At 67.7% G+C, this 115,093-nt stretch carries 94 protein-coding genes (1 of these 94 cut by a window edge); 49 read left to right on the top strand and 45 right to left on the bottom strand.

The window, feature by feature from the left end; translation table 11 throughout:
• The 4 genes from dsrO to WCE59_RS12345 form a co-directional block, all read left to right on the top strand.
• On the top strand, positions 1-558 hold the 3' portion of the coding sequence (dsrO, locus tag WCE59_RS12360) for a sulfate reduction electron transfer complex DsrMKJOP subunit DsrO (RefSeq protein ID WP_343259083.1). Its footprint begins 207 nt before the window's first position; only the last 558 of its 765 coding nucleotides appear in the window; its start codon lies off the left edge, out of view; its stop codon occupies positions 556-558.
• Positions 559-570: 12 nt separating this feature from the next.
• Positions 571-1,668 carry an NrfD/PsrC family molybdoenzyme membrane anchor subunit gene (gene nrfD, locus WCE59_RS12355; protein ID WP_343259082.1) on the top strand — a complete coding sequence of 366 codons (1,098 nt, stop codon included), beginning with the start codon at positions 571-573 and terminating at the stop codon, positions 1,666-1,668.
• Entirely contained in the window at positions 1,661-4,843 is a 3,183-nt protein-coding gene (locus WCE59_RS12350) for a tetrathionate reductase subunit A (protein WP_343259081.1), read from the top strand. Before nrfD ends, WCE59_RS12350 begins: the two co-directional genes overlap by 8 nt.
• 67 nt (positions 4,844-4,910) lie before the next feature.
• Positions 4,911-5,936: a porin gene (locus WCE59_RS12345; RefSeq protein WP_343259080.1), complete on the top strand. Its 1,026-nt coding sequence runs from the start codon at positions 4,911-4,913 to the stop codon at positions 5,934-5,936.
• Positions 5,937-5,969: 33 nt separating this feature from the next.
• Here WCE59_RS12345 and WCE59_RS12340 read toward each other — a convergent pair whose 3' ends face one another.
• Together WCE59_RS12340 and WCE59_RS12335 are read right to left on the bottom strand one after the other, a co-directional pair.
• On the bottom strand, positions 5,970-7,310 hold the full coding sequence (locus tag WCE59_RS12340; RefSeq protein ID WP_343259079.1) for an ATP-binding protein: 1,341 nt from the start codon (positions 7,308-7,310) through the stop codon (positions 5,970-5,972).
• Positions 7,307-7,972: a response regulator gene (locus tag WCE59_RS12335; RefSeq protein WP_343259078.1), complete on the bottom strand. Its 666-nt coding sequence runs from the start codon at positions 7,970-7,972 to the stop codon at positions 7,307-7,309. Before WCE59_RS12335 ends, WCE59_RS12340 begins: the two co-directional genes overlap by 4 nt.
• Positions 7,973-8,080: 108 nt before the next feature.
• Between WCE59_RS12335 and dsbD the strand changes: the two genes are divergently transcribed.
• The 4 genes from dsbD to WCE59_RS12315 all read left to right on the top strand — a co-directional run bounded on the left by dsbD (position 8,081) and on the right by WCE59_RS12315 (position 11,974).
• The gene (gene dsbD / locus WCE59_RS12330; RefSeq protein ID WP_343259077.1) at positions 8,081-9,910 is read left to right on the top strand and encodes a protein-disulfide reductase DsbD; all 1,830 of its coding nucleotides are present in this window, start codon (positions 8,081-8,083) and stop codon (positions 9,908-9,910) included.
• Positions 9,907-10,740 (top strand): prolipoprotein diacylglyceryl transferase family protein, encoded by an 834-nt coding sequence (locus tag WCE59_RS12325; RefSeq protein ID WP_343259076.1) that lies wholly within the window; start codon positions 9,907-9,909, stop codon positions 10,738-10,740. Before dsbD ends, WCE59_RS12325 begins: the two co-directional genes overlap by 4 nt.
• A 2-nt stretch (positions 10,741-10,742) precedes the next feature.
• Positions 10,743-11,516 carry a thiol:disulfide interchange protein DsbG gene (gene dsbG / locus WCE59_RS12320; RefSeq protein WP_343259075.1) on the top strand — a complete coding sequence of 258 codons (774 nt, stop codon included), beginning with the start codon at positions 10,743-10,745 and terminating at the stop codon, positions 11,514-11,516.
• Between the two features lie 110 nt (positions 11,517-11,626).
• Complete coding sequence (locus tag WCE59_RS12315) at positions 11,627-11,974, top strand: ArsR/SmtB family transcription factor (RefSeq protein WP_343259074.1); 348 nt, start codon at positions 11,627-11,629, stop codon at positions 11,972-11,974.
• A gap of 7 nt (positions 11,975-11,981) precedes the next feature.
• Here WCE59_RS12315 and WCE59_RS12310 read toward each other — a convergent pair whose 3' ends face one another.
• Together WCE59_RS12310 and WCE59_RS12305 are read right to left on the bottom strand one after the other, a co-directional pair.
• On the bottom strand, positions 11,982-12,176 hold the full coding sequence (locus WCE59_RS12310) for an oxidoreductase-like domain-containing protein (RefSeq protein WP_343259073.1): 195 nt from the start codon (positions 12,174-12,176) through the stop codon (positions 11,982-11,984).
• 44 nt (positions 12,177-12,220) lie between these two features.
• Positions 12,221-12,631, bottom strand: coding sequence for a disulfide bond formation protein B (locus WCE59_RS12305; RefSeq protein WP_343259072.1), 411 nt, complete (start codon positions 12,629-12,631; stop codon positions 12,221-12,223).
• Positions 12,632-12,812: 181 nt separating this feature from the next.
• On the opposite strand from WCE59_RS12305, the gene WCE59_RS12300 reads away from it, so the two are divergent.
• The 7 genes from WCE59_RS12300 (at position 12,813) to WCE59_RS12270 (ending at position 25,145) form a co-directional block, all read left to right on the top strand.
• Positions 12,813-16,175, top strand: coding sequence for a TonB-dependent receptor (locus tag WCE59_RS12300; RefSeq protein ID WP_343259071.1), 3,363 nt, complete (start codon positions 12,813-12,815; stop codon positions 16,173-16,175).
• A 5-nt stretch (positions 16,176-16,180) separates the two neighbouring features.
• Complete coding sequence (locus tag WCE59_RS12295; RefSeq protein ID WP_343259070.1) at positions 16,181-16,804, top strand: RNA polymerase sigma factor; 624 nt, start codon at positions 16,181-16,183, stop codon at positions 16,802-16,804.
• Positions 16,791-17,777 (top strand): FecR family protein, encoded by a 987-nt coding sequence (locus tag WCE59_RS12290; RefSeq protein WP_343259069.1) that lies wholly within the window; start codon positions 16,791-16,793, stop codon positions 17,775-17,777. The genes WCE59_RS12295 and WCE59_RS12290 overlap by 14 nt, the downstream gene beginning before the upstream one ends.
• An 11-nt stretch (positions 17,778-17,788) precedes the next feature.
• The gene (locus WCE59_RS12285; protein WP_343259068.1) at positions 17,789-19,612 is read left to right on the top strand and encodes an amidohydrolase family protein; all 1,824 of its coding nucleotides are present in this window, start codon (positions 17,789-17,791) and stop codon (positions 19,610-19,612) included.
• The gene (locus WCE59_RS12280; protein WP_343259067.1) at positions 19,609-21,090 is read left to right on the top strand and encodes an amidohydrolase; all 1,482 of its coding nucleotides are present in this window, start codon (positions 19,609-19,611) and stop codon (positions 21,088-21,090) included. Before WCE59_RS12285 ends, WCE59_RS12280 begins: the two co-directional genes overlap by 4 nt.
• A gap of 10 nt (positions 21,091-21,100) precedes the next feature.
• Entirely contained in the window at positions 21,101-22,105 is a 1,005-nt protein-coding gene (locus WCE59_RS12275) for a cation diffusion facilitator family transporter (protein ID WP_343259066.1), read from the top strand.
• Between the two features lie 169 nt (positions 22,106-22,274).
• Complete coding sequence (locus WCE59_RS12270; protein ID WP_343259065.1) at positions 22,275-25,145, top strand: diguanylate cyclase domain-containing protein; 2,871 nt, start codon at positions 22,275-22,277, stop codon at positions 25,143-25,145.
• 37 nt (positions 25,146-25,182) lie between these two features.
• Here the strand turns inward: WCE59_RS12270 and WCE59_RS12265 are convergent, their stop codons facing one another.
• Positions 25,183-27,543, bottom strand: a complete 2,361-nt coding sequence (locus WCE59_RS12265) for a Tex family protein (RefSeq protein WP_343259064.1) — start codon at positions 27,541-27,543, stop codon at positions 25,183-25,185.
• Between the two features lie 123 nt (positions 27,544-27,666).
• Between WCE59_RS12265 and WCE59_RS12260 the strand changes: the two genes are divergently transcribed.
• On the top strand, positions 27,667-28,983 hold the full coding sequence (locus WCE59_RS12260) for a hypothetical protein (protein WP_343259063.1): 1,317 nt from the start codon (positions 27,667-27,669) through the stop codon (positions 28,981-28,983).
• A gap of 12 nt (positions 28,984-28,995) precedes the next feature.
• On the opposite strand, the gene WCE59_RS12255 is transcribed toward WCE59_RS12260, so the two are convergent.
• On the bottom strand, positions 28,996-29,313 hold the full coding sequence (locus WCE59_RS12255; RefSeq protein WP_343259062.1) for a DUF2782 domain-containing protein: 318 nt from the start codon (positions 29,311-29,313) through the stop codon (positions 28,996-28,998).
• A 145-nt stretch (positions 29,314-29,458) separates the two neighbouring features.
• Between WCE59_RS12255 and WCE59_RS12250 the strand changes: the two genes are divergently transcribed.
• Together WCE59_RS12250 and polA are read left to right on the top strand one after the other, a co-directional pair.
• Positions 29,459-30,397, top strand: a complete 939-nt coding sequence (locus WCE59_RS12250; protein ID WP_343259061.1) for a CPBP family intramembrane glutamic endopeptidase — start codon at positions 29,459-29,461, stop codon at positions 30,395-30,397.
• Positions 30,398-30,454: 57 nt separating this feature from the next.
• Positions 30,455-33,229 carry a DNA polymerase I gene (gene polA / locus WCE59_RS12245; protein ID WP_343259060.1) on the top strand — a complete coding sequence of 925 codons (2,775 nt, stop codon included), beginning with the start codon at positions 30,455-30,457 and terminating at the stop codon, positions 33,227-33,229.
• 311 nt (positions 33,230-33,540) lie between these two features.
• Here polA and WCE59_RS12240 read toward each other — a convergent pair whose 3' ends face one another.
• Positions 33,541-35,073, bottom strand: a complete 1,533-nt coding sequence (locus WCE59_RS12240; RefSeq protein ID WP_343259059.1) for a serine hydrolase — start codon at positions 35,071-35,073, stop codon at positions 33,541-33,543.
• 152 nt (positions 35,074-35,225) lie between these two features.
• On the opposite strand from WCE59_RS12240, the gene WCE59_RS12235 reads away from it, so the two are divergent.
• Genes WCE59_RS12235 through WCE59_RS12225 form a run of 3 tightly spaced genes read left to right on the top strand, consistent with a single transcriptional unit; the run spans position 35,226 to position 38,613 of the window.
• Positions 35,226-36,395 (top strand): heparan-alpha-glucosaminide N-acetyltransferase domain-containing protein, encoded by a 1,170-nt coding sequence (locus tag WCE59_RS12235; RefSeq protein ID WP_343259058.1) that lies wholly within the window; start codon positions 35,226-35,228, stop codon positions 36,393-36,395.
• A gap of 29 nt (positions 36,396-36,424) precedes the next feature.
• Entirely contained in the window at positions 36,425-37,474 is a 1,050-nt protein-coding gene (locus WCE59_RS12230; protein ID WP_343259057.1) for a serine hydrolase, read from the top strand.
• Positions 37,471-38,613: a serine hydrolase gene (locus tag WCE59_RS12225; protein WP_343259056.1), complete on the top strand. Its 1,143-nt coding sequence runs from the start codon at positions 37,471-37,473 to the stop codon at positions 38,611-38,613. The genes WCE59_RS12230 and WCE59_RS12225 overlap by 4 nt, the downstream gene beginning before the upstream one ends.
• Before the next feature lie 19 nt (positions 38,614-38,632).
• On the opposite strand, the gene WCE59_RS12220 is transcribed toward WCE59_RS12225, so the two are convergent.
• From WCE59_RS12220 to WCE59_RS12210, 3 genes are read right to left on the bottom strand one after another with little or no spacing between them, the layout of a single operon-like run.
• The gene (locus WCE59_RS12220; RefSeq protein WP_343259055.1) at positions 38,633-42,580 is read right to left on the bottom strand and encodes a translocation/assembly module TamB domain-containing protein; all 3,948 of its coding nucleotides are present in this window, start codon (positions 42,578-42,580) and stop codon (positions 38,633-38,635) included.
• Positions 42,581-42,582: 2 nt separating this feature from the next.
• A complete protein-coding gene (locus WCE59_RS12215) occupies positions 42,583-44,355 on the bottom strand; it encodes an autotransporter assembly complex protein TamA (RefSeq protein ID WP_343259054.1) in 1,773 nt (590 codons plus the stop codon).
• A gap of 34 nt (positions 44,356-44,389) precedes the next feature.
• Positions 44,390-46,312, bottom strand: a complete 1,923-nt coding sequence (locus WCE59_RS12210) for a diguanylate cyclase (RefSeq protein ID WP_343259053.1) — start codon at positions 46,310-46,312, stop codon at positions 44,390-44,392.
• A 204-nt stretch (positions 46,313-46,516) separates the two neighbouring features.
• Between WCE59_RS12210 and WCE59_RS12205 the strand changes: the two genes are divergently transcribed.
• Complete coding sequence (locus WCE59_RS12205) at positions 46,517-47,821, top strand: sensor histidine kinase (RefSeq protein ID WP_343259052.1); 1,305 nt, start codon at positions 46,517-46,519, stop codon at positions 47,819-47,821.
• Between the two features lie 18 nt (positions 47,822-47,839).
• Here WCE59_RS12205 and glyS read toward each other — a convergent pair whose 3' ends face one another.
• Complete coding sequence (glyS, locus tag WCE59_RS12200; RefSeq protein ID WP_343259051.1) at positions 47,840-50,041, bottom strand: glycine--tRNA ligase subunit beta; 2,202 nt, start codon at positions 50,039-50,041, stop codon at positions 47,840-47,842.
• A complete protein-coding gene (glyQ, locus tag WCE59_RS12195; protein WP_343259050.1) occupies positions 50,038-50,946 on the bottom strand; it encodes a glycine--tRNA ligase subunit alpha in 909 nt (302 codons plus the stop codon). Before glyQ ends, glyS begins: the two co-directional genes overlap by 4 nt.
• 154 nt (positions 50,947-51,100) lie before the next feature.
• On the opposite strand from glyQ, the gene WCE59_RS12190 reads away from it, so the two are divergent.
• The 3 genes from WCE59_RS12190 to WCE59_RS12180 all read left to right on the top strand — a co-directional run bounded on the left by WCE59_RS12190 (position 51,101) and on the right by WCE59_RS12180 (position 54,623).
• Positions 51,101-52,849, top strand: a complete 1,749-nt coding sequence (locus WCE59_RS12190; protein WP_343259049.1) for a GspE/PulE family protein — start codon at positions 51,101-51,103, stop codon at positions 52,847-52,849.
• A 151-nt stretch (positions 52,850-53,000) separates the two neighbouring features.
• Positions 53,001-53,747, top strand: coding sequence for a glutamine amidotransferase (locus WCE59_RS12185; protein WP_343259048.1), 747 nt, complete (start codon positions 53,001-53,003; stop codon positions 53,745-53,747).
• Between the two features lie 12 nt (positions 53,748-53,759).
• Positions 53,760-54,623: a BPSS1780 family membrane protein gene (locus tag WCE59_RS12180; protein WP_343259047.1), complete on the top strand. Its 864-nt coding sequence runs from the start codon at positions 53,760-53,762 to the stop codon at positions 54,621-54,623.
• Between the two features lie 48 nt (positions 54,624-54,671).
• On the opposite strand, the gene tatC is transcribed toward WCE59_RS12180, so the two are convergent.
• From tatC to WCE59_RS12160, 4 genes are all read right to left on the bottom strand, one after another.
• Positions 54,672-55,430 (bottom strand): twin-arginine translocase subunit TatC, encoded by a 759-nt coding sequence (gene tatC, locus WCE59_RS12175; protein WP_343259046.1) that lies wholly within the window; start codon positions 55,428-55,430, stop codon positions 54,672-54,674.
• On the bottom strand, positions 55,414-55,839 hold the full coding sequence (gene tatB, locus WCE59_RS12170; RefSeq protein ID WP_343259045.1) for a Sec-independent protein translocase protein TatB: 426 nt from the start codon (positions 55,837-55,839) through the stop codon (positions 55,414-55,416). The genes tatC and tatB overlap by 17 nt, the downstream gene beginning before the upstream one ends.
• Before the next feature lie 24 nt (positions 55,840-55,863).
• Entirely contained in the window at positions 55,864-56,094 is a 231-nt protein-coding gene (tatA, locus tag WCE59_RS12165) for a Sec-independent protein translocase subunit TatA (protein WP_343259044.1), read from the bottom strand.
• A gap of 100 nt (positions 56,095-56,194) precedes the next feature.
• On the bottom strand, positions 56,195-57,118 hold the full coding sequence (locus WCE59_RS12160; protein WP_449284163.1) for a lipid-binding SYLF domain-containing protein: 924 nt from the start codon (positions 57,116-57,118) through the stop codon (positions 56,195-56,197).
• 172 nt (positions 57,119-57,290) lie between these two features.
• Here WCE59_RS12160 and hemH point away from each other — a divergent pair, with 172 nt between their 5' ends.
• Complete coding sequence (hemH, locus tag WCE59_RS12155) at positions 57,291-58,304, top strand: ferrochelatase (RefSeq protein ID WP_343259043.1); 1,014 nt, start codon at positions 57,291-57,293, stop codon at positions 58,302-58,304.
• Positions 58,305-58,311: 7 nt separating this feature from the next.
• Positions 58,312-59,154 (top strand): alpha/beta fold hydrolase, encoded by an 843-nt coding sequence (locus tag WCE59_RS12150; RefSeq protein ID WP_343259042.1) that lies wholly within the window; start codon positions 58,312-58,314, stop codon positions 59,152-59,154.
• Positions 59,155-59,162: 8 nt separating this feature from the next.
• On the opposite strand, the gene WCE59_RS12145 is transcribed toward WCE59_RS12150, so the two are convergent.
• From WCE59_RS12145 to ttcA, 3 genes are all read right to left on the bottom strand, one after another.
• The gene (locus WCE59_RS12145; RefSeq protein ID WP_343259041.1) at positions 59,163-59,936 is read right to left on the bottom strand and encodes a M48 family metallopeptidase; all 774 of its coding nucleotides are present in this window, start codon (positions 59,934-59,936) and stop codon (positions 59,163-59,165) included.
• Positions 59,937-59,940: 4 nt separating this feature from the next.
• Positions 59,941-60,846, bottom strand: a complete 906-nt coding sequence (locus WCE59_RS12140; protein ID WP_343259040.1) for a recombination-associated protein RdgC — start codon at positions 60,844-60,846, stop codon at positions 59,941-59,943.
• An 86-nt stretch (positions 60,847-60,932) separates the two neighbouring features.
• On the bottom strand, positions 60,933-61,787 hold the full coding sequence (gene ttcA, locus WCE59_RS12135; protein ID WP_343259039.1) for a tRNA 2-thiocytidine(32) synthetase TtcA: 855 nt from the start codon (positions 61,785-61,787) through the stop codon (positions 60,933-60,935).
• Positions 61,788-61,885: 98 nt separating this feature from the next.
• On the opposite strand from ttcA, the gene WCE59_RS12130 reads away from it, so the two are divergent.
• Positions 61,886-62,935 carry a class 1 fructose-bisphosphatase gene (locus WCE59_RS12130; RefSeq protein ID WP_343259038.1) on the top strand — a complete coding sequence of 350 codons (1,050 nt, stop codon included), beginning with the start codon at positions 61,886-61,888 and terminating at the stop codon, positions 62,933-62,935.
• 73 nt (positions 62,936-63,008) lie between these two features.
• Here the strand turns inward: WCE59_RS12130 and plsB are convergent, their stop codons facing one another.
• The 3 genes from plsB to WCE59_RS12115 form a co-directional block, all read right to left on the bottom strand.
• Positions 63,009-65,630: a glycerol-3-phosphate 1-O-acyltransferase PlsB gene (gene plsB / locus WCE59_RS12125; RefSeq protein ID WP_343259037.1), complete on the bottom strand. Its 2,622-nt coding sequence runs from the start codon at positions 65,628-65,630 to the stop codon at positions 63,009-63,011.
• Between the two features lie 84 nt (positions 65,631-65,714).
• The gene (locus WCE59_RS12120; protein ID WP_343259036.1) at positions 65,715-66,395 is read right to left on the bottom strand and encodes a hypothetical protein; all 681 of its coding nucleotides are present in this window, start codon (positions 66,393-66,395) and stop codon (positions 65,715-65,717) included.
• 138 nt (positions 66,396-66,533) lie between these two features.
• Positions 66,534-66,854 (bottom strand): hypothetical protein, encoded by a 321-nt coding sequence (locus tag WCE59_RS12115; RefSeq protein WP_343259035.1) that lies wholly within the window; start codon positions 66,852-66,854, stop codon positions 66,534-66,536.
• A 230-nt stretch (positions 66,855-67,084) separates the two neighbouring features.
• Here WCE59_RS12115 and sctU point away from each other — a divergent pair, with 230 nt between their 5' ends.
• Entirely contained in the window at positions 67,085-68,194 is a 1,110-nt protein-coding gene (gene sctU, locus WCE59_RS12110; protein ID WP_343259034.1) for a type III secretion system export apparatus subunit SctU, read from the top strand.
• A gap of 42 nt (positions 68,195-68,236) precedes the next feature.
• Here the strand turns inward: sctU and sctT are convergent, their stop codons facing one another.
• Genes sctT through WCE59_RS12080 form a run of 6 tightly spaced genes read right to left on the bottom strand, consistent with a single transcriptional unit; the run spans position 68,237 to position 73,082 of the window.
• On the bottom strand, positions 68,237-69,025 hold the full coding sequence (sctT, locus tag WCE59_RS12105; RefSeq protein ID WP_343259033.1) for a type III secretion system export apparatus subunit SctT: 789 nt from the start codon (positions 69,023-69,025) through the stop codon (positions 68,237-68,239).
• A complete protein-coding gene (gene sctS, locus WCE59_RS12100; RefSeq protein WP_343259032.1) occupies positions 69,022-69,297 on the bottom strand; it encodes a type III secretion system export apparatus subunit SctS in 276 nt (91 codons plus the stop codon). The genes sctT and sctS overlap by 4 nt, the downstream gene beginning before the upstream one ends.
• A gap of 33 nt (positions 69,298-69,330) precedes the next feature.
• Complete coding sequence (locus tag WCE59_RS12095) at positions 69,331-70,326, bottom strand: EscR/YscR/HrcR family type III secretion system export apparatus protein (RefSeq protein WP_343259031.1); 996 nt, start codon at positions 70,324-70,326, stop codon at positions 69,331-69,333.
• A 9-nt stretch (positions 70,327-70,335) separates the two neighbouring features.
• The gene (gene sctQ, locus WCE59_RS12090; RefSeq protein ID WP_343259030.1) at positions 70,336-71,445 is read right to left on the bottom strand and encodes a type III secretion system cytoplasmic ring protein SctQ; all 1,110 of its coding nucleotides are present in this window, start codon (positions 71,443-71,445) and stop codon (positions 70,336-70,338) included.
• A complete protein-coding gene (locus tag WCE59_RS12085; RefSeq protein WP_343259029.1) occupies positions 71,438-72,037 on the bottom strand; it encodes a response regulator transcription factor in 600 nt (199 codons plus the stop codon). The genes sctQ and WCE59_RS12085 overlap by 8 nt, the downstream gene beginning before the upstream one ends.
• A gap of 1 nt (position 72,038) precedes the next feature.
• Positions 72,039-73,082, bottom strand: a complete 1,044-nt coding sequence (locus tag WCE59_RS12080) for a sensor histidine kinase (protein WP_343259028.1) — start codon at positions 73,080-73,082, stop codon at positions 72,039-72,041.
• A gap of 189 nt (positions 73,083-73,271) precedes the next feature.
• On the opposite strand from WCE59_RS12080, the gene WCE59_RS12075 reads away from it, so the two are divergent.
• The 11 genes from WCE59_RS12075 (at position 73,272) to WCE59_RS12025 (ending at position 82,898) form a co-directional block, all read left to right on the top strand.
• Positions 73,272-73,694, top strand: coding sequence for a flagellar biosynthetic protein FliO (locus tag WCE59_RS12075; RefSeq protein WP_343259027.1), 423 nt, complete (start codon positions 73,272-73,274; stop codon positions 73,692-73,694).
• Positions 73,695-73,977: 283 nt separating this feature from the next.
• Entirely contained in the window at positions 73,978-76,026 is a 2,049-nt protein-coding gene (locus tag WCE59_RS12070) for a flagellar biosynthesis protein FlhA (protein WP_343259026.1), read from the top strand.
• Between the two features lie 74 nt (positions 76,027-76,100).
• Entirely contained in the window at positions 76,101-77,324 is a 1,224-nt protein-coding gene (locus WCE59_RS12065) for an FHA domain-containing protein (RefSeq protein WP_343259025.1), read from the top strand.
• A 97-nt stretch (positions 77,325-77,421) separates the two neighbouring features.
• Positions 77,422-77,751 (top strand): hypothetical protein, encoded by a 330-nt coding sequence (locus WCE59_RS12060; RefSeq protein WP_343259024.1) that lies wholly within the window; start codon positions 77,422-77,424, stop codon positions 77,749-77,751.
• Positions 77,752-77,801: 50 nt separating this feature from the next.
• Positions 77,802-78,242: a hypothetical protein gene (locus WCE59_RS12055; protein ID WP_343259023.1), complete on the top strand. Its 441-nt coding sequence runs from the start codon at positions 77,802-77,804 to the stop codon at positions 78,240-78,242.
• Between the two features lie 61 nt (positions 78,243-78,303).
• Positions 78,304-79,062, top strand: a complete 759-nt coding sequence (locus WCE59_RS12050; RefSeq protein WP_343259022.1) for a hypothetical protein — start codon at positions 78,304-78,306, stop codon at positions 79,060-79,062.
• 9 nt (positions 79,063-79,071) lie between these two features.
• A complete protein-coding gene (locus tag WCE59_RS12045) occupies positions 79,072-79,707 on the top strand; it encodes a hypothetical protein (protein ID WP_343259021.1) in 636 nt (211 codons plus the stop codon).
• A complete protein-coding gene (locus tag WCE59_RS12040; protein ID WP_343259020.1) occupies positions 79,704-80,396 on the top strand; it encodes a FliH/SctL family protein in 693 nt (230 codons plus the stop codon). The genes WCE59_RS12045 and WCE59_RS12040 overlap by 4 nt, the downstream gene beginning before the upstream one ends.
• A complete protein-coding gene (locus tag WCE59_RS12035) occupies positions 80,393-81,718 on the top strand; it encodes a FliI/YscN family ATPase (RefSeq protein WP_343259019.1) in 1,326 nt (441 codons plus the stop codon). Before WCE59_RS12040 ends, WCE59_RS12035 begins: the two co-directional genes overlap by 4 nt.
• Positions 81,715-82,221 (top strand): hypothetical protein, encoded by a 507-nt coding sequence (locus tag WCE59_RS12030; RefSeq protein ID WP_343259018.1) that lies wholly within the window; start codon positions 81,715-81,717, stop codon positions 82,219-82,221. The genes WCE59_RS12035 and WCE59_RS12030 overlap by 4 nt, the downstream gene beginning before the upstream one ends.
• Complete coding sequence (locus WCE59_RS12025; RefSeq protein ID WP_343259017.1) at positions 82,218-82,898, top strand: hypothetical protein; 681 nt, start codon at positions 82,218-82,220, stop codon at positions 82,896-82,898. Before WCE59_RS12030 ends, WCE59_RS12025 begins: the two co-directional genes overlap by 4 nt.
• 37 nt (positions 82,899-82,935) lie before the next feature.
• On the opposite strand, the gene WCE59_RS12020 is transcribed toward WCE59_RS12025, so the two are convergent.
• The gene (locus WCE59_RS12020; protein WP_343259016.1) at positions 82,936-83,508 is read right to left on the bottom strand and encodes a hypothetical protein; all 573 of its coding nucleotides are present in this window, start codon (positions 83,506-83,508) and stop codon (positions 82,936-82,938) included.
• A 160-nt stretch (positions 83,509-83,668) separates the two neighbouring features.
• Between WCE59_RS12020 and WCE59_RS12015 the strand changes: the two genes are divergently transcribed.
• Positions 83,669-83,980, top strand: coding sequence for a hypothetical protein (locus WCE59_RS12015; protein WP_343259015.1), 312 nt, complete (start codon positions 83,669-83,671; stop codon positions 83,978-83,980).
• A gap of 233 nt (positions 83,981-84,213) precedes the next feature.
• Here the strand turns inward: WCE59_RS12015 and WCE59_RS12010 are convergent, their stop codons facing one another.
• The 3 genes from WCE59_RS12010 to WCE59_RS12000 form a co-directional block, all read right to left on the bottom strand.
• Positions 84,214-85,233 (bottom strand): hypothetical protein, encoded by a 1,020-nt coding sequence (locus WCE59_RS12010; protein WP_343259014.1) that lies wholly within the window; start codon positions 85,231-85,233, stop codon positions 84,214-84,216.
• Between the two features lie 712 nt (positions 85,234-85,945).
• A complete protein-coding gene (locus tag WCE59_RS12005; protein ID WP_343259013.1) occupies positions 85,946-86,842 on the bottom strand; it encodes a 5'-nucleotidase, lipoprotein e(P4) family in 897 nt (298 codons plus the stop codon).
• Positions 86,843-86,911: 69 nt separating this feature from the next.
• Positions 86,912-88,897: a UvrD-helicase domain-containing protein gene (locus WCE59_RS12000; protein WP_343259012.1), complete on the bottom strand. Its 1,986-nt coding sequence runs from the start codon at positions 88,895-88,897 to the stop codon at positions 86,912-86,914.
• Positions 88,898-89,018: 121 nt separating this feature from the next.
• On the opposite strand from WCE59_RS12000, the gene WCE59_RS11995 reads away from it, so the two are divergent.
• Both WCE59_RS11995 and WCE59_RS11990 read left to right on the top strand, forming a co-directional pair.
• Positions 89,019-89,735 (top strand): hypothetical protein, encoded by a 717-nt coding sequence (locus WCE59_RS11995; protein WP_343259011.1) that lies wholly within the window; start codon positions 89,019-89,021, stop codon positions 89,733-89,735.
• A gap of 74 nt (positions 89,736-89,809) precedes the next feature.
• Positions 89,810-90,433 (top strand): thymidine kinase, encoded by a 624-nt coding sequence (locus WCE59_RS11990; protein ID WP_343259010.1) that lies wholly within the window; start codon positions 89,810-89,812, stop codon positions 90,431-90,433.
• Positions 90,434-90,453: 20 nt separating this feature from the next.
• On the opposite strand, the gene WCE59_RS11985 is transcribed toward WCE59_RS11990, so the two are convergent.
• From WCE59_RS11985 to mutM, 3 genes are all read right to left on the bottom strand, one after another.
• Positions 90,454-93,294 (bottom strand): serine/threonine-protein kinase, encoded by a 2,841-nt coding sequence (locus tag WCE59_RS11985; RefSeq protein ID WP_343259009.1) that lies wholly within the window; start codon positions 93,292-93,294, stop codon positions 90,454-90,456.
• A 43-nt stretch (positions 93,295-93,337) separates the two neighbouring features.
• Positions 93,338-93,910, bottom strand: coding sequence for an ECF-type sigma factor (locus tag WCE59_RS11980; RefSeq protein ID WP_343259008.1), 573 nt, complete (start codon positions 93,908-93,910; stop codon positions 93,338-93,340).
• A gap of 72 nt (positions 93,911-93,982) precedes the next feature.
• Positions 93,983-94,795, bottom strand: a complete 813-nt coding sequence (gene mutM, locus WCE59_RS11975; protein ID WP_343259007.1) for a bifunctional DNA-formamidopyrimidine glycosylase/DNA-(apurinic or apyrimidinic site) lyase — start codon at positions 94,793-94,795, stop codon at positions 93,983-93,985.
• 156 nt (positions 94,796-94,951) lie between these two features.
• Here mutM and WCE59_RS11970 point away from each other — a divergent pair, with 156 nt between their 5' ends.
• The 4 genes from WCE59_RS11970 to actP all read left to right on the top strand — a co-directional run bounded on the left by WCE59_RS11970 (position 94,952) and on the right by actP (position 98,688).
• Positions 94,952-96,160: a DesA family fatty acid desaturase gene (locus WCE59_RS11970; RefSeq protein WP_343259006.1), complete on the top strand. Its 1,209-nt coding sequence runs from the start codon at positions 94,952-94,954 to the stop codon at positions 96,158-96,160.
• A gap of 35 nt (positions 96,161-96,195) precedes the next feature.
• Positions 96,196-96,543 carry a hypothetical protein gene (locus tag WCE59_RS11965; RefSeq protein WP_343259005.1) on the top strand — a complete coding sequence of 116 codons (348 nt, stop codon included), beginning with the start codon at positions 96,196-96,198 and terminating at the stop codon, positions 96,541-96,543.
• A 175-nt stretch (positions 96,544-96,718) separates the two neighbouring features.
• The gene (locus WCE59_RS11960) at positions 96,719-97,030 is read left to right on the top strand and encodes a DUF485 domain-containing protein (RefSeq protein WP_343259004.1); all 312 of its coding nucleotides are present in this window, start codon (positions 96,719-96,721) and stop codon (positions 97,028-97,030) included.
• Positions 97,027-98,688 carry a cation/acetate symporter ActP gene (gene actP, locus WCE59_RS11955; protein ID WP_343259003.1) on the top strand — a complete coding sequence of 554 codons (1,662 nt, stop codon included), beginning with the start codon at positions 97,027-97,029 and terminating at the stop codon, positions 98,686-98,688. The genes WCE59_RS11960 and actP overlap by 4 nt, the downstream gene beginning before the upstream one ends.
• A gap of 61 nt (positions 98,689-98,749) precedes the next feature.
• Here actP and WCE59_RS11950 read toward each other — a convergent pair whose 3' ends face one another.
• The 5 genes from WCE59_RS11950 to WCE59_RS11930 all read right to left on the bottom strand — a co-directional run bounded on the left by WCE59_RS11950 (position 98,750) and on the right by WCE59_RS11930 (position 103,397).
• Positions 98,750-99,193, bottom strand: a complete 444-nt coding sequence (locus tag WCE59_RS11950) for a universal stress protein (protein WP_343259002.1) — start codon at positions 99,191-99,193, stop codon at positions 98,750-98,752.
• 63 nt (positions 99,194-99,256) lie between these two features.
• Entirely contained in the window at positions 99,257-99,787 is a 531-nt protein-coding gene (locus tag WCE59_RS11945) for a hypothetical protein (protein WP_343259001.1), read from the bottom strand.
• Between the two features lie 141 nt (positions 99,788-99,928).
• Positions 99,929-101,704 (bottom strand): sodium:solute symporter family protein, encoded by a 1,776-nt coding sequence (locus tag WCE59_RS11940; RefSeq protein ID WP_343259000.1) that lies wholly within the window; start codon positions 101,702-101,704, stop codon positions 99,929-99,931.
• Positions 101,705-101,714: 10 nt separating this feature from the next.
• On the bottom strand, positions 101,715-101,975 hold the full coding sequence (locus WCE59_RS11935) for a DUF4212 domain-containing protein (protein ID WP_343258999.1): 261 nt from the start codon (positions 101,973-101,975) through the stop codon (positions 101,715-101,717).
• A gap of 48 nt (positions 101,976-102,023) precedes the next feature.
• A complete protein-coding gene (locus WCE59_RS11930) occupies positions 102,024-103,397 on the bottom strand; it encodes a DcaP family trimeric outer membrane transporter (RefSeq protein WP_343258998.1) in 1,374 nt (457 codons plus the stop codon).
• A gap of 176 nt (positions 103,398-103,573) precedes the next feature.
• Here WCE59_RS11930 and acs point away from each other — a divergent pair, with 176 nt between their 5' ends.
• Entirely contained in the window at positions 103,574-105,529 is a 1,956-nt protein-coding gene (acs, locus tag WCE59_RS11925; RefSeq protein WP_343258997.1) for an acetate--CoA ligase, read from the top strand.
• Between the two features lie 108 nt (positions 105,530-105,637).
• Entirely contained in the window at positions 105,638-106,309 is a 672-nt protein-coding gene (locus WCE59_RS11920; protein ID WP_343258996.1) for a response regulator transcription factor, read from the top strand.
• A gap of 123 nt (positions 106,310-106,432) precedes the next feature.
• On the opposite strand, the gene WCE59_RS11915 is transcribed toward WCE59_RS11920, so the two are convergent.
• The 5 genes from WCE59_RS11915 to cls form a co-directional block, all read right to left on the bottom strand.
• The gene (locus tag WCE59_RS11915) at positions 106,433-107,053 is read right to left on the bottom strand and encodes an exonuclease domain-containing protein (protein WP_343258995.1); all 621 of its coding nucleotides are present in this window, start codon (positions 107,051-107,053) and stop codon (positions 106,433-106,435) included.
• Positions 107,050-108,870 carry a putative nucleotidyltransferase substrate binding domain-containing protein gene (locus WCE59_RS11910; protein ID WP_343258994.1) on the bottom strand — a complete coding sequence of 607 codons (1,821 nt, stop codon included), beginning with the start codon at positions 108,868-108,870 and terminating at the stop codon, positions 107,050-107,052. Before WCE59_RS11910 ends, WCE59_RS11915 begins: the two co-directional genes overlap by 4 nt.
• 49 nt (positions 108,871-108,919) lie before the next feature.
• Positions 108,920-109,564 (bottom strand): exopolysaccharide biosynthesis protein, encoded by a 645-nt coding sequence (locus WCE59_RS11905; protein WP_343258993.1) that lies wholly within the window; start codon positions 109,562-109,564, stop codon positions 108,920-108,922.
• Positions 109,565-109,672: 108 nt separating this feature from the next.
• Entirely contained in the window at positions 109,673-113,101 is a 3,429-nt protein-coding gene (locus WCE59_RS11900) for a hybrid sensor histidine kinase/response regulator (RefSeq protein WP_343258992.1), read from the bottom strand.
• Between the two features lie 75 nt (positions 113,102-113,176).
• Positions 113,177-114,598: a cardiolipin synthase gene (gene cls, locus WCE59_RS11895; RefSeq protein ID WP_343258991.1), complete on the bottom strand. Its 1,422-nt coding sequence runs from the start codon at positions 114,596-114,598 to the stop codon at positions 113,177-113,179.
• Between the last annotated feature and the right edge of the window lie 495 nt (positions 114,599-115,093).

Here is a 115,093-nt window from a genome sequence, read left to right as displayed (position 1 = left end):
GTGAGCTGCACGGTGGAAAACCTCCCGCCGGTCGGCCAGTTCCGCACCACGGTGCTGCAGTACGAAGTCGACAGGGACGATGGCAGCGCGCCTGCCATGGTCAGCCTGCCGCGGCTGTGCAACCACTGCGACAACCCGCCCTGTGTGCCGGTGTGTCCGGTGCAAGCCACCTTCCAGCGCACCGACGGGATCGTGCTGGTCGACAGCGAGCGCTGTGTCGGCTGTGGATATTGCGTGCAGGCCTGTCCCTACGACGCGCGGTTCATCAACAAGGAGACGCAGACGGCTGACAAATGCACGTTCTGCGAGCACCGGCTTGAGGTGGGGTTGCTTCCGGCCTGCGTGGAAAGCTGCGTGGGCGGGGCCCGTGTCATTGGCGACCTCAACGACCCGGACAGTGAGATCAGCAGCCGCATTGCCGCCAACAAGGACGACATCAAGGTGCTCAAGCCGGGCATGCAGACCGCACCCCATGTCTTCTACATCGGCTTGCCGGATGAATTCGTCGACGGCGTTGATGGCCAGGCCACCGTGCGCCTGGTCGCCGATCACCTGTAACCGGAGCGGGCCATGCATATCACTGAACTGTTGACCCCCGCCTACGAAGTCGCCTGGCTGCCCTGGGCGGTGCAGTACTTTTTCCTGGCCGGGGTGGCCACCGGCGCGGCGCTGCTGGCCGCGTGGTGCGTGTGGGGGCCTGAAGGCAGCCGCCGGCGCAGGCTGCTGCCCGCGGTGCTGTTCACCCTGGCTGTCACTGCCTTGGCCGCGCCGTTCTCGCTGCTGGCCGACCTGCACCAGCCGGCACGCTTCTGGCACTTCTACGCGTACTTCACTCCGTGGTCCTGGATGTCGCTGGGCTCGCTGCTGATGCCGGCCTTCGTGGGCCTGTCCCTGGCCACGTGTGCGAGCTGGTGGCTGCGCAGGCTCAACTGGGCCCGCTGGCTGGCACCGCTGCTGGTGCTCTCGGCGCTTGGCGTGGTGGTGTACAGCGGCGGGGAAATGATGGTGGTCCGTGCCCGGCCGCTGTGGAACACGGTCTGGGTGCCGGTCAACCTGACCCTGACGGGCTGGCTGGCGGCCGTGGGTGCAATCTTCATCCTCGAACGCTTCCTGCCCGCCGAACTGCGTCCGGGCGCCGACGGCCTGCAACTCCTGCGCCTGTCAGGCCTGGGGCTGGCCGCAGCGCTGGTGGTTGCAGCGCTGACCTGGGCCGTAATCGGGCTCACCGTGGGCAGCGCGTCCTTCAGCCAAGCCGTGTACCTGTTCAACAGCTTCCCCGTGTGGCGCACCACGATGGTGGGTTCGGCCATCGGTGGGGTGGCGGTGGTGGTGGCACTGCTGGCAGGGCGCAGGCTGCTGCAGCACAAGGGCTACACGCTGGCACTGGGCCTGGCACTGGCCGCAGCCGCGTGGATCTTCCGCTGGGCGCTGTTCATGGGGGTGCAGAGCGTGCCCAAGTACGGCGCCGGCCTTTACATCTACAGCATGCCGCTGGGCGGCGACGGACTGATGGGCATGCTCGGCATCGCCGGCCTGTGCATCGCGCTGGTGGCGATACTGGGCTGGGCGCTGGAGCTGTTCCCGCCCGGCGACGGGGCTGCGCCAGACCACTCGGCCGCTGCCCCGGCAACTTCATCCCACGGCCTACAGGAGCCATCCCATGGCTGACAGGAACAATCCTCCTCCCTCCGATGACGACGACAAGCAGGCGCCCGGGCACGATCGCCGCCGCTTCCTGCTGCGCGGCGGCGCGATCGCCGGCGGGCTGACCGCCTTTGCGGCCGGCTACGGCGGAACCGTTGCCCGCGGTGTGCAGGGGCTGGCTACCGGCAGCTCCGGCGAGGTGGCCAAGGACGCCCTGCGTGGCAAGTCGCTCACCCCCGAATTCCGCATCGATCCCGTCACTGGCGCGCTGAGCACCCAGCCCGGCCAGGTGGTCAGTCCTTCCAGTTGCCTGGGCTGCTGGACCCAGTGCGGCGTGCGTATCCGCGTGGACGTGGAAAACAACCAGATCATCCGCATTGCCGGCAACCCGTACCACCCGCTGTCCACGACCCGGCCCGCGCCCATGGAAACGCCGGTGCGCGAGGTCTACGCCATGCTCGGCGGCGACAGCGGCCTGGAAGGCCGCGCCACCGCCTGCGCGCGCGGCTCGGCCATGATGGAACATCAGAAGGCACCGCACCGCGTACTGGCGCCGCTCAAGCGCGTCGGGCCACGCGGCTCTGGACAGTGGGAGACCATTTCCCTGGAGCAGCTTGTCAAGGAGATCTGCGAAGGCGGCGACCTGTTCGGCGAAGGACATGTGGATGGCCTGGCTGCCATCCGCGATGTGGAAACGCTGATCGACCCGGACAATCCGGAGTACGGTCCGCGCTCCAACCAGCTGCTGATGACCGACTCGGCCAACGAGGGTCGCACGCCGCTGATCAACCGCTTTGCACGCCAGTCCTTCGGCACCGTGAACGTGTCCAACCACGGCTCCTATTGCGGACAGAGTTACCGCGTGGGCACGGGTGCAGCGCTGGGTGATCTGGTCGGAATGCCGCATGGCAAGCCGGACTGGAAAAACTCCCGCTTCGGGCTGTTCATCGGTACCTCGCCGGCGCAGTCGGGCAACCCGTTCCAGCGCACCGGGCGGGAGCTGGCCGAAGCGCGTTCGCGGCCGGAGAACGCCTACCGCTATGTGGTCGTCTCGCCGATGCTGCCCACCTCTTCCAACCACGCGTCGGGCGACAACAGCCGCTGGCTGCCGGTCAAGCCCGCGTCCGACCTCGCCCTGGCGATGGGCCTGATCCGCTGGATCATCGACAACGAACGCTACGACACCGGCTTCCTCGCCCAGCCAGGCCCGGCCGCCATGCAGGCCGCCGGCGAGGCGGCGTGGAGCAACGCCACCCACCTGCTGGTCAACGATCCGGATCACCCGCGCTACGGCCAGTTCCTGCGCGGCGCCGACATCGGCCTGCCCGTGCCGGCTCCGGCCGATGACGGCACCCCGACCGATGATGTCTACGTGGTGCAGGCGGCCGATGGTTCGCTGGTTGCCCACACCCAGGCCGCGCCCGCCGAGCTGCTGGTCGAGCGCGAACTCGACCTGCCAGGCGCCGACGGCGAAGCTCCGGCTGCGGTGGCCGTGTGCAGCGCATTCGCCAAGCTGCGCGCCGAGTCCCATCGCAGGAGCCTGGCCGAATACTCCGAGCTGTGCGGCGTGCCGGTGAAGGAGATCGAGGCGCTGGCGCACGAATTTACCAGCCATGGAAAAAAGGCCGTGGCCAACTCGCACGGCGGCACCATGAATGGCTCGGGCTTTTACACCGCCTATGCCATCGCGATGCTCAACAACCTGGTCGGCAACCTCAACGTCAAGGGCGGCTGGGTGATGGACGCCGGCCCGTTCGGCCCGTTCGGCCCTGGCCCCCGCTACAACTTCGCCCGCTTCGAGGGCGCGGTGCAGGCCAGCGGCGTGGCCCTGTCGCGCAACCGTTTCCCGTACGAGCGCACCAGCGAGTTCAAGCGCAAGCAGGAGGCCGGGCAGAACCCGTACCCCGCACAGGCACCGTGGTATCCCGCCGTCGGCGGCATCTCCAGCGAGATGCTTGCTTCCGGGCTGGCCGGCTATCCGTATCCGGTCAAGGCGTGGATCAACCACATGAGCAACCCGATCTATTCCATGTGCGGGTTCGAGAACGCGCTGGCGGACAAGCTCAAGGATCCAAAGCGGCTGCCGCTGTTCGTCTCGGTGGATCCTTTCATCAACGAAACCTCCGCCCTGGCCGACTACATCGTGCCCGACACCGTCACCTATGAAAGCTGGGGCATCGGCGCGCCGTGGGCGGACGTGGTGGCGCGCAGCAGCACCGTGCGCTGGCCGGCGGTGGATGCCGCTACCGTGCGCACGGCCGACGACAAGCCAGTGAGCTTTGAGAGCTTCATCTTCGCTATGGCGCGCGAGTTGGGCCTGCCCGGCTTCGGCAAGAACGCCATGAGTACCCGTGACGGCGAGCCGTTGGACCTGGAGTCGGCCGAGGATTTTTACCTGCGCGCGGTGTGCAACATCGCCTACCAGGCAGGCGCACCCGTGCCCGAGGCCAGCGACGACGACATCGAGATCACTGGCCTGACCCGCTGGATGCCGGAAGTGGAAAAGCGGGTGAAGCCCGAAGAGGTCCGTCGCGTGGCCATGGTGATGAGCCGGGGCGGGCGCTTCGACCGGGTCGAGGATGCCTGGGACGGAGAGCACCTGAAGATCAAGCCCTCCGCCCCGGTCACGATCTGGAACGAGGGCCTGGCGGCGATGCGCCACTCGATGAACGGCGAGCGCTACAGCGGCTGTCCCACCTGGTATCCCACCCGCCTGGCCGACGGCACGCCCATGCGCGAGCAGTTCGACGAGCAGCAGTGGCCGCTGCACATGACCTCGTACAAGTCCAACCTGATGAGTTCAATGTCGATTGCCGCCTCGCGCCTGCGCCAGGTGCATCCGCACAATCCGATCAGCATCAACCGCGATGACGCCGCTGAGCTGGGTATCGTCAACGGCGACCAGGTGGAAGTGAGCACGCCCGGTGGCAGCCTGCAGGGCGTGGCGCTGGTGCGTGGCGGCATCGCCCGCGGCGCCGTGGCGATAGAGCACGGCTACGGCCACAAACAGCTGGGCACCGTATCGCACCTGGTGGATGGCAAGCCCACGCATGCCAACCCGCAGCACGGCCAGGGCGTGAACCTCAACAACCTGGGCTTCGCCGATCCCACCCGTCCCGGAAAGGACAACGTGTGGATCGACTGGGTTTCCGGCGCGGTCGTGCGCCAGGGCCTGCCGGTACGGGTCAGCAAGGTGTGACATCGCAACAGGGCAGGCGCGCCTGGCGCCTACCTCCCCATTTCAAGCAAAACCAAAGGACATCCCCATGAAACACAAGCGCACCAAGGCGCTGGCCGCCGCATGCTCCGCCATCCTGCTCGGGCTACTTGCGCCGGTCGGCGCGGCGCTGGCCAACGACGCCGAAGCCGGCAAGACCAGCATCTCCGGCCTGATCTTCGTCAACGCCAGCCACCAGGACCGCGAGCTGGGCGGAGACAATCTCAACGTTGACCTCAAGCGGTTCTGGATCAACGTCGACCATCAGTTCAACCAGAACTGGTCGATGCACGTGACCACCGATTTCCAGTGGCAGCGCTACCAGGATCCGACCGACCTGCTGTTCCGCCATGCCTACGTGCAGCGCAAGTTCGGCGACAACCTGCGCCTGCGCCTGGGCAATGCCCCGGACACCTGGATCCTGCCGCTGGCCCAGATCAACGGCTACCGCTATCTGGATCCCGGCATGATCCCGATGAACGGCCAGGGCACGCCTGCCGACTGGGGCGTGCACCTGCTGGGTAACGCCGGGCCGGTCTCGTGGACGGTGGCTGCCGTTACCGGCGCGGGCTTCCAGAAGCCGCGCACCGGCGACAGCCCCGATTACCAGGCGCGGGTGAGCTGGGAGGTGGTCGATGGCCTGCAGCTTCACCTGGGCGGCTATCGCGGCACCCGGGCCATGGACAAGGGCGACCGCCCGCACAGGCACACCGCCGAGCGCTGGAACGGTGCGGTCACTTACGTATCGGGTCCGTGGCGGCTGGGCGCCGAGTACTTCTACGGCAGCAACTGGAACCGGGTGAACCAGGTTGCCCCCGACGCGGCCAACGGTACCTCGCTGTGGGGCTCGTATCGGTTCAACCCGAACTATTCAGTGTACGTGCGCCATGACACGTCCAAGGGCAGCCGCCGGATCGCCGAACAGAACGAGCGCGATTACTACAGCGCCGCGCTGGAATGGCGCCACAGCAACAAGCTGCGCCTGTCAGCGGCCTACAAGCACATCGACATCGAGACCGCGGCCAGCCGCCAGATCAACCGCGAATTCGGCATCTGGTCGCACGTGGCGTTCTGATTGCGGTCGCCAGCATGGGGATCCGGGGGTGGGTCAGCCGGCTTGCTCCTGCCCCGTGATTGGCAGGTCCAGCACTACCCGGAGCCCGCCAGGATCCCCCGCCTGCAAGGTGACGGCGCCGCCATGGCGACGCATGATCGCGTCGACGATGGACAGCCCCAGTCCGGCGCCGTCGCCGCTCGACCTGCCGCGCCCCCCGCGCCAAAACCGCTGTCCGGCCTGGGCCAGTTCTTCTTCGCTCATTCCGGGCCCGCGGTCGGCCACTTCAATCGAGGCCCGCTGCCGCATCCGATCGAACTGCACCGACAGTTCCACGGGTGCGTCGGGTCCTGCGTAACGCAGGGCGTTATCGAGCACGTTGCGCACCGCCGTAGACAGCATCGAGTAGGGCATCGTGGTGCCGGTATCCGTGCCGGATACCTGCAGCTTCACCCTGTCCCGCGCATCCGTCGGCAGCCTGCCAATGACGTCGCCAAGCACACCGAGGATCGATTCGCAGGCATTGTCCGATCCGCCCGGTCCCTCGGCGCGGGTCAGGCTCATCAGCTGGTCCAGGGTGTGGCGCAGGCGGCGCACGCCCTCGCTCGCGCTGCGCAGCGATCCCGGATCCGCAACCGGCGTCATCCGCGCGAGCTGCAGGTGCGTGTCCACGACGGTCAAGGGCGTGCGCAGCTCATGGGCGGCGGCGTCGGTGAATGCGCGTTGTTGACCCAGCGCCGCAGCCAGGCGTGCGAGCAGGCCGTTGAGCGCGGCCATGACCGGTCGCAGCTCCGTCGGCGTGCCCACATCATCCACCGGGTCGGTTGAGTCGGCGGCGCGAGCCTCCAGCGTGCGGCGCAGTGAGTCCAGCGGTTTGAGACCGCGTGAAATACCGATCCACAGCGCCATCAGGCCGCCCAGCAGGGCCACCAGGAATGGCACCCCCGCGGTCAGCAGGATCTCGCGCACCAGCGTGTTACGTTCATCAAGCCGGTCGGCGGTGGTGATGTAGTGATCGCCGAAGCGGAGCGTATAGGTGCGCCAGGTTTCGTCGTTGACCAGGCGGTCGGAAAACCCCGAGGTCGCAGTATTCAGCGCTTCCACGGGTGCGCCTCTGGTGGTGGCTACGATTTCGCCGCGCTGCGTCCGGATCTGACATGCGATGCCCTGTCCGCCACCCACGGTGATCGTTTCCAGCAGGCTTTGGGGCTCGGTGGGCATCAGGGTGGCCCGTTGCATCAGCCCCGATACCATCCGTGCCGACATCGCAAGGCGCTGGTCCAGGGTCTCGTCGAGCTGGTTGCCCACGTCGCGCAACATCCAGGCGGCGGCCACGCCCCACAGAAGCGTCAACGCCAGCCCGGCGATCAGCACCGCGCGCAGACGCAGGCTCATTCAGGCCTCCACCCAAGGCGGTAGCCGAGGCCGCGCCCGGTCTCGACGGCTTCAGGCCCGAGTTTCCGGCGAACGTTGTGGATATGCACGTTGAGTGCGTTGCTGCCGATCTCCACGTCCAGTCCGTAAAGCTTTTCATGCAGGACCTCGGGCGCCAGCCAGCGCCCGCGTGCGTCGGCAAGGTGGGCCAGCAGATCGAGCTCCCGGCGCGACAGGGTCACCGGCGCGCCCGCCAGCCAGGCCTGGCCGCTTTCCGGTTCCAGCCGCAGGGGGCCGGCCTGGATGGCCTGGGTCGCGCGGCCGCGGGCCCGCCGTATCACCGCGTGCAGGCGCGCGGCCAGCTCGCGCAGGTCGAACGGCTTGACCAGGTAGTCGTCAGCGCCCGCATGCAGGCCGTCCAGGCGGTGTTCGATACCGTCGCGGGCGGTAAGGATCACCACCGGCAGGGCATGGTCGTGTTTGCGCATGTCGGCCAGCAGCGTCATGCCGTCGCGGTCGGGCAGGCCCAGGTCGAGTACCAGTGCGTCGTAGCGCTCGCCGGCGCAGGCCATTTCGGCTGAGGCGGCGTCAGGCACCCGCTCGGCCTGAAAGCCGTGCGCATGCAGGCCGGCCACCACGCCGCTGGCAATCAGGTCATCGTCTTCCACCACCAGCACGCGCATTAGAGCCTCCTCGGGTTCCATTCCGACCATGCCACCACGACCAGCTTAAGTCTGACTTAAGCCGCCGCGGGCAAGGTGCGCAGGGTCCACGCAGGCCGGAGGCCGGATTTGCCATCGTACCGCCAAGCATTCGTCGCGCTGTTGTTGTTCGTGCTGTTCACCCTGTCCGGCACTGCATCCGCCACTTCCCTGTTCCCGAGCTGGGGCGGAACCCAGTCCGATCCGGAATTCCTCTACGCCGAGGAGGTCTTCATTCCGGCGCCTGCGGTACGCGAGGGCGATGCGTGGCGGATCGAGGCGGCGATTGCGGACGACTATTACGTCTATCGGCATGCCCTGCAGGCCGAGGACGCGGGTGGGCAGCCGGTCGAGCTTGACCTGCCCGACGGCACGCCGCGCCATGACGAATTCTTCGGCGATACCGAGGTGTACCTGCCGCCGGGCATGACCCTGGGTGTGCCGGTGCAAACCCCCGGCCCGCTGACCCTGCATTGGCAGGGCTGTGCCGAGGCCGGCATCTGCTATCCGCCGCAGACGCTGACCGTTGAGCTGCCCGATGCGCCCGAAGCCGGTGCTGCGGCCGGTGCGGTCGGCGCGACGCCTGGTTCGGCCGGCGACGGCGCATCAACGGCGCTTGCGGAGGACCAAGCCGCGGCTGCCCGCCTGGCCTCGCTGGGCCCGGTTGCCGGCGCGCTGGTGTTCCTGGGCTTCGGACTGTTGCTGTCATTCACGCCGTGCGTGCTGCCGATGGTGCCGATCGTGTCCGGGCTGATCGTCGGCAGCGGCGCCGCCCCGCGGCGGGCGGTGATGCTGTCAGCGGCCTACGTACTGACGATGGCGGCCACCTATGCGGCGGTCGGGGTGGTGGCCGGATTGGCCGGCGCCAACCTGCAGGCAGCCCTGCAATCGCCGTGGCTGCTGGGGTCGTTCGCCGCCCTGTTCCTGGTGCTGGCGGCCTCGCTGTTCGGCGCGTTCGAGCTGCGGCTTCCCGCCGCGCTGGCCAATCGCATCGACAGCGCCACCCGCGGCCGTCAGGGCGGCAGCATGGCCGGGGCGGCTGCGTTGGGTTTGCTGTCGGCGCTGCTGGTCGGGCCATGCATGACGGCGCCGCTGGCCGGCGCGCTGCTGTACATCGGCCAGACCGGCAGCGCATTCACCGGCGGCGTGGCGCTGTTCGCGCTCGGACTGGGCATGGGCCTGCCGCTGGTGTTGATCGCCGTGTTTGGTGCGCGCGTGCTGCCCAGGCCGGGCGCGTGGATGGAGCGCGTGCGCATGGTGTTCGGCTACGTCATGGTGGCCATGGCCATCTACATGCTGGACCGGTTCGTGCCGGGACCGGTCGGACTGATGCTGTGGGGCGCCTGGGTGCTGGCCATCGCGGTGGGCCTGTTCGGCTGGGCCAATGTCCAGCCGGAAGGGGGCCGCAGCGGCTGGCCGCTGCGCTTTGCGGCGGTGTTCGCCGGCCTGTGGTCGACTCTGATGCTGGTGGGCGCCGCTGCCGGTGGTGATTCAACGCTGCGCCCGCTGGAGCGGTTCGGTACTGCGGTCGCGGCGGGGAAGGCGTCGCTCAAGCCCGACTACGTCGCGGCCAAATCAATCGAGGACGTGGATGCGCGCATCGCCGAGGCCGGGGCGCGCGGGGAGTGGACGCTGATCGACTTCTACGCCGACTGGTGCGTGAGCTGCCATGTGATCGAACGCAACGTGTTCGGCGATCCGGCGGTGTCGGAGCGACTGGCCCGAATGCAGGTGCTGCGCCCGGATGTTACCGCCAACGACGCCATCGACCGGGAGCTGCAGCGCCATTGGCAGGTGCCCGGGCCGCCCTCTCTGATCCTGGTTGGACCCGACGGCGAAGAACGGCGCGCGCAGCGCACCGTCGGCGAGATCAACACCCGGGATTTCCTCGCCCGGCTTGATGCGGTGGGTGCGCCATGATGGCAGTGGGCCCGTTCCCGATCCGGGCGGTGGTGGTGGCGCTGGCCGCGCTGGTGGCCTGGGGCGTTGCACGCTGGCTGGTCCGGCGCAGATCGGACGCACCGTTCAAACTCGCCGGTGCACTGGTCACCGATGCGTTCTTCATCGGCCTGCTGGTGGCACGCCTGGCCTACGTCCTTGTCTGGTGGCGCGAGTACGCTGCCGCGCCGCTGGCGATCATCCAGATCGGCGACGGCGGCTTCGTCTGGTGGGCGGGCCTGGCCGCCGGCATCGGCTTCGTGGCCTTGCGCACCCGGACCATCGCGATCCTGCGCCGGCCGGTGCTGATCGGCATCGCCGCCGGCGTCCTGACGTGGACCGCGGCCGGCGGCGCGCTGTGGTGGATGCAGCAAAGCGCGGCTCCGCTGCCCGATATCGCCCTGACCGCGCTGGATGGCAGCCCCGTGAGTCTGGGCGATTACGCCGGGCGTCCGGTGGTAGTGAACATGTGGGCCACCTGGTGCCCGCCGTGCCGGCGCGAGATGCCGGTGCTCGAGCGCGCACAGTCCGCCTACCCGGACGTGAGTTTCGTGCTGGTCAACCAGGGTGAAGACGCGGCGACGATCGAGCAATTCCTGATTGATGAAGGCCTGCAACTGAGCGACATCCTGCGCGATCCGCATTCGCGGACCATGGCCGAAACCGGGGCCCGGGCCCTGCCCACCACCCTGTATTTCGCAGCCGACGGCAGCCTGGCGGAAACCCACCTGGGTGAGCTCACCGGCGCCAGCCTGGCCCATACCCTGCGCCGCCGGTTTGGTGCGCATCCCCTTTCCGATTCCCTGGAGTGACCATGTCCCCAAACGCTTTCCTGACCGCGCTGTGCCTGGGTGCAGCCGCACTGACCGCCACCGCCTGCAGTCACGCGGACAACGGCGACCGCCCGCCGGTGTTCGACGCGCTGGAAGCCAACGGCGTGAGCATCGTCGAGGAGTTTCCGGCTGGCGATGGACTGCGCGGCTTTGCAGCGGTCGCCGGGCAGCAGCCCATCGCGGTCTACGTGACCGCCGGCGGCGACGCCATCGTCGGTACCCGGATAGACCGCAACGGCAACGAGCGTGACGCGATGAGGCTGCAGGAGCTGGTGGCCGGCCCGATGGGCGATCAGATGCTGTCGAAGCTTGAATCCTCCGAATGGGTGCTCGACGGTAGCGCCAGCGCGCCGCGGGTGATCTACACCTTCAGCGATCCGAACTGCCCGTTCTGCAACCGCCTTTGGCAAGCCGCCCGTCCGTGGGTGGAGGCAGGCAAAGTGCAGCTGCGCCACGTGATGGTCGGGGTCATCCGCGAAGACAGCGCGGGCAAGGTGGCCACGATTCTGGGCGCGGATGATCCAAGCGCCATGCTGACGCAGAATGAGCGTCGCTTCGCCCAGGGCGGCGTGTCCGCCGCGCGAAGCGTGCCGGCCGGTGTCCGCCGCGCGCTGGAATCGAATCAGATGCTGATGATGGAGCTCGGCTTCCGCGGCACGCCCGCGCTGGTATTCCGCGATGCCGACGGCACCGTGCAGCGCCGCGGCGGCATGCCCCAGGGCGATGATCTGAACGTAGTCATGGGGCCGCGCTGACTGGCCTGACGGCAGCCCCGGGGGCAGGCTTCCAGGGCCGGTTGATATCATTCATCCCGCGTCATCCCGACGCGGGGCGATATCGCCCGGCAAACCAAGGTGCAAGGATCATGGGCAACCCCCCGGCCCGTTCCGACTTCGACCTGACGGCGATGCAGGCGCACGCCGGCGAGGCGGCCAAGCTGCTCAAGGCGCTGGCCAACGAGCGCCGGCTGCAGGTGCTGTGCCTGCTGGCCGGCGGCGAGCGTTCAGTCGGCGAGCTCAACGAAATGCTGGATCTGAGCCAGTCAGCGCTGTCGCAGCACCTGGCGGTGCTGCGCGAGGAAGGGCTGGTGCAGACGCGCCGGGAGGCGCAGATGATCTATTACTCGCTGGCACCGGGCCCGGCGGGCGAGGTGATGGCAACCCTGTACGGGATCTATTGCGGGCCCGGGTCGAGTGGGGCGTCGGGGGCGTAGCCCCGACCTACTCGGGGTTTCGCTCGAGCCACTTCGCCAGCTGCTGGCGGTAGTACTGCAGTTCTTCTGTATAGCTGTCGTGCACGCACGGATCGCAGCCGCTGTCGCAGCAGTCGCTGGGCAGGGGCGCCTCGGGCGGGGTCGGGCGCGGATCGTGGTCGCGGACGATCTCGAGCTTCAGGTCGGCGGACTGTTTCTCCATCTTCAGGAAGATGGGGCTGGCGCAGCGGGTTTCAAACCCGGCGTTCAGATTTGACGGTCCGCTCCATGCCGCGGGCGCCATGACCACAGCAGCAGCAACAGCCCGGTGATGATGAAGATCGCCGCGCCCGACAGCAGGAACGGATCCACCCACCAGGCTTCGGCGAATTTGAACTCACCGGCATTGATCCGCCGCCAGTGGGAGAAATGCTGGGTCACTGCCACCACCATTCCGAAGCCGGCCAGCGTGGCTGCGAGCCAGCGCACCAGCCAGTGGCGCGGATCCGGCACCAGCATCAGCAGGCCCAGCAGCCCGATCACCGTGCGCTGCGCGCGGCAGAACGGACAGTTGTAGACCAGCCCGGCCAGGTCCACGGCCCAGGTGAACACGCTCAGTGCGATCGCAAGCGCGGCAATCAGGCGGAAGTGACGGTGCAGGGTATCGAGCGAGGGCATGGCGGGTGGTCTGCGGGCAGGGGATGGCGAAGCTGCGAACGCTACCAGTTTCCCAGGCTTTCGGTATAAGCGCGGTGTTCCACGGGCCGAGTGGAGGATATTTCGCCCTCGTGCATCGTGCAGGGGAGACGGGTCGGTTTACCGACCACTATGGTATTGCGAACCTTTGGGAGGAAAGGCGATGCGAAACAGACACGGTGCACTGGCCAGGGCGGTACGCCTGGGAATGGTTGCCATGGCATTGAGTGCCGCGCCGGTGCTGGCGGGCGATGTCACGTTCGATGTGCAGGGGGGAAGCCTTGAAGACGCGCTGCCCGAATTTGCCCGCCAGGCGGGTCTGCAGATCATCGCGCCGGCGGGAGAACCGGGAAGGCCGGCCGTCGAAGTGCCGCCCCTGGCCGGGGAGATGGACACGCGCGAGGCGCTGGAGCGGCTGATTGCCGACAGCGGCCTGCAGGTCGCTTCCGATGACGGCACCACGATTACCCTGTACCGCCCGGAGATGCTTGCTTCGCTGGGAACCGGAAGCATCGGATTCACTGGCCAGGCAGCTGCTCCGCAGCAGCCCGCGCCCGCCACACCGCGCTGGGAAGAGCAACGCCCGGCGGCGGCTGATGCCGACGTGGCCACGCTGGAGCAGGTGACCGTAGTCGGATCGCAGATCCGCGGCTCCAGCGCGGCTGCGATCCTGCCGGTGGTGACCATGCAGCCGGAACAGATCGAGGCGACGGGAGCGATCTCGGGCGACGACCTGTTCCGTTCGATCCCGCAGATGGGTGATGTCTCCTTTGTCGGGACCAATGGCGGCAACAGCTCCAACTACGCCCGCGGTGATATCGCCTCGGTCAACCTGCGCGGGCTGGGTGTAGGCAACACACTATTGCTGGTCAATGGCCGCCGCACAGTGGTTCACCCGACCAGCCAGGCCGACGGCAATCTGGTGCCGGTGTTGAGCTACAACGCCAATACCATTCCTGTGAATGGCCTGCAGCGGGTCGAGGTGCTGCTCGATGGTGCCGCCGCCATCTACGGCACAGACGCCGTGGCCGGCGTGGTCAACAACGTGCTGCGCGACGACATGCATGGCGGTGAAATCACCGTCCAGTCGGGATCCGGTGAAGGCACCGGCCTGCGCGACTGGAGCGTGAGCGGCATCGTCGGTCGCAATACCGACGACCTGCGGGGCAACGTGACCCTGTCGTTCAATCATTACCGCACCACCGGCATCGACTCGCTGGATCATGATTGGACCGCCACCGCGGACCGGCGTTTCGATTTCATCGGCACGCCGTTTGAAGGCGATCCGAGCCTAGACAACCGCAGCGCCACCAGCGCGTGGGGCAACTTCACCACCGGCCGTCCGGTGACCCGTGCCGGTGAGCTGGTGACTTCCGGCGCCGGTGCGTTCCATGTGCAGCCGGTCACCAATCCCGATTGCGCAGCCGAAACCGGCGATGGGGTGTGCGTGGCCAGCGGCAGTAAGGCGAGTTCCGGCGCCGACCGCAACCTGCGCTCCGACGCACAGGCCCAGTGGCCGCTGTCGCTGACGCCCGAGGTACGCCGTACCAACCTGTTCCTGACCTCGAAGTGGGACTTCGACAACGGCATCGGATTCTTCAGCGAGCTCGGCTATTACCATGCCGATGCGGACAGTCTTCAGATGCCGGTCAACTCGATTGCCGCGCTCCCCGTGGTGGTACCCGGCAGCAACCACTGGAACCCGTTTGGCGCCGCGCTGCTGCCCGATGGCAGCGTGAATCCCAACCGGATCAACGGTCTGGATATCGGCCCGGACGGCCTGCCGGTCACGATCTCCTCCTACCGCTTTGAACGCCCGACCAAGATCCAGGTCGAGAACGAACAGGTACGAGCGTTGGCCGGCCTGCGGGGCTTCCACTACAGCTTCGACTGGGAATCGGCCCTGATGTATTCGCAGGCCAAGGTGGTGGATACCCAGCAGGCGGTCAGCATGACGCTGTTCCAGCAAGCGCTGGCTGATCCGGGTGCCAACGCCTACAACCTGTTCTGTGGCGGCTGCAATTCCGATGCGGTGATGGACCAGTTCTACGTCGATGCGGTCCGAGAGAGCAGCACCGAGCTGTGGCTGTGGGACTTCAAGGCATCCCGTCCCGATCTGTTCAACCTGCCGGCGGGTGACGTGGGGCTGGCTGTCGGGGTCGAGGCGCGACATGAGCGCCAGCGCGACAACCGCGACCCGCGCGTGGATGGCAGCCTGTTCTTCGTCGATGCCGTGACCGGTAACGAGTATCCCAGCGATATCTATGGCGTCAGCCCGACCCCCGATACAGAGGGTTCGCGCACGGTGTACGCGCTGTTTGCGGAAATGTCGGTGCCGCTGGTTGCGCCGCAGATGGACGTACCGCTGGTGCGTTCGCTGGACCTGCAGCTGGCCGGCCGCGCCGAGCGTTACAGTGAATTCGGCAGCGTGGCCAAACCCAAACTCGCCCTCGGATGGGAGCTGGTGGACGGGCTGCGCCTGCGCGCGTCATGGGCTGAAGGTTTCCGTGCGCCGAACCTGGAGCAGGTCAATGCGACCCTGGTGAGCAGGTCCAATACCCGCACCGATTACATCCAGTGCGAAGCCGATGCGCGCAGCGGGGCATCCAACAGCTTCACCAACTGCCCACACAGCGCTTCGACCACCGCCAGGCGCTCCGGTAATCCGGACCTGGAGCCGGAAACCTCTACCAACACCAGCGCCGGTCTGGTGTGGCAGCCGCGCTTCCTGTCCGACGCCGCCGGCAGCTGGATGTTCTCGCTGGATTACTTCAAGTACGAGCAGGATGGAATCATCGGCTTGTTTGGCGAGGGCAACGCGTTGACCCTGGACTACCTGTTGCGCATGCAGGGATTGAGCAATCCAAACGTGGTGCGCGCCGACCCCAGCGTGGACGACATTGCCCGGTACGACGGCACCGGCCTGGATCCCGCCGGTCGCGTCCTGTACGTGACCGACCAGTACGTCAACCTCCAGCCGCAAACGGTGCGCGGGGTGGACTACGGCATGTCGTGGCGTTCGGCGGAGACCGAGTGGGGCCAGTTCGGTGTCAGCATCAACGGCACCCGGGTGATCGAGTTCTACCGCGACCTGTCGCCAGACATCCAGGTGCTGGCCGATGCGCGGGATGCGGGCCTGATCGACGGCTCGGTGTGGATCGCCGGCGGCGGCGACCTCAGGGCGCAGGGCGGCACCCCGGAATGGAAGTGGAGCAGCACGGTTACCTGGCGCAAGGGCGGGCTCAGCATGGGTGGCAGCGTGCGCTACACCGGTGCCGTGTGGGATACCGGCCTGTCGGACAGCGATGGCAACCAGTGGCGTGTGGATTCGCACACCATTGGCAACCTGTTCGCACGCTATGAGTTCAGCAACGGAGGGAGGCTGGACGGCTGGTCGGCGAAGCTGGGCGTAAACAATGTGACCGACGAGCGCCCGCCGGTGAGTTCCGGCGCCTATGGCTACCTGTCCAACCTGTACCAGCCGTATCCGCGTTACTGGCACATGAGTGTGACCAAGTCGTTCTGATGGGAGTGGACGGGTCAGGTGCCGCCGGCAGTGGAGGGCCAGCGCTGGCGGCAGGCAGGGCAGTGTGGCTGGCGGAAGAGATCCTGCCCCATGAGCCGGCGCTCAGGCGCTGGCTGCGCGAGAGACTTACGCTCCCGGGAACGGATGCGGACGATATCGTGCAGGAGAGCTACGCCAGGCTGGCGGGGCTGGATTGCATTGCGCACGTACGCGAGCCACGCGCCTATCTGTTCACGGTTGCCCGGTCTGTGGTGTACCACCATCTACGCAGGTCGCAGGTGGTGGCCTTCGAGACGGTCGCCGAGCTCGACGGTTTGGGGGCGGAGGCGCCGGGCTCGGACTCTCCCGAGCGCTTCGCCTCTTCGCGCCAGCAGCTGGCCCTGGCCCATGAACTGTTGGCCGCGTTGCCCAATCGCTGTCGTGAGGTGTTCAGCCTGCGCCGCATCGAGGGCCTGTCGCAGCGTGAGGTGGCTGAGAAGCTGCGGATCAGCCAGAGCACGGTAGAAAAACACATGATCAAGGCGCTGCGGCTGCTGATGGCGGGCGTTGGTGCCGGGTCAGCGGCGTCCACGACGGCGCCGTCCTTGAGTCGCCCCGGGAGGGTGGAGCGCTCGCATGGAAAGCGGTGACCGCATGGACATTGATGCCGCCGCCGCGGCATGGGTGGTGCGTGAGGATCGCGGAGCGCTGAGCGCTGCCGAAGTCTCCGAGCGCGACCGTTGGCTGGCCGCGTCCAGCCGCCATTTTGGCGCCTATGCGCGGGCGCGTGCCGTGCTGGCCTGGACGGATCGCGTGCCGGCGGTGCCGGCCGCACGATCCTGGGGGCGACGCAGCGCCTGGCTGCTGGCGACCGCTGCCACGCTGGTTGTGGCCTTTGCCGGCGTCCTGCTGCTGGCATGGCCGCAGGGCACGCTGCACCACACCGCCCGCGGGGAGATCCTGCGGGTGGCGCTGAAGGACGGGTCCGTGCTCACCCTCGACGCGGATACCCGGGTGCGCACGCGCATGCATGCCGACCGACGCGAACTGCAGTTGCTGTCCGGAACCGCTCTGTTTGACGTGGCTAGTGACCCCGAGCGCCCGTTCACCGTGGAGGCAGACGGCACCCGCGTGACTGCGGTGGGCACCCGTTTCAGCATCAGCCTGGACGGCCGCGGCAGCGCCGGTGCCGGGCCGGTGGAAGTGCTGGTCAGTGAGGGCGTGGTGGACGTGACGGACAGCGGGCCGGCACCGGTGCCGGCGCGTTTGCATGCGGGCATGCGCGCTGTTGCGCGCCCTTCTACCGGGATTGCCGTGGACCGGATCGAGGACACCGAGCTGGATCGGCGCCTGCTGTGGCGGGAAGGCATGCTGTCCTTCAACGGCGACACCCTGTCGGTGGCGGCGGCGCGCTTCCGGCGCTACAGCGACGTGCCGATCCTCATCGAGGATCCCCGCGTTGGCAGCCGGCGCGTGGTGGGCCTGTACCCCGCCAACGATCCGGCGGGGTTTGCCCGCAACGTGGCCGTCAGCCTGGGGCTGGAGGTCGAGGATGTGAGTGGCGGAGTGCGCCTGAGTGCGCCCGCGATGGGCGTCACTGCTGACAGCCTGCAACTGCAATGAGGAAATCATTCATGCACAAGTCCCTTCCCGGTGTGATGGCGCCGGCCCTGATTGCGGCCGTCGCAACCCTGTGGGCGGTGGGCAGCGCCCACGCCGGCCTGCTGATCCGAGATGCGCAGGTGCTGGACGCGGAGACCGACCAGCCGCACGCGGTCGACGTGCTGGTTGAGGACGGGCGGATTGTCCGGATTGGCTCCGGGCTTCCCACCGAGGAAGCCACCCGGGTGGTGGATGGCAGCGGAATGTCGCTGGTGCCCGGCATGCTCGATCTGCATACGCACTGGACCCCGAATACACGACCGGCCGCGCTGCCGGAGATTGCCAATGCCTATCTCGATGCCGGTGTGACCACGGTGGCGGACTACCACCAGCAGCCGGAGGCTCATGCGCCGCGGCGGGATTGGCTTTCCGACCTGGCTGCTCCCAGCGTGCAGTTCGGCGCGCGCATGAGCACCCCGCTGGGCCACGGCGCCGACTGGGCCGACCAGGCCACCACCCGCTGGGTCAATTCCCCGGCCGCGGCCCGCGCTGCGGTGCAGGAGATCGCGGCCTATGGGCCTGACTTCATCAAGGCCTTCACCGATGGCTGGCGCTACAACAATGCGCCCGACAACACGAGCATGGACGAAGCCACGCTGACCGCGCTGGTGGACGAGGCCCATCGCCATGGCATCAAGGTTTTCAGCCATACGGTAACCGTGGAGCGGGCCAAGCAGGCCGCGAGGGCAGGCGTGGACCTGATTGCCCACAGCATCCTCGACCGGTCCGTGGATGATGAGCTGATCGCGCTGATGCGTGAGCACGGCACCGCCTACGGTCCCAGCTTGGCGGTGTATGAGCCCGTACGCGTGGGTGATGCGCCACCCGCGGATCCGGAAAGTCCGGTGCTGCAGCAGCGGCGGCGCAATTTTGACGTGGCCCTGGCCAATGTGAAGCGCCTGCATGACGCCGGGATACAGGTGGTGGTAGCAACCGATGCGGGCATGCCCGGCACCCCCCACGGCCGTGCTGCTACCCGCGAGTTGGAACTGCTGGTGCGCGCCGGACTGAGTGCGCGCCAAGCGCTGCACGCGGCAACCGCGGGAGCGGCCATGGTGCTGGGCACAGCCGACCGCGGAGTGCTGGCCGAAGGCCGGCGGGCAGATCTGGTGTTGGTGCAGGGGGCGCCGTGGGATGACGTGACTGCAATGCAGCGGGTGCAGCGCGTCTTCCTTGCGGGTGAGGAGGTGACCGGGCCGGATGCCAGCCGCCCGTCAGGCAACGAGCGCGCCAGCCTGCCCCCTCGCGTCTTGTCCGCGCTGATTGATGACTTCGAGCGGGCCGACGGCCGCACGTCGCTGGACACCTTGCGCATCAGTGACGCCGACGGTGGTAACGACAGAACCTGGCAGTCGAGCCTGCGCATCGCCCGTCCGGATGGCGAAGGACATGTACTGTCCACCCACGCACGGCTTTCACATTCCGACCGCGCCTATGCCGCAGTGCTGCTGCCGCTGTCGCGCGGCTCCGTGGCCCCCGCCAACCTGGAGAATTGGGGAGGCTTGTCTTTCCAGGCGAGGGGTGAAGCCGGAACCGTACGGGTGGAAATCCGCGGGCAGGAGGGGCGGCGCTGGGCGCATGAGTTCCAGCTGGGGCCCGGATGGCAGGACTACCAGGTGCCGTGGACCGGGTTCGCCGGCTTGCCGCCCTGGCGCGGCGATGGTGACCCGCCCACATGGCGTGGAGACGATGCCATGCAGATCGCATTTTCGGTGAGTGGGGCGCCCGGTGCTGCGGCATGGTTCGAGCTGGATGAGGTACGCCTGATCGGCGTCCAGGCAGGAGCGTCGCCTTGATCGGCTGTGCTGTGCTGGCGGCACTGCTGGCGGTCGCCACGGCGAGCGGAACGGATGCCAGGGCCGATGTCGGTAGAGAGGCACGCATCAGCGCGGGCCAATCCCAGGTGCGCGCCGAGGTGGAAGCCTGGGCGGGGTCGCAGGCACGGCTGGCTCAGGCGATCTGGGAGCAGCCGGAGCTTGGCTATCAGGAGGAACTGGCCTCTTCCATGCTCCAGGAGCAGTTGCTCCAGGCCGGGTTTGAAATCGAGGCCGGAGTGGCTGGTATGCCGACGGCCTTTGTTGCCCGCGCTGGCCGCCGTGGCAGCGGCCCGGTGATCGCGCTGCTGGCGGAGATGGACGCACTGCCGGACATGTCCCAGCAGGCCGGTCCGCAGCGTTTGCCGCTGCCCGGGCACGATGCCGGGCACGCCTGTGGCCACAACCTGTTTGGCGCCGGCGCGGTGGGTGCTGCCCGGGCGATCGCGCACTGGCTGGACAGCAGTGGGCAGGAAGGCGAGATCCGGGTCTACGGAACGCCCGCCGAGGAGGGTGGGTCGGGCAAGGTCTTCATGGTCCGCGCCGGCCTGTTCGACGACGTGGATATTGCCCTGCACTGGCACCCCTCGGACAGCAACTCCGCGGCGCAGTCCACCAGTCTGGCCAACATCAGCGGCAAGTTCCGCTTCCACGGCGTGGCCTCCCATGCGGCGATCGCGCCCGAGCGCGGACGCTCCGCGCTGGACGGTGTGGAAGCCCTCAATCACATGGCCAATATGCTGCGGGAACACGTGCCCGATGGCACCCGCATCCATTACGCGATCACCGATGGCGGCCGCGCTCCCAACGTGGTGCCCGCCCAGGCCGAGGTTTACTACTACGTGCGCCACACGCGGGGAGAGGTGGTGCAGGAGGTGTTCGAGCGGCTGAACGATGCCGCCCGTGGGGCGGCGCTGGGCACAGGTACGCAGGTGGAATTCGAACCGCTGGGCGGGGTGCACGGGCTGCTGCCCAATGATGCGCTGGGCCAGGTGATGGATCGCGCGCTGCGGGCCGTTGGCGGCATTGAATACAGCCCTGCGGAGCAGCGGTTTGCTGAGCAGATGCAGCAGAGCCTGGAGCGCCAGCGGCCGCTGGAATCGGCCATGCAGGTAGGAGAATACCGGGCCGACATGCAGGGACTGGCGTCCACCGACGTGGGCGACGTCAGCCAGGTGGTGCCGACCGCGGGGCTGTCCACCGCCAGCTGGGTGCCGGGGACGCCGGCACACAGCTGGCAGGCGGTGGCGGCGTCCGGCATGTCGATCGGCCAGCGCGGCGCACTCAATGCGGCGGCGGTGCTGGCCATGGCGACGGTCGAGCTGTTCTCGAATCCCGAGCTGGTGGCCGCAGCCCGCAGCGAGTTCGAACAGCGGCGCGGCGATGATCCCTACGTCCCCCTGCTGCGGCGCGGTACCCCGCCACTCGACTACCGGGCTGCCCCCCGCAACGATTCCTGAGTCGCTTACGATGTTCCTGCCCGCCCTGATGGCCGGGCGGAAGGCGAAGGAGCAGGCAATGGCGGCTGGGCAGTCCAGGTGGCGCTGGGAGATGGAGACCGAGCAGGACGTGCTGCGTATCTCGATCGCGGTGATCGTGGTGTTCGCCGTGCTGGGGATCGTGCTTGGGCTGCTGTCGGGCTCGTTCGCGATCGTGTTCGACGGGGTGTATTCGCTGATTGATGCCAGCATGACCACGGTGGCGCTGCTGGTGGCCAACCTGATATCGACCTCCACCGCCGGGGACATGCGCAACAAGCGCCTGGTGGAGCGCTTCACCATGGGGTTCTGGCACCTGGAGCCGATCGTGCTGGGGGTGACGGGACTGCTGCTGACCGGGGCGGCGATGTACGCGCTGATCAGCGCGATCGATTCGTTCATGACCGGTGGGCGCGAGCTGCATTTCGGGCGCGCGCTGGGCTATGCCGCCATCACACTGGTGACCTGCATCGTGATGTGGGTGTTCGAGACGCGGGCCAACCGGCGCATCGGCTCCAGCTTCGTGGCCCTGGACGCCAAGGGCTGGTTGATGGCCGCGCTGCTCGCCGGGGCGCTGCTGGTCGCGTTTGCGGCCGGGCTGCTGGTGGAAGGAACGCAGTGGGCCTGGATGGCGCCCTACATTGATCCGGCGGTGCTGATGCTGGTCTGCCTGGTGATCATCCCGATGCCGCTGGGCACCATCCGCCAGGCGCTCAAGGACATCCTGCTGGTGACCCCGCAGGACCTGAAGGACCACGTTGATGCCGTGGCCGGGCAGGTGGTGCAACGTTATGAATTCATCGACCACCGGGCCTATGTGGCACGGGTCGGGCGCGGCCGGCAGATCGAGCTGGTGTTCATCGTCCCGGCCAACGGGCCGGCACGCCAGGTGGAAGAGTGGGATCTGCTGCGCGAGCGCATCAGCGAGGCGCTCGGCGGTGAGGATGCCAACCGCTGGCTGACGATCGAGTTCACTGCCGATCCCGACTGGGCCTGACAGCCGGCGCGGCGAACGAACGCCACAGGGCAATTGCTACACTGGCGAAAACGTGAACAGGGGCACGTTGGACAGCATGTCAGGCATGGGTACATCCATGCGCTGCACTTCGGCGCGTGCTTTGCGAGCCCTGGCGGCCGTGGGGCTGGCATGCGCGTGCCTGGCCGCCATGCTCGCCCCGAGCCCGGCCCGGGCCCTGGACCCGACGCAGCCGACCGGGCGCTACACGGTCACCCTCTGGAATGCGGACGACGGCCTGCCGCACGGCCAGGTCCACGCGATCGGCCAGGACGGTAACGGTTTCCTGTGGGTCGCGACCTGGGAAGGCACGGTGCGTTTCGACGGGCGCAAGTTCCGCGAAGTCGAGGACCTGAACCACCCTGATGGCCGGCGCCTGGCGTCGCGCCAGATCATGCGCCACGGGGACGGCATGCTGGTGTCGGTTGATCACCTTGGACTGATGTACGTGCCCGATGGCGGGCGTGCGCGCCCGGCCTGCGTGGATGCTCCCGCGCTGGAGGCTGCACGGTTGGCACCTGGCATCGATGGCGACTACTGGATCGTCGCCCGCGACGGCCTGTACCGGGCCGACGGGGCCGGTGCATGCGTGCGCGCCGAGGGTGGCGAGGCGCTGGCCGAACTCGGGGTGCTGGCCCTGCTGGCGCGTGCGGATGGAAGCCTCCTGGCCGGCAACCGGCACGGCCTGTATCGCTGGAACGAAGGCAGTCTGGAGGCGCTGGGCGCAGGTCTGGGACTGCCTGCGGGTGAGATCCGGGACCTGGAGCAGGCGCAGGACGGCGCCTTGTGGATCGCCGCCGAACATGGCCTCTGGCGGCTTCGCGGGGATCGGCTGGAGCAGCTGCGCAAAGGTGCGGCCGAAGGGCTCATCCAGGATCGGCAGGGCGCGCTCTGGGTCGCGGCCACCGACAGCACGCTGCTGCGCTACTGGCAGGGTGAGTGGCAACAGCTGGACCAGCGCCACGGCATCGAAGGCTTCGCTTCGGGTGCGCTGTTCGAAGGGCGCGAGGGGCTGGTCTGGATGGGGACCACGCACGGCCTGTTCCGCGTGGGCGACGGGCCGGCCTGGGGCCTGGGCAAGGAGCAGGGGCTGCGCAACGATTTCGTCCGCAGCCTGGTGGAAACGCCGGATGGCCAGGTCTGGGTGGGGCATTCCGGTGGTTTGAGCCGCCTCCGCGATGGGCAGGTCGAGGTTCTGATGCCCCGGCCGGGATGGCCGGCGTCGTCGGTGCTGTCGCTGGCGCCGGCTTCCGATGGCGGCGTCTGGGCGGGCACCTACAACCGCGGCGTGATGCACCTCGATCCCGGTGCCGAGGCACATGCGCGCCCGCTGGTTCCGGAAGGCAGTCCGCTGGCCACCGAGCATGTGCGCGCGCTGCTGGAGGATCCCGAAGGGATGCTGTGGATCGGCACCGAGCGCGGACTCAAGGCCTGGCGGGACGGCCTGGTGGACGAGCAGCCCTTGCCCACGCTGCCGACGCTTCCGGTCCGCGCCCTGCACCACGTCGACGACGGCACGCTCTGGATCGGCCTGCTCGGCGGGCTGGCACGACGCGGAGCCGATGGCCGCCTTGTGGTACTGGAGCCGGAGATCGATTTCCCGGCGCTGTCCGCCTTCGACTTCCTGTCCGATCCCGACGGCACGCTCTGGATTGCCAGCGATCGCGGCGTGCTGCGCCATCGCGATGGCGCCTTCAGGCTTTACGGGCGGCGGCAGGGGCTGACCGGAAGCGCGCTGTTCCGGATTCTTTCCGATGACTTCGGCAACCTCTGGGTCAGCAGCAACGAGGGCGTGAGCCGGATGCCGCGCGCCTCCTTCGACGAAATCGACCGTGGCGATGCCGTGCAGCTGGACATCCAGTCCTTCACCCGCGACGACGGCATGCCCAGCCGCCAGGCCAACGGCGGCAGCTCGCCGGCCGGCTGGCGCATGGCCAGCGGCGAACTGTGGATGCCGACCGCGGCGGGGATCGCGGTGTTCGATCCGGCCCGGACCGTGGATGCGTCCGCCAGCAAGGTCTCGTTGGTGATCGATCGGGTCCTGGTGGACGGTATGCCGGCGACCGACGTCCCGCCTGGCGGGCGCGTGCTGATCCAGTACACCGGCATCAGCCAGCGCAGTCCGAACAGCCTGCGCTACCGCTACCGGATGCAGGGCGTTGACGCCGACTGGATCGAAGCCGGCACGGCCGGCGAAGTGAGCTATGCCCAGCTGCCGGCGGGCACCCTGCAATTCGAGGTCCAGGTGGCGCGGGCGCCGGCGGACTGGTCGCGCCCGGCCAACCACGCGCAGGTGGAGCTCCGGGTCGCGACCCCCTGGTGGGCGCGCACGAGCGTGCGGCTGCTCGGCCTGTCGCTGTTTGCGCTGGTGCTCGCTGGCCTGCACGCCTGGTCGGGTCGCCGCCAGCGCGCACGTCAGCGTCGGCTCGAGTTCAAGGTCGCGCAGCGCACCGAGGAGCTGCGCGAGAAGAATGCCGAGCTGGTGCAGGCCTCACGCGAGCGCGAGCAGCTGATGGAAAAGCTTGCTCATCAGGCACACCACGATTCCCTGACCGGCCTGCCTAATCGCCGCGCCTGCGACCTGCGGCTGGAGTCCGCGGTGGCCCGCGCCGAAGCCACCGGCAGCCCGCTGTGCGTGGCCCTGCTCGATGTCGACCGCTTCAAGGCCATCAACGATCGCCACGGGCACCAGACCGGTGATCAGGTCCTGGCGCACGTGGGCGCGCGCCTGCTCGACTCCCTGCGCGATCCGTCGGTGTTCGTGGGGCGGACCGGTGGCGAGGAGTTCCTGGTGGTGCTCCACGACATGACCCTGGACGATGCGCTGCCCCGGCTGGAGCAGGTGCGCAGGGATATCGCCGCGATGCGGGTCGCATCACTTGGCGACGACCTGGCGTGCACCATCAGCGCGGGCCTGGTGGAACGCGCTGATGGCGAGCTGCCGGACGACCTGCTGCGACGTGCCGACGAACGCCTGTACGAGGCCAAGCGCAGCGGCCGGGACCGCGTCGTCACTGGCTGAGTCAGGCCGCATCCCCGCCGGGGGACAGGTGCGTCGCTCAGCTGCGCTTGGCGCGGGCGAAGGCGTCGGCCAGCGCGTTGTTGGCCGGCGGCGCCGATGGCTTCGGTGCGTTGCCTGCGGGGCGTCCGCCACGTGGGCCGCCACCTGGCCGGCCGCGTCCGTCGCGCTCACTGCGCCGTGCATCCTGGCGCTCCTCGCGCGGCTGGGGCGTGTCGTCCAGGCGTCGGGTCAGGGCGATGCGCTTGCGCGCCACGTCCACCTCCAGCACCTTCACCTTGACGATGTCGCCGGCCTTCACCACCTCGCGCGGGTCCTTCACGTAGCGGTCTGACAGCGCGGAGATATGCACCAGGCCGTCCTGGTGCACGCCGATGTCGACGAATGCGCCGAACGCGGCCACGTTGCTGACCACGCCTTCCAGGATCATGCCCTCGCGCAGATCCTTGATGTCCTCCACGCCCTCGGCGAACACCGCCGCCTTGAACTCCGGGCGCGGATCGCGGCCGGGCTTCTCCAACTCGGCGAGGATGTCGCGCACGGTCGGCTCGCCAAAGCGATCGTCCATGTAGTCGCGGGCCTTGAGCGTGCGCACGAAAGAGGCGTCGCCCACCAGCGCGCGGATCGGCTTGCCGGTCGCGGCCACGATGCGCTCGACCACCGGATAGGTTTCCGGGTGCACCGCGGAGGCGTCCAGCGGCTCGTCGCCGTCGGCGATGCGCAGGAATCCGGCGCACTGCTCGAACGTCTTCTCGCCCAGGCGCGGCACCTTCAGCAGGTCCTTGCGGCGCTTGAACGGCCCGTTGGCGTCGCGGTGGGCCACGATATTGGTTGCCACGGTGGAGGACAGCCCGGACACCCGCGCCAAAAGTGGCGCCGAGGCGGTGTTCACGTACACGCCAACCGCGTTCACGCAGTCCTCGACCCGCGCATCCAGCGCACGCGCCAGCTTGAACTGGTCCACGTCGTGCTGGTACTGGCCAACGCCAATGGCCTTGGGCTCGATCTTGACCAGTTCGGCCAGCGGGTCCTGCAGGCGGCGGGCGATCGACACTGCGCCGCGGATCGACACATCAAGGTCGGGGAATTCCTTCGCCGCCAGCTCCGAGGCCGAGTACACCGAAGCGCCGGCCTCGCTGACCACGATCTTCTGCATCTTCAGCTCGGGGGTGAGCTTGAGCAGGTCGCCGGCCAGCCGGTCGGTCTCACGCGACGCGGTGCCGTTGCCGATGGCGATCAGCTGCACGCCGTGCGCGGTGCACAGCTTCTTCAGCGCGGCCAGCGACTGGTCCCACTGGCGGCGTGGTTCATGCGGAAAGATGGTGTCGGTGGCGACCAGCTTGCCGGTGGCATCGACCACCGCCACCTTGGTCCCGGTGCGCAGGCCCGGATCCAGTCCAAGCACGGCTTTCGGGCCGGCGGGCGCGGCCAGCATCAGGTCCTTGAGGTTGTCGCCGAACACCGCGATGGCTTCGGCCTCCGCCTTCTCCCGCGCCTGGCCGAACAGATCCAGCATCAGGTGCAGGTGCAGCTTGGCTTTCCAGGCCAGCCGGCAGGCGGTACGCAGCCAGGCGTCGGCCGGGCGGCCCTGATCCTGGATGCCGGCGTTGTGTGCCACCCGGCCTTCGGCATAGGCGTGGCCGGCGTCGGCGTCGCTGCCGGGTTCCAGGTCCAGGGTGAGGAATTCCTCGCGGCGGCCGCGGAACAGCGCCAGCAGGCGGTGCGAAGGGATCTTCGCCAATACTTCGGCGTGATCGAAGTAGTCGCGGAATTTCTCGCCCGTGGCCTCCTTGCCTTCGATCACCTTCGCGCGGATCACGCCCTCGCGGGTCAGCCACTCGCGCAGCTCGCCCACCAGCGCGGCGTCTTCGCCCCAGCGCTCGATCAGGATCGCGCGGGCGCCATCCAGCGCCGCCTTGGCATCGGCCACGCCCTTGTCGGCATCGACGAACCCGGCCGCGAACTCCTCCGGCACCCGGGCCGGATCGGCCAGCAGGCCATCGGCCAGCGGCTCCAGACCGGCCTCGCGAGCGATCTGGGCACGGGTGCGGCGCTTGGGCTTGTAGGGCAGGTACAGGTCTTCCAGTCGCGCCTTGCTGTCGGCGGCCTCGATGTCGGCGCGCAGCTCGTCGCCCAGCTTGCCCTGCTCGTCGATGCTGGCAAGGATCGCGGCGCGGCGGTCTTCCAGCTCGCGCAGGTAGCCAAGGCGGGTTTCCAGGTCACGCAGCTGGGTGTCGTCCAGACCCCCGGTCACTTCCTTGCGGTAGCGGGCGATGAAGGGCACCGTCGCGCCTTCGTCGAGCAGGCCCACGGCGGATTCCACCTGGCTGCGCTGGGCGCCGATTTCCTCGGCAATGGTCTGGGCGATCTTGCGCATGAGCGCGGGGGCTGAATCGGACATCGGCATTCTGGATCGGGCGGCACGGGCCGCGGAGCCAGCCATTGTGGCCGCATGGCGCTGGCTCCGGTACCCGTTGACAGCGGCCGGATGTGGGGCAACGGGGAAACCGGGTAGGCTGGGCCCATGGCCCGATTCATCGTGTTGATGCTGTTGTCGTCCCTGCTGCTGGCCGCCTGTGGCGGTGAGGATGCGGGCGAAACCCACGCCGGCGAAGTCGGGCCCGGTCGGCTGCAAGTGCTGGACTGGCCGCTGCCCGGCGCGGAGCCGGGCACCAGCGCGCCGGACCTGGCGGTGACTGCGGACGGACGGGTGCTGCTGTCATGGCTCGATTCCCAGCCCGGGCGCAGGCACCTGTTCCGCTTCAGTGCCTGGAATCCCGCGCTGGAGCGCTGGCAGCACGCGCCGGCCAATATCGCGATCGGCAGCCGGATGTTCGTCAACTGGGCCGATACGCCGCACATCATGGCGAGCCTGGACGGGGCGATCTGGGCCCACTGGCTGCAGAAGAGCGGCGGCGCAAACGCCTACGGCATTGCCCTGGTGCGTTCGCGCGACGGCGCCAACTGGTCGGCGCCGCTGGTGCCCCATGCGGGCGGTACGGGCACCGAACACGGGTTCGCTTCCATGTGGCCACACGGCACCGATCTGCTGGGGATTGCCTGGCTGGACGGGCGCAGCACAGGCGGCGATCACGATGCGCATGACGGGCATGGGGCTGGCGCGGATGAGGCCGGCACGGACCCGGCGCGGACGCACGGCTCTTCGACGCTGCGCGCCGCGCTGGTGGATCCCGCCCTGCGGCTGGTGCAGGAAGCGGTGATCGATACCCGCGTCTGCGAGTGCTGCCAGACCACTGTGGCCCTGACCTCGCGCGGCCCGCTGCTGTTCTACCGCGGCCGCAGTCCCGATGAAGTCCGCGATGTGCTGGTGTCCCGCCTGGAAGGCAACGTGTGGACCGCGCCGCGCCGGATCCACGCCGACGGCTGGGTCATGTCCGCCTGCCCGGTCAACGGCCCCTCAGCACAGGGCCACGGCCACAACGTGGTGGCGGCCTGGTATACGGAGGCCGGCGGCGAGCCGCAGGTACGCCTGGTCCACAGCGCCGACGCCGGTGACAGCTTTGGCGAGCCGCTGGTGCTCGACAGCGGTGCGGAAGTGCATGGCCGCGTGGCCGTGGCCCTGGATAGCCACCAGGCCGGTGCGCTGTGGCTGCGGGAAGACGGTGACGGGCAGTCGCTGTGGTACGCGTGCTTCGCGCCGGACCTGTCGCATGAGATCGAACGCATCCGGCTGGCCGGGCTGGCAGGCCGCGGCCGCGGCACCGGGTTCCCGCGGCTGGTCTTCCACCAGGGCGTCGCCCACGCGGTGTGGACCGATGTCATTGATGGCCGTCCGCAGCTGCGCGGCGTGCGCCTGGTGGCCGGGCCCGCCGAAGGCTGAGCCCGGCGGGTTTCACCACTCGAACAGTTTGAAATAGGTCTGCGGCGGGTTGTCGCCCTCGCGGGTGGAAATGATCTGGCCGTCGCGGCTGTACAGGTAGTAGGCCGGCCCGCGCGGCGGCTGCACCTTCACCACCCGCACCTGGTCGGCCACGCGGTATTCGGTGATCACATCGCCATTGGGAGACGTGCGCACCGCTTCGGTCGCATCGGCAGGGATTTCAGGGATCGCCGCGAGCCCGGCTCCCGTGCCGGTGGTGGCGCATGCGGCGAGGGTGAGAGCCAGCGCAAAGGCCAATGGCGCGATTGATGATCGGAACAGGCTGGGCATGGCAAGCCTCCAGATGGGAATGCCTGATTATGCGGGTTGATTGATGCGGTGCGGGTGATCAGCGAAGATCCCAGGCTGAGCGGAACACCCAGCGCCTGATTTTCTCCAGGGCGGAAAGATCAGGGTGCTTCATACGTTCCGGGGAATGGACATGGCAGCTGGCTCATGGAATGAGGTTTTTTCGGTCGCCCGTGCATTGGCCATGGCCGGGATGCTCGTTGCTCTTTCCATGATCGTATTGATTGCGCCCGCGTACCTGTCCGGGCGATATCAGATGGAAATGTCTTTCCAGGTGGTGGCCGAGCCGGATGGGATCGACTTTCCCATCACCGCGCACTTCGAACGGGACCAGGCGCTACGCTCGATAGCGTGCATCAAATCGGAACAACTCGATTCCGAAGCCCTTTATTTGCTCGACTGCAGTTTCGTTGCAGAAGAAATATCCGACGCCAGGAACTATCTGGAGGCGAAAGGATTCACCTTCGGCAACCTGTTTCGCATATCACGCATCAGTCCAATGATCGGTCCGGGGTGGAACCAGGCGATCGTGCTCGCTTTTGGATTGGTCCTGTGGGCCGCATGGTTGAAGCTGTTTCGCCACTCCCTGCGGGACGATGTGCGGCGTGCCTTCCTGTTTATCAGGAGCAGGCCGTGGGCCGCCATCCTGCCTTTCGTGCTGGCACTGGCCACGGGCGTTGTTGTCACTGCGCTGTTTCGGCCGCTGACACAGGAAGTCCAGACTCCTGTGGCCCTGACCCAGCTGAGCGGGATTCTGGTGATGGCAGTGCTGGTAGCACCCGTATTCGAAGAGGTAGTGTTTCGTGGCCTGGTGATGGACATATTGGGGAAACACATGCGCTGGTGGCTCGCGGCTATCCCGACCACGCTCGGTTTTGCGGCTGTACACCTGGTGCCGTCGGAACTCGCCCTCGCGGCCTATGCCACCTATCTGGTGTTCGGGTTTTCACTGTGCTGGATCCGGCATGTGTCATCCAGTCTCACCCTGTGCGTTCTGATACACGCGCTTTACAACGCGATCGCTATCGGCGTTTTCTTCATGTCTTCCGTCACCTCTCCGGGATGAGTCCCATGGCTTCGGACCGCTCGGAGAGCATTCCGGCGACGGCGTAGAATCAACGGCATGAAACGACTCGTGCTGATCGACGGTTCCAGCTATCTGTACCGCGCCTTCCATGCCCTGCCGCCGCTGACCAATGCGCAGGGCGAGCCGACCGGGGCCCTGTTCGGCGTGGTCAACATGCTGCGGGCCACGCTGAAGGAAAAGCCCGATTACGTCGCCTTCGTGGTGGATGCGCCGGGCAAGACCTTCCGCGACGAGATGTACCCCGACTACAAGGCCAACCGCCCGCCGATGCCGGACGACCTGCGCCCGCAGGTGCAGCCGATGTGCGACGTGGTGGAAGCGCTGGGCATCGACATCCTGCGGGTCGAGGGCGTGGAGGCGGACGACGTGATCGGCACCCTGGCCGTGGCCGGCGCCGCAGAAGGCCTGGACGTGAAGGTGTCTACCAGCGACAAGGATTTCGCCCAGCTGGTGCGTCCGGGGATCTCGCTGATCAACACCATGAGCGGCAGCCATATGGACAGCGACGAGGCCATCATCGAGAAGTACGGCGTACGTCCGGACCAGATCGTGGACCTGCTGGCGCTGATGGGCGATACCGTCGACAACGTGCCCGGCGTGCCCAAGTGCGGGCCCAAGACCGCCGCCAAGTGGCTGGCCCAGTACGACAGCCTGGACGGGGTGATCGCCAACGCGGACAACATCAAGGGCAAGGTGGGCGAGAGCCTGCGCGAAGCGCTGGACCGGCTGCCGCTGAACCGCGATCTGGTGACCATCCGCACCGACGTGCCGCTGGACCGTGGCCCGACCGGCCTGCCGCTGCGCGAGCGCGACGTGGATACGCTGCGCACCCTGTATGCGCGCTATGGCTTCACCCAGGCGCTTCGTGATCTGGGCGAAGCCCCTGGCGAGGCGCCGGTACCGGTGGCCGACATCCCCGGCAGCGTGCGCGGCACCGAGGCCGGCTATGCGCGTCCGGCGGCGAAACCGGCTGCCGGTGGCCTGGATCCGGCGCTGGCCGCGCCCGGCGTGCACGAAACGATCATGGACCGGGCGCGCCTGGACGAATGGATCGGGATGCTTGGCAAGGCGGACGAGTTCGCCTTCGACACCGAAACCGACTCGCTCGACCCGCTGCGCGCCAACCTGGTCGGCATCAGCTTCGCGGTGGAGCCCGGCAAGGCTGCTTACCTGCCGCTGGGCCACGACTACGGTGGCGCGCCCGCCCAGCTTGATCGCGCAGAAGCACTGGAAGCGCTGCGCCCGCTGCTGGAGGATCCCGGCAAGCGCAAGATCGGCCACCACGGCAAGTACGACATGCACGTGATGCGCCGCCATGGCGTGGATGTGCAGGGCTACGCCGACGACACCATGCTGGAAAGCTTCGTTTACAACGCCACCGCCAGCCGCCACGACATGGACTCGCTGGCCCTGCGTTATCTCGGCTACACCTGCATCAAGTACGCCGACGTGGCCGGCAAGGGCGCCAAGGCGATCCCGTTCTCGCAGGTGTCGATTGAAGATGCGACGCCCTACGCCGGGGAAGACGCCGACATCACCCTGCGCCTGCACCGCGAGCTGTCGCCCAAGCTGGCCGAAGTGCCGGCACTGCAGAAGGTGTACCGCGAGATCGAGATGCCGCTGGTGCCGGTGCTGGCCCGGATCGAGGCCCACGGCGTGCGCATCGATGGCGACGAACTGCGCCGCCAGAGCGCCGACCTGTCGCGGCGCATGCTCACCGCGCAGCAGAAGGCGACCGAGCTGGCCGGGCGCACCTTCAACCTGGATTCGCCCAAGCAGCTGCAGGCGCTGCTGTTCGACGAGCTGGGCCTGCCGGCGCTGGTGAAGACGCCCAAGGGCCAGCCCAGCACCAATGAGGAAGCGCTGGAGGCAATTGCCGACCAGCACGAGCTGCCGCGGATCATCCTGGAATACCGCGGCCTGGCCAAATTGCGCAGCACCTACACCGACAAGCTGCCGGAGATGATCAATCCGGACACCGGCCGCCTGCACACCAGTTTCCACCAGGCCGGCGCAGCCACCGGGCGGCTGGCGTCGTCGGATCCCAACCTGCAGAACATCCCCATTCGCACCGAAGACGGCCGCCGCATCCGCCGTGCTTTCATTGCCGACGAGGGCAACGTGCTGGTGGCCTGCGACTATTCGCAGATCGAGCTGCGGATCATGGCCCACCTGTCGGGTGACGCGGGCCTCCTGGCCGCCTTCGCCGCCGGTGCGGACATCCACGCCGCCACCGCCGCGGAGGTGTTCGGCCGCAAGCTGGAAGAAGTGACCGCCGACGAGCGCCGCGCCGCCAAGGCGATCAACTTCGGTTTGATGTACGGCATGGGCGCCTGGGGCCTGGCCCGTAACCTCGGCATCGGTCGTGGCGAGGCGCAGGACTACATCGCCCTGTACTTCTCACGCTATCCGGGCGTGCGAGAGTACATGGACCGCACCCGCGAGCAGGCGCACGCGCAGGGCTATGTGGAAACCGTGTTCGGTCGCCGCCTGTATCTGGAGAACATCAGCGCCCGCAACCAGGGCCTGCGTGCCGGCGCCGAACGCGCTGCGATCAATGCGCCGATGCAGGGCACGGCGGCCGACATCATCAAGCGCGCCATGATCGATATCGACGCCTGGTTGGCCGGCCAGAACGGCCGCACGCGCATGATCCTGCAGGTGCATGACGAACTGGTATTTGAAACCCCGGCGGACTTTGCCGACGCGTTGCTGGCCGAGGTGGTGCCGCGCATGACCGGCGCGGCGGAACTGCAGGTGCCGCTGATGGTCGAAAGTGGCGTGGGTGACAACTGGGAAGTTGCCCACTGAGGGCGGCGAACCCACTGAAAAATGGAAATATTTCCGCGGATTTGTACAAATTCCGTTCAGGGCCCGTGAAATGTAAATCCCCGCTGAACTTTTCCCCTGCAGGGGCGGCGATCTTCACGAACTATCAATGCTTGGGGTGGTCATATGTATCGCGACAGATGCAACGTCTGTCGTTGATCTCTCCCTTCCCCTGGAGTGATCTGGAACGGGACTTCTCCCCGAGCTCCCGTTTCACCGAGCCCCGTCGGCCCCCCCTGCCGACGGGGCTTTTTTATGGTTGATCGCCGGCGCGTCGGGGGCGTAGCCCCGACCTACGGGCGTTTGAAGGACGCCACGCGGCGGTAGGGCGAAGGATAGGCCCCCACCTGCAGCACCGCCGGACGCAGGTTCCAGTCGATGTGCAGCTGGTCCACCGTGCCCTCCCGGCCGCGGGTGAACCACACGAACTCCTCGCGCATGGCCGGGTTGCGCCACACCGCGCGGAAGGTGTCGTGGTGCCAGTGCTCCAGGTCGGCGACCTGTTCCGGGTCGTCCCACAGCTGCAGCACCAGGCTGCCGTCCTGCAGCCGCACCGCGGCGTCGGCGTAGAGCGCGTCGTCGTATCCGCCGGTGAAGTCCTGCAGCGGGCCGGAGGTGGATGTGCCGCGGATGCGCGCGGCGTGGATCGCCTCGCGTTCTTCCTGCGCCCGCGCTTTCTGGCCCAGGTAGCGCTGGAAGGTCTCCGCATGGCGGTCGCGGCCTTGCACGCCGATGTAGGCATCTACTATCTGCCGGGCCAGTGCGGTGGTGAAGTTGTTGAAGGTGTTGGTGGTGATGAAGATGCCCAGGCCCTCCTCGGGCACCAGCATCAGCAGCGAGTTCATGCCATCCACTGCGCCCGAGTGCGACGAGGTCTGACGTCCCTCGTGGCTGCCCAGCCGCCAGCCCAAACCATAGGCGGCCAGCGGTTCGAAGGCGGGGGTCTGGATCGGATTCTGCGACCGGTGCATTTCTTCCACCGTGCCGGGTGCGAGCACGACGTCGCCGTCCAGCTCGCCAGGCGTGCCCAAGTGCAGACGCATCCAGTGGCTGATCTCACGCGCGCTGGAATGGACCGAGGCCGCCGGGCCCACCGCGTCGAAGTTGCGGCGCGGGATCTCCACCACCGTGCCGTCGATCTCCTGGTGCGGCCAGGCCACGTTGCCCGATTCGTCCAGACGGCTGCCGCCGGCCAGGCTGCGGGTCATGCCCAGCGGCGTGAACAGGCGCTGTTCGACGAACTGCTCCCACTCGGTTCCGGTGACCGCGGGCACCACCTCGCCGGCCACCATGTACAGCACGTTGGAATACACGTAGCCCTCGCGGAAGCCCAGCTCGGGCGGCAGGTGGCGCAGGCGGGCGATCTGCTCGGCAGGCTCGCGCTCGGAGATCCAGCGCAGCCGGTTGCCCGTCAGTCGGCCCAGCCCCACCCGGTGGGCGAGCATGTCGCGCACCGTGACCGCCCGGGTCACGTACGGGTCGTACAGCTGCAGCCGCGGAATGTGCTTCACGACCGGGTCGTCCCAGTCGACCCGGCCCTCATCCACCAGCAGGCCCAGCGCCGCGGCGTTGAATGCCTTGGACACCGAGGCGATGTTGAACAGCGTGTCGGCGTCGACCGGTTCCGGCTGGCCGAGGCGGCGCACGCCAAAGCCCCGCGCCCAGACCAGCTGATCGTCCTTGACCACGCTCACCGCCAGTCCGGGGATGTCCCAGTCCTGCATGCCGCGCTCGACGAACTCCTCGATGCCCTCGAGCGTGGCCGGCGCTTCTGTCTGGGCCGCGGCGCCCAGTGGCACCAGCAGCAATCCGAGCAGGAGGCTCAAAGCGTGTGGAAGCCGGGAGCGCCAGACCAGGTCTGGCCGGGATGAACTGCGGGTCGCTTGCATGGATTGATCGCACGGATGAATGGGCGGGCAAAGACCCTAGCAGAGATGCATTCACGCTGTTTTCGATCCGTCGCCGCAACACTGATGCCATGGACGACGCCCGCAGTCCCGCCCCTGCCGCAGCATCGGTGATCAATGTGCCAGGCCAGCGCGGCGGCGCACCGGGCAGTGGGCGGATCGAGTCGATCGATTTCGCCCGCGGGCTGGCGGTGGTGCTGATGATCCTCAGCCACGGCGTCAATGCGTTGCTCCCATTCTCGGAATTCCCGGACTGGGGCCAGGTGCCGGTGCACGCGCTGACCAAGTTCTCATCGTCGCTGTTCGTGATCGTGTTCGGCGTGGCGTTGGCGGTCGCATTCGTGCCCAAGGTCCACCAGGACGACTGGCCGCGCCGCCGCAACCGCCTGCTGTGGCGCGGGCTGGTGGTGCTGGTCTGCTACAAGCTGCTGACCGTGGTGGAGATGTACCAGCTGCACGAGCGCGAGGCGATCGTGGACACGCTGCTGTACCGGGATTTCCCATCGTTCGTGGAAATCCTGGGCTTCTATGCCATCGCGCTGCTGTGGGTGCCATTCGTACTGCCTCTGTGGGCGCGCACGCCAATGCTGCTGCGCTGGGCCAGTCCGGTGCTGATGGCGCTGGCCTGCTGGTGGCTGCTGGAGAACTTCGATTTCTGGGGCGCGCCGCAGTTGCAGGCGCTGCTGGTCGAACATCCGGATTACTACACCTGGGGCCAACTGGCGCGTGGACCGCTGGTGCTGGTGGGCCTGTTGATCGGCGGACTGCTGCTGCAGGTTCACGACCACCCCGGTCGGCGGATGGCACTGGCGGGCGCACAGGTGGCGGCCGGGCTGCTGGCTTTCGCAGCGCTGGCCGTACTGGCCGGTGACAACCTGGCCGATGAAGTGCGGGAGATCGCCGGCAATGCCGGCAAGCATCCGCCCGGGCTGCTGTTCATGCTCTACAGCGTCGGCGGGGCGCTGGCGCTGTTGGGGCTGGCGATTGCCGGTGGTGGGTTACTCGCGCGCTGGCTGAAGCCGGTCAGCATCATCGGCAGCGACGCGCTGATGGCGTTCGTATTCCACATCGTGGTGATCTTCGTGCTGTTTCGCGATTTGCTGGGTTATCACCAGGACGTGACCTATGAGTTCGCGCTGCTGCTGGCGGTGCTGCTGATTCCGGCGACGGCGCTGTTCGTATGGCTGCTGCAGGTGGCCAGGCGCAGCTGGCGGCGCCGGTCAACCGGGGAGGTGGAATGAGGGTTTCATTACGACTTGTGCTTGTGCTCGTGTTGCTGGTTGCAGCTGGACCGACGGCGGTGGCCGGGCCGGTCACCGCGACCTCAGATGAGCCCGCCTGGGCCGAGCCGATGCGGGAGCGACTGGTCGCGGCCGAGCGGCGCCTGGGAGGCCAGATCGGCGTGTTCGTGCACCATCTGGGCCGCGATGAAACATTCTCTTGGCGGGGCGATGAGCCGTGGTATCTCGCCTCCGGGATCAAGGTGCCGGTAGCGATTGCGGTGCTGCGCCAGATCGAGGACGGGCATCTCGCCCTGGATGCCCACGTCAAGCTGCTGGCCGATGATTACGTGGATGGTGCCGGGCCGACCAACCATCAACCGGTGGGCGCGATGCTGTCGATCGAGTGGCTGGTGGAGCAGATGCTGATCCACAGCGACAACACCGCAACCGATGTACTGATCCGCACCGTCGGCCTGGATGAGGTGAATGCGGTGGCGCATGCGCTGCTGGCCGACCGTGGCCTGGTGATCACCTCGCTGGCCGACGTGCGCAGGCTGGTGTACGGGGGGTTGCACCTGCGCGCGGCCAACCTGGGGTCGCAGGAACTGCTGGCGCTGCGGCGCGCGCCGAGCGGCATGCGGCGGGTGCGCAGGCTGGCCGAGATTCTGCAGGCCACGCCGGACGAATTCCTGCTGCCCGATCTGGACAGCGCATACGACGCCTATTACGCCCAGCACATCAACGCCTCCAGCCTGCGCAACTACGGCCGCATGCTGGCCGCGCTGAACGACGGGCTGGCGCTCGGCCCGGAAGCCACTGCGTGGCTGATCGGGGTAATGACCCAAGTGCGCACGGGGGAGCGGCGGATCAAGGCCGCGCTGCCACCGGGTACCCGCTTCGCGCACAAGACCGGTACCCAGCACAGGCGCTGGTGCGATCTTGGAATCGCCAGTGCCCTCGTTGACGGAACGCGCCAGCAGGTGGTCATTGCCGCATGTGCGCGTGGCAACGCGTCGCTGGCCGCGGGCGAGCGTGCGCTGCGCGACGTTGGCGCTGCTGTCACCGCGTCCGGGGTATTGAATCTGTCGAACCCATGACCTTCCTGTCCATGCCCAGCGCAAATAGATTCCAGTGGCCGGCCGTGCTGGCCGTCCTGTTCCTGGCAGCGGCCTGCCGCCCTGCCGATCCGGAACCACAACTGTCCATTGCCACCGAGGCCGACGCGGGGACCGAATACACGCCCGGCGATGCCGAGGCTCCGCCCTGGCTCAACCCGCTGTCGGCGTCGATCAATGAAATCGATGCCGATATGCCCGGACGCTTCGGCGTGTACGTGCGTCGGCTGGGCCCGGACGCCGGCAGCTTGGACCTTGGGGATGGCCGCGCCTGGTATCTGTCTTCCACCATCAAGGTGCCGGTAGCGATCGCGGTTCTGGAGCAGGTGGATGCCGGCAGCCTGTCGCTGGATCAGGAGCTGGAACTGGCTGAAACAGACTTCGTGGATGGTGCCGGCGACATGCTGACTCACCAGCCAGGGGAGCGCTTCAGCATCGCCACCCTGCTGGAGAAGTCACTGCGCGACAGCGACAGCACGGCCACCGATATGTTGATCCGACACATGGGCGAGGTCGATCTCAACCGCCGGATCCGCGACTGGCTGGGGCGCGGTTTTGGCCAGATCACCACCATCCAGCAGGTGCGCCACGACGCCTATGGCGACCTGCATCCGGGCGTGAGGAAGCTGTCGAGCGGCGACATGTTGCAGGTGCAGCAGGCGGGGGACGGAGAGGCGCGGCTGAATGCGCTGGCCGACATGCTCGGGGTTGAGCGCGATGCGCTGGATGCTCCCGACATCGATGAGGTGTTCAACCGCTACTACGACACCGGCACCAATTCCGCGCCGCTGGAAATGTTTGCCAACATGCTGGAAATGCTGGTGTCCGGTGAGCTGCTGTCGCCGGAAAGCACCGCGCTGATGCTGGAGCACATGCGCGCCATCACCACCGGCGGTCGGCGGATCCAGGCCGGACTTCCGCCTGGCACCGACTTCGCCCAGAAAACCGGCACCCAGGTGGCACGCGCCTGCAACGTTGGTGTGATCAACCCGGAGCGGGTCGATGATGGAGACGCCACCATCGTGGTGGCCTGCGCGGAAGAGTTCGATGACATCGCCGACGCCGAGCGCGCCTTCCAGGCCCTGGGACGTAAGCTGGCGGAAGCGGGCCTGGCGCTTTAGCCAACACGCGGCCGTGGCATCAGTCCACTTCGCGACGCCAGTTGATCGAGCCGCGGTTTTCCAGCGTGCTCGATTCAATCTCCAGGTCGAAGCCGCGATCGAGCAGATAGCGCAGGGTCAGCACCTGGCCGGTGCCCAGCAGCGATACGCCAAAGCCCACGTAGAGTCGCGGCGAGAGCTGCTTGCCCACGCCCAGCACGCTGCCACCCAGCGCCCGCGAATGGCTCACGCCGGCGTCGTCCAGGCCCAGGCCTGCGCCCAGCTGCGAGGCGAGGATGCCGCCGCCGGCTTGCAGGGCAGCAGCGGCCGCGTCGAGCTCGCGGCCTTCATCGCCGGTCACGCTGGACAGTGAGCGGCCCAGCGCCAGGTAGGCCAGCGCCTCGGATTCGTCGCGACTGGGATCGGTCCACACGTTGGCCTGGGGCGATGAAGCGCGGCCGGTAACATCGATGCCGGCGGTCAGGTCTTCGGCTTCGATCCGGCGCTCGGCGCGGATGTCCAGCACCGGGTCGGAGATCATGTCGTTGCTCCACGACAGGTTGCCGCGGGTGATGCGCAGCTCCTGGCCGTAGGCCGCATAGCGCCCGCCCACCTGCAGCGAACCCGTGCCACGCATGTCGCGGCCGGGGTGCTGGCGCACCCGCAGCCTGCCGCCCAGGGTGCCTTCCAGGCCGAAGCCGTTCAGCACCACGTTCTCGCCCATCTCCAGGGTCAGGTCGAGCTGCATCGCCAACGGCGGGCCATCTTCGGGATCCACCGGATCCAGCACCACCACGTCAGCTGAGGGAGCGACGCCGTCGCTCAGCCGTTCCAGGTCCATGCGCGCCTCGGGCACCAGTACGCTGCCGGTCACTTCCAGCGGGCGTCCGGCGGCATACAGCACGCGGATGTCCGGGCTGGCCACGGCACGCAGGTCGCGGGTGTTGGAGACCAGCACGTTCTCCCCGCCCACCTCGAGCACCAGCGGCGCGGCGGTGTCTCCGCTCCATCCCAGGCTTCCATTGATGTCCAGTGCGCCCTCGCCCGAGCGCACGCTGCCAGCGATGGTGGCGGTGCCGTCCGCGTGCGCGTCCAGGCGCACGTCGCCCTCTTCCAGCACGATCCCCAGCGCCGGCAATTCCGTGCTGAAGCCGCTCAATCGTGCCTGCCCACCCAGGGCCGGCTCCGAGCGCGTGCCGGCCAGGGTGATGCGCCCGGCCAGCTGCCCCTGCGGCTCGACAATGTCGGGTGAAAACAGCTCCAGCCACACCAGTTCGTTGATGTCGATGTCGATGGCGCCGGCCAATGGCGACCACGCGTCCCAGCCGGTTTCCACCTGCGCCTGGATGCGGCCGTCGTCGTCCACCAGGGTGTTGAAGCTGGCCTGGATGGTCTGGGGGCTGAACTCCGCCTCCAGCTGCAGGCCGGAATAGCTGATGGTGTCGCGGCGGGCGCGCTGGCTGAAGCGCAGGCCGCCGTCATCGGAGCGCACATTGAGGTGGCCGGCAAACGCGTTGCCAACCGGGCGCAGGCGGCCGTCGATGTCGAGGTTGCCGCGCAGTGCCCAGGACTGGCCGTCGGCGCGCTCGGGCAGATAGGGCTCGGCCAGGGCCAGCGGCAGGTTATTGCCGCTGATGCCAAGGCCCGTGCCTGGCCAGTCGGCGTCCAGGCACAGTGCGCCGCCGGCGCTGCTGGCAAAGCATGACTGCGAGAGCTGCCAGCCACGGGCGGTCTGGGCGAAGCTGGCCGGTGACTGCAGGTTCCAGGCGGCGCCCCGGGCCGGGGCAAGCCGCAGCGATGACAGTCCGCCCTGCCACAGCTGCTGGCGGCGCTCGGCGTTGCCAGCCAGTTCAAGCGAGCCGATTTCACCGCGCGCTGTCGCGTTGGCGCGCAGCGATTCAATCGCCCCGCTGGCCTGGATCGAAACCGCATCCAGGACCACGCCGGCGCTGATGTCGGCCGCATCCAGTTGCAGCTCGCCGTTGCCGCTGCGCCAGGGCAGGCGTCCGCGCAGGCTGGCGCTGCTGGCACTGTAGTCGCCCCAGGCCAGGTCGCCGCCTTCAAGGTCGACGTCGATATCGGGCGCGGTGCGCGCGCCGGTAAGGTTCACTTCGCCGCTGAGCCGGCCGCCGGCGCCGGGCAGGATGTCGGCCAGCAGCAGCGGCGCCAGGCGGGCATCGATATCCAGCGACTGGCCGATGGATGCGGTGGCATCCACGCGGCTCTCGCCAAGGGTCAGGGCCAGCTCGCCCTCGTAGGCCGCGGGTGCGTCCACGTCCGAGGCGGGCGGAGTCTGCATGCTGAAGCGGCCGCTGCCGCCGAGGGCGCGGCCGCGCAGCTGGCCGCCCAGGTCTGCCAGCTCCACCCCGGCCTCCAGGCCGCCGTCGTCGCGGGTGGCGCCGCTGCTGGTGATCGTTCCATCCACCGCCCCGCTCCAGTCGGGCAGGAAATAGCCGGGATCAAACGACGCCAGCGCCAGGTCCATATCCCATGTCAGCGCCGGCGCCCAGGCCAGCCGGCCGCTGCCATCCAGGCTGCCGCTGTTGCCGGGCATCGTGGCCAGCAGGCGGCGCAGCACCATCTGCGCCTCGTTGCCGCGCGCATCCAGCTCCACACGGGCGGCAAGATTGCCGCGGGCCAGGTCGGCGTTGCCGATGGCGGCCCAGGCCTGCAGGCGACCGGCCAGGCCGAGCCGGGCATCGGCAACGACTGCGGTGCCTGCTTCACCGTTTTCGTCCAGCCCACCGCCCCAGCGCACGCCCTGGGCGTTGATGGCGAACCGGCCGCTGGGCCCGTCGTCGTCGCTGAAGTCGGCCCGGCCGGCCACGGTGATCCGGCCGTCGAGCAGCTCGACCACCAGCGGATCAACCTCCAGCACCTCATCGTGCAGGCTGATGGTGGAGGGCAATACGGTGGCGCTGAAATCACCCTGGTTGAAGCTGCCTTCCAGCACCATCGCCGCGTCCTGGCCATCGGCGACAAGATCGAAGGCCAGCGGGGTGCCGGGCTCGCCGCCGGCCAACAGGGCCGGGTCCAGTGCATCCGAGCGGGCTTGCAGGCGCCAGTCGGGGCGGTTGCCGCCGCGCAGGGCCAATGTGGCCTGCACCGGCGAAGGTGCGTGGCCGGTCAGCACCAGGTCCAGATGGCCGGCATCGCCGCGAGCCACCAGGCCGAAGTTGGGGCGCGTGCGCCCGGCCGGGGCCGGCATCACCGCGCCGGCGGTCAGGTCCACCTGGTAGTTGTCGCGCGGCGCATAGCTGCCGTGGGCATTGAACCGGCCGCGATCGCTGTCCACCAGCACGTTGTCCAGCTCCAGCAGGCCCTCGCCGGCGTTGAGCCCGCCGCGCACCTGGTGGATGTGGATCAGCGGGCCGTCGGCGCCCACCACCTGCAGATCGTCGACGCGGATCGCATCGGCCTGCAGTGACAGCGGCAGCGGACCGATATCGGGCAGCGAATCCGGCCACGAGGGCAGCTGGAACGGCTCGTCATCTTCCACCGACGGCGGCAGCGACAGCACCGCGCCTTCCACTTCCAGCACGTCCAGCCGCAGCAGCCGCCCCAACAGGGGCAGCAGCGCGGGATCAATCGTTGCCCGCTCAGCGGTGAATGACAGCGTGCGGTGTTCTTCGCAGTTGCCATAGGCTACCGGCTCGCCGTCCTGATCCGGGCAGCTCATCTGCACGAAGCGCAGCCCGTGCAGGGTCAGCGGGCCGGATGCCGGGCCTTCCGCATGGCGCCACTCAAGCGAGGTGCCGGCCGGCAGCCGTGCGGTGATCTGTGACAGCAGGAAATCGCGCCCGCCCAGCGTCAGCAGCAGCCAGTACGCCACCGCCATCACCAGCACCGCCAGCACCAGGCTGGCAATGCCGGAGCGGATGGCCAGCCAGCGCAGGCGCGCCTTGCGCCGCTCGCGCAGCTCGGCAATGCGGGCCTCGCGCTCTTCGGGGCCCAGATCCGGGTCGATGCGGCTGAAGACGGGAGCCATGGTCAGAACGCCGTGCCGATGTCGAGGTGCAGGGTGAAGGGTGAATCCGGATCGTCCAGCCCGCGGGCGATGTCCAGCCGCAGCGGGCCGACCGGCGACGCCCAGCGCACGCCCATGCCCACGCCTGTGCGCCAGTCGGGGCTGTCGTTGAAGGCGCTGCCGCTGTCGGCGAACACGGCGAAACCGAATCCGCTCTGGAAGTAGTGCTCGTACTCCACGCTGCCGGTGAACACGTGCTTGGCGCCGAGCGCGTAATCGCCCAGTCGCGGTCCGACCTCGCGCCAGTCATAGCCGCGGATGCTGCGGTCGCCGCCGGCGTAGAAGCGCAGGCTGGGCGGCATGCTGACCAGCGCATCGGTATAGGTGTGGCCGGCTTCGCCGCGCACGATCAGCCGGTGGCGCTCGCCAATGCCGCGGTACCAGCTGGCGCGTGCGTGGATCTGGGCAAAGCTTGCGTCCGAGCCCACATCCTCCACTCCGCCGCGCAGGATGACGCTGCCGCCGATGCCCCGGCGTGGAAAGATCTGGTCGTCCACATCCACATATTCGGCGCGCAGCGACGGATAGCTGAAGGTGGCGTAGCGGTACTCGGCTGGCGTGTCGGGATTGTCCTGGTCCACGTAGGCCCAGCGTTCGCGCAATACGTGGGCCGAGGCCACCAGGTTGAGATTGCGGTTGTACTGTCCGCTGCGGCTGCCCACCAGCTCGATCTTCCGCGTGTCCACGTAGCGGGTCTGCTCGTCCGCACCCTGCAGGCTGACCGTGTACCAGCCATCCAGCCAGGCAAACGCGGGAATCCGGTACTGCAGGGTCAGGGTCTTGCGTTTCTGTGCGTAGTCCAGCTGGGCCAGCGCCTTGTGCCCGCGGCGGTTGACGTAGCGGCGCTCCTCGCCCAGGCGGATACCGGCGCCGCTGTCGGTGCCGTAGCTCAGGCCGGCGGTCTGGATCTTGCGCGGGGCGGGGGTCAGGCGCACGTCCACAGGCACCCGGCGATCGGCGTCGGCATCGTCGGGCCGGGGCTCGATATCGATCGCGCTGAAGTAGTCCAGCCGCTGCAGCGAGGTGCGCAGCCGGTCCAGGCGGCCCTGGTGGTAGTAGCCGCCTTCCTCCCAGTAGATGAGTCGCTCGAGCAGGTCGTTGTTGATGATCGTACGCGGCGACTGCTCGAACGTGGTCGGGCCCATGTTGTAGCGCTCGCCGCTGGTCCACACCAGCTCGATGTCGGCGGCCTCCTCGGCGCGGGTGACTTCCACCCGACGCGCGCTGAAGTCGGCATCGAAATAGCCGCGCTCGGCCAGCCTGCGGCTGATCCGGGCCTTGCTGGCCTCATAGGGGCGGTGATCGAACACCTCGTCCGTGCCCGGCGCAAAGTCCTCCAGGTCGCGGGCCAGGTAGCGGTCGCGCTGCCCGGCGCCGATGATCGCCACGTCCGCGTTGCGCACCCGCACCGGCTCGCCGGCATCGACGGTGAGGGTGACATCGACCTGGCCGTTGGCGCGCGACTGCTCGACCTGGATCTGCGGCGAGTAGTAGCCGAACGGCTCCAGTGCCTCGCGGGCCTCGGCCTCGGCCGCGCCGATCATGTAGCGCAGGCGGCGGAACGAAATGTCTTCGCCGCGCACGTCCGCCAGTGACAGCGACACGCGCACGTTCTCCTCCATCTCGTCATCCAGCCCACGGATCACGACCTCGCCCACCTCAACGGCCAGGGCGGTGCCGGGGACGGTCAAAAGCAGCGCTGCAGCCAGCCCAAAGGAGAAACGACGTCCATGCATCGACGCAGGATACCGAAGCCGATGTCGAGATCGCTTAACGGTTCTGCACATCGGGCCTGGTCCGGTCCTGCCCGGAAACCGCACGCGGCGGCTGGCCCCGGGCCGGTGCCGCAACGGGGCCGGTGCTGTCAGTGCGCGGAGCCGTCCAGGAAATTGGCCGGCTGCCGGATACCGAGATCCAGCCGTTGGCCAGCGCAGCCTGCGGATCCTGGCGCACGCTGTACACATCAATGTTGATTCCCGCCGGTTCGCCCCAGGTTCCGGCCCAGGCGTTGCGGCCCGAATGCTTGGCTGCGTAAAGCGCGCGGTCGGCCATGCGGATTGATTCCTGCCAGTCGCCCTGTCCAGGAAAATACGGGCACAGTGCCAGTCCGATCGAGACGGTGACCGACATCGATTGCCCGTCGCGCAGCGGGATCACCAGCTGCTCCAGCGTGGCGCGCAGATGTTCGGCAAGCGCGCGCGCTGCGGCCTGCGACGTACGCGGGCGCACGATCAGGAATTCCTCGCCGCCCCAGCGGGCAACAACGTCGTTGGCATCGCAGGCCTGCTTCAGGGTGCGGGCGATGGCTTCGAGCGCGCGGTCGCCCTCGCCATGGCCGTATTGGTCGTTGACCGCCTTGAAGTGATCAATGTCCACCAGCAGCAGGGCGGCCCGCGCGTCACCGCGGCCGGTGGAGCCGGCGAGGGCTTCCAGCTGCCGGGTCGCCGCACGCCGGTTGGCCAGGCCGGTCAGGGTGTCGGTGGTGCTGGACCATTCCAGCCGCCGGTTGCTACGCCGTGCGCGCAGCAGCATCCAGCCGGCGCCGAGCAGGGTGGCAGCCAGGGCCAGCAGTGCCATGGCGCCGATGACCCGGGCCCGGGTCAGGTTGCCGAGTCGCTCGATCGTCTCGTCGGAGCGCGGTGCGCGCTGTTCAAGCATCGCGGCGATGGCCGGGTCACGGTCGCGGTTGATCCTGGCCAGGTGCTGGCGCGCGCGCTCGCTCATGGCGCGTGATTCGGTGGCGTCGCCCAGGGCCGAATGGATGCGTGCCATCAGCGTCAGCGAATCGTGGACCTGGTCGGCCAGCTGGCCGGATTCGACCAGCCCGGCGGCTTCGCTGCCGTATTCGAGTGCCCGTGCAGGCTCGCCCTCGAGCAGCGCCAGTTCGGCCAGCTGGCGAAGGCTGGCGGCCAGCCCGGACACGTCGTTCAATTCGCGTAGCAGCGTGACCGCCGACTCAAGCTGCCGGTGGGCCGTGGCCAGGTCTCCGCGGCCCAGGGCAATGCGGCCCAGCGCGGCCTCGATGCGCCCGCGCAGCCGGTCCAGATGCCGGTCGCGGCCGGCGAGTGCCGCCGCGGTCTCCAGCAGGTCGGCGGCCTCGTCCGCGCGGCCCTGTTCCAGCACCGCCAGGCCGTAGTTGAAATAGGGGATCGCATCCCTCGGCAACTGGCCGCCGGGTCGCTTGAGGGTGGTGGCGATAGCCCGCTGGAAGTACGGTTCCGCGCCCGCCGGATCGCCCATGCCCCGCGCATGATGCAGGGCAACGCCCACCAGCGCCTGCAGGTGCAGGTTGGTATACGGCTCCGACTCGGCCAGTGCGGCTTCGAGCACCTCGCCCGCAAGCCGCAGCTGCCCAAACTCCTGCAGCGCGGTGGCGGTGAACAGCCGCATCTCCACGCGCAGCTGCTGCGGCGCTTCAGTGGACTCCAGCAGCGGCAGCAGTTCCGGCACCGCGGCCTGCGCCTGTGCGCCCTCGCCCTTCATCAGCTGGCTGCGGACCAGGCAGGCCAGCGCCATCATCCGCGCGACATCACTTGCATCCTCGCGGGCGAGCATGTTACGGGCCAAACGGATGGCGCCCTGGGCATCGCGCTCCATCTGCGACAGGCATTGTTCGCCCTGGACGATGTCACGTTGCTGCGGGGCGGAGGCGATCTGCGCCAGTGCTGGAGTGCCCAGGGACAGCGCGGACATGGCGAGCAGCGCCGATGGCAGCAGGTAGCGAAGACGCACACGGACCTCGCAGCGGTCGGTTTGCCGGACAGGCCTTCGATTGTCGCACGCTGTTGGCCATCCGCCCCGGCTGTACCCTAGGCTGCCCGATGGCGCCTGTCTGCAGCAGGGGTTTTCGTGGCAGGAATTTTCGCGACAGGGATTGATGATGGCGGTTCAGTTCGCATGAGCAGGTCCGGGGATCTGCACCGGGACAGGATGCTGGCCGTGCTGCTGGTGTTCATGGGCCTGTACCTGCCGCTGTCGCTGATCCTGGGCATCTGGCTGAAGCCGTGGCAGCCGCTGTCCACGTCGGCCGTGACCCTGACGGCCCTGGCCACCGGTGTCATCTGGGGCTGCTGGCTGCTGCTGCGTCGCGGCCGATTCAACCTGGCCGCGACGCTGTTCCTGGGGGCGGCGCTTGCGTCCATTGGCTGGAACTACCTGCACTGGGGCCTGGGTATGCAGATCGGCACCCAGCTGATCACCCTGTTGCCACCGCTGCTTGGTGCGCTGGTGCTGGGCAGGGGCGTGCTGTGGGCGTGTGCAGCAGTGCTGCTTGCGCTGGTCTGCGGCGCCGCCTGGGTCGACATAGCGCGCTATTTCTATGATCCGGTGGCGCTGCGATCTTCGGCCGTGCTGGCCGTGCAGTTCTGCGCTGGCGTGCTGGCGGGCGCACTGCTGCTGGATCGGGCCGCGGTGCTGATCGGTGGCTATCTGGGCGAGCTGGCCCGCCGCAATGCGCAGCTGGCCCATACCCGCGACCGCCTGCAGCTGGAGATGGAGGAACGCGAGCGCTCGCGCCGGCAGCTGCTGCACGCGCAGAAAATGGAGGGCGTGGGCCGGCTGGCCGGCGGGGTGGCGCATGATTTCAACCACCTGCTCGGGCTGATCCTCGGCTATGCCCAGCGTGGCCGGGAAGCATCGGATGCGGACCAGATGCAGGCCATGTTCGAGGGCGTTGAATCGGCCACGCGCCGCGCTGCGGCAGTGAGCCGGCGGCTGCTCGATTTCAGTCGGCTGGAAGCGAGCCGGCCGGAAGTCTTCGATGCCGCGGTGCTGGTGAAAGAGTTCCTGGCAATGCAGCGGCACCTGCTCACAGAAGGGGTACAGCTGCGCCTGCAGCTGGCGGAGGGTCCGCAGCCGGTGTTCTTCGACCGCGCCCAGCTGGAGCTGGTGCTGATCAACCTGGCCTCCAACGCCGCCGAAGCCATGGCGGGCGAAGGCACGTTCACCGTGGCCGTGGCAGGCGATGCGGACTGGGTGGAGATCAGCGTGAGCGATACCGGACGCGGGATGACGGCCGAGGAACTGGCCCGATGCCGCGAGCCGTTCTACACCACCAAACCGCCGGGCAAGGGCACCGGCCTGGGTCTCTCGGTGGCCTCCGACCTGGCCGAGCGCGCCGGCGGGAGCCTGAAGGTGGAGAGCGTGGCCGGCAGCGGCACCACGGTGCGCCTCCGCCTGCCGCGACGCACGCTGCCGCGCTGAAGCCTGGCCGTCAGTTGCTCAGCTGCTCAGGTGCTCAATCGCAGCAACGCTGCCGAGCCGCGAAGACAACCGCCGGAGCAGCGCCAGGCGATTGCCACGCACGGCTGGATCCTCGGCGTTGACCATCACCGCGTCGAAGAACGCATCCACCTGTGGGCGCAGCTGCGCCAGTCGTGCCAGTACCTGGCCATAGTCGCCACTGGCCAGGGGCTGGTCGGTGGCGGTGAAGGTCTGGTCCACGGCCTGGGCCAGGGCCCGCTCGGCCGGTTCCTGCAGCAGTGCGGTATCCACCGATACCGGCACATCGTCACCGGCCTTGCGCAGGATGTTGCGGATGCGCTTGTCGGCCGCTGCCAGCGCTTCGGCTTCGGGCAGGGCGGCGAAGGTGCCGATCGCGGCGATGCGTCGGTTGAAGTCGTGCAGCGAGGCGGGGCGCAGCGCGGCCACGGCATTGAAGTGCTGCACCGGCACGCCGCGGTCTGCGTAGTAGCCCTTCAGGCGATCGAGGATGAAGTCGTACAGCGCGTCGACGTCGTCCTGCGGATCGGTTCCACGTGCGGCCAGCGTTTCGTCCAGGTGCTTGCTGGCCCGGGCGATGTCCTTGTCGCCGGTGGCAGCGGCCAGCGCGGCTTCCGCCGTGGCCGCCATCGCGTCCAATGCCAGCGCGCGGGCGCTGGCCAGCAGTGCGCGCAGGTCCAGTGCAAGCCCGCTTTCGATGATCGTGCGGGCCAGGCCCAGCGCGTTGCGGCGCAGGGCGAAGGGGTCCTTGTTGCCGGTTGGCTTCAGGCCCGCGGCAAAGCCGCCGGCCAGGGTATCCAGCCGTTCGGCAATCGCCAGCGTGCGGCCCAGCGGCGAGGGTGCGATGGCTTCGCCGGAATGGCGCGGCGCGTAGGCTGCGTCGATGGCGTCGGCAAGGGCGGTGCGGTCGGGGTCGGTGAGGTCCGCAAGCGCGGGATCCTGCAGCGCGTAGTAGCGCCCGGCGATGCCCTGGAGTTCCGGAAATTCGCCGACCAGGCGCGACTGCAGGTCGGCCTTGGACAGGCCGGCGGCGCGCGCGGCAAGGTCGGGATCGGCTCCGGCCTGCGGGGCGATGGCGCGGGCCAGTTCGGCCACGCGCGACACCTTGGCGGCCAGCGAGCCCAGCTTGGCCTGGTAGGTCACCGACTCCAGGCCGTCATTGATCGCGCCCAGGGCCTGCTTCAGGTCTTCTTCGAAGAAGAACTGCGCGTCGGCAAAGCGCGGCCGGATCACCCGTTCGTAGCCCTGGCGCACCTGGGTTACGTCGGTTGATTCGATGTTGGCGATGCCGATGAAGCGTTCCGTCAGCTGGCCGTCGGCATCCAGCACCGGGAAGAACTTCTGGTTGGCTTCCATGGTTACCACCAGCGCCTCGGCCGGCACCTTGAGGAAACCCGACTCGAACGAGCAGGCCACCGCGCTCGGCCATTCGACCAGACAGTTCACCTGCTCCAGGTTGTCCGGATCGATGCGCGCGCTGCCGCCCTGCGCCGCGGCGTTGACCTGTTCGACGATGCGCGCACGGCGCTCGTCCGCGTCCACCAGCACCTTGGCGGCGCGCAGGGTGTCGATGTAGGCATCCGGTTGGATGACCAGCACCGGGCCCTCGTGCATGAACCGGTGGCCGCGGCTTTCGCGGCCGGCGGGCACGCCGAAGGCCTCGCAATCAACGACCTCGCTGCCGTGCAGGACAACCAGCCACAACACCGGGCGGGCGAAGGCATATTCGTGCGCGCCCCAGCGCATCGGCTTGGGGACGGGGATGGCGTCGATGGCTTCGGTCAGGATCTCCGGCAGCAGTTGCGCCGTGCTGGCACCGGGCTTGACCGAGCGGTGCACGAAGCGCTCGCCCTTGGCGTCGCTGGTGCGCTCCAGCGCGCTCCACTCCACGCCGGCCTTGGCGGCGAAACCCTGCAGGGCGCGGGTCGGCTGGCCGTCCGCGTCCAGGGCAATGTTGAGGTAGGGCCCCAGCACTTCCGAGGCCTGCTCAGGCTGCTCGGCAGCCACGCCCGGCAGCAGCACCGTCAGCCGGCGCGGGGTGTACAGCGGTTTGGCGTCGCCGCGCTCGACGGCAATGCCGCGCTTCTCCAGCGCAGTCAGCACACCATCAAAAAACGCCTGGGCCAGGCCGGGCAGGGCCTTGACCGGCAGCTCCTCGGCACCCAGTTCGATCAGCAGCGGCTGCATGGTCGTGGTCGTCATGCGACTTCTCCTGCCTTGCGCAGGGCGGGGAAGCCGAGCTTCTCGCGCTGTGCGTAATAACCCTTGGCGACCGCCTGGGACAGCCGGCGCACGCGCAGGATGTAGCGCTGGCGCTCGGTGACGCTGATCGCGCGGCGCGCGTCGAGCATGTTGAAGCTGTGGCTGGCCTTCATGACCTGCTCATAGGCCGGCAGCGGCAGGCCCAGTTCGGCCAGCTTGAGCGCTTCGGCCTCGCAGGCGTCGAAGCGGTGGAAAAGTTCGGCCACGTCGGCGTGCTCGAAGTTGTAGGTGCTCTGCTCCACCTCGTTCTGGTGGTACACGTCGCGGTAGGTGACCGGGGTGCCGTCCGGGCCGTGGGTCCAGATGAGGTCGAATACGTCGTCAACGCCCTGCAGGTACATGCACAGGCGCTCCAGGCCGTAGGTGATCTCACCCAGCACCGGCTTGCACTCCAGACCGCCGGCCTGCTGGAACCAGGTGAACTGGGTCACTTCCATGCCGTTGAGCCAGACTTCCCAGCCCAGCCCCCAGGCGCCGAGCGTGGGCGATTCCCAGTTGTCCTCGACCAGGCGCAGGTCGTGTACCTGCGGGTCCACGCCCAGTTCCTTCAGCGAATCGAAGTACAGCTCCACGATGTTGTCGGGGCTGGGCTTCAACGCCACCTGGTACTGGTAGTAGCGCTGCAGGCGGTTGGGATTCTCACCGTAGCGGCCGTCGGTTGGGCGGCGCGAGGGCTGCACGTAGGCGGCGTTCCACGGCTCCGGGCCGATTGCACGCAGGAACGTGGCCGGGTGGAAGGTGCCGGCGCCCACCTCCAGGTCCAGCGGCTGGATCAGCACGCAGCCGTGTCCGGCCCAGTAGGCATTGAGGCGCTGGATCAGGTCCTGGAAAGTCGGGCCGCTCATGCGCAAGGCTCGCAATATGGGGCGCGCTAGTATAGCGGCGAGCCCGCACCGGCCCAGCCACGATCCGTCAGCGCACGGTCCGCCAGAGCACCCCTTGAACGAAGTCCATCCGAGCCGCGTTTCTCCCCGTCCTTCGCGACTGCCTCCGGGCCGGATGGAGCTGGCTGCTGTGGTGGATGCGCTGCTGGCCGACGGCGTGATCTCGCCGCAGGACGCCGAACGGGCCAAAGTGTCCGCCCGCCAGGGGCGGGCCAACGACGCGGTGCACCCGCTGGTGCTGCTGGCCAACCTGAAGCTGGCTTTCGTGCCCAGGCCCGGCGCGGAACTGGGTCTGGAGCAGCTGACCGAATGGTTGGCGAAGGAAACCGGCCGTCCCTACCGGCGCATCGACCCCACCCGGCTGGACGTGGCCGGGATCACCGATGTCGTGTCCCACGCCTACGCCCGCCGCCACCGGATCCTGCCGCTGGAGGTGGCGCCGGACCGCGTGCTGATCGCCACCAGCGAGCCGCTGGCGCTGGACTGGCTGCCCGACGTGGCCAGGCTGTTGCGGCGCGAGATCGACCTGGTGGTGGCCAGTCCGCTGGACCTGCACCGCTACACCATGGAGTTCTACGGCGTCACCCGCTCGATCCGCGGCGCGCGTGATCACCGCGAAGCCGATGGCGAAGGCAGTGCGCCCAGCTTCGAGCAGCTGGTGGAACTGGGACGCACGGGCGACGTCAACGCCGACGACCACCACATCGTCAACATCGTCGACTGGCTGCTGCAGTACGCCTATGAGCAGCGTGCGTCCGACATCCATCTGGAGCCGCGGCGCGACATGGGCGGGGTGCGTTTCCGCATTGATGGCGTGCTGCACAAGGTGTTCGAGATGCCGCCGCCGGTGATGACCGCGGTGGTCGCGCGCATCAAGGTGCTCGGGCGCATGGACCTGGCCGAGCGTCGGCGCCCGCAGGATGGCCGCATCAAGACCCGCTCGCCGGGTGGGCGCGAGGTGGAGATGCGCCTGTCGACCATGCCCACCGCGTTCGGCGAGAAGTGTGTGATGCGCATCTTCGATCCGGACACCGCGTTCAAGCCGATCGATCAGCTGGGCTTTGACGCCGCCGAGGCGGCCACGTGGAACGCGCTGGTGGAGCAGCCGCACGGGATCATCCTGGTCACCGGGCCGACCGGATCGGGCAAGACCACCACCCTGTATTCGACCCTGCGCACCCTGGCCACGCCGCAGGTGAACGTGTGCACGGTGGAAGACCCGATTGAAATGGTCGCCCCGGAGCTCAACCAGAGCCAGGTCCACCACGGCATCGATTTCGGCTTTGCCCAGGGCGTGCGCACCCTGCTGCGCCAGGACCCGGACATCATCATGATCGGCGAGATCCGCGACCTGGACACCGCGCAGATGGCGGTGCAGGCCTCGCTTACCGGGCATCTGGTGCTCTCGACGCTGCATACCAACGACGCGCCCTCGGCGGTGACCCGCCTGTTGGATCTGGGCCTGCCGCACTACCTGATCGCCTCCACCCTCACCGGGGTACTGGCCCAACGCCTGGTGCGCACCCTGTGCCCGCTCTGCAAGCGTCCGGAGGCGGTGGGCGCGGATGGCTGGGAGGCGCTGCTCGGTCCCGGCGAGGCCGTGCCGGCGGGTGAAACCATGGGCCCGGTCGGCTGTCTGGAATGCCGCAAGACCGGCTACATGGGCCGGGTGGGGCTGTACGAATTGATGCCGCTCACCCCGGCGCTGCGCGCGCTGATCCGGCCGGACATGGAGCTGGCCGGATTCTCCGGTGCAGCCCGCGCGGGTGGCCTGCGTACCCTGCGCCAGGCCGGCGCGGCCAAGGTTGCCCAGGGGCTGACCACCATCAAGGAAGTGCTCACCGTTCTTCCGCCCCGCGAGTAGATCGGGGCTACGCCCCCGACGCCCCGCGAATCACGCAATCCGGCGTTCACCGCAAACCCTGATTCACGTGCCTTCGCGCGCATGGCGCGCTCCTACAGAATGGGTGCGGTATCGTCGCCAGCTCTCTCCCCTCTGCCCTGGAATGCCCGCGATGTCTGTTGATCCCCGTCCGTTGCTCATCATTGCTGCCGGTCGCCCCGTGCCATCGCTGCGCCGCCAGGGCGATTTCGGCCACTGGATCCGCGTGGCTGCGGGACTGCACCGCAGCGAGGTGGAAGTGGTGGACGTGGAGTCCGGCGAACCGCTGCCACCGCATGACGGGTTTTCCGGCGTCATCATCAGCGGCTCGGCCGCCATGGTCACCGAGCGCCTGGAGTGGAGCGAGCACTGCGCGGGCTGGCTGCGCGAAGCCGCCGAAGCAGGCGTGCCGGTGCTTGGCATCTGCTACGGCCACCAGCTGCTCGCCCATGCGCTGGGCGGCGAAGTGGCGGACAACCCCGAGGGGCGGCGGATGGGGACATTCGAGGTCGAGCTGCTGGAAGCGGCGGCGGATGATCCGCTGTTCGCCGGTCTGCCTGCCCGCTTCCCGGCGCATATGACCCACGTGCAGGTGGCGAGCCGGCTGCCGGAGGGCGCGGTGCTGCTGGCCCGCACCGGACACGATCCGCTGCACGCGTTCCGCTGGGGCGCGGCCACGTGGGGCGTGCAGTTCCACCCCGAGTTCAGCGTGACCCACATGCGCGGCTACATCCGTGCCCGCGCGCATGTGCTGCGTACGGGAGGCGCCGATCCGGAGGCGTTGCTCAAGGACGCGCGCGCCGCGCCGGTGGCGCGCGAAGTGCTGCGCAGGTTTGCGCAACTTGCGCGTACTACACTTGCGCCCTCTCAAACGGATTGACGGACCGGATCTATGGGCAATGCCAACAGGGTTAGGGCGGGCGCAGGCGCGGAGTGGCTGCTGGGCGGCTTCGGGCTGCTGAAAAAGGCACCGCTGGCGCTGGGCCTGGTGGGCCTGGTTTTCGCAATCATTTCGGTGCTGCCGCTGCTGTTCATGGGCGCGGGTCCGCTGCTGTCGATGCTGGCTCAGCTGGCACTGGTGCTGCTCACCCCGATCCTGCTGGGCGGGCTGATCTACGCGGTGCGCGAGGTGGACCAGGGTCGTGAAGCGCACCCCTCGCACCTGCTGCAGGCCTTCCGCGAGGGCCGGGCCGTGTCGCTGGTGGCTCAGCTGGTTCCGCAGATGCTGGCTGGCCTGCTGGCCATCGTGCTGCTGGCGGTGATGGTTGGCCCCACCGCGCTGCAGAACATCGTGGTGGCGATGGAGCAGACCCAGGGCCAGAATCCCGATCCGACCCTGTTCGATGGCTTCCCGATGGGCCGGTTTGCGCTGTGGTTCCTGGGGGCGATTGTGATCGGCATCGTGACCTACATGTTCACCTTCCTGTTCCAGGCCCAGGTGATGTTTGAAGGCGCGCGGCCGTTTGCGGCGATGAAGCGCAGCTTCCAGGCCTGCATGGCCAATATCGGCGCCTTCCTGGTGTTCATGGTGCTGCTGCTGATCGTGGCCGTGGCGATCCTGATCGGCGCCCAGATCGTGGGTCTGATCCTGGGCATCTTCGGCGGTCAGGTGGTCGCTGCGGTTGGCGCACAGCTGCTGATGATGACGGTGCTGATGCCGGTGCTGATGGGCGCCGTCTATCTCGCCTGGCGTCAGCTGCTGGGCGGCCAGGCGGTCGCCGGGACGACGCCGCAGGCGACCGGGATCGAACTCTGATATCAGGTCCCGCGGCCTCACTGCCGCGGGTGCCGGGGACGTCGGGCGTCAGGCTTCGTTGCTGGCGCCCGCTTGTCGCTTGGGCCCGAGGATGCGCGAGGCGATGATGCCCGCTTCGTACAGCAGCACCATCGGGATCGCCAGCATCAGCTGGGAGATCACATCCGGCGGGGTGACCACCGCGGCGAGGATGAACACACCCACGATCGCGTAGCCGCGCCATTCGCGCAGCTGATCCGGGGTGACCCAGCCCAGCAGGGTCAGGATCACCAGCGCCACCGGCATCTGGAAGCTCAGCCCGAACGCCAGGAAGATCACCATCACGAAGTTCAGATAGGCGTGGATGTCGGTCATCATCGACACGCCTTCCGGGGTCACCGCGGTGAGGAACGTGAATACCGTCGGCAGCACCAGGTAGAACGAGAACGCGCAGCCGGCGTAGAACAGCGTCACCGCCGACACCAGCAGCGGCATCGCCAGCTTCTTCTCGCGCTTGTACAGGCCGGGCGCCACGAACGCCCACAGCTGGTACAGCAGCCACGGCATGGTGGCAACCAGGGCGATGAAGAAAGCCAGCTTGAGCGGAGCGAAAAACGGCGAGGCCACTTCGACCGCGATCAGGTGCGCGCCTTCCGGCAGCTTGTCCAGCAGCGGTTGGGCCAGCCAGGCATACAGGCGGTTGGCGAACGGCAGCAGCCCGAGGAAGACCACCATCAACCCGGTCACCGCCCGCAGCAGGCGGGTGCGAAGTTCGATCAGGTGATCGACCAGGGTGGATTCGGGCGTGCCCTCAGCGTTGCCGGTCATCGCCTTCCTCCGGTCCGGTCCTGTCAGAAAGGAGCTTGGCCTCGCCAGTGCCCGCGCCCTCGCCGCCCGCCGCCGGGGTTGCCGGTGCCTTGAGCGCTTCGCCCGCATCACGGGCGGTATCGCGAACCGAGTCCTCGATCGTGCCCAGCTCGCGGCGCAGGTCCTGGCCCGCGGTGCGCATGGAGTCTTCGGTGCTTTGCGCGGCCTGCCTGGCGTCCTCCAGGCTGCGCTTGAGCTCGTCGGCGGCCAGCTCGCGCTCCAGCTCGCTGCGCACCGAATACCACTGGGCGCGCCCACGACGGATCCACAGGCCGGCAAACCGCGCGGCCTTGGGCAGGCGCTCGGGGCCGAGCACGATCAAGGCGACCAGCGCGATGACGACGAGCTCGGAGAATCCAAGATCAAACATGTCGCAGCTGCCGCGTCCGCGGCGTCAGCGCCGCGCGTTGTCGTTCTGCTGCGCGTCCCGCTGGGAGTCGGTCTCCCGCTGCTGGTCCTCGAGCTTGGCCGGCGGCGTATCGTCGTCCGCGTCGTTAATGCCCTTCTTGAAGCCTTTGATCGCCTCGCCCAGGTCACGGCCGGCGCCGCGCAGGCGCTTGGTGCCGAAAACGAGCAGCACGACCACCAGCACGATGATCCAATGCCAGATGCTGAAAGTGCCCATAAGCTGTGGTCGAAATTCCAGGTTGATCGGAGGGGTCAGGATACCGCAGCCACCCGGCCTTTTGCGGGCGGGCAGTGCGGGGCCTGTTAATGAAGCCGGTTCAGAAGCCGTCGTCGAGCGGTTCGCTGCGGATCTCGCCCTCGGGCACCGGTTCGAACGGCTGCGGCTGGGCTTCGGCGGCAGTCGGCGGCAAAGGCAGGGGCAGGCTTTCTGCGCCCGCGTCCCCAGCGACCGGAGTTTGGCCTGCAGTGGCGGCGTCGGTCGGGGCTGTGGTGGCCACGGTGCTCGACTGGGCGGCTTCGGTGCCGCGCTCGGCGCGCGCCACGGCGGTGGCTTCTTCCAGACGGTCGCGGAAATCCACTACGGCATTCGAGGGCGGGTTCTGCACCCGGCCTTCAAAGATCATCCGTGGCGTGGTGTCGCTGCCGTACACGGCCTGGTTGGCCCGGTCATTGATGCTCAGCACCGCGCCGTCCAGCGCCACGCCGGCGAACAGGCCGCGGGCGCGTGACCAGGACCAGATTTCGGCCTTGAGCTGGCCATCGGTGGCGGTGGATGCGTTGCGGCCCAGCGGCCCGGCAGCCACGCCGGCATCGGCGCCCAGCGTCAGCTTGCCGTTGACGATGCTGTCCAGGCTGCGGTCGTTGCGAAACACCATCACCACGTCGGCGGACTGCACCCCGGCCTGCAGGCCGATGCTGCCTCCGGTCAGGGTCACGAAGACCGGCTGCGACCAGGTGTCATCGGCGGTCTTGACCGACATCAGCCCGTGTCCGCGGCGGCCGCCGATCACCAGCCCGGCCTTGACGGTGTCGGGCACCACCACGATGGCCCGGGCCTCATCGAGCAGCTTGTTGGGAATGGCGCTTTCCGGGATCTCCTGGATCTCGGCCAGTACGCGGACCGCGTTGTGGGCGCGCACGTCTTCGCGCTGGCCGGCGCTGGCTGCAGTAGTGACCGCCAACGATGCGGCAAGGGCGACGGGCAGCAGCAGGCGCAGGCTGGAACGACGGGACACGGACATCGGGATACTCCGGAGGGGATACGGGACAGACCGCACCGGGCGGTGCAAGTTCAGGCCAGGGCAGGGTCAGGCTAGGGGTGATGGCATGAATCGGCAATGAGTCCTGCGCACGGAACCGACTGTCGCAGCCAGGGCGCTGACAGCCGACGCCACCGCCTGTCATCCTATACCGATGACAAACCAAGCTCATCCGTCGCCCGCGGTCGACGCCACTGCGCCCAGTGCATCTTCCCCCGGCCACGACGCCGTCCTGCTGGTCAATCTGGGAACTCCGGACGCGCCCACCGCCGGTGCGGTGCGTCGCTACCTGGGCGAGTTCCTCATGGATCGGCGCGTGGTCCAGCTGACCCGCTGGTTGTGGTGCCCACTGCTGTTTTTCATCATCCTGCCGCTGCGCTCGCCGCGGGTCGCCAAACTGTATGCCGGGATCTGGATGGACGAAGGATCGCCGCTGACGGTGTACACCCGGCGCCTGGCTGAAGCCATGGCCGGCGCCATGCCGGACGTGCGGGTAGGCTGGGCCATGCGCTACCAGCAGCCCTCGCTGACCGCAGCGATCGAGCGTCTGCGGTCCCAGGGCGCGGACCGGATCCTGGTGCTGCCGCTGTATCCCCAGTATTCGACCACCACTACCGCTTCGGTGGAGGACGTGGCCAACCGGGTGGGTGGCGACGCCGTGCGGGTGGTGCACGATTATCACGACGATCCGCAGTGGGTGGCAGCGGTGGCCGAGAGCATCCGCACCTACCGGGAGCAGCATGGCAAGGGCGAGCGCCTGCTGTTTTCCTACCACGGCATTCCGCAGCGCCTGGTGGACCAGGGCGATCCGTATCAGGGTCACTGCAAGGCGGGCACGGATGCCATCACCGCCGCGCTGGGCCTGCCCGAAGGCGAAGCCATCATGACCTTCCAGTCGCGCTTCGGGCGCGAGCAGTGGCTGCAGCCCTACACGGCCGGCACCATCGAGCAGCTGGCGCGGGACGGGGTGAAGCGGATCGACGTGGTCTGTCCCGGCTTCGCGGTCGACTGCCTGGAAACACTGGAAGAGATCTCGATCGAGAATGCCGAGCTGTTCCGCGAACACGGCGGCGAGGAGCTCCACTACGTTCCGTGTCTGAACGATTCGCCGGCCCATGCGAAGCTGCTGGCCGACCTGGCGCGGCGCAAGCTGGCCGCCTGGGCGTGATCGCCTGATGGACGGCCTTTCCCTGCAGATCGCGGGCGGCACCATTGCCGGCCTGCGCAGCGGCACGCCCGGTGCGCGCCGCGTGCTGGCCCTGCACGGCTGGCTCGACAACGCCGCCAGCTTCGTGCCGCTGGCCGGTCACCTTGAAGGGGTGGAACTGGTGGCGCCGGACCTGCCCGGCCACGGTCGCAGCTTCCATCTGGCCGCGGGTGCGGACTATTCGTTTGCCGGCGCGGTGAACACGGTGCTGGAGATCGCCGACGCGCTGGAGTGGGAAACATTCTCCCTGCTCGGCCACTCCATGGGGGCGGGCATCGCCAGCATGGTGGCCGCGGGATGTCCCGAGCGGATCGAACGACTGCTGGCCATCGAGGCCCTGGGTGCATTGCCGGAACCGGCAGGACGTACCGCTGAGCGTCTGCGCGAAGCCGTGGCAGCCAACCGCCAGGTGGACAAGCGGCCGCTGCGCGTGTTCGCAGACCATGCCCCGGCAATTCGTGCGCGGATGGCGGCCAACGCGCTCGGTGAGGCCAGCGCCCGCCTGCTGGTGGAGCGTGGGCTGAAGGAAGTCGACGGCGGCTTCAGCTGGAGCAGCGATCCGCGCCTGACCCTGCCGACCATGGTGCGGATGACGCCGGAACAGGTTGACGACCTGGTCGCTGGCATTGCCTGTCCCACCAGAGTGATCTACGCCGATCCGCCCCAGCCCTACCTGCCCGAGCCCGACCGCAGCCGTCGCGCCCGGCTGCTGCCGCAGGGCGAGCTGGTGGTGATCACGGGCGGCCACCACCTGCACATGGAGCAACCGGCCGAAGTGGCCGCCGCCATCGGCGATTTCCTCGCGCGCTGATCGTGCCGCTACCGGGTGGACAGCAGGGCGCGCAGGGTGCCTTTCAGGCGCGCGCCCTCGGCGCGGAAGTAATCCCGGTGCCGGCGCCAGTCCGGGCAGCGCAGCTCCACCTCGTGCCAGAACGCGGGCGAATGATTGGCCTGGATCAGGTGGCACAGCTCGTGCACCAGCACGTATTCAAACGCCTCGGGGTCACCGAGCACCAGCGACAGGTCGAGTGACATCGCGCCGCCCGGCGCCAGCGACCCCCATTGCGATGACATCTGCCGCAGCCTGATGCGGCTCGGCGCGGCCGGCAGGCCAGGCAGGTAACCCGGCAGCCAGCGACCGATGTCGGTGCGGGCCTCGGCTTCGTAGAAATCACGCACTGCCCGGGAGATGGCCGCCGGGCCGGCGCTGGCCGGATATTGCATGACCAGCCCGTCGTTCTCCTGCAGCAGCCGCGTGTAGCGGGCCGCCTGCCAGCGCAGCGGCAGCAGCGAGCCCCGCAGCGGCAGGGTGGCATCCTGGCCGGGAACCAGTGAGTGGACGTGCGGCGTGGCGCGCTTGTCCAGCTGTTCAATCAGCCAGTCGCGATGCTCAAGGACGAAGCGCTCACCCGCCGCCAGGCTGGCGCGCAGCGGCAGGGTCAGGCGGGCCCCACGGTCGTTGACGCTGAGGCGGATGCGGCGTGCGCGCGGATCGCGCACCCGCACGATCTCGAGCCCGCCGCCATCTTCGAGCGGCACCTGCATGACATCACGTTCGATCCGGCGTGGACGCGCTGTCAGCAGGCGGCGCATCGGCTCAGCCGTCGGCCTTGGACAGCTTCAGGGCCGGCTCCAGGATCGAGAACAGGCGCCTGAATTCGCCGCTCATCAGGGCAAAGCGGGCGTCGAGTTCGGCGCGGATGTCGTCGGGATCGCTGGCTTCCAGCTGGTCGACGGCGCCCTCCAGGAACTTCCACTTGCGGATCACCAGATCTTCGCCGAGTACGAACGACACGTGATCGTCCAGGTTGAGCGCCAGTTTGGTGACCTGCTTGCCCGATTCCAGGTGCCGGGTGATTTCGTCGGACTGCAGTTCCTGGCGCTGGCAGCGCACGATCGCGCCGTGGTCATCGGCGTCCTTGAGTTCGCACTCCTCGCCCAGCGTCAGGCCTTCGGGCAACGGCTCGCCGGCGATCCAGCCGGTCAGCACCGCGCGCGGCGAGACTTCGGCATTGAGCGGCAGGGCCGGGAAGCTGCCCAGCGCGCGGCGGATTTCAGACACCACCGTCTCGGCGCTCTTGCGGCTGGAAGTGTCGATCGCGCACACGCCATGGGTCAGGTCCAGCAGCGCGTCGGTGCGGCCGGGGCGCACGAAGGCGCGCGGCAGCAGCTCCTGCACCAGGTCGTCCTTCATCTGCTTGCGCATCCGGCCGCCGGGCTTGCGCCCTTCCTTCTCCTCGACTTCGGCCAGCTTCCTGGCCAGCAGGTCGTTGACCACGGCGCCTGGCAGCAGCCGGTCCTCGCTGCCCACGGTCAGCCACAGCGCATCACCGAGGCGGTGGGAGAGGGCTTCGGCGCTGCGGCCGAACGGGGAGATGAAGCCGCGCGAGGACAGCTCCAGCGGGCCGACCGGCTTGAGCGTGGCTTCCGCCAGGCCGTCGTCCAGGTGCGACAGGTCGAGGGAAGGAGAGAAGCGGAACAGGGTGAGGTTGCGAAAGAACATTCAGGGACCGTGTTGGGCAGTTGTCAGGGGAATCCGCCGGTGGCCGCGCGCCCGGTGGGTGCTGCGGTGCGGTGGGCGAGGGGGTATCAGACCGGGTTGGTGTCGCCGGGGGTGAGACCGAGGAAATCGAACAGCTTCGGATCAGCCAGCTGCGAGGGCCGGATATCGGCCAGGGCGCGGGCGATGGTCTCGATCCGGCCGGGGGTTTCGCGCTCCCATTCGGCCATCATCCGCTGCACCTGCTTGCGCTGCAGGTTCTCCTGCGAGCCGCACAGGTTGCAGGGAATGATCGGGAACTCCTTCAGGCGCGCGTATTCGGCAATGTCCGTTTCGGCCGCATACGCCAGCGGCCGGATCACCACGTGGCGGCCATCGTCGGACAGCAGCTTGGGCGGCATGCCGCTCAGCTTGGCGTGGAAAAACAGGTTGAGGAAAAACGTGGCCACCATGTCCTCGCGGTGATGGCCGAGCGCGATCCTGGTGATGCCGTTTTCGGCGGCCCAGGTGTACAGCGCGCCGCGTCGCATTCGCGAGCACAGCGAGCACATGGTCTTGCCCTCCGGCACCACCCGCGAGACCACCGAATAGGTGTCCTGCTCGATGATGTGGAAATCAACTCCAAGCGAGTGCAGGTAGTCGGGCAGGATGTGCTCCGGGAAGCCCGGCTGCTTCTGGTCCAGGTTGACCGCGATGATGGAGAAATCGATCGGTGCTTTTTTCTGCAGCTGCCGCAGGATGTCCAGCAGGGTGTAGCTGTCCTTGCCGCCGGACAGGCACACCATTACCCGGTCGCCGTCCTGGATCATCCCGTAATCGGCGATTGCCCGGCCGGCCTGGTGGCGCAGGCGTCGGCCGAGCCGGTCGATGTCGCGGCGCTGGCCCAGCGGGTCGTTGCCGCGGGAAGGCATGACCGGTTCGGGCAGGGGAATGACGGTGCTCATCCGGCCATTGTAGCGGCAGGGCCTGCGGGCCCCGGGGGCTTTTGGCGGCGGGAAAGGCGACAATAGGCCCCCATCCGCCGCCGAGGACCCCGCCTGCCATGTCCGATACCTCCCTGACCCGTTTCCTGATCGAGGCCCAGCGCGAGGGCCATATCAACCCGCAGCTGCGTCTGCTGATTGAAGTGGTGGCGCGCGCCTGCAAGCGGATTTCCGTGGCGGTGGGCAAGGGCGCCCTGAGTGACGTGCTGGGCGATGCGGTCAGCGGCGCCGGCGGCAGCAGCGTCAACGTGCAGGGCGAGGCGCAGATGAAGCTGGACGTACTGTCCAACGAGATCCTGCTGGAAGCCAACGCCTGGGGCGGGCACTTGGCGGCCTGTGCTTCGGAAGAGATGGAGCACTGCACGCCGGTGCCGGATGCGTCGCTGCGGGGCAACTACCTGCTGCTGTTCGATCCGCTGGATGGCAGCAGCAATATCGACGTGAACGTCTCGATCGGCACCATCTTCTCGGTGCTGCGCGCCCCGGAAAACGCCGGTGAGCCGCGCGACGAGCATTTCCTGCAGCCCGGCACCGACCAGGTAGCGGCTGGTTACTGCATCTACGGGCCGCAGACCCTGCTGGTGCTGACCGTGGGCAACGGCACCCACGCCTTCACCCTGGACCGCGAGCTCGGCGCGTTCGTGCTGACCCGGCGCGACATCCGGATTCCGGAGGAAACGAAGGAATTCGCCATCAACATGTCCAACCAGCGGCACTGGGAAGATCCGATGCAGGCCTACGTGGCCGATCTGCTGGCCGGCGAAACCGGGCCGCGCGGCAAGAACTTCAACATGCGCTGGGTGGCCTCGATGGTGGCCGATGTGCATCGCATCCTGACCCGCGGCGGGATCTTCATCTATCCCTGGGACAAGCGTGAGCCGGATCGGCGCGGCAAGCTGCGGCTGATGTACGAGGCCAATCCGATGGGCATGCTGGTGGAGCAGGCCGGCGGTGCGGCCAGCGATGGCCGGCGCCGGATCATGGACATCCAGCCGGACAAGCTGCACCAGCGGGTGCCGGTGTTCCTGGGCTCGCGAAAAGAGGTTGAAGAAGCCTGCCGCTATCACGCCGAACACGACGCGGCGGGCGGCGAGCGCCCGCCGCAGTAGCCTGCAGCCTTGGGCGCCCGAACGTGGGCGCCCGGCCGGGGCAAGCTCCGGCCAGGGCGCCTGATGCGATCCGTCAGTCTTTCTGGGCTTCGGGCGTTTCTTCAGGCCGCGCCGCTTCCGGGCTGACCTTCTCAATGGTGTGGCGCAGCTCGCGGCCCAGGATCAGCTTGGCATCGCGGGCCCAGCCGTCCAGACGCTCGTCGAAGGTGAGCTTGCTGTTGCCGTCCAGCTTCACCAGCTCCAGCTCGCGCAGTTTCTGGATGAAGCCGCGGAACAGGCTCTTGTCGAAGAACTCCGGTGCAGCCGGCGCGTACAGCAGGCTCAGCCGCTGCGCGGCCAGCTGGCACAGGCTTTCCAGTTCGCCCGCGCCCAGCGTGCCAGGGCCGTTCTTGGCCAGCACCGATATGGCGATGTAGTAGCGCTCGAACGCCTGCTGCAGCGGATGGCCGATCGCACGCAGGCGGAACACCTCGTCGGTCTGGCCGGGGCTGCGCTGGTAGATGCCGCCATCGTCCTCACCGGTGCGCTGCAACAGCCCTTCGCGCACGAACACGTCCAGGGTCAGGGCGATGCGTTCGGAGAAATTGTCGGCATCCCACGGCAGGAACAGTTCGCCCTGCAGGAACGGGTACAGCTCGGCGCCCAGTCGCAGCAGGGTGGCGTGGCTCATGCGCCGGTTGTTGAGGAAGCAGCACGCGATCCACGCCGACGCGGTAAACAGGTGCACCACGTTGTTGCGGAAGTACGACAGCAGCACTGCCGTGTCGCCGTCGACGCTGAGCACGTCACCCAGCGGGTGGGCAATGCGGTTGAGGATGCCGATTTCTTCGCCGTGGGCCACGATCTCGGCCGGCGTATGCGGAGTGATCGTGACCAGATCGCTGTAGGGCACCTCGGTCAGCAGCGTCCGGGACAGGGCGATCTGGGCCAGCAGGTCGGCCTCGCCCATGGCGTGCTTGGGCGTGGACAGCAGGGCCAGCGCCAGCAGGTTGACCGGATTGACGTCGGCGGCGCGGTTGATGTTCACCTGGATCCGCTGGGCGATGCGTTCGACCGTGGCCGACAGCCACGCGGGCTTTTCTTCTTCGGAGATGGGGCTGCCGTTCCAGTCCGGCGCATGTTCGGCCAGCGCTTCGGTGAGCGGGATCGCCTCGCCAAAGTTCACCACTACCTGGCCGTAATTGGAGCGCAGCACCCGCGGGATGCCGCGCAGCAGCTGCCAGATTGATTCCTTCTTCTTGTTCTTGCCCGACAGCTCGTCCAGGTAGCTGTTGCCCTCCATCAGCTTCTCGTAGCCGATATAGACCGGTTGGAACAGCACCGGCCGGGTGGGCTGGCGCAGGTAGGCGCGCACGGTCATGGCCAGCATCCCGCCCTTGGGGGCCAGCAGCCGGCCGGTGCGCGAGCGCCCGCCTTCGATGAAGTATTCGATCGAATAGCCGCCGGCCACCAGCTGCGCCACGTATTCGGTGAACACCGCCGAATACAGCGCATTGCCGCGGAAGCTGCGGCGGATGAAAAACGCCCCGCCCTTGCGCAGGACGGTGCCGATCACCGGCAGGTTGAGGTTGATGCCCGCAGCGATGTGGGGGGGCACGATGCCGCGCACGTACAGCAGATAGGACAGCAGCAGGTAGTCCATGTGGCTGCGGTGGCAGGGCACATAGATGATCTCGTTGCCCGGTGCCACGGCCTTGAGCCGGTCCAGGTGATGCACCAGCACGCCGCGGTAGATCCGGTTCCACACCGTGGTCAGCAGGAAGCTGGCCGAGCGCACCAGCGGGTGCGAGTAATCGGCGGCGATTTCCCAGGCGTAGCCGTGGGCCTTCTTCCAGGCGTCCTCGGGCGTGCTGTTGTCGCGCCGGGCCTGGTCGGCAATGCTTTCCTTGACCGCAGGCGTGGCCAGGACCTTGTCAATCAGCAGCCGCCGGGTCGAGAGGTCCGGCCCGATCACCGCCTCGCGGATGCGGTTGAAGTGGGTACGCAGCACCCGCGATACCTTGCGCACGGTGCGCTCGGGCGTCAGGCCTTCTTCCACGCTGGCACGAAGCTCCACAGGCGCGGCGAAGCGGACCATCGTGTCGCGGCCGTTGAGCAGGATGGTCAGCAGCCGCCGGAAGCGGCCCACCAGCGCCCAGTTTTCCGAGAACAGCACCGAGAACCAGCCGCTGGCCTTGTCTGGCGAGCGACCGACGAAGATCGAGACCGGCACCAGCAGCACGTCCAGCGACGGATCGTCGCGATGGGCGTCAAGCAGGCGCGCCAGGGATTCGGAGTGGGTCTTGGTAGGAGGACGCTTGCCCGGAGCCAGCGCGCCCAGGGTGGATCCCGCGTTCCGCCGGGAGAGCGCCACGTAGGCGCGCTTGCGTCCGAGCGGATCGCCCGGCAGCGGCTGCAGCGGAGAAGGCAGGCCGGCCTGGCGGCAGGCGCGCTCCAGGATCAGGGCGTTGGAGAGGCCGTAATCCTCGAGCACGTAGCAGACCGGGCGCCCGTCCAGAAATCGCTCGGGATCGGCGGGCTCACTCTTCAGGCCGATCCACGGACCCAACAGGCCGCCAAGCACGCGCGCCCACAGCGGGCGTTTATAGGGGCTCACCGTGGCGCGCGCCGACGCGGCCGGCTGGGTGTCGATGGGCGCTGCGGTGTCCGGCTTTTCCGGAAAAGGCAGGCGCGACTGATCAGAGGATTGCGACATGGGTGCATTATCACCCAGCAACGCCGGCGGCCGGACCCGGGCCGATCCGGACCGGGTTGCGGCGTGGCTTGGCGTGGCATGACGCTACAGGTCGCGGACCAGCCATGCGCCGTGGGGCTGGTCGAATTCCGGGTCCAGCGCCGCCTGGGCCACCTGCGCCGGGGATTTGCCCGCCTTCCATGCCGCCGCCAGCGCAGCGAGGCGCTCGCGGGTGGCCCGGGTGTAGGCGCCTTCCAGCTCGTTCTGCACGTCGGCGGCGATCTTCTGCGGGTACAGGGTGCGGGCCTCCTCGCTGTGGTTGAGCAGTTCGATCAGCCGCTCCAGACTGGTATGGAAGGTTTCCGCGCCCAGCGGCATGCGCTGGGTGCGCTGCAGGTGCCAGACCGTCAGGTACTCCACCGGGCCAAGCAGGCGCCGCGGCGTGGCCCCGAAAAAATGCCCGCTGAGGCCGCCGGCCGCAAACGGATTGACCGTGTCGGGCAGTCCGGTCGCGCCCCAGGAACTGAGCGCCCCGCCGGGCAGGTCCATGCGCCGCAGGGCCGTGCCCAGGGTCTCGGCCAACAGTCGCTTGGCGCGCTCATCGTCGCTTTCCGCCACTACGCCCAGCAGTCGCAGAAACATCGGGTAGGAGTCTTCCCCCAGGCGCCGGGCCAGCCGCTTGAGCACGGTCAGGCGGTACTCGGGATCGCTGTGCGCGGCCAGGGTCGACACCAGCCGGTCGGCGGCGGCGCGCAGGGCGGCAGGTTCGGGGGCGGGGATGTTCATGGTTGTTGGCGGCGCAAGGCGGCCGGCAATGCCGGATCCTCAGCGCTGGAAATGCTGCTGCAGAAAGGGTGGTCAGGGTATCGCGGCGCAGCGCAGTGGTGCGACCGGAGGCGCCCGGGCAGGAAACAGGAAAACCGGTCAGGCGGCGCCGAGTGCGGCGAAGATCGCGTCCACGCCCTGGTCGGCAGCGGCCGAGAGGTCGGCGTGGCCGAGCGCGGCTTCAAAAGCGCCATCACCGGGCAGCATGCGGCTGCCTTCACCTTCGCCTTCCCAGGCTGCAGCCTGCAGCACCAGTTCGCCGGCATCGACATCGGACTGGGCGGTGCCCGGATCACGCGGCGCCTCGACCCGTTCCAGTCCAGCCTGCTGTCGTGCGTGCAGATCGTCCAGCGCAACCTGATTCCCCAGGCCGCCAAGGCCGGTGAGGTTGAGGTGCGGATTGGAGCCGATGCTGCTCATGACTGTGCGGGAAATCCTGGAAGTGGGGGCTGGAAGCGTGGGGGGCGGCGACCGTCTTTCGGGGGTCGGGATCCAATGTATTGCGCTGCAGGTCCGGTGTCACCTCGGGGCGACCCTAGGTTGCAGCACCTGTTTTGCCCTGTTCAGGCGCACGGCGGAGCGGACGGCAATGCGGTCGCGCGGGCATGCTAGCCTCCGGCACGGTACCGGGGCAAATGCAGGCGTAACGGATGTCCGACAAGGGCGACAGCGGCGACAAGACCGAAAAACCGACTCCGAAAAAAATCCGGGACTCGCGCAAGGAAGGCGATGTCGCCAAGAGCAAGGACCTGACCAGCACCGTGCTGGTGATGGGTTGGGTGGCCGGAGGCTGGATGCTGATGGGCCTCATGGGCCGGCGGATCGCTGATCTGTTCGATCAGTCGCTCGGAGCGGTGACGCTGCCGTTCTTCCAGATGCTGCCGCAGCTGGGCTGGCTGGCGTTGACGACCCTGTTGTGGATGGTGCTGCCACTGATGCTGCTGGCGGTCACGCTGGGCGTGCTGATCGAGTTCCTGCAGGTGGGCCCGATCGCCACCATGAAGAAGATGGCGCCCAAGGTGGACAAGCTCAATCCGGTCGAGGGCATCAAGAAGATGTTCTCGATGGACAACCTGATCGAACTGATCAAGTCGGTGATCAAGTGCGCGGCGATGATCGCGATCGGCTACGTGGTGCTCAAGGGCATGATCGAGCGGCTGATGCTGCTGCCGCACGGCGACCCGGCGGGCATGGCCGCCGCGGTGTGGCACGGGATCAAGTGGATCATGCTGTGGACGGTGGTGGTGTTCTTCTTCGTCTCGGCCCTGGACGTGTGGTACCAGAAGTTTTCCTACACCAAGAAGCTGCGCATGAGCCGGCGCGACATCAAGCGTGAGGTGAAGGACAACGAAGGCGACCCCTACGTGAAGCAGCGGCGCAAGCAGTTGCATCAGGAGTGGGCGCAGCAGAATATGCTTGGATCCGTGCGCAAATCGAACGTGGTCGTGACCAACCCCACCCACATCGCCGTGGCCCTGCAGTACGAGCAGGGTGAAACCGACCTTCCCGTGGTGGTTGCCAAGGGCGAAGGTCACATGGCCGAGATGATCAAGCAGGCTGCGGAGGAGGCGGGCGTGCCGATCCTGCAGAACGTGCCGCTGGCACGCGGGCTGAATGAAAAGGTCGAGCTGGATGACTACATCAGCGACGAGTTCTTCGACGCGGTGGCCGAAGTGCTGTTCTGGGCCGAGGGCGTGCGCCGCGGCGATCCGGGAGGCAGCGATACCGGCGCGGCCGGTGCGGGCGCCCCGACGGACTGACGTTCGTAACGGGCGCGGCGGGCGCGGCCAACGCCGCCAGGCTCAGCCGCCGAAGGTCCGCCGCAGCAGTTCCACCAGTCCGTCGCTCGACGCCAGCCGCTCCAGCAATACTTCCACATAGACCCCAAGCAGCAGCAGGATGATCGCAGTGGCCAGCCAGGCCTTGATTGGCAGGGTCAGGGCGAACACGTTGAGCTGTGGCGCAAACCGGTTCATCAGTCCGAACGACAGGTCGATCACCAGCAGGATCACCATCACCGGCGCAGCCAGCACAACCAGCGTGCTCATGAACCAGCCGAAGTGGCTGACGAACAGATTGATCCCGGCGCGCTCAAGATCGGGGAAAAAGGACGTCGGCGGCCAGATGGCATAGCTGTCCATCAGCAGCCCCAGGAAGATCATGAAGGCGCCGCTGGCCATGAACAGCCATGCCGCAAATTCGGACAGGAACTGTCCGTGCAGGGTCACCTGGTGGCCTTGGATCGGGTCGAACGCCTGGGCCATGCCCATGCCGACCTGGTTGTCGATCACCGTACCGGCGGCGGAAAACGCCCAGAACACCAGCCCGAACAGATAGCCGATCGCCAGGCCGATGAACAGCTCCTTGAGCACCATCATCGGCCACTGCAGCGAGCTGGTGGTCGCGCCGGGCGCGGCGGCCATCGCCACCGGCAGGGCCACGATCGCCAGGCTGACCAGAAAGCTGTTGCGCACCATGGCCGGCATGTTCGACTGGGTGATCAGCGGCAGCATGATGAACGCACCGATGATGCGCGGCAGCGTCAGTCCCAGCGCGAGCATGGTCTCGCTGAGCGAGCCGAACGGGTTCACTGCCGGTTGTCCCTCACCAGGCCCGGGAACGAAGTGAAGATGTGCTCGGTGAAGGTGTACATGCTTCCGCCAATCATCGAAGCGGTCACGAACAGCGCCAGCACGATGGTCAGGAACTTCAGCGCGTAGGCGAACGTCTGCTCCTGCAGCTGGGTGGCCGCCTGCAGGAAGGCCACCAGCAGGCCGACCACGGCCGCAGCAGCGATCGGCGGTCCCGACAGGACCAGCACCAGCCACAGGGACTGGCGGGTCAGTTCCAGCATTTCAGCCATGGTGGCCTTCTCCGGCGGTGGTGCGGATTACGGTCATGTCATCGCGTAGGTCAGCACCAGGCCATGCACCAGCTTGGCCCAGCCGTCCACCAGCACGAACAGCAGCAGCTTGAACGGCAGCGAGACGATGGTGGGTGACATCATCATCATGCCCAGCGCCAGCAGGATGTTGGCCACCACCAGATCGATGATGAGGAAGGGCAGGAAGATCAGGAAGCCGATCTGGAACGCCGCCGTCAGCTCGCTCACCGTGAACGCGGGAATCACCACGATGAAGTCGTTGATCGTCAGCGACGGGTGGTATTCCTCACGCATCAGGCGCTTGGCATTGTTGAGGAAAAACTGGCGCTCGGTGCGGTGCGAGTGATCGATCAGGAACGTGCGCAGCGGTTCCTTGCCGGCCTCGGCCAGGGCCAGCAGGTAGTTCGCGTCGATGCCGTCGGCCGGAGGGCCGGTGGCGGTTGGCGGTGGCGGGGCAATGATCACCCGCGGCGCGCTTGGATCCTGTGCTGCCAGCGCCTGCGGGTCCTCGCCCGGGTCCTGGCCCACGCCTCCGGTCACGTTGCGGAACAGCTCGCCGCGTTCGGGTTCGGTCGCCGCGCGGGCTTCCGCCTGTAGCGCATCGGCGGCAGCCGGACTGGCGGGCGTGCCCGCGGCCGCGTCGGAACCCTCGGTAGCCGCATCGCGCATGGCCTGGATTTCGCGCTGGGCCATTGCCGCCTGCTCCGCCTGGCGTGCCTCGATATGCGCCTGCACCGTGGGCGGGGGCGGCCGGCCCTCCATGTGTGCGGTGATCGCCGCGTGGGTATCCAGGATCACCGGATACATCACATAGATCGACAGTACGATCGCCAAGCCGTTGATGACCACGTTCGGTGGCACCTGCTGCAGCCCGAGCGCGTTGCGCAGCAGACTCAGCACCACCACCATCTTGGTGAAGGAGGTCACCATCACCGCCACGAACGGCGCCAGCGCCAGGCTGACGACGACCAGCAGTACCAGTGCCGGGGAGTAATTGCTGAAGTCCATCGTTTCGGCCTACTTCCAGGACAACAGGCGTACGCCGAGGGTGTCGCCGACCGAAACCAGCTCGCCCTGCCCGACCGCCTCACCGTTGGCGCGGATGGTCACATTGGCACCTTCCAGCTGCGCGGGGACCGGGAACACATAGCCCGGCTGCAGCTCGGCCAGCTTGCCTACCGGCATTTCCAGGCGGCCGATCTCAAACACCACCTGGGCCGGCAGCCCGCGCACGGCGGCCTCCGGATCCGGCGGTGGCGCCGCGGCCTCGCCCTGGTCGCCGTCTGCTACGGCTTCGGAAGGGGTGTCGGTCATGGTGGAATCCTCATGCATGCGTGGAATGGGTTGCGCCGGGCCCTCGATGCGCCAGCCGGCGCCGGTCGGGGCGAGCGGCCAGGATTGGCCGCAGGCATGGGCCTGGAAAGCCGGCCGGCGTCCGCCGCGGCCAACCACGAACACCGCGCCCGGCGTGAGGCCCGCCCAGTCGGCCGGGGTCAGCGGCGGGATGGCGAATTGCAGCGACACCGAAGCCGGGATTTTGCTCCAGCGCCCCAGGCGTGGCGGCGTCTGGCCTTCGAACGGCGGCTCGGCGCGGGTCAGCAGCCGCGGCAGCCATTCGGCGGGCAGGCGCAGCGAACCGTGCAGGCCCGGAGCGCGGCGCGCGGCGTCGGGATCCTCCGCCGGAGGCTCGTCATCGATCAGGAAGTCGAGCCACAGCGCGGCGTCGACCGGATCCTCTCCGGCGTCGGATTCCAGCAGCGGGGTCAGGGCCACGCCCAGCGCCTCGCTCAGGCGCATCAGCTGGTTTTCGTGGGCCAGGCTCCAGGCCAGGATCCGCGAGGATCCGCTGAAATCGCTCCAGTGCAGGCCTTCGCCGATGGCTGCCGCCGTGGCCTGCAGGCGCACGCCGATGCGCGTGCCTTCGGCATCCAGCTCGAAGATTTCGTCCGCGGCGCCGGACCGGCCGGGCATGAACATGACCAGACCGTGGTCGGCCAGCAGCCAGCTGTGCGGGGCGGAGAAAAAAGTCCGCAACGCCTGCGCGTGTGCGGGCGGCACGACCGGGATGCGGCCGCGCAGTGGTGCCGGTGCGGAAGCGGCGGATACAACCTTCACAGTCTCAGGCATGCCCCAGGGCCACCTTCATCAGTTCGGGCAGCGAGCGTACCCCGAGTTTGTTCATCATGTTCGACCGGTGCAGTTCCACTGTCTTGATGCTGATGCCGAGGATGTCGGCGATGATCTTGTTGGGTTTGCTGGCCACCACCAGGTCCAGCACCTGGCGCTCGCGCGGGCTGAGCTTTTCCAGGACCTGCTGATTGATGAAGCCATCGGCACGGCTGCGGGCGTTGGCAAGCGCGGCCCCAATCGCCTCCATCAGGGTGTCGTCACTGAACGGTTTTTCAAGGAAGTTGGCCGCGCCCTTGCGGATTGCCTCCACTGCCAGCGGCACATCGCCGTGGGCGGTGACGAACACCAGCGGCAGGGTGCTGCCGCGGTGGATCAGTTCATCCTGCAGCTGCAGACCGCTCATCCGTGGCATGCGGATATCCGACACCAGACAGGCTTCGCCGGTTGGTCGGCCGGCATCATAGGCCGCCAGGAACTCCGCGCCCGAGGCGTATGCCTGGACCTTGAAGTCGGCCGTTTCCAGCAGCCATGCGGTGGATTCCCTGAAGCCGTCGTTGTCGTCAACCAGGTACACCAGGACCTGTCCCATCTCATGTCCTCCCTTCGGCGCGCGGCAGGGTAAAGCCGAAGATGCTGCCGCCGCTGTCGCGTGGTTCGAAGAACAGCCGTCCTTCGTGATATTCGATGATCGACCGGCAGATCGCCAAGCCGATTCCCAGGCCGTCCGACTTGGTGGTGTAGAACGGCGAGAACAGCTGTGCGCTCTGCGCAGGGCTCATGCCGTGGCCCCGATCGCACACCCGTACCTCGATCTCACCGTCCAGGTTCACCCGACCCTCGATGCGCAGCTCGCGTTCTGCAGCGTCGACCTCGCGCATGGCCTCGATCGCATTCTTCACCAGGTTCAGCAGCACCTGCTCGATCATCACCTTGTCGGCGTAGACGTCGGGCAGGGTGGCGGCGAGCGCTACTTCGATGTCCAGCTGCTGGCGTTCGGCCTCCAGACGCAGGAGTTCGAGCACGGTTTCGGCGATGGCGGCCAGGCTGTGGACGTCGCGCCGCGGCTCGCGCGCACGGACGAATTCGCGCACCCGGGCGATGACCGCAGCCGCGTGCTCGGCCTGGGTGCGTGCGGCTATCAGGGCGCGCTCCACCTGCGCCGGCCCGCCGGCCTTATCAACCAGTCGCAGGCTGCCGTTGAGATAGTTCACGATGGCCGCCAGCGGCTGGTTGAGCTCGTGGGCGAGGGTCGCGGCCATCTCTCCCACCGACATCAGTCGCGAGGTGAACAGCAGTTTTTCCTGACGGCTCTTGTGCGAGTCCAGCGTTTCGATCTGCTCGCTGATGTCGACCGCGGTCAGCAGGACGAGGGCCTGCCCCTGCTGGTCAACGTCGCGCCAGTACAGCGAGTACCAGCGGCCGTTGTGCGGGGCCCGCACCTCGCGGCCGGCATCCACGTCGATCTCGCTGGCGCGCAGTGAATCGAGCAGCCCGGCGCGGCGGTCGTGGCCTGAAAGGGCGCCGAATTCACGCCGGTACAGATCATTTGCAGCCTGCAGCCGGCCGTCGCTACGGTCGAAGGCGGCGCAGGCGAACGGCACTGCCTGCAGCAGCGACTCCAACCCTGTGACCAAGGCCGTCCCTGCTTTCGCGGGGGCCGTTTCGATGGTCGTCATCGGCGCTTACCGGCCCGCCCCGCCGGCCGTTCCACGTCGCTGCCAATGGGATACCCTGCTGCCGCGTCCCTCGCGCTCCCCCCTTTCATTCCCTACGCCCCCTTTGCCGCCATGTCACATAGATTGCTTCGCCGCCGTGCAGCCAGCGTGATTGTCTTCGCCGCGCTGGTCCTCGCCCCCGGTCTTGTCATGGCAGCGGCCGCGCCCCTGGCGAGCGCGCCGGCGCCGTCGTATCTGCGTGAGCTGATGGGAATCGTGGTGCCGCTGGGGTTCATGATTCTTGCCCTGCTCCTGGTGCTGCGCCTCATGCGCCGCCGCTACGGTTTGACGGGCAGCAAAGCCCGTCTTTCAGTCCTGCAGATCCTGCCGGTGGGGCCGCGTGAACGCGTCGTGCTGCTCCAGACCCGTGCCGGGCGCGTGCTGGCCATCGGGGTGAGCGCGCAGTCGGTGAATCTGATCACACGCCTGGAACAGGACGATGTGACCATCGATCCAGATTCCGAAGAATCCGGGTCGGCACCTGCCGCACGAACGGCGAAGTCTCCACTAGATCGACTGCTGCGGCGTTAAGCCTCCGTGATTCATTTGCGTAACGGGATGCGCGTCACAGTTCGTGCATGTCCTCCCGCCCAGAACGCCATTCGTGTTGACTGAAACATCTTCTTTACGCTCCGTACACTTTACACAGCTATCGTAAGTTGGCACAAAGTGACACATGAGGTCAGGGGTGGAGCAGAAGCGATGTCGGTTGCAGCGGAACGTGCGGAGACTCTCCGCAGATCGGGTGCCCGGCATGGCAGACGCCCCAGTCCTGGTTGACGCCGCAGACTGCGGCTACAGGGGGAGGTAGGTAATGCGGGCGCTGATTGGAAACCTGTTCGCCGCGCCGGCGGGCTCGGCGCAACGCGGACGGCTGGGCTACAGCGATGTGTTCCTGGCCTTCGGCGCGGTGCTGATCATCGCGGTGATGATCCTGCCGCTGCCGCTGGTTCTGATCGACTCGCTGGTGGCCGTCAACATCTCCATCGGCTTCGGCCTGCTGCTGCTGGGCATCTACATTCCCAGCCCTGTCGCGTTCTCCAGCTTCCCCAGCGTGCTGCTGCTGACCACGCTGTTCCGGCTGGCCATCTCGGTCGCCATCACCCGCTCGATCCTGCTCAACGCCGAAGGCGGCCACATCGTGGAGACCTTCGGCGCGCTGGTGGCGGGGGGCAACCTGGTGGTCGGCATGGTGGTGTTCCTGATCATCACTGTGGTCCAGTTCATCGTCATCGCCAAGGGTGCCGAGCGCGTGGCGGAAGTGGCCGCCCGATTCACCCTGGATGCGATGCCCGGCAAGCAGCTGTCGATCGATTCGGACCTGCGTGCCGGCCTGCTCGACAAGGACGAGGCGCGCAGCAAGCGTCGCCTGCTGGAGACCGAAAGCCAGCTGTACGGCAGCCTTGATGGCGCGATGAAATTCGTAAAGGGCGATGCCATCTGCGGCATCGTCATCATCATCATCAACCTGCTCGGCGGCCTGGCCATCGGCGTGCTGCAGAAGGACATGAGCCTGGGCGAAGCGACCCGGGTCTACTCGATCCTGACCATCGGCGATGGCCTGGTCTCGCAGATTCCGGCGATCCTCGGCACGATCGCCGCCGGTCTGGTGGTGACCCGCACGACCAGCGACGTGGACGACAAGCACCTGGGCGAGGCCATCACCCGCCAGATCACCAAGCAGCCGCGGGTGCTGCTGATCACCGCCATTCTCGCGTTCCTCATGATGCTGGTGCCGGGCTTTCCGAAGCTGGTGTTCGCGGTGCTGAGCCTGGTTCTTTTCGCTGCGGCGGGCTGGCAGTACCGCTACCAGTTCGAAACGCTGCGCAAGCTGTTCCGGGTCAGCGACGAGGATCTGGCGATCAGCCAGGTCACCGAGCAGAGCGATGACATGGCGCCGCCGGCGCCGCTGCAGCTGGACATCTCGCCGTCCATTGCCGTCGCGTTCGGGCAGGAGCCGGTGCGTACCCGCATGGGTGAGATCGCCCGGCGCCAGCGCGAGGAGTACGGCGTGCCGGTGCCCACCCCGGTGCTGCGGATTACCGCGGGCCTGGAGGACGGCGAATACAGGCTGACTGCCTTTGGTGCGCGCCTGGCATCGGGGCGTTTGCAGCTTGAAGACGGGCTGCGTCCGGCCCGTCCGGGCGCGGCGGATGCGCGCCTGACGGGCTTCTTCCCGCCGGTGTCGGGTGAGTGGACCAGCGAGCCTTCCGAGGATGCAAAGCCGCCGCTCGAGGTCATGGTGGACCACTGCCGTGGCGCATTGCAGCGCCGGCTGGGCGGCTTCCTTGGCATCCAGGAAACCTCCAACCTGTTCGGCCGCATGCAGCGCGACTATCCGGACCTGGTCAAGGAAATGCTGCGCGTGGTCGCCCCCCAGCGAGTGGCCGATGTACTGCGCCGGCTGGCCGAGGAAGGCGTGCCGATCCGCAACCTGCGTGACGCCTTCGAGGCCATCACCGATGTGGGTGGGCGCGAGAAGGATGTGGTGCTGCTGACCGAATATGTGCGGGTTGCATTGAAGCGCGAAATCGCCGACCGCTATTCAGACAGCGACCGGAATTTGCACGTACTGTTGATCCACCCCGAGCTGGAAGACAAGCTGCGTCAATCCGTCAGGGTTGCCGGCGGCGCCAGCCAACTGGCCATCTCTCCCGAGCTGGCCGCGCGTCTTGGCAATGAAGTGCGTGCCCATCTGGGACGCATGGCCCAGGACGTCCGCCCGGTGTTGTTGTGCTCGCTCGACGTGCGCCGACACCTGCGAAAACTGATGGAAGTGGATTTTTTCGAGCTGCCGGTGCTCTCCTACCAGGAGCTGGCAGCGGATCTTCGCATCGTTCAATCGGGGCAGATCAATGCGTGACCAGTCCGTTCCGGAAATTGCCGGAGCCCGCGCTTTGATGCGAAGTGTCGGAAGGTGGTGCAGGGAGGTACTTGATGTCTGAGCCGGACGCCAACGTTTCAGCACAGGAGAGCCGCAGGCTGCTGCGGATCATCTCCGGGCTGCACGCAGGAGCGAGCCGGGAGCTGGCCGAGCGCGAGATGATCCTGGTCGGCAGCGGCGACGATTGCGACATCGTCCTGGCCGATGAGGGCGTTGCCCGGCACCACGCCCTGATCAGCGTAATTGACGGCCACGGCCAGCTGCGCGCGCTGGATGCGCCGCTGCAGCTGGAGGGCCGCGTGCTGCATCCCGGCGACCCGGTCGCCATGGACCGGCTGCAGCGGGTCGGACTGGGTGAAGCCGCGCTGGCCTTTGGCGAAGAAGACGACCCCGCGTGGCTGGCGCTGGCCCCCGATGGCGATCAGCCCAGTGCTTCGCGGGCACGCAGGATCTCCGAACCCTTCACCCGCCGGCTGCCGATGATTGCCGCCATCGCGGTGCTGTGCCTGGCCGCATTGGCCACGTTTGTCGCGGTGGTGCCCTCCTCCGAGCCGGAAGTGGATCCCGAGCAGCGCCTGAAGGCGATGGCGCTCGAGTTCAGCGTGTCCGGGCGGAAGATCGAGACGGACGTCAACGGGCGTCCGGTGCTGTCCGGCATGGTGGTGGATAACTCCGTGCGCCAGCGGATGCAGCAGATGATCGTTGACGAGGGACTCGACGCCGGGCTGATGCTGACCACCGGCGCGGACCTGGCTTCGGACGTTGCCGAGGTGCTGCGCGGTGGTGGCTATCCCGGCAACGCCCGTTATCTGGGCCGGGGTGAGGTGGAGGTCACCGGTTACTACGAGGATGAAGCCGCCTTCCATGCGTTTATCGATACCGATGCCATGCGCAACACCGGCGTGCGCCGGGTCGCACTGATCAACCGTGCTGCACCAGCGCCTGAAAAGGCGTCTCCAGAAGATGCGCCGGCGGTCCGGATCGTGGCCTACGAGCGGGGCGATGATCCGCATCTTCTTGACGAGCACGGCAACGAGTACCGGGTGGGCATGTTCATCCCCGGCGAAGGCGCGCTGGCGTCACTGGGAAATCACGCGTTCGCCACTACCGGTGACGGCACGATCCGCAAGATCACCATCCGCCCGCTGGCTGCCGAAGAGAAGGAAGCAGCTTCTGCCCCGGCGGCAGGCGGTGGATCGGCGGGAGTATCCGCCGCGGCTTCGCGCTCGCACGCCTGGGCGATGGAGCAGGCGCGTGCGGCGGGAGGTCGCCAATGAACATTCCAGGAAAGGAATCTCCAGGAAAGGAATCGCAGTACGGTCCGGGATGCCGGACCATCCAGCAGTCTCAATCCATAGCAGAAGGAGCAGCATGATGAGCGTCGACAATTCCGCCCTGAACAACTTCATCGGGCACGCCACATTCAACAACGGTCCGGCCGCAAACGGTGGTCGCGGCAGCGCGTCTTCCAGCAGCGGCAGCAGCTGGTATGAAGCGATGTCCCGCGCCTGGGGCCAGGCCCTCGACGGCCAGGCGGCACAGATCACCGAGATGTCGGCAGAGATCCGCACCGGCGGTGACCAGCCATCCAACATGGTCCAGCTCACAGCGGCCAGCCTGAAGATGCAGTTCATGTCCAACAACGCCGCGACCTCGCAGAACGCGACCGGTCAGGCGCTGGAAACCCTGGGCAAGCGCCAGTAACGGAACGTTTCCACGAACGTCTCCAAGAATGTCTCCACGGGAGAGTTGAAATGATTGAAGCCATCCAGGCTGCGGGTATTGAAGCGACCACCGGCGCAGCCGGCGGCGCCAGTGCCGGATCCGCGGCCCAACCCCAGGCGTCAGCCACCGAGGTCCGTGACTTCGCCCAGGCGCAGGATCGTGTTTCCGGCCCCGGCCAGACGCAGCAGGCGTCTGGAGCCGAAGCCGTATCGGGACCTGCCCAGGCAGAGCCTTCGCAGGGCACGCGCATGCTGATCTCGGCATTCGACGGCCTCAACGGCGGAGCGAAGAAGATCGCCGATCTTTCGCACAGCATGGCTGAGGCATCCACGGTGGGTGACCTCACCCCCAGCCAGATGCTGGAAATGACCATGAGCACGCACCAGTTCCTGTTCCAGTCGCAGCTGACAGCGAACGTGGCCAACCGTACGTCCGATGGCGTGCAGCAGCTGTTCCGCCAGCAGTCCTGACGGCAATGACGGGGGAGCAACAATGATCGCGACGACAACCGGGACCGTAAACGGAAAATGGATGCGGATCGCGGTGGTGCTGGTGGCCAGCCTGATGCTGGCTGCCTGCAGCCGCGTGACCCTCAACGACGGTCTGGACGAGCGTCAGGCCAACCGCGTGCTGGGCGTGCTGCTGGCCAACGGGATCAAGGCGGAAAAGCGCACTTCGATCGCCAGTGACAGCGGCTACCAGGTGCGGGTCGGACAGGGTGATTTCGCCCTCGCCATGCAGATCCTCGAAGCGCGTGGCCTGCCGGGAGAAAGCTTCCAGTCAACCACCTGCGAGGTGTTCCAGCGACAGGGGTTCGTGTCGTCGGCGACCGAGCAGCGTGGCCAGGAACAGTGTGGTCTGCAGCAGGACCTGTCGCGGACCCTGTCTTCGTATGCGGGCGTCGCCCATGCCCGGGTCCATATCGCCATGCCCGAGCGTGATCCGGTGCTTGGCAAGGTTGGGCTGGCATCGGCGTCAGTCGTGGTGTTCGAGCAGGCGGGGGCCAATGTCCGCAACGAGGAACACAACTTCAAGGTGCTGGTGAAAGACGCGGTTCCGGGGTTGGAGAACATCAACCACGTGACCATCAAATTCAACACGCTGCCGGCTCCGACTGATCTGGCAGCACAGGGCCGCGCGCAGCCGGTGATGTCGGCGATGAGCCCGGTGACCCTGGGTATCGTGGCCGGAGTGATCGCACTGCTTGCGCTGGCCATGGCGTTTGGCAACCGACTGCGTGCGCGGCTGAAGGGACCGGCCAAGCCCGACGACCGGATCTGGAAGGGGTGACCCGGGGCCATGCCGCTCCAGCCGCTGTTCGCCGAGGTTGACCCGGGCTGGTATGCCGATAAGGCAGGGCCCGTCGATCAGCGGCTGGTGGCCCGTGCCGGCCGCTCGCAGTTGGGGCGCAGACTGCTTGCGCGGACGTTGCTGCAGGCGGGTGCGGCCGATGCGCTGCTGGCGCCCCGGCCGGGGCATGCCATCCCCAGCGCTGTCCTGCGCTGGCCGCGTGCGCGGCTGGCGGCGCTGATCCGGGACCTGGGCGTATTGGCGTACGCACCGTTGATCCGCGCCGAGGTGGGGCGGGACTCGGTGCGCAGGCTCAAGCGGGCGCTGGGCAGCAGCTACCTGTTGCCACTGGACCGCACCATCTGGAATGCAAGGGTCGAAGACGACGTGCTGCGTCGTCAGCAGCAGGCGTGGACCCCGCTGATGGAAGCGCTGCGCACCCGCGAAGACGATGCGGCACTTCATGCGCTGTTCGAACGCCAGGGTCGCAGCGAATTGCGCGGCTGGGCAGCGCAGCGGGACCGCCCGCTGGGCGAGTGGGTGGCGCTGTTGCATCCGCCCGAAGAGCCCGGCCCCGCTCATCTGCCGGAGAAACCGGTATTGCTGCTGGTAACCCATCACGAGACCAAGAGGGAAGGGCCATGAGTGCGACAAACGCACCCGGACACAGCGCGACCCAGGGCCGACCGGCACCGCGGGTGCCGCAGGATGCCGTGGTGGTGACGGACCGGCGGGCGTTCGTGCGTTCGGTCACTGCACCGGTGGTGCCTGCCGCGGCCTGGTCCCGGCTGTCGGAGCTCGACAGCCTGCTTGACCAGGTCAATGCGCTGTATGCCCAGGCGGAAAAGGAAGTGGCAAAAGCCCGCGAGGAAGGACACGCCGCCGGCTTTGCGGAAGGCCTGGCCCGTGCGCAGCAGCAGATGACCGGCAAGATGGCCGAACTCAATGAGCGGCGCGCGCGGGTGCTGGCGGAAGCCGCGGGCAGGATCACCGACCTGTCCTGTGCCATCGTTGCCCGGATTGCCCCGGGCTTCGACGCGCTTACCGTGGTCCCACCGCTGGTGATGCAGGCCGTGGAAGCCGCCCAGGCGGAACAGTTCCTGCTGATCCGGGTCCACCCGGATGTGCGCGAGAGCGTGGAAGCCGGCCTGGGCGCGGTGCGCCAGGCGCATCCTGCCGTGGGCGTGATCGAGCTGGTGGGTGATGAAAGCCTGGATCCGCTCAGCTGCGTGGTGGTATCGGAAGCCGGAGAGGTCAGGGCGGGTGTGACCCAGCAGATCGAGGCCATCCGCGCCGCGTTGGCCGGTGCAGCTGCGGAGGCGCCTGCCTCGTGAGTGCTCCCGCCGGCGATCCGCTGCTCAGTGCGCTGTCATCCGTCACCCGGATCGAGCGCGTCGGCCGGGTGGCCGATGCCTACGGCACCCTGATCCGTGCGACCGGCCTGAAGGCCTCGATCGGCGAGCTGTGCTACCTGCGCAATCCCCGCGGTGAGGGCGATCCCGACTTCCGCCTGGCAGCCGAGGTGGTGGGCGTGGCCCGCCAACACACCCTGCTGACACCGCTGGGCGCGCTGGATGGCATTTCGGCCACCACCGAGGTCTATGCCACGGGTCGCCAGGCGGCGGTGCGCGCCGGGGATGGCCTGCTCGGTCGCGTACTGGATGCCCACGGTGAGCCGATCGACGATAAAGGGCCGCTGGGTCCGACCGTGGATGCACCGATCTACGCCGATTCGCCCAATCCGCTCAGCCGCAACCTGATCGAGCAGCCGTTTGCCACCGGGGTGCGGGCGATCGACGCCACCATGACCGCGGGTGAAGGCCAGCGCATAGGCATCTTTGCCGTCGCCGGCGGTGGCAAGAGCACCCTGCTGGGCATGCTTGCCCGCGGCGGCGATGCCGACGTCAACGTGATCGTGCTGGTCGGCGAGCGCGGCCGCGAAGTCAACGAATTCATCCATGACAACCTGGGCGAGGAAGGCATGGCCCGCTCGGTGGTGGTCGTGGCCACGTCCGACCGGCCCGCCCTGGAGCGAAGCCGCGCCGCCTGGGTCGGTACAGCGATCGCCGAGCATTTCCGTGATCGAGGCAAGCGAGTGCTGTTGCTGGTCGATTCGGTCACCCGTTTCGCCCGTGCGCTGCGCGATGTCGGTCTTGCCATCGGCGAGCCGCCGGCCCGGCGTGGTTTCCCGCCATCGGTGTTCAGTGCGCTGCCGCGCCTGTTCGAACGCGCCGGCAACAACGAACACGGCTCGATCACCGCCTTCTACACCGTGCTGGCCGAGGACGAGGACGGCGGCGATCCGATCGTCGAAGAAGTGCGCTCGATCCTTGATGGCCACATCGTGCTGTCCCGCAAGCTGGCCGCCGCTTACCACTACCCCGCGATCGACGTGCTCACCAGCCTCAGCCGCACCATGCCGCGGGTGGTGGATGAAGCGCACCTGCGGGCGGCCGGGCAATTGCGCAAATATCTGGCCAAGTACGAAGACATCGAAATGCTGCTGCAGCTGGGCGAGTACAAGCGCGGCACCGATCCGGAAGCCGACGTGGCGATCGAAAAGATCGGCCCCATCCGCAAACTGCTGCAGCAGTCGTCCACTGACCTGGTCGAGTTCAGCCAGTCTGCGGATGCAGTGAAGAAGCTGTTCCGATGAAACGCTATCCGCTCCAGACGCTGATCAAGCTGCGCGCCCATCGCACTGACAAGGCGCGCATGGAGATGCTTGAGAAGCAGGCGGCGGCACGGGCCTGTCGCGAACAGTGCGAGCGGATCGAGGCCGGAATCCAGGCGTTGGGCGAGGAGCGCGCTGCGCAGCGCCACCGTCTGCTGGATCCGCCACCGCCCGGCCAGGCCTGGCCGGTGGCGATGGAGCAGCGCGAGGCGCACATCGACCTGCTGGGCGAACGCATCGTGGCCGAACAGAAGAACCTGCAGCAGGCCCGTGAGCGACTCAAGGCCGCAGAGCAGGCGCTCGATCAGGCCCGGCAGGCCTGGGTGCGGGCAAAGGGACGCGAGGACGCACTGCACAAGCGCCGGGATGCGTGGCGGGTTGAGCAGTTTGCACTGGAAGGTCGGAAGGAAGAGGAAGCCACCGCCGATCTGCTTCAGGGCCGGACCATGCGCGGCATGGCCGGACAACAACGAGGTGACCCATGAGTATCGAACGCAGCCAGCTGTCGGATTCGGTGGGCGAAGCCCGCAAGACCGACGGTGACCGTCGTACCGGGCGCGAACCCGCACAGCCGGAAAGTTCCGAACGCTTCCGCAACCTCATGCAGAGCCGCCAGGAGGCGCGCGATGAATTCAGCGCGGCCCGTTTCAAGGGCGCAGGCGATCTGGATATGGAGCAGCGTGGCCAGGCTCAGGATGCAGCCCGCCAGGCAGCCACGGCAGATGCCGTGGAGGCGGGCCGACAGTTCAGCGGCGACAGCGAACAGATGAGGCAGTCGAACATGGATCCGGCCGAAGTGCTGGCCATGCTGCAGGCGCAGACCGCGCTGCGCGATGGTGGCCAGGCAGCCCCGGTCGCGCCGCTGTCGTCCAATCCGGCAGCCTTTGCCGACCTGGTGGAGCGACACCTGCGACAGCTCGCCGTGGCTGGGGGCAACAGCGCCGGTGATCGCGATGGCCAGGTGCTGCTGCGCATGGCCGACGCCACCCTGCCTGGGACTGATCTGCTGCTGACCAAAACGGCCGATGGCTGGCTGCTGCGTGCAGACGTACGTTCGCGCGAGAGCTTCGATGCCATCCAGGAAGCAGCGCCGGAACTGGCCAGGCGCTTTGCCGAGCGCAACCTGGGTACGTTGGAAATCGACCCGCAGTTCCATGGTTGAAACAGGTTGATACGAACCCGCTGATATAGGGTCCGCCCTAGCTTGTAGGCTTCTCTGGCAAGCGGAATACTCGAATGCAATTGATCAGGTGGCAGCAACGTTCATGGCACGACCTACCCGCCGAGCAGTGAATCGCAAACACCCGGTGTCCCCGGTCCGACTGGATCAGGTCGGTCAGGCTCCGGATGTTGCTTCCGCTGAAGATCATGATCATGAGGCTGACCAGCCCATGGGTGAGCAGGTTGCTACCGAGATCCAAGCTCTGCTGAGCGATCTGCCGGACATGACCGAAGATGGGCTCGAGAGCATCATGCAGGAATGCCGCGCAGCAATTGAGCGCGCATCCCTCGAGCCGAGTCTGAGCCTCCCCGAGCGTGGTGAATGGGTCTCCCTCATCGACGATCTCATCCAGAGTGGCGGGCTGGAGCAGGACAGCGGAGATGCTCTTGTCAGGCAGTTTGACGAAGCACTCCAGCCGCTGCAGGATCAGCAGGTCCAGCGCGCGTTGGAGCTCGCCCAGCGGATTGAGCGTGACGGCGAGACCAAAGCCCGTGAATGGCTGGCCAGCCAGGAACAGGACGAACAGACTGACCGGCAGCAGGTCGTGCAAAGCGACCGGGCCGTACTCCCTGAACACACTTCCACTACGGGATCCCGCTCCAGACGACTGCGGGGACCGCCCGCGGGCTGAGCGTCGTGGTGAACAGCCCTGTCCACAATCAGGGCTGGTGAAGTCTGTAATCAATCATTGAATTGCAAAGGGAATAATCATGAATAACTGGACCAGTGTGAACGCGCTCGTTTCCAATCTCGGCTCGCTGAACCTCAGCGGCGGCCAGACCAGTGGCAAGTCGAGCTGGCTGCATGCGATCGCCGAGGCGATGGGCAAGAAGGTGGGTGAGCTCGCCACCAGCATGACGCAGCACGCCAACGACGTTGGCAGCTCCAACGCCAAGAAGGCGGCTGGGGCCTCTGCCAAGCTGACCGCCGACAGCCAGCTGTTCTCGATGTACATGAACGCGCTGAGCACCGTGCTGAAGTCCATCGGTGAAGGCAACACCGCGGTCGCCCGCAAGCAGTAACACCCAAGCCGGGGCGGCTCACGCCGCTCCGGAACGGTGGATCAAAGAGGTCCCGGTTTCCGGGGCCTCTTTTTTTGTGCGTTGGATTTTGTGTGAAGTGGCAGATTAAGTAGCAAGCACCAGCCGCCGCCCCGCCCGCGCGCACCCGCGCCGGCAGCGTCCTGTATCTGCATGCTTCTTCAACCGGAAAGTCCGGACACCCGGACATCTCCCCAGCTTTGCGCGGGAAGAAACTATCCCTGCCTTCGAGCCAGCAGCCAGGCTCCGATGCCGGCACCGAAACCCAGCGCGGCAAGACCAAGCAGGCCTGCCAGCGAGCGCTGCTGGCCGCTGGGTACCAAAGTGGTTCCGCTGCTGCCAAACAGTGGCAGGAGCAGGACTACGGTGAACGCGAGACTGATGTAGGCGGTGAGTGCCAGCAGCCAGTAAAGCCGGTGGAAAGTGCGGTCGGCCCGCTCTTCCGCGCTTTGTTCTTGGCTGCGCGCACCGGTATGGCCAGGGGGTGTCGTGCTAATCCCGTGTTGCAGGCCTGAGCGTCCGGTCCCCGCTCGCTGGCGTGCAGCCGTGGTCACCGTATGGCCATGGGCCGGGACCACTCCATCGCTGCGGGCCTGGGCCGGCGTGCCCGCGAGCATCGGGTTGCCGCCTGCTGTCGCGACGGCTCCCTGGCCAGGAACCGCCGCCTGGGCCGCAACTACAGCTGGATTCAACGATTGCGGATTGCCAGCGGCCTGTAGCAATACAGTGGCCTGTGGGTTGCCCGCAGGCGATGCCAGAAAACCCGCTGCCTGGGCGGCAGCGGCCTGGGAGCCGGCAACGTGTGCATTATTGGGATAAGCGGCGGCCGGTGTCGCAGCGGGCGCGGATGATGTCAGGACTGACGCTGGCGCCGTGCTCAACACCGAAGCAGAAGCAGCCGAAGCTGATGTTGGGCTCGGGTGAGTGCCCTGTGGGCTTGTGAGTACAGCGGCGGGGTTGGGGGCCGCCTGGGCGCCGTTGGCACGCATTGCCAAAAATGCAGAGGGCAGGGTCTGAGCCGGTGCCTGGGTGAGACCCGCTTGGCCCATCAGATTGGCAGGAACCGTCATGCCCGGAGCCGTCGCGATGCCCGGTGAACCGGGGCTGGCGGATTGCGCCATGCCATGCGTCTGGATCGGGCCCGTTGTCTGGGCGGGGAAGGCAGTCCGCAGCATCTGGGCAAAGGCGGCCAATGTTTGGATCACCGGCGCCGGGGCAAGTGGGCTGGCCTGCATTCCTGAAGCGGGTGTCCAGAGTGAGGCATTGGCCGGACCGGAGTTGTTCGGTCGCCCGTTCGCTGCCTCGGGCCTCAATGCGGTGGCGTCTGGCAGGACGGACAACAGGCCGCGCGCTGCTGCGACGGTTTCTCCCAGCGCGCCGCGCAAGCTGGACTGGGCAGAAGACGCTGGAGAAGTTGCCTGGCCCGGCAACGGGAAATTTGCCGGGAGGGCCGAATTGCCTGCAGGTCCCTGCGCACGTGGTGACTGCGCAGCGTCCGGAAGAGTGGGAGGCGCGAGCATCGGCGCGCTGTTCCGGCCAGGTGCGCGTGAGGCCGCGGCTGAGTCCGCGAACTGCTGGGGGCTGATTGCACGGGGTGTGTCGAAGGCAACATGACCGCCTCCCCCACCTGCCCAGGGAAAAGCCCCAGGGCCGCGTCCTGGGGCGGAAAATCCGAGCCCCAGAGGGTGACCACCACCGGACGGGCCGTTGGAAACGTGGCGGAACAGCGTTGAGGAGAGTGAGGAATGGAGAGAATGCAGCGGTGAGCCTCCCCCTCCTCCTCCTCCTCCGATCAGCGAGGAGATGACTCTGGATGGGCTCGGGAAGGACACCATGCCAATGCTCCGGGAGCGGTTGGGCGCAACGCCCCCCTCGTCGCGCGTCTTGCTGTAACGCTACCCGTGCAGGTGACCTTTGAAAGCTGGGGCTGACCCTAGGACCCGAATATCAGCTTCCGGTGTTCAGCGCTTCGCGTTTCAGCGTGCGGCGCTGCTCCCGCGGCAGGCTCCAGTCGTTGTTGAACAGCGCCGGCTCCCAGCCGCCGTAGGTGGGGTTGGGCAGCATCCACCAGCGTTCCCCGAACCAGCTGTTGTGTTCCACCACGGCGGCGTCGCGCGCCTGGCTGGTGTTGGCGGTCAGGTGGATGAAGTCGGTGAGCTGGTCGCCGAACTGCATCAGCACGCGGTGGCTGCGACCCACCAGCTGGCGGCGGCAGAACTTGCCGCTGCGGCTGCCTGCCTGCTCGCAGTTGGCCACTTCCATGCCCAGGCCCAGGAAAACGTCGTCATGCGCCACCGGCAGGCCGAGGGCGCGCAGGTTGGCCAGCGTGGCGTCCTTCAGCCGGTGCTCGCGGTTGGTGACGTAATACAGGGTCACGCCCCGCTGGCTGGCGGCGTGTGCAAACTCCAGCACGCCGGGCACCAGGGTCGCGCGCTGTTCGGCCACCCATTCGGCCCAGGTGTCGTCGTCGTACTCCAGCCCGTCGCGGACCAGCCGCGCCTGGTAGATGGAGTTGTCGAGCACGGTTTCGTCGATATCCAGGATCACCGCCGGCGGCAGGCCGTGCCATTCGCCCGGGTTGTCGCGCTCGGCGGCCACGAGGGCATCCCACTGTGGATCGGCCAGCGCGGCATCGAGCTGGTTGACGGCTCCGCGATAAAGCGAAATCAGCGTGGTTTCAAATTCCTGCGAGCGCTGGACCCACAGCACGGCGTTGAGGTTGTCGTCGGTCGTGGCCGTGGGGGCAGTGGGTGCCGAGGCGACCGGCACGCTGGCACAGCCGGCGATGACCAGCGCCAACAGCGGCGTGAGCAGGAGGATCTGGGAAGGACGTTGCGCCTGCATGGCTGGCTCCGGAATGGGGTGGCCGCCGAGTGTACCCAAGCGGGTACTCAAGCGGTTCGGCGGCGGGGGTCAGTCGTTGAGCAGGGCCTGGATCGCAGCGAAGCCCGCGTTGGCGCGTTCCTGTTTGCGTGCAGCATCGGCCACCGGGTCGGCGCCATCGCGCTGCAGTTCGCCAGGCGGCAATTCATCCAGGAAGCGGCTGGGCTCCAGACGCAGCTTGCTGCCCCACTTCTGCACCTCGCGCGGATAGGACAGCCACAGCCGCTCCTTGGCCCGGGTGATGCCGACGTAGAGCAGGCGGCGCTCCTCATCCAGGCTGCCTTCGTCGATGCTGGCTTCGTGGGGCAGGGTGCCGTCGCTGACACCGATCACGAACACGCAGCGGAACTCCAGCCCCTTGGCCGCGTGCATGCTCATCAGGCGCACCTGGTTGCCGCCTTCGTCGCGGTCGGCGTGGGTCAGCAGGGCCAGCTGCGCGGCGAGCTCGGCGGCACCGGCGCCACGGTTCTGGCGGCCGGGGCCGGCTTCGAACCAGTCGGCCAGCTCGTCCAGGTTGCCGCGGCGGATGGTGAACTGGGCCTCGTTCTTGCACTGGGCGCGCAGCGCCGCCAGCAGCCCGGAGCGCTCGCACAGGCTGCGGACCAGATCGGCCGGCGGCAGCCGCGAGGCGTCGGCGCGCAGCCTGCCAAGGATGTCGGCGAACCCGCCCAGCGCACTGCCTGCCCGGGCCGGCAGCTGCTTGAGCACACTGATCGATTCGATCGCCCGCGCCATCGGCATGCCGGCGTTGCGGGCCAGCTCCGCCAGTCGTGCCAGGGTGGTCGCGCCCACCTCGCGCCGCGGCGACTGCACCGCGCGCAGGAAGGCGGAATCGTCATCGGGATTGGCCACCAGCCGCAGCCACGACAGCGCGTCCTTGACCTCGGCCCGCTCCAGGAACGCCGTGCCTCCGGACAGGTGATAGGGCACGCGGATCAGCTGCAGGGCCTTCTCCAGCGCCCGGGACTGGTAGTTGCTGCGGAACAGGATGCAGAAATCGCTCCACGGGATCTGCTGCGAGTTGTGAAGGAAGTCGATCTCTGCCGCGACCCGTTCCGCCTCGTGGGCGGCGTCGCGGCACTCCCAGACCCGGATCCGCTCGCCATCCGCGCGGTCGCTCCACAGGGTCTTGAGATGTTCATGTGGATTGTTGGCGATCAGCGCGTTGGCCGCCCGCAGCACGCGGTTGGAGCAGCGGTAGTTCTGCTCCAGCATGACGACCTTCAGGTCCGGATAATCCTGTCCCAGTTGCGACAGGTTTTCCGGGTTGGCGCCGCGCCAGGCGTAGATGCTCTGGTCGTCATCGCCCACGCAGGTGAAATTGCCCGCCGGCCCGGCCAATGCTTTCAGCAGGCGGTATTGCGCGTCGTTGGTGTCCTGGCATTCGTCCACCAGCAGGTAGCCGATGCGTTCGCGCCAGCCCAGCCGCGCGTCTTCATCATTCTCCAGGATCTGCACTGGCAGGCGGATCAGATCATCGAAATCCACCGCGTTGAACGTTTCCAGCCGCGCCTGGTAGCGCGCATACAGCGCGGCCGCCTCGTGCTCGCGGTTGGTGCGGGCGGCCGCAGCCGCTTCTTCCGGTGACAGGCAGGCGTTTTTGGCCCGCGACACCAGCTGCTGCATCGACTGGACCACGTCGGACTTGGCGCCGGGCAGCAGGTCGCGGAACTGGCCCAGGCAATCGTCCATGTCGAATACCGAAAACCCGCGCCGCAGCCCCACGCGTTCATGCTCGATCTGCAGCATCCGCAGGCCCAGAGCGTGAAACGTGCATACCGTCAGGCCTTCCGCACCATCGCCGCGGATCCGCTGCGCCACCCGCTCGCGCATTTCCTTGGCCGACTTGTTGGTGAAGGTGATCGCCGCGATGCGTCGGGCGGGGTAGCGGCCGGAGCTGATCAGCTGGGCGATCTTTTCAACGATCACGCGGGTTTTGCCGCTGCCGGCACCCGCCAGCACCAGCAGGGGGCCATCGGCGTATGCGACGGCGGCGGATTGTTGTGGATTGAGCATTGCAGAAGCGAAAGATCGGCCGCGCGGACGGGCCGCAAGTTTACAGGGTCGGGCTGGCCGCTTTCGGCGGGTATCATTCAGCGCGGCCGTGTCGCGATGCAGATCATAGGGAGAGGATTTGATGCGTCATCATCTTGTTGCGGCGGTGATCATCGGCGCGCTGGCCGGTGCGCCGACGTTGTTTCCTGCGTACGCCCAGGTCAGTGAAGATCAGCTGGTTACCAGCGAAACATTCCTGTCCGCCCATCCGGACCTCAGGTTCCGCCACCTGGGATTGAAGGCCCAGGGGGAGGGGCGCCCTGAGGAAGCATTCGTCTTTTTCCGGCGTGCGGCCCGCTACGCGGACAAGGTGTCGCAGGCGATGGTTGCGGAGATGCTGTGGACCGGCGAGGGCGTCGAGCGGGACCCGGTGCTGGCTTACGCATGGATGGACCTTGCCGCGGAGCGGTCCTACCGGGGCTTTCTGACCCTGCGCGAGCGGTATTGGAACCGGCTGGACCCGGAGCAGCAGGCGGAAGCCATCCGCCGTGGGGAGGCGGTATACGCCGAATATGGCGACGCAACGGCGCGTCCAAGAATCGATGGGGCCCTGCGCAGGGCGCGCAGCCGGATGACGGGAAGCCGCACCGGTTTCACCGGCAACGTGCAGATCTTCATCGCCGGCCCGGGTGGGCAGATGCTGAGCATCGACGGCAGCCGTTTCTATGATCCCAAGTTCTGGGATCCCGAGCTGTACCAGGCCTGGCACGATGCGGTGTGGATGGAGCCGCGGACCGGAAACGTGGATATCGGTGACATCGAGGCGGTGAAGCAGGACGAATCGCCCGAGGGCGACTGATTCATCGGTTGCAGGTGTTGCAGGTGTTGCAGGTGTTGCCGACTGGCCGTGGGCGGGGGCATTAAACTTCCCCCATGGCCAAGCTCTATTTCTACTATTCGGCGATGAACGCCGGCAAGACCACCACCCTGCTGCAGTCGGCGCACAACTACCGCGAGCGCGGCATGCGCACCCTGATTCTCACCCCGGCGCTGGACGACCGCGCCGGCAGCGGGCGGGTCGCCTCGCGGATCGGGCTGCAGGCCGAAGGCGTGGCGTTTGCCGCCACTGACGACCTGCAGGTGCTGGTGCAGCGTGAGATCGCCGCCAACGGCATCCTGCACTGCGTGCTGGTGGACGAGGCGCAGTTTTTGAGCCGCAGCCAGGTCTGGCAGCTGAGCGAGGTGGCCGATGCGCTGGGTGTGCCGGTGCTGTGCTACGGGCTGCGCACCGATTTTCGCGGGGAGCTGTTTGAAGGCAGCCAGTACCTGCTGGCCTGGGCCGATGAGCTGGTGGAGATCAAGACCATCTGCCACAGCGGCAGCAAGGCCACGATGACGGTGCGCGTGGACGAGGCCGGCTTTGCGGTACAGGCCGGCCCGCAGCTGGAGATTGGCGGCAATGGACGCTACGTGTCGGTGAGCCGCGCGGAGTTCAAGAAGATCATGCAGGGCCAGGGCCGGATCGAGCCGCTGCAGCCGGATCTGCCGCTGGACTGACCAGGCTCTGGCGTAGCCGGTCAGGGCGCCGTGTCTGTCGGATCGATGGTTGCGGCGGTTTCGCAGGCCTGTCGCAGGTCGCGGATTTCGGCGGCGATTGCCCCGCCTTCGGGCAGCGCTGCATGGACCGTGCCGTCCAGGCTTCGTAGAGATTGGCGGGCCTGGGCGGCGGTTTGGGCATCTTCGCAGTCGGCCGCGGCCAGCTGGGCGCGGGCGAGCCAGGACACCGCGCGCGCCGGCCCGTGTGCAGGGCGCTGTGCCAGCTGTTGCAGTCGCCGCGACGCGTCGGGATCCCCCTGGCGCAGGTCGAATACCGCCTGGGACAGTTCGATCTCCAGCGTGGTCGGATGATCGGGACTTCCATCGCGCAGGGCCGCCTGCCGGGCACGGCTGTAGGCGTCACGGGCCTGTGCGGGCTGACCCAGCGCGGCCAGCGTTTCAGCGAGCAGGCGCAACGCGCGCGCCGACCCCGCCGGAGGTGAGAGATCTGATTCGTCGGAAGCGGCTTGAAGTGCCTGTTCCAGACTGGCCAGGGCCTCGCGGTGGCGGCGGTCGCGGCTCAGGATCATGGCCCGGTCGGTCAGGGCTATGACCAGACGGGGCGTATCAGGTTGGCCCTTCCAGATCGTCAGGGCCTCGTCCAGATGCTCCAGGGCGGCGGTTCGCTGGCCCTGCTCCCAGACAGTGAGCGCCAGCGCATGGTGGGCCGCTGCCACTTCCGGATGGGCCGCTCCCAGGCGCGTACGCAGCTTGGTCAACACTTCCGCCTGCAGTGCCGCGGCCTCACCGTAACGTCCCAGCGCCGCCAGCAGCACAGCATGGTCCCGCTGGGCGTCGATGGTGGTGCGGTGCTGCTCGCCATGCAGGCCAGCCGACAGGGTGGCCGCCCGCGCGCAGGTGCCCAGCGCAGCCTGCTGCTGGCCCGCATTCCAGCGCTGGGTGCAGAGCTCGCGCAGCACCCGGATGGTCATGGGGTTGCGATCGCCCACCGTGTCCTGCAATTGGGCCAGTGCTGCCGTCAGGCCGGACAGCGCTTCCTGCGGGTGGCCGGCGTCGGCTTCCAGCCCGGCCAGGTCCGCCATGTTTTCGCCGATCCCGGAGCTTCCCGCCAGACGGTCGCGGCGCAGCGACAGCGAGCGGCGGAACAGCGCGCTGGCGTGTTCGCTCTCATGAAGATCGCGATGACAGCGGCCAAGCTGGGAATAGAAGCCGCTGGCCTGGCGCGGCAGCCGTCGCTCTTCGCGGCGGGCCAGAGATTGCAGCGGACGCATGTGTTCGATGCATTCGGCCGGCTGCCGGGTGAGGCGCAACGCCCGGCCCAGGTCGGTGGTTGCTTCCAGCCGCAACCCAGCCGGGGCGCTGTCCACGGTGGCCAGCAATCCGGCCTGGCGGCGCAGCAGGTCCAGCGCCTGCGGGTGGTCGCCCAGGCCCAGCCGCAGCCTGGCAATCACACCCAGCAGCCCGGCCCGTGCCACCGGCTGCGCGGCCAGCTCCACTTCACCCCGTTCCACGCCGGCTTCCAGCAGCTGGCGCACATCCAGCGGTGCGCCCTCCGGACCCTCGCCGGCATCCTGGAACAGGCTGATGACAAAGTTCTGCATGGCCTGCGCGCGGCCGGCATCCAGCAGTGACTGGCGCGATTGCCAAGCCACCAGTCCCAGCGCCGAGGACAGCGCCACCACCCCAAGCAGGGCGGTGGCCAGTGGCCAGCGGTGGCGGCGGATGAACTTGCCGACCCGATAGCCCAGCCGCTGGGGGCGGGCCAGGACCGGACGGCCTTCCAGGTAACGCTGCAGGTCCAGGGCCATGGCTTCGACCGAGGCATAGCGGTGCTCGTAGCGCTTGGACAGCGCCTTGAGGACGATGTTGTCCAGGTCTCCGGCCACCACGCGGGCGCGCCGCTGCAGTGATTGGGTGGCCTGCGGTTCGGTGTCGGCCCGTCGTAGCAGGGCCTGCGAGGGACGGATGGGGTCGCTGGCCAGGATCGCCTCTTCCCACTGGGCGTCACTGGGCCGCTTGGGCACGTAGGGTTTGGTGCCGGCCAGCAATTCATACAGCACCACGCCGAGTGAATACACATCGGTCAGCGTGGACACCGGTTCGCCGCGGATCTGTTCGGGCGCGGCGTAGTGCAGGGTGAAAGCGCGCGCGCCGGTGCGGGTCTGCTCCGGGGTGTCGACGCTGTCGAGCAGCTTGGCAATGCCGAAGTCGAGCAGGCGCACTTCATCCAGCGGCGTGACCAGAATATTGGATGGCTTGAGGTCGCGGTGGACGATCAGGTTGGCGTGGGCGTGGCTGACCGCGTCACAGACCTGCAGGAACAGCTGCACCAGCGGACGTACCGCCAGGCCGCGGCGAGCGCACCAGTCGCTGATCGGCTCGCCGTCCACATAGTCCAGCGCCAGGTAGGGCTGGTTGTCGGCGCTGATGCCTGCATCCAGCAGGCGGGCAATGTGGGCGTGTTCAAGCCGGGCCAGGATCTCGCGCTCACGGGTGAAGCGCAGGCGCAGGCCGGGGTCGGCCAGGCCGGGACGCAGCAGCTTCAGCGCCACCCGCCGCTGGTACAGCCCGTCGGAGCGGCTGGCCAGCCACACCTGGCCCATGCCGCCTTCTCCCAGCAGGCGTTCCAGCCGGTAGGGCCCAACCTCAAGACCGGGCCGCATACCGGGCAGCGGCGCCACCAGCGGGGTGTGCAGAAAGCCTTCCCGACCCTGTTCCAGGGCCAGCAGTTTTTCCAGCTCGTCGGCCAGGCCCGGGTCGTCTTCGCGTAATGAGGCAAGGCTGGACTGGCGTTCGGCCGGCTCCAGCTCCAGCAGCGCATCCAGCAGTGGAGACAGTTTGAGCCAGCGTTCGGCGTCCATGGCCGATCAGCCGCGGCAGCGGCGCAGGTCCGCCGTCGCAGGTTCAGTCGGCCGGGTCATCCTGCAGCATCGCCAGCAGGTACAGCCGCGCTTTCTGCCAGTCCCGCCGCACGCTGCGCTCGGAGCGCTCCATCAGCGTGGCGATTTCAACCTCGGACAGACCGGCGAAATAACGCAGCTCCACCACGCGTGCCAGGCGCTCGTCGGTAGCGGCCAGGCTGTTGAGGGCGGCATCCAGTGCCAGCATGTCCTCGTCCAGGTGCAGTCCGCCGGGAAGATCCTCGGGCAGGTCGGTGACCCGATGCATGTCGCCGCCGCGCTTGCGGGCCATGCGCTGGCGCGCGTAGTCCACCACCACGCTGCGCATGGCCGAGGCGGCGTAGGCAAAGAAGTGGGTGCGATCCTCGAACTTCGCGGCGCGCCCGCCGGCAAGTTTCATATAGGCCTCGTGGACCAGCGCGGTCGCGTCCAGGGTCTGTCCATACTGGCCCGCCAGCTGGCGCCGTGCCATGGAGTGCAGCTCCTGGTACAGGGTGGAAAGCACCCGGTCGAGCGCGCCGCGATCGCCATCCCGGGCGGCGTCCAGCCATTGGGTGATATCTGCGCTATCCGCCATCCCTGTCCCCTGCGGTGATGGAATGACTATATACCTTAGTTTATGAGGCTGTGTGGCGTGACGCCGGGACGCTCAGCGCTGGCAGTGGCCGCACCACACCGAGGTGCGCTGGCCGATCAGGGCCTGCTTCAGGGGGCGGCCGCAGTGCTGGCAGGGCTGGCCGCCACGGCCATAGGTGGACAGTTCCTGTTCGAAATAGCCGGGCGCGCCATCCGGGGTCAGGAAGTCGCGCAGGGTGGTGCCGCCGCGCTCGATTGCGGCCAGCAGGATCTGCTTCACCGCCGCGGCCAGTGCTTCGTAGCGCTCGCGCGAGATGCGTCCGGCCGGCCGCAGTGGGGAAATGCCGGCCATGAACAGCGCTTCGGCGGCATAGATATTGCCCACGCCGACCACGGTCTTCTGGTCCATCAGGAAGGTCTTGATCGGGGCCCGGCGCCCGCGGGAGCGCGACCACAGCCAAGCGCCGCTGAAGTCTTCGGACAGGGGTTCCGGGCCCAGCGCCTGCAGCAGCGGGTGGTGCTCGCCGGGGGGCTGCCAGAGCAGGCAGCCGAAGCGGCGCGGATCGTTGAAGCGCATCGCCTGGCCGCTGTCCAGCACCAGGTCGAAATGATCATGGGCGCGGACCGGGGTGGTCGCGTCGATCACCCGCAGGCTGCCGGACATGCCCAGGTGGATCAGCGCGCTGCCGGCACCGGTTTCCAGCAGCAGGTATTTGGCCCGCCGATGCACGCCGTTGACGCGTTGTCCGGGCAGCAGGGCCTGGATCTCGGGCGGAATCGGCCAGCGCAGATCGGGCCGGCGCAGGATGACCTGGCCAACGGTGCGCCCGGTCAGGTGGGGCGCCAGGCCGCGGCGGGTGGTTTCAACTTCGGGAAGTTCGGGCATCCGCTCAAGGTGGTGGCGACGGCGTGGGTGCGCAAGGCCACAAAGCACAGGGCCGGTGCTGAATGCGGTCCCTGCCGGACGCCGGCAAGGATGGCAATCGGCACCAGCAGCCTCCATCATGATCGGTCTTCCCCTCGTTACGGTACCGCCCTCCCCATGCCCGCGTTTCTGCTTGATTTCCTTGCCGGTGGCCTGCTGCAGTTCGGTTTCTGGCAGCTTGCCCTCGTTCTCCTGGTGGCCACCCAGCTGACGATCCTTGCGGTCACCCTGTATCTGCACCGCAGCCAGGCCCATCGCGGCGTGGACTTCCATCCGGTCATCGCGCATTTCTTCCGCTTCTGGACGTGGCTGACCACGTCGATGATCACCCGCGAGTGGGTGGCCATCCACCGCAAGCACCACGCCAAGTGCGAGACCGAGGAAGATCCGCACAGCCCGATGCACAAGGGCATCGGCAACGTGTTCTGGCGCGGGGTGGAGCTGTACCGGGAAGCCCGCCGCCAGCGCGGCGACATGGAGCAGTACGGCAAGGGCACGCCGGACGACTGGATCGAGCGCCGGCTGTATACCCCCTGGGCCACGATGGGGCCGGTGGTGCTGCTGGTGATCCAGTTCACCCTGTTCGGCTTTGCCGGGGTCGCGATCTGGGCGATCCAGATGGCATGGATCCCGTTCTGGGCGGCTGGCGTGGTCAACGGCCTGGGCCACTGGTGGGGCTATCGCAACTTTGAAACCAACGACACCGCCACCAACCTGACCCCCTGGGCGGTATGGATCGGTGGCGAAGAGCTGCACAACAACCACCACGCGTTTCCCAGTTCGGCCAAGTTCGCGCTGCGCCGCTGGGAGCTGGATATCGGCTGGCTGGTGATCCGCGGGCTTCAGAAGCTGCGCCTGGCCAAGGTGCTGCGGGTGGCGCCGTCGCTGGATGTGCGGCCCAACATCAACGTGCCCGATACCGACACCATGCGCGCGCTGCTGGCGCTGCGCTTCCAGGCCATGACCGACTACCAGCGCAAGGTGCTCAAGCCGGCGCTGCGCGAGGAAGCGCGGCTGGCCGGCGAGAAAATGCGCGCGCTGCTGCCGCGCAAGCTGCGCAAGGGCCTGGCCGATGATGGCCGCTGGCTCCAGCCCGAAGCCCGCGAACAGCTGCAGCGCTGGGTGGAAGAGCGCCCGCGGATCCACACCCTGATCGAATACCGGGCGCGCCTGCGCAACGTGCTGGAAGCCCGCAGCCATGACGCTTCCGAGCGCCTGGCCCAGCTGCAGGAATGGTGCAGGGAAGCCGAAGAAAGCGGCAACCGCCTGCTGCACGACTATGCACAGCGGCTCAAGGGCTATTCACTGCAGAACGCGCGGACGTGATTTCGCGCGCCGCAGGTTCCCGTCGCCAACCGCCCATGCGGCGATCGGCGCTGGGGCCTGCGGCGATCGCGTTGATACTGCTGCTGGCGCCGGGGTTGGCAGCGGCCCAGGTGCAGGCCACCGCCGAGTATCTTGAGCGGATGGATACCGATGCCGATGGCCGGGTCTCGCTGGATGAGTACCTGGCCTGGATGACCTATGCGTTCGAACGCATGGACCGCAATGGCGACGGCGTGCTGACAGCCGATGAGCTTCCGGGTGGCAAGGGCCGGCAGGTGACGCTTGCCGAGCACCGGGCGCGGCTGACCGAGCGCTTCAACCGCCAGGACGCCAACCGCGACGGCTTCCTGGACGGGCGTGAGCTGGCCGCGCCGCCGCGCTGAAAAAATCCAGTAATTTCCCGCAGTTACGCGGAAAGTATGTAAGACCAAGGTCGACTGGGTTCCCCCGCCGCTCCTTCCTACATTCAGGCCTCGATGTCACCCGTTGAAACCTGCCGGCACTCCTGCCGCGGGCACGGGGCAGCATGCATGCGCTGCGGCGCTCGAGGAGGGAGAGATGCAGAACGAAGAGGTTGTACGCCGGGTGGTGGAGCACCCGAAGTACCAGGAGCTGGTGCACAAGCGCACCCGGGTCAGCCTGGTGTTCTTCGCGGTGATGATGGTGGTCTACGCCGGGTTCATCCTTACCCTGGCGTACCTTCCCGAGGTGTTCTCCCAGCCGATCGGCCAGGGCTACACGATGAGCGTTGGCGTGCTGACGGCTACCGTGATTGCCGTCAGCGCGGTGGTCATGATCGCGGCCTACGTACATTTCTCCAACAAGTATTTCGATCCGCTGATCGAAGCCATCGTGAGGGACGTGACATGAGCCGCCGCGCCATTGCCGCGGCCGCGGCCCTGCTTCCCCTGCCTGCTCTTGCGCAGCAGCCCGGGCAGGCCAACACCCCTGCGATCGTCATGTTCCTGGTCTTCATCGTGGCCACCATGGGCATCACCTGGTGGGCTGCACGGCGGACCAAGACCACGGCCGATTTCTACACCGCCGGCGGCGGCATCACCGGCTTCCAGAACGGCCTGGCGATCTCCGGCGACTACCTGTCGGCGGCCTCGTTCCTGGGCATCGCCGGCATGGTGTACGTCAGCGGCTTCGACGGCATGATCTATGCCATCGGGTTCCTGTTCGGCTGGCCGGTGGTGATGTTCCTGGTCGCCGAGCGGCTGCGCAACCTGGGCCGCTACAACTTCGCCGACGTGACGTCCTACCGGCTCGGGCAGACCCGGATGCGGGTGCTGGCTTCCAGCGCATCGCTGCTGATCATCGCCCTGTACCTGATCGCGCAGATGGTCGGCGCGGGCAAGCTGATCGTGCTGCTGTTCGGCATCCAGTACAACCTGGCGGTGGTCATCGTCGGCGCGCTGATGATGGTCTACGTGGGCTTTGGCGGCATGACCGCCACCACCTGGGTGCAGATCATCAAGGCGGTGCTGATGTTGTTCGGTGCCTCGTTGCTGGCATTCCTTGTGCTGGCCGGGTTCAACTTCAACCCGGATGCGATGCTGGCCGAAGCGGTGGCCATACACCCGACTGGCAGTGCGATCATGGCGCCGGGCTCGCAGGTCAGTGGAAACCCGCTGAACGCGCTGTCGCTGGGCCTGGCGCTGGCCTTCGGCACCGCGGGCCTGCCGCACATCCTGATGCGCTTCTTTACCGTGGCCAACGCCAAGGAGGCACGCAAATCGGTGATCTACGCGAGCACGTTCATCGGGTACTTCTACCTGCTCACGTTCATCATCGGCTTCGGCGCGATCGCGATCCTGGTGCGCAACCCGGCCTTCTTCGAGGTCGCCTCCAACGGCAGCTTCGACATGATCGACGGGCTGATCGGCGGCACCAACATGGTCGCGGTGCACCTGGCCAACGCAGTCGGCGGCAGCCTGCTGCTGGGCTTCCTGGCCGCGGTCACCTTCGCCACGATCGTGGCGGTGGTGGCGGGCCTGGCGCTGGCCGGCGCGGCAGCGATCTCGCACGACCTGTACGCCAACGTGTTCGCCCGCGGCCGGGCCACGGAGAAGCAGCAGCTGCGCATCTCCAGGATCTCGACCGTGACCCTGGGCGTGCTGGCGATCCTGCTGGGCATCGTGTTCGAAAACCAGAACGTGGCCTTCATGGTCGGCCTGGCCTTCGCGATCGCGGCCAGCTCCAACTTCCCGGTGCTGGTGCTGTCGATCTCGTGGCGCGGCTGCACCACCCGCGGCGCCACCATCGGTGGTTTCCTGGGCCTGACGGTGGCGGCGATCTGGGTGTTGCTGAGCCAGACGGTGTGGGTGGACGTGTTCGGCAACGCTGCGCCGATCACCCCGTTCCCGAACCCGGGCATCGTCTCCATCCCGCTGGCGTTCATCGCGATCTGGCTGTTCTCGGTCACTGACCGCAGCAAGGCGGCGGTGCAGGAGCGCGAGGCGTTCACGGCGCTCACCGTGCGCAGCCAGACCGGCATCGGCGCCACTTCGGCAAGCGATCACTGAGTCGGAGGTGTTGCACAGGCCGGGCCGCCACGATGGCGGCCCGGCTTTTTTCTGTCTGCGCTCAGCGGATCACGAGCACCGGGATCTTGCTGTGGGTGATCACCGCGTTGGCCTGGCTGCCCAGCAGCAGGCGGTTCAGTCCGCGGCGGCCGTGGCTGGCCATCACGATCAGGTCCGCACCGCGCTCTTCGGCGGTCGCCAGCAGCGCGTCGGCCGGATAGGCATCGGGGACGTGTAGCGTCTCGTGCTCCACCCCGCGCGCACTGGCGCGCTTGGCGGCCGCATCGAGGATTTTGGTGGAGGCCTCACGGGCGTGGGCGCGGTACTCGTCGAGCAGGCTGGCCGAACCGCCCCAGACCTGGCCGGTGTCGACCGACTGCCAGGGCTCGCTCACGGTGACGATGGTGGCCTTGGCGCCGGTGGCGGCGGCCAGTCCAAGGCCGTGTTCCAGGCCCTTGCCGGCCAGCTCGGAGCCGTCGGTGGCGATCAGGATGTGCTTGTACATGGGTTCACTCCGCTCGGGTAGTGAACCCATGGTAGCGGGTGGCTGCCCGGCCGGTCGCGGCTGTCAGCCGTCGGTGAGCGGGGTGCAGGCCATGCGCAGCAACGGGTCGTCGGTGGACAGGCGTACCCAGCGGAGGTTCTCCAGACTGCCGTCGTCGTTGAGCAGCGCATCGCCGACGAGATCGGCACGGCGATGGTTCTGGCAGTCGAACACCGCGCTGAACTGCCGGGTCGGCTCCCAGCGGCCGGCCAGCAGCACCTGCGCCATGACATGGCCGGGCATGTGGGCATGCTCGCGGTTGAAGCGCCGGTCGATGGCCACCAGACGGGTGGTCAGCGGCACCACATAGGTCCACGGCCGGTACCAGGAGCGGATCTGGTTGCTGGAAGCGACCTCCACCCCCTGCGGAAAGCTGCCCGAGGTGCGGTCCAGCCACGAGTACTCCAGCCAGATCGCCATCAGCAGCATGCCGGCCCCGGCCGAGGCCGGGAAGATCCACTTCGGCAGCCGCCTGCCGGCGATGAAGTTGAGCGTGAGCGCGATGCCGGCCAGGCCGAAGCCGGCGGCGACGATGGCGATCAGTTCGAGGAACATCCGGGCTCCCGGTGCAATGGTGGTGGAGCGGAGCGGCGATTGTATGCCGGGGCATCCGCCAGCCGTTCGGCGTGGCGGGAAAGAAACGGCCCGCCCCCGGAGGGGAGCGGGCCGTGGTTGCCAGGCCTGGCCAGGTCGCGGTCAGTGGTGGCCGGTGGCCGTCCCGGCGCCGCGCGGCACGCGGATGTCCTCGACCAGGTGCTGGATGTGCTCGGGCACCGGTGCGGTCATCTTCATCGTGATGTAGGCGGCGATGAAGTTCAGGATCGCGCCGACCGCTCCGAAGCTCAGCGGCGAGATCCCGAACAGCCAGTTCTCCGGAGTGTCGGCCAGCATGTTGGTCCCCGGGATGAAGAACCAGCCCTTGTAGGTGAACAGGTACACGCTGGTGGCGAGCAGGCCGGTCAGCATGCCCACGATCGCGCCGGTGGAGTTCATCCTGGTGGAGAAGATGCCCATCATGATCGCCGGGAACAGCGAGCTTGCCGCCAGTCCGAACGCGAAGGCGACGGTCTGGGCCGCGAATCCGGGTGGATTCATGCCCAGCCACGTGGCGACCACGATCGCGGCCGCCATCGACACGCGCGCCGCCAGCAACTCCCCCTTTTCCGAGATATCGGGCTTGAACGTCCGTTTGATCAGGTCATGGCTGACCGCCGAGGAGATCGCCAGCAGCAAACCCGCCGCCGTGGATAGCGCCGCCGCCAGGCCGCCGGCCGCGATCAGGGCGATCACCCAGCCGGGCAGCTGCGCGATCTCCGGGTTGGCCAGCACCAGGATGTCCTGGTTGAAGGTGACCATCTCGTTGCCCTGCCAGCCGCGCTCGGCGGCCACCGCGGCGAACTCGGGGTTGGTGTCGTTGTAGGACTGGATGAGGCCGTCGTTGTTCTTGTCCTCGAACGCAAGCAGTCCGGTCTCTTCCCAGGTGTGCATCCACTCCGGCCGCTCGTCGTAGGCCAGTGGCGTGGCCTGCGTGCCTTCCGGATAGATGGTGGTCAGGATATTCAGCCGCGCCATCGAACCCACCGCCGGAGCCACCGTGTACAGCAACGCGATGAACACCAGTGCCCAGCCCGCCGACCTGCGGGCGTCGGACACCTTGGGCACGGTGAAGAAGCGGACGATCACGTGCGGCAGGCCCGCGGTGCCGACCATCAGGGACAGGGTGAACAGCGTCATGTTGAGCCGGGAGTCGTGCAGGCCGGTGTAGTCGTTGAAGCCCAGGTCCACCAGGATCTGGTCGAGGCGTGCCAGAAGAGGCATGCCTGATTCAACGTGGGTGGAGAACAGGCCCAGCTGCGGGATCGCATTGCCGGTGAGCTGCAGCGAGATGAACACCGCCGGGATGGTGTAGGCGATGATCAGCACGATGTACTGCGCCACCTGGGTATAGGTGATGCCCTTCATGCCGCCCAGCACCGCGTACACGAACACCACCGCCGAGGCGATCAGCAGGCCGGTGTTGGTGTCGACCTCCAGGAAGCGCGAGAACGCCACGCCGGCGCCGGTCATCTGCCCGATCACGTAGGTGATCGAAATCATCAGCAGCGCCGCCACCGCCACCAGCCGCGCGGTGCGGCTGTAGTAGCGGTCGCCGATGAACTCGGGCACGGTGAAGCGGCCGAACTTGCGCAGGTATGGCGCCAGCAGCATTGCCAGCAGCACGTAGCCGCCGGTCCAGCCCATGAGGTAGGCGGAGTTGCCGTAGCCGACGAAGGCGATCAGGCCGGCCATCGAAATGAACGAAGCCGCCGACATCCAGTCAGCGGCAATCGCCATGCCGTTCATGACCGGATGGACGCTGCGGCCCGCGGCGTAGAACTCGGAGGTGGAAGCGGCACGCGCCCAGATCGCGATCACGATGTAGAGCAGGAACGAGCCGCCGACGAAGATGAGATTGAGAGTGAATTGATCCATGGCCGGCCCCTTATTGATCGTGCTCGTGCACGTCGTACTCGCGATCGAGCCGGTTCATGTACCAGGTGTAGAAGACGATCAGCGCGATGAAGGTCAGGATCGAACCCTGCTGCGCGAACCAGAAGCCCAGATCAGTGCCGCCGATGCGGATCCCGGCCAGCAGCGGCCGCAGGATGATGCCGAACCCGTACGACACCAGGGCCCATATCCCCATGCATATGAAGATTATTCGCAGGTTCGCTTTCCAGTAGTTTTGCGGACTCTTTTCCATCGTCTTCCACCCCTTCGTTGTTTACGCGGTTGGTGTAGCGGTCGTTTGTCAGAACGTGTAGCGGGCCATCGTGTGCAGGCGGATCAGCTCGCCGTCGGCGCCCGATTCAAGCGTGCGTTCGCCCCAGATCGCCTCCACGCCCAGGTCCAGCTTGGGCACCGGCGACCAGATCAGGTTGGCGTGCGCCGAGTGCACCCGGCGGGTGACGCCGAAGCCGGTCAGCGCGGTGTCGTTGTCCCACTGCGAGCGGGCGTAGAAGACGTTGCCGCGCACGGTCGGGTTGAACGCGTGGCGCAGGCCGACATAGCCGGCCCAACCGCTCAGTGCATCGATGTTTCCGGCGGCGTCGGCCATGGCGTCCTGCTGCACGGTGGCCAGGCCGATGTAGCGGCCGAAGCCCTCGCCACCGGTGACCTGGTAGCGGATGTCGGTGCGATCACCCAGCTTGACCAGTCCGCTGACGGTGGCGGCGAAACCGGTGGCGCTGTCCTCGACCCCGGCGATCGGCTCGTACTTGAGCTGGCGGGCCATGCCGGCCACGCCGAAGTGGCCCCAGTTGGCCCGGTGGGTGTAGCGGGCGATCACGTCGGGCATGGAGTTGTCGCCGGCGATCACGCGGGGGCCACCGGCGAACGGCTGCACGGTGGTTTCCGGGTTTTCGATCGACACCGACCACGGGCCGCTGGTGTAGCGGACCTGCGACTGGCGCACGAACACCAGTGCGTCGGTCGGACCTACGAAATCGACCGAGTCGATCAGCGCCGCGGTATCCATGAAGTTCGACCAGGTCTGGCCGATCAGCAGGTTGTTCCAGGTGATGTAGGCGTGGCGCACGGTCGCGCCGTAGGTGTTGGTGGCCGCGCTGTTGCCCAGCGCGCCGCCGAAGAAATCCAGCTCGAAGCGCGCGCCGATTTTGTCGCCCGAATCCAGCTCGGTGCTGGCGTCGAACCACAGCCGGGAGAACTTGGCGTGGGCGTCCATGTACGCATCGCCACCCTCGCCACCGACCGGGATCGCGCCGGGCACGTAGAAGTCGCGGCCGGCGGTGTTCTTGCCGATGTCGCCGTCGGTGGTGTGGGTAAGCATGCCGTCCACCCGCACGTTGCCGCCCACGGTGAAGCGGGTGCCGGGGTTGGCGCCCGGGGTGATGGTGGTGGCCTGGATCGGCGTGGCGCCTTCAGGCACCTGTGCCGGCTGTCGGGCCTGCGTGGTGCGCACTTCCTCGACCTGGGTGGTGGTCTGCTCCTGCTGTGCAAGCAGCTGCTGGACAACCCGTTCCAGCTCGGCCACGCGGGTTTCCAGTTCGGCTTCGCGCGGGCTCTGCGCCAGGGCCAGGCCCGGCGCCAGAAGGGCGATAAGTAATGCGGCGGCAAGCGGGCGGCGCGCGGGCACCGACGGCGGACACGTCAAGGACTGCTGCATGCTCCCTCCCAAGAGATGCGGCCGGAACCGGCCTGTCCGGCGAGACTGAATGCAATGTGCCCCCGGCTGCCATTCGCCATTGGTCGCATACGGCGCGCTAAGACCAAGGTCTAGCCGCGCCGCCCGGCTGATGCGGCACACTGGGACAGGACCATATTTTTTGGGAGGACCGCCGCATGACCACGCCCCGGGAGATCTATCCGGTACCGGCTGATTTCGCCGCCAATGCCCGCATCGGAAAGGACGAATACCAGCGCCTCTACGACCAGTCGCTGAACGACCCGGATGCATTCTGGGCCAAGGCCGCCGAGCGCCTGGACTGGATGAAGAAGCCGACCCGGATCAAGGACACCAGCTTCGCGCTGGACGACTTCCGGATCCGCTGGTTTGACGACGGCGAGCTCAACGTCAGCGTCAACTGCCTGGATCGCCACCTGGCCGAGCGCGGCGACAAGACCGCGATCGTGTTCGAGCCCGATTCGCCCGACACCCCGGCGCAGAACATCACCTACCGCGACCTGCACGAGCGCGTGTGCAAGCTCGCCAACGCGCTGCGCTCGCTGGGAGTGAAGAAGGGTGACCGGGTCACCATCTACCTGCCGATGATTCCCGAGGCCGCGGTCGCGATGCTGGCCTGCGCCCGCATCGGTGCGATCCACATGGTGGTGTTCGGCGGCTTTGCGCCCAACTCCATCGCCGACCGGGTCGGCAACTGCGGCGCCAAGCTGATCATCACCGCCGATGAGGGCCTGCGCGGCACCAAGAAGGTCCCGCTGAAAGCCAACGTCGACGCCGCGCTCAAATTGCCCGGCACCGAATCGGTCGAGACGGTGCTGGTGGTGCGCCACACCGGCGGAGCGGTCGACATGCAGATGCCGCGCGACCGCTGGTACGACGCGGTCGTCGACAGCCAGCCCGTCGAGTGCGAGCCGGAGCGAATGAACGCCGAGGACCCGCTGTTCATCCTCTACACCTCCGGCAGCACCGGCAAGCCCAAGGGGGTGCTGCACACCACCGGCGGGTATCTGGTGTACGCGTCCTACACCCACGAGCTGGTCTTCGACGTGCGCGACGATGACGTGTTCTGGTGCACGGCAGACGTCGGCTGGGTCACCGGGCACAGCTACATCGTGTACGGGCCGCTGGCCAATGGCGCCACCACCCTGGTGTTCGAGGGCGTGCCCAACTACCCGGACTACTCGCGCTTCTGGCAGGTGGTGGACAAGCACCAGGTCACCATCTTCTACACCGCGCCGACCGCCATCCGCGCGCTGATGCGCGAGGGCGAGGAACCGGTGAAGGCCACTTCGCGCAAGTCGCTGCGCCTGCTGGGTACGGTCGGCGAGCCGATCAATCCCGAGGCCTGGCGCTGGTACTTTGATGTGGTCGGCGAGGGTCGCTGCCCGATCGTGGATACCTGGTGGCAGACCGAGAACGGCGGCATCCTCATTGCGCCGCTGCCCGGTGCGTTCGACCTCAAGCCCGGCTCGGCCACCTTGCCGTTCTTTGGCGTGCAGCCGGCGCTGGTGGACGCCAACGGCAACACGGTGGAGGGCGAGGGCGAGGGCAACCTGGTGATTACCGATGCCTGGCCGGGAATGATGCGCACGGTGTATGGCGATGACGAGCGCTTCATCGACACCTATTTCAAGACCTATCCGGGCACCTACTTCACCGGCGACGGCTGTCGCCGCGATGCCGACGGCTACTACTGGATCACCGGCCGCGTGGACGACGTGATCAACGTGTCCGGCCATCGCATCGGCACGGCCGAGGTGGAGAGCGCGCTGGTGGGCCATGAAAAGGTGGCCGAGGCCGCGGTGGTCGGCTTCCCGCACGACATCAAGGGCCAGGGCATCTATGCCTACGTGACCCTGATTGGCGATGAAGAGGGCAGTGATGAGCTGCGCAAGGAGCTCATCGCGCATGTGCGCAAGGAGATCGGTCCGATCGCGATGATCGACCACCTGCAGTGGGCGCCCGCCCTGCCCAAGACCCGTTCGGGCAAGATCATGCGCCGCATCCTGCGCAAGATCGCCGAGAACGCGCCCGAGCAGCTGGGCGATACCAGCACTCTGGCCGATCCCTCGGTGGTCGAGGCCCTGGTCAACGACCGACGCCAGCCGGGCTGATTGCGGCAATGGCATGCCCTTCCCCGCAGGCCGGGGAAGGGCGCCGGCGTGACGGGCGCGACCCCATGGTGCACACTCGGGCTCCGTTCAGCCGAGCTGTCTTTGCGGATGCCGACCCTGCTGATCGCCGACGATCACCCGCTGTTTCGCGAGGCCTTGCGCGGCGCGATTACGCGCCTGCTTCCCTCCGCCACCCTGCGCGAAGCCGAGGACACCGACGGGCTGTACGCGATGGTCGAGGCGGACCCCGACGCCGACCTGCTGCTGCTCGACCTCAATATCCCCGGCGCCAACGGCTTCAGCGCCCTGGTGTATCTGCGCGCGCAGTATCCGGAGCTGCCGGTCGTCATTGTTTCCGCGCGCGAAGAGCCGGCAGTGATGCGTCGCGCGCTGGACCACGGCGCGATGGGCTTCATTCCCAAGTCGGTGGAAACACGGGTTCTGGGCGATGCGGTCCGGCAGGTGCTGGACGGTAATCGTTGGGCCCCGGCGGCTGCCGGGAACGCGCCGGCCGCGACACCGGATGAGCAGGATGTGGCTGAACGCATCCGCGAGCTCACCCCGCAGCAGTTCCGGGTGCTGCAGATGCTGGCCACCGGGATGCTCAACAAGCAGATCGCCTATGAGCTGGGCGTGGCCGAAGCCACCGTCAAGGCCCACATGAGCGCAATCCTGCGCAAGCTCGGTGCCTCCAACCGCACCCAGGCCGTGCTGTTGGCCGGACGCCTCGCGGTGGATCCGCCAGACGCAGACGGCTTCGAGGACGACGCCACAGTGTAGGAGCGCGCCATGCGCGCGAAGCCGCGTGAATCATGGTTTGCGGGGAAGCTTCGGTCACGGTGATTTGTCCGAAGCCGCGCGGCGCGGATTGATGTCACGCGGTTTCGCGCGCATGGCGCGCTCCTACCGGCGTGGAGTAGGTCGGGGCTGCAGCGCCAGCCAGCACAGACCTACCGTAGTGGCGTCGCCCAGCGCGGTATGGCGCCCCAGCACCGGCACGCCGAGGGTGCGGGCGATGTGGGTGAACGCCAGGTTGTGCGGATCGTTGGGGCGCGAGCGGGCGACGTGGCTGGCAAACGCGTCCGCAAGCTCCACCCGCGCGTTCGGCAGGTTGAAGCCGGTGATCGCCTTCACGTGGGGGGCCAGCATCTCCAGGTCGAAGCTGATGTGATAGCCCAGAATGGTGCGGCTGCCCAGCCAGTGCAGAAACTCGCGCACCGCGCGGGTCACCTGGATGCCGCTGGCGGCTTCGTCGGGAGTAATCATGTGGTGGCGCACGGACTCGATGCCGAACGCGCGGTCGGGTCGGATCCTGCGTTCGAACCGCTCCGACAGCAGCACCCGCGACCCGCGCACCGGCACCGCGGCCAGGCTGAGGATATGGTCGCGCCCCGGCTCCAGCCCGGTGGTCTCCAGATCCAGACTGACCCATTCTCCGGTCGGGGGCGGCTGCAGCAGCCGTTCCCACTCGCTGCCCCGATGCCGCCTGGCCAGCCAGCGGCGCCTGAGTTCGCGCACGCTCATGTGGACAGCCGGAAGCTGCGGGCGATGGACTCACGGAACTCCTTGATCACGTGCAGCGCGTCGCGCAGCGTCTCGCGGTCCAGGCGTCCGAGGCTGCCGGTGTCGATGAAGTTGTCGGCGGTCCCTCCGGCATCGATCGCCGCCAGCTGGGTGCGCAGGCGCATGCGCTGCAGTGCGCTCAGCGCCTGCTGCAGGTCGCGTGCCAGCGTCGCGGCCAGGTGGCCGCGCTCGGCCAGCAGCTCGCAGCGCTCGAAGGTGCCGGTTTCGGCGATCCCGTGGCGCAGGGCCAGGCAGCGCACCCCGTGTACGACCGGGAAGATGCCGCCCTTCTTGATGTCCACGCCCTCGTCGCCGGACTTCACTCGCCCGAAGAAGCTCAGCTGGGTATCGAAGTTGAGCGTCGCCCGGGCCAGGTGGTGCAGCAGGACCTCATCCTCGCCCAACGCCATCAGGCCCCGCTTGACCGGCGTGAACAGCTCCGCGTTGCCGGCCACCGGGCGCGCGTCCAGCGCGATCGACAGGTCCAGCGAGGCCTGGCCGTCGGTCTGCCGCTGCCAGCGCACGATCCGCATGCGCCACCCGCCCACTGTCATCCGCCACGCCGGGTTGTTGACCATCACCTGGCCCGGACAGGGCGGATAGCCGATGTCCATCAGGGCCTGGCTGAAGCGCTCCATCGCCTCTTCCAGTCCGTCCCACTCAAGATCGTCGGCGATCACCAGCGCGTTGTCCTGGTCGGTCTTGAGCAGCTGCTCGCGCCGGCCTTCGCTGCCCATCACCAGCAGGCACAGGTGTGGGCGCACTTCGGGTGGCACCACCAGGTCGAAGATCCGCCCCATCACCCGCGTGTTGAGCGCGCTCACCAATCGCATCACGTAGGAAATGCGCGCGCCGTGCGCGTGCAGCGCACGGATCAGCTGGTCCATGCCCTGGGCGGCTTCGGTGATCTGCTCCAGCGTGCGCGCGCGTCCCAGGCGCAGGCCGATCAGGTGCGAGTGGCTGGTGAAGTGCGACAGCACCTCGGCCAGCCCCAGCGTGCCGGTGATGGCACCGCGGTCCTTCACCACCACCCGCTCGATGCGCCGCTCGGTCATCGCGATCAGCGCCTCGAACAGCGCCTGCGAAGTGTCCACCGTCACCAGCGGACGATTGGCCAGCGGCCCGACCTCCGCCTCCAGCGGCGCGCGCACCAGCGCAACCGCTTCCAGCAGGTCGGTGCGGGTGACGATGCCGGGCTCCGGATACGCGGGGTCCTCCACCAGCAGGCAGTCTACCCGCCGCTCGTGCAGCTGGGCGGTGGCGTCGGCGATGGTGATGTCGGCATTGACCCGCACCGGCGGCGTGGGCCGGGCGTCCGCAACCCGGATCAGCATCAGCTCGGCCGCCTCGCCGTGGTCGGGCCCACCGGCGGCCAGGCGACCCTTGCTGGCCATGCCTTCGTTGAAATACGCCGCGAAGGTGGGATTGTCGGCCAGCAGCCGATGGAACAGCGCGGATGGAATCAGGAAGCACAGCGTGTCGGTCTGGGCGCGGTAGCTCAGGCGCGCGCGCCCGACCATCACCGCCCACACCCCGATCACGTCGCCCGGTCCGTAGTCGCCGAACGGACGCTGTCCGCTCTGACCGCCGGGCTGGTAGGCATGCACCAGCCCCTTGAGGATCACCAGCACGTGCGGCGAGGGCTGCCCGGCTTCGATCAGGGTGCTGCCCGGTGGGTGCAGGGTCAGGTCAACCGACGCCTGCAGCCGCTCGCGGCTGGGGGCATCGAGCAGATCGAACGGTGGCTGGTCGAGATCGAGGCCTGGGATCGGGTCCATGCCTGCATTCTGCGACGGGCCCCGGTGCGGGGGAACCCCGCCTTAAGGCTCAGGCGCCGAAGAAGCGCTCCCAGATCATCAGCGCCGCGTAACCGCCGCCGCCGATGAGGACGCTGAAATACACCAGCGTTGCGATCGTCGCCAGGTGCCCGAGCAGGATCGCCACGCCGTCTCGCTGGATCATGCCGATCGCATAGAACAGCAGGGCGATACCGGGCAGGGTGTTGCTGAAGGGGATGAACCCGAACGGCATCATCAGCAGCAGTGCCGCGAAGATGAAGGCCAGGCTGTTGAAAATGTCCATGGCCCGGCCCTGGGCCAGGAACGGCAGCCGGTGTGCGCGACTGATGCGTTCCAGCCGGCGCACCCAGACCATTCCGCGCCCGAGCATCTGGTACAGCCGTTCGGCAGGCAGCTCGCGGTCGCGCAGCCTGGCAGGCAGCCACAGCGGCCGGTCCAGCAGCCGGCTCACGCCGATCAGCAGGATGCCGGCGCCAAACACCGTGCTCACGCCGGGGATGGATACCGGGATCAGGAACACCAGGGTCAGCAGCGCCGCCAGCAGCAGCAGCCCCTGGCTGCCAACGCGCTCGAGCATCTGGCCCAGGGTGAGGGTCTCGCCGTCGAGCCCGGCGATGATGGCCTGCAGGCGATCGCCCAGCGAAGTGGTATGTCCGTTGCCGGATTGGGTCATCGTGGAAGTCATGTCTGCGCGTGGAACCCGCCGCCTGACGATCGTACGACCGCCGCGCCGCGGGGGCGGCAGTGTAACCCGGCTGGCAAACGGGCCCCGGGCAGTTGTTCAGCGCTTGCGCAGCTGCGCGGCCAGGAAGGCGCGCAGCGAGGCCGGTTTCACCGGCTTGGTCAGGACCCGGTAGCCGTGCTCGCGCGCGGCCTGCTTGAGCTTATCGCTGCCGTCGGCAGTGACCAGCGCACCCACCAGCCCGGGTCGCGCCTCGCGCAGCAGATCCAGGGTCTGCAGACCGTTGAAGCGGTCATGCAGGTGGTAGTCCACCAGCAGCACGTTCGGCTCGGATGCCAGCCCATCCACCGCCTGGTCCACCGTGGCGGCGCTGGTGACCTCCACCTGCCAACGCGTCAGCAGCTCCTCCATTCCGGCCAGGATGTCGGGGTCGTTGTCCACGCACAGCACCCGCAGGCCGGACAGCGGTTCGGCCATGTCCAGGGTGTCGGGCTGCCCGTGCGCCGGATCGGCCTGGTCGGCGCGCTCGACCAGGATCGAAAACATGCTGCCTTCGCCAACCTTGGAGTGCGCGTCCAGGCGATGGTCGAGCAGGCGCGAGATGCGCTGGCAGATCGACAGCCCCAGGCCCAGCCCGCGTTCGTCCCAGTCGAACGGCTGGCGGAAGCGGTGGAACTCGTCGTAGATCTGGCGCATGTGGTGCTCGGGGATGCCCGGGCCGGTGTCCCACACCTGCAGCGCGACATCCAGGCCACGCGGGCGCGCGGCCATCAGGATCCGTCCCTTGGGCGTATAGCGCAGCGCATTGGCCAGGAAGTTCTGCAGCACCCGGCGCAACAGCCGGCGGTCGCTGCGCACCGCAAGCTCGCCCGCGTGCACACGCACCTCGATCCCGCGCGCTGCGGCCATCGGTGCGTACTGCGCTGCCAGCTCGCGCAGCAGTTCGCCGACGTCGAAATTGGTCAGCTCCGGCTGCAACGCGCCCGCGTCCAGGCGCGATACGTCCAGCAGGCCGTCGAGCAGTTCCTCGGCCGCGCGCAGCGAAGTGTCCACCCGTTCGGCCAGGCGGTCCTGCTCGGCCGGTTCGGCGGTCTCGCGCAGGGCGGAGGCGAACAGGCGCGCGGCGTTGAGCGGCTGCAGCACGTCATGGCTGAGCGCGGCCAGGAAGCGGGTGCGCGACTGCTGCGCCATCTCGGCCTCGCGGGTGCGCTCGGTGACCCGCTGCTCCAGGGTTTCGTTGATCTCGCGCAGCGCCCGCTCCACCCGCTTGTAGTCGGTCACGTCGCTGTAGCTGGTCACGTAGCCGCCGCCGGGCAGGGCCTGTCCGCGCACGTCGGTGACCACGCCCTTGCCGATGGTGCGTTCGGACGAGTGCGGCGATCCGGCCGTCATGTAGGCGACGCGCTTGTCGATCTCGTCCTGGATCCCGGCGGGCGTCAGCTCGCCCAGTTCGCCGCGCTCAGCGTTGTAGCGGATCAGGTCACCCACCGGGCGGCCCACGTAGAGCATGCCGTCCGGGTAGTCGAACAGTTCCTGGTAGCGCCGGTTCCACGCCACCAGGCGCATGTCGTGGTCGACCACGCTCACGCCCGGATCGATGTTCTCCAGCGTGCTGGAGAGGATCTCGCGGTTGAAACGCAGCTCCTGACCAGCCTCGTCCAGCACCGCCATCACCTCTGCCAGCTCCATGCCCGATCCGCGCAGGGTGCTGGTCATCACCAGGCGCGAGGAGGCGGCGCCGATGGCCGCGGCCAGCAGGCGCTCGGTGAACTGGATCCACCTGCGGTCGGCCAGAGTCCCGGGCGTGAGCTCGATGTCCTGGCTGTCTGCGAAATCGGTGAACGCGCGCGTGGCCGCGCTGCCACCCACCACCCGCCGCGCCAGCGCCTGCAGGTCGGCGATCGGCACCCCGCGCCAGTCGCTCGCACCCAGCGCCCGCCGCTGGGCATACGGATCCAGGAACGGTGCCGCCCGCAGCCGCTCTTCCAGTCCGGGTCGCCAGCGTGCTGAGACCAGCAGCAGCGCGCCGATGTTGAGCAGCAGCGACCAGAAGGTGCCGTGTGTGAGCGGGTCCCAACCTTCGATACCAAACAGCTGGCGCGGGCGCAGCCAGCCGACGCCGAAGGGGCCATGCTCCACCCAGCCCGTCCCCAGCCAGCCGGCGTCAGTCATGGTCGGCAGCAGCAGGGTGTAGACCCACACTCCGAAGCCGATCAGCAGCCCGGCTTCGACGCCCTGGCGGCTGGCGCCGCGCCAGTACAGCCCGCCGATCAGCGCCGGCGCGAACTGCGCCACCGCCGCGAAAGCCATCAGCCCGAACGCGGCCAGTGAGGTATCGCTGCCGCTGGCCCGGTAGTAGCCGTAGGCGAGCAGGGCGAAGCACAGGATTGCGATGCGGCGCACCCACAGCACGGTGGAGGCGACGTCGCCGCCGTGGCGCTGGGCCCATCCGCGTCGCAGCAGCAGCGGCATTACCAGGTCGTTGCTGACCATGATCGCCAGCGCCACGCTGGCCACGATCACCATGCCCGTGGCGGCCGAAAACCCGCCCACGTAGGCGAACAGCGCCAGCGCGTCGCGGTGCTCGGCCAGCGGCAGCGCCAGCACGTAGGTGTCGGCCAGCACCGAGCCGTCGCCGGCGAACAGGGTCGCGCCGGCGGCGGCGATCGGCAGCACCATCAGGCTGATCAGCACCAGGTAGCCGCCGAACAGCCAGCGCGCACGGCGGATGTCGCGCACGTCCACGCATTCCACTACCGCCACGTGGAACTGGCGTGGCAGGCAGATGATGGCGGTGAAGGCCAGCAGCATCTGTCCGGCAAAGCCCACCGAGGGGGTGTTGGCGAGCAGCTCGCGCGAGGCATCCGCCAGGGCAAGCTCGCTGCCGTCGAACCAGAACACCGCGAAGATCCCCACCGCCACCAGCGCCACCAGCTTGACCAGCGACTCCAGCGCGATCGCCAGCATCATGCCGGGCCGGTGCTCGGTGGCGTCGACCTGGCGGGTCCCGAACAGGGCCGCGAACAGCGCCATCAGCAGGGCCACGTAAAGCGCCGGGTCCCCGAACGTACCGGTCGGCATGCGTTCGCCGCCCAGCACCTGCAGGCTCAGCGCCACCGCCTTGTATTGCAGTGCCAGGTACGGCACCGCGGCGATCAGCGCGATCAGCGCAACCATTGCCGCCAGCCGCTGCGAGCGGCCGTAGCGGGCGCCGATGAAGTCGGCGATCGAGACCGTGTTCTGCGACTGCGCGATCAGCGCCAGGCGTTCCAGGATCCGCCAGCCGAAGATCAGCAGCAGCAGCGGGCCCAGGTAGATCGGCAGGTAGCCCAGGCCGTTGCGCGCCGCGGTGCCGACCGCGCCGTAGAACGTCCACGACGAGCAGTACACCGCCAGGGCCAGGCTGTAGACCACCGGGCGCAGGGCCGGGCGCTGGGTGAAACCGGGGTTACGGTCACCCCACCACGCCACTGCAAACAGCAGCCCGGCGTAGCCCAGCGACACCAGCAGCAGCACCCAGTTCGACAATTCCCGCCCTCCCGCGCGAACCCGACCCAGTGTACGCAACGCGTCCTTGTGCGGAACAGCGCCGGCGCAGCCCGCCTAAAGGAACGAATCCGCCAGCCGGGCGATGGCTTCCAGGCTGCGTTTGAAGCGCGGCCGCTGCTGCCACTGCTCCAGTGACAGGTGCACCGCGTCGTCCAGATAGCCGGCCTCGATCTCCCGCATCCTCGCCACCACGCGCTGGTCGTAGAAGATCAGGCCGATCTCGGCATTCAGGGCGAACGAGCGGATGTCGAGGTTGAGCGAGCCGACCATGGCGATCTCCTCGTCCACGCTCATATGTTTGGCGTGCAGGAAGTTCGGCCGATAGAGCGAGATCTGCACCCCGCATGCCAACAGCTCCTCATAGCAGGCCTCCTGGGCCAGGTTGGCCAGCGGCTTGTTGTTGCTGGCCGAAAGGATCAGCTGCACTTCAACGCCCGACAGTGCGGCTACCCGCAGCGCGTTCATGGTGCTGTCGTCGGGCACGAAGTACGGCGTGGTGATGACCAGCCGGCGCTGGGCCAGGTGGATCAGGGTTTCCACGGTGTCGCGGGCGTTGGGGTAGGGAAATGCGGGGCCGCTGGGCAGCAGCTGCAGGGCCATATCCTCGTCCTGCAATGGCCGGGTCGGAGAGACGGCCAGCAGCTCGCCCGTCTCCAGATACCAGTCAACCGCGAACATGGCTTCCACGTGGGCCACCGCCGGTCCGCGGATCTGCGCCACCAGCTCGCGGTTGGGATGTCCGGGCACAAATTGCGCCGCGGCCAGGTTCTGCGATCCGACAAAGGCCACGTCATCGTCGATTACCGCCAGCTTGCGATGGTTGCGCAGGTCCATCCGTCCGCTGCGTCGCCAGCGCAGACCGCCGGGCAGCATGTCGTGCACTTCCACGCCGGCCGTGCGCAGCCTGTGGGCATAGGCGCGCAGGCCCTGCTTGGCACCGATGGCATCCAGCAGCAGACGGCACTGCACTCCGCGGGCGGCGGCGCGGATCAGGGCCTGGGCAACGGCCTCGCCCACGGCGCATTCGTGCATGAGGTAATACAGAAGGTGTGCACGTGTGCTGGCCCCGTCGATGGCTTCAACCAGCGCCCGGAGCGAGCCGTCGTAGTCATCAAGCAATTGCACCGAGTTGCCGCGCACCGGCATGAATCCCCCCAGCCGTTCAACCAGGGGCGCGATCTCGCTGTCGGCGGCGGTGCCGGGTGGGGTCCAGCGCAGGGCGGCCTGCGGCGCCTGACCTTCACGGATGGCTTGGGATGCTTCGGCCTGGCGACGGACCCGTTCGTGCGAGAGCCAGGGATGGCCGAACAATAGATACAGGGGCAGGCCGACCAGCGGCAGGAACCCGACCAGCAGCAGCCAGCTGCGCGCGGCGGCCGGCGTGGTCCGGGTGGGGATCCAGAACAGGGCGGCGATGCGGATCAACCAGTCGATGGCCAGCAGCCATAGGCCGATGTGGGAGTCATGTACGGGCATGCATCTGATTCTGGATGTTGGTGGGTGAACCTGTCATCGCGGTGCAAAAGCAGGCAAAACCGCGCAGGGACGCGGTCACGAAAGTATTTACCCGAAAGGTGTTGACCTTCTTCAAACCCGCGCTAGAATGTGCGGCTCGCTCCCCGAACAGTCATCGACTGAACAGGGAGCGGCGGAAGAAAGTCACCCTCATGAGGTGTTGACAGAAACCAAATCCGCGCTATCATGTGCGGCTCCCCTCGAGAACTTGCGAGGGGTTGGGATCCAGGCGCTGAGGCCTGTTCCCGAGTTCTTTGACAGTGTGCGCAGGTGACTTGTGCGGGCGTCTGGCAGGTGGGTGACCATCCACAAAATGCAGACGTTTGTCGCAAGAGCAACAAAGATTCAAATGCATGCAAATGCAAGCGAGTAATTGGGGCTCAGGTAACGACGACTGCACTCAAGACTTAAGGGCTTCGGCCCTGCAAGACTTAAGTGAAGAGTTTGATCCTGGCT

Origin of the sequence: Luteimonas qiangzhengi, from assembly GCF_039548515.1 — a bacterium.
In the GTDB taxonomy this organism is placed as follows: Bacteria; Pseudomonadota; Gammaproteobacteria; order Xanthomonadales; family Xanthomonadaceae; genus Luteimonas.
The sequence above is the reverse complement of the archived record's forward strand: the minus strand, read 5'-3'. Positions and strand labels throughout refer to the sequence as shown.

Coding starts and splice junctions, on each gene's coding strand:
- nrfD (WP_343259082.1), top strand. CDS start 571: ATGCATATCACTGAACTGTTGACCCCCGCCTACGAAGTCGCCTGGCTG.
- WCE59_RS12350 (WP_343259081.1), top strand. CDS start 1,661: ATGGCTGACAGGAACAATCCTCCTCCCTCCGATGACGACGACAAGCAG.
- WCE59_RS12345 (WP_343259080.1), top strand. CDS start 4,911: ATGAAACACAAGCGCACCAAGGCGCTGGCCGCCGCATGCTCCGCCATC.
- WCE59_RS12340 (WP_343259079.1), bottom strand. CDS start 7,310: ATGAGCCTGCGTCTGCGCGCGGTGCTGATCGCCGGGCTGGCGTTGACG.
- WCE59_RS12335 (WP_343259078.1), bottom strand. CDS start 7,972: ATGCGCGTGCTGGTGGTGGAAGACGATGACCTGATTGCCAGCGGCGTG.
- WCE59_RS12325 (WP_343259076.1), top strand. CDS start 9,907: ATGATGGCAGTGGGCCCGTTCCCGATCCGGGCGGTGGTGGTGGCGCTG.
- dsbG (WP_343259075.1), top strand. CDS start 10,743: ATGTCCCCAAACGCTTTCCTGACCGCGCTGTGCCTGGGTGCAGCCGCA.
- WCE59_RS12315 (WP_343259074.1), top strand. CDS start 11,627: ATGGGCAACCCCCCGGCCCGTTCCGACTTCGACCTGACGGCGATGCAG.
- WCE59_RS12310 (WP_343259073.1), bottom strand. CDS start 12,176: ATGGAGAAACAGTCCGCCGACCTGAAGCTCGAGATCGTCCGCGACCAC.
- WCE59_RS12305 (WP_343259072.1), bottom strand. CDS start 12,631: ATGCCCTCGCTCGATACCCTGCACCGTCACTTCCGCCTGATTGCCGCG.
- WCE59_RS12300 (WP_343259071.1), top strand. CDS start 12,813: ATGCGAAACAGACACGGTGCACTGGCCAGGGCGGTACGCCTGGGAATG.
- WCE59_RS12290 (WP_343259069.1), top strand. CDS start 16,791: ATGGAAAGCGGTGACCGCATGGACATTGATGCCGCCGCCGCGGCATGG.
- WCE59_RS12285 (WP_343259068.1), top strand. CDS start 17,789: ATGCACAAGTCCCTTCCCGGTGTGATGGCGCCGGCCCTGATTGCGGCC.
- WCE59_RS12275 (WP_343259066.1), top strand. CDS start 21,101: ATGTTCCTGCCCGCCCTGATGGCCGGGCGGAAGGCGAAGGAGCAGGCA.
- WCE59_RS12270 (WP_343259065.1), top strand. CDS start 22,275: ATGCTCGCCCCGAGCCCGGCCCGGGCCCTGGACCCGACGCAGCCGACC.
- WCE59_RS12265 (WP_343259064.1), bottom strand. CDS start 27,543: ATGTCCGATTCAGCCCCCGCGCTCATGCGCAAGATCGCCCAGACCATT.
- WCE59_RS12260 (WP_343259063.1), top strand. CDS start 27,667: ATGGCCCGATTCATCGTGTTGATGCTGTTGTCGTCCCTGCTGCTGGCC.
- WCE59_RS12255 (WP_343259062.1), bottom strand. CDS start 29,313: ATGCCCAGCCTGTTCCGATCATCAATCGCGCCATTGGCCTTTGCGCTG.
- WCE59_RS12250 (WP_343259061.1), top strand. CDS start 29,459: ATGGACATGGCAGCTGGCTCATGGAATGAGGTTTTTTCGGTCGCCCGT.
- polA (WP_343259060.1), top strand. CDS start 30,455: ATGAAACGACTCGTGCTGATCGACGGTTCCAGCTATCTGTACCGCGCC.
- WCE59_RS12235 (WP_343259058.1), top strand. CDS start 35,226: ATGGACGACGCCCGCAGTCCCGCCCCTGCCGCAGCATCGGTGATCAAT.
- WCE59_RS12225 (WP_343259056.1), top strand. CDS start 37,471: ATGACCTTCCTGTCCATGCCCAGCGCAAATAGATTCCAGTGGCCGGCC.
- WCE59_RS12220 (WP_343259055.1), bottom strand. CDS start 42,580: ATGGCTCCCGTCTTCAGCCGCATCGACCCGGATCTGGGCCCCGAAGAG.
- WCE59_RS12215 (WP_343259054.1), bottom strand. CDS start 44,355: ATGCATGGACGTCGTTTCTCCTTTGGGCTGGCTGCAGCGCTGCTTTTG.
- WCE59_RS12210 (WP_343259053.1), bottom strand. CDS start 46,312: ATGTCCGCGCTGTCCCTGGGCACTCCAGCACTGGCGCAGATCGCCTCC.
- WCE59_RS12205 (WP_343259052.1), top strand. CDS start 46,517: ATGAGCAGGTCCGGGGATCTGCACCGGGACAGGATGCTGGCCGTGCTG.
- glyS (WP_343259051.1), bottom strand. CDS start 50,041: ATGACGACCACGACCATGCAGCCGCTGCTGATCGAACTGGGTGCCGAG.
- glyQ (WP_343259050.1), bottom strand. CDS start 50,946: ATGAGCGGCCCGACTTTCCAGGACCTGATCCAGCGCCTCAATGCCTAC.
- WCE59_RS12190 (WP_343259049.1), top strand. CDS start 51,101: ATGGAGCTGGCTGCTGTGGTGGATGCGCTGCTGGCCGACGGCGTGATC.
- WCE59_RS12185 (WP_343259048.1), top strand. CDS start 53,001: ATGTCTGTTGATCCCCGTCCGTTGCTCATCATTGCTGCCGGTCGCCCC.
- WCE59_RS12180 (WP_343259047.1), top strand. CDS start 53,760: ATGGGCAATGCCAACAGGGTTAGGGCGGGCGCAGGCGCGGAGTGGCTG.
- tatC (WP_343259046.1), bottom strand. CDS start 55,430: ATGACCGGCAACGCTGAGGGCACGCCCGAATCCACCCTGGTCGATCAC.
- tatB (WP_343259045.1), bottom strand. CDS start 55,839: ATGTTTGATCTTGGATTCTCCGAGCTCGTCGTCATCGCGCTGGTCGCC.
- tatA (WP_343259044.1), bottom strand. CDS start 56,094: ATGGGCACTTTCAGCATCTGGCATTGGATCATCGTGCTGGTGGTCGTG.
- WCE59_RS12160 (WP_449284163.1), bottom strand. CDS start 57,118: ATGTCCGTGTCCCGTCGTTCCAGCCTGCGCCTGCTGCTGCCCGTCGCC.
- hemH (WP_343259043.1), top strand. CDS start 57,291: ATGACAAACCAAGCTCATCCGTCGCCCGCGGTCGACGCCACTGCGCCC.
- WCE59_RS12150 (WP_343259042.1), top strand. CDS start 58,312: ATGGACGGCCTTTCCCTGCAGATCGCGGGCGGCACCATTGCCGGCCTG.
- WCE59_RS12145 (WP_343259041.1), bottom strand. CDS start 59,936: ATGCGCCGCCTGCTGACAGCGCGTCCACGCCGGATCGAACGTGATGTC.
- WCE59_RS12140 (WP_343259040.1), bottom strand. CDS start 60,846: ATGTTCTTTCGCAACCTCACCCTGTTCCGCTTCTCTCCTTCCCTCGAC.
- ttcA (WP_343259039.1), bottom strand. CDS start 61,787: ATGAGCACCGTCATTCCCCTGCCCGAACCGGTCATGCCTTCCCGCGGC.
- WCE59_RS12130 (WP_343259038.1), top strand. CDS start 61,886: ATGTCCGATACCTCCCTGACCCGTTTCCTGATCGAGGCCCAGCGCGAG.
- plsB (WP_343259037.1), bottom strand. CDS start 65,630: ATGTCGCAATCCTCTGATCAGTCGCGCCTGCCTTTTCCGGAAAAGCCG.
- WCE59_RS12120 (WP_343259036.1), bottom strand. CDS start 66,395: ATGAACATCCCCGCCCCCGAACCTGCCGCCCTGCGCGCCGCCGCCGAC.
- WCE59_RS12115 (WP_343259035.1), bottom strand. CDS start 66,854: ATGAGCAGCATCGGCTCCAATCCGCACCTCAACCTCACCGGCCTTGGC.
- sctU (WP_343259034.1), top strand. CDS start 67,085: ATGTCCGACAAGGGCGACAGCGGCGACAAGACCGAAAAACCGACTCCG.
- sctS (WP_343259032.1), bottom strand. CDS start 69,297: ATGGCTGAAATGCTGGAACTGACCCGCCAGTCCCTGTGGCTGGTGCTG.
- WCE59_RS12095 (WP_343259031.1), bottom strand. CDS start 70,326: ATGGACTTCAGCAATTACTCCCCGGCACTGGTACTGCTGGTCGTCGTC.
- sctQ (WP_343259030.1), bottom strand. CDS start 71,445: ATGCCTGAGACTGTGAAGGTTGTATCCGCCGCTTCCGCACCGGCACCA.
- WCE59_RS12085 (WP_343259029.1), bottom strand. CDS start 72,037: ATGGGACAGGTCCTGGTGTACCTGGTTGACGACAACGACGGCTTCAGG.
- WCE59_RS12070 (WP_343259026.1), top strand. CDS start 73,978: ATGCGGGCGCTGATTGGAAACCTGTTCGCCGCGCCGGCGGGCTCGGCG.
- WCE59_RS12065 (WP_343259025.1), top strand. CDS start 76,101: ATGTCTGAGCCGGACGCCAACGTTTCAGCACAGGAGAGCCGCAGGCTG.
- WCE59_RS12060 (WP_343259024.1), top strand. CDS start 77,422: ATGAGCGTCGACAATTCCGCCCTGAACAACTTCATCGGGCACGCCACA.
- WCE59_RS12055 (WP_343259023.1), top strand. CDS start 77,802: ATGATTGAAGCCATCCAGGCTGCGGGTATTGAAGCGACCACCGGCGCA.
- WCE59_RS12050 (WP_343259022.1), top strand. CDS start 78,304: ATGCGGATCGCGGTGGTGCTGGTGGCCAGCCTGATGCTGGCTGCCTGC.
- WCE59_RS12045 (WP_343259021.1), top strand. CDS start 79,072: ATGCCGCTCCAGCCGCTGTTCGCCGAGGTTGACCCGGGCTGGTATGCC.
- WCE59_RS12040 (WP_343259020.1), top strand. CDS start 79,704: ATGAGTGCGACAAACGCACCCGGACACAGCGCGACCCAGGGCCGACCG.
- WCE59_RS12030 (WP_343259018.1), top strand. CDS start 81,715: ATGAAACGCTATCCGCTCCAGACGCTGATCAAGCTGCGCGCCCATCGC.
- WCE59_RS12025 (WP_343259017.1), top strand. CDS start 82,218: ATGAGTATCGAACGCAGCCAGCTGTCGGATTCGGTGGGCGAAGCCCGC.
- WCE59_RS12015 (WP_343259015.1), top strand. CDS start 83,669: ATGAATAACTGGACCAGTGTGAACGCGCTCGTTTCCAATCTCGGCTCG.
- WCE59_RS12010 (WP_343259014.1), bottom strand. CDS start 85,233: ATGCAGGCCAGCCCACTTGCCCCGGCGCCGGTGATCCAAACATTGGCC.
- WCE59_RS12005 (WP_343259013.1), bottom strand. CDS start 86,842: ATGCAGGCGCAACGTCCTTCCCAGATCCTCCTGCTCACGCCGCTGTTG.
- WCE59_RS12000 (WP_343259012.1), bottom strand. CDS start 88,897: ATGCTCAATCCACAACAATCCGCCGCCGTCGCATACGCCGATGGCCCC.
- WCE59_RS11995 (WP_343259011.1), top strand. CDS start 89,019: ATGCGTCATCATCTTGTTGCGGCGGTGATCATCGGCGCGCTGGCCGGT.
- WCE59_RS11990 (WP_343259010.1), top strand. CDS start 89,810: ATGGCCAAGCTCTATTTCTACTATTCGGCGATGAACGCCGGCAAGACC.
- WCE59_RS11985 (WP_343259009.1), bottom strand. CDS start 93,294: ATGGACGCCGAACGCTGGCTCAAACTGTCTCCACTGCTGGATGCGCTG.
- WCE59_RS11980 (WP_343259008.1), bottom strand. CDS start 93,910: ATGGCGGATAGCGCAGATATCACCCAATGGCTGGACGCCGCCCGGGAT.
- mutM (WP_343259007.1), bottom strand. CDS start 94,795: ATGCCCGAACTTCCCGAAGTTGAAACCACCCGCCGCGGCCTGGCGCCC.
- WCE59_RS11970 (WP_343259006.1), top strand. CDS start 94,952: ATGCCCGCGTTTCTGCTTGATTTCCTTGCCGGTGGCCTGCTGCAGTTC.
- WCE59_RS11965 (WP_343259005.1), top strand. CDS start 96,196: ATGCGGCGATCGGCGCTGGGGCCTGCGGCGATCGCGTTGATACTGCTG.
- WCE59_RS11960 (WP_343259004.1), top strand. CDS start 96,719: ATGCAGAACGAAGAGGTTGTACGCCGGGTGGTGGAGCACCCGAAGTAC.
- actP (WP_343259003.1), top strand. CDS start 97,027: ATGAGCCGCCGCGCCATTGCCGCGGCCGCGGCCCTGCTTCCCCTGCCT.
- WCE59_RS11950 (WP_343259002.1), bottom strand. CDS start 99,193: ATGTACAAGCACATCCTGATCGCCACCGACGGCTCCGAGCTGGCCGGC.
- WCE59_RS11945 (WP_343259001.1), bottom strand. CDS start 99,787: ATGTTCCTCGAACTGATCGCCATCGTCGCCGCCGGCTTCGGCCTGGCC.
- WCE59_RS11940 (WP_343259000.1), bottom strand. CDS start 101,704: ATGGATCAATTCACTCTCAATCTCATCTTCGTCGGCGGCTCGTTCCTG.
- WCE59_RS11935 (WP_343258999.1), bottom strand. CDS start 101,975: ATGGAAAAGAGTCCGCAAAACTACTGGAAAGCGAACCTGCGAATAATC.
- WCE59_RS11930 (WP_343258998.1), bottom strand. CDS start 103,397: ATGCAGCAGTCCTTGACGTGTCCGCCGTCGGTGCCCGCGCGCCGCCCG.
- acs (WP_343258997.1), top strand. CDS start 103,574: ATGACCACGCCCCGGGAGATCTATCCGGTACCGGCTGATTTCGCCGCC.
- WCE59_RS11920 (WP_343258996.1), top strand. CDS start 105,638: ATGCCGACCCTGCTGATCGCCGACGATCACCCGCTGTTTCGCGAGGCC.
- WCE59_RS11915 (WP_343258995.1), bottom strand. CDS start 107,053: ATGAGCGTGCGCGAACTCAGGCGCCGCTGGCTGGCCAGGCGGCATCGG.
- WCE59_RS11910 (WP_343258994.1), bottom strand. CDS start 108,870: ATGGACCCGATCCCAGGCCTCGATCTCGACCAGCCACCGTTCGATCTG.
- WCE59_RS11905 (WP_343258993.1), bottom strand. CDS start 109,564: ATGACCCAATCCGGCAACGGACATACCACTTCGCTGGGCGATCGCCTG.
- cls (WP_343258991.1), bottom strand. CDS start 114,598: ATGCCCGTACATGACTCCCACATCGGCCTATGGCTGCTGGCCATCGAC.